The 115,343-nt window shown below is 55.3% G+C and carries 110 protein-coding genes, 1 pseudogene, 2 riboswitches and 1 other annotated feature (2 of these 114 only partly in view); of the genes and pseudogenes, 35 read left to right on the top strand and 76 right to left on the bottom strand.

Annotation, left to right across the window (positions count from 1 at the left end; all coding sequences use genetic code 11):
* The 3 genes in view from mcsB to QWT68_RS13140 are tightly spaced (at most 35 nt apart) and all read right to left on the bottom strand, a layout consistent with a single transcriptional unit that may run on beyond the window.
* Window positions 1-81 carry the 5' end (the start) of a protein-arginine kinase McsB gene (gene mcsB, locus QWT68_RS13150; RefSeq protein ID WP_040285456.1) on the bottom strand. It extends 1,005 nt beyond the left edge of the window, so the window shows 81 of its 1,086 coding nt (coding positions 1-81); it begins with the start codon at window positions 79-81; its stop codon lies off the left edge, out of view.
* Window positions 71-622, bottom strand: a complete 552-nt coding sequence (locus QWT68_RS13145) for a UvrB/UvrC motif-containing protein (RefSeq protein ID WP_040285455.1) — start codon at window positions 620-622, stop codon at window positions 71-73. Before QWT68_RS13145 ends, mcsB begins: the two co-directional genes overlap by 11 nt.
* A gap of 35 nt (window positions 623-657) precedes the next feature.
* Entirely contained in the window at window positions 658-1,128 is a 471-nt protein-coding gene (locus tag QWT68_RS13140; protein ID WP_040285454.1) for a CtsR family transcriptional regulator, read from the bottom strand.
* A gap of 274 nt (window positions 1,129-1,402) precedes the next feature.
* On the opposite strand from QWT68_RS13140, the gene QWT68_RS13135 reads away from it, so the two are divergent.
* Entirely contained in the window at window positions 1,403-1,990 is a 588-nt protein-coding gene (locus QWT68_RS13135; RefSeq protein ID WP_040285453.1) for an acetyltransferase, read from the top strand.
* A 56-nt stretch (window positions 1,991-2,046) separates the two neighbouring features.
* Here QWT68_RS13135 and QWT68_RS13130 read toward each other — a convergent pair whose 3' ends face one another.
* From QWT68_RS13130 to QWT68_RS13115, 4 genes are all read right to left on the bottom strand, one after another.
* Window positions 2,047-3,735 (bottom strand): hypothetical protein, encoded by a 1,689-nt coding sequence (locus tag QWT68_RS13130; RefSeq protein WP_040285452.1) that lies wholly within the window; start codon window positions 3,733-3,735, stop codon window positions 2,047-2,049.
* Window positions 3,736-3,803: 68 nt separating this feature from the next.
* Window positions 3,804-4,850, bottom strand: coding sequence for a tellurite resistance/C4-dicarboxylate transporter family protein (locus QWT68_RS13125; RefSeq protein ID WP_290148618.1), 1,047 nt, complete (start codon window positions 4,848-4,850; stop codon window positions 3,804-3,806).
* Window positions 4,851-4,967: 117 nt separating this feature from the next.
* Complete coding sequence (locus QWT68_RS13120) at window positions 4,968-5,576, bottom strand: biotin transporter BioY (RefSeq protein ID WP_098060105.1); 609 nt, start codon at window positions 5,574-5,576, stop codon at window positions 4,968-4,970.
* 125 nt (window positions 5,577-5,701) lie between these two features.
* Entirely contained in the window at window positions 5,702-5,887 is a 186-nt protein-coding gene (locus tag QWT68_RS13115; protein WP_040285450.1) for a hypothetical protein, read from the bottom strand.
* Window positions 5,888-6,065: 178 nt separating this feature from the next.
* Window positions 6,066-6,167: riboswitch (SAM riboswitch) on the top strand.
* Window positions 6,168-6,272: 105 nt separating this feature from the next.
* Between QWT68_RS13115 and QWT68_RS13110 the strand changes: the two genes are divergently transcribed.
* A complete protein-coding gene (locus tag QWT68_RS13110) occupies window positions 6,273-8,132 on the top strand; it encodes a bifunctional homocysteine S-methyltransferase/methylenetetrahydrofolate reductase (protein WP_040285449.1) in 1,860 nt (619 codons plus the stop codon).
* Window positions 8,113-11,571 (top strand): methionine synthase, encoded by a 3,459-nt coding sequence (gene metH / locus QWT68_RS13105; protein WP_290148617.1) that lies wholly within the window; start codon window positions 8,113-8,115, stop codon window positions 11,569-11,571. Before QWT68_RS13110 ends, metH begins: the two co-directional genes overlap by 20 nt.
* A gap of 50 nt (window positions 11,572-11,621) precedes the next feature.
* Here metH and QWT68_RS13100 read toward each other — a convergent pair whose 3' ends face one another.
* Both QWT68_RS13100 and QWT68_RS13095 read right to left on the bottom strand, forming a co-directional pair.
* Entirely contained in the window at window positions 11,622-11,945 is a 324-nt protein-coding gene (locus QWT68_RS13100) for a hypothetical protein (RefSeq protein ID WP_052461658.1), read from the bottom strand.
* Between the two features lie 137 nt (window positions 11,946-12,082).
* Entirely contained in the window at window positions 12,083-12,262 is a 180-nt protein-coding gene (locus QWT68_RS13095; RefSeq protein WP_040285447.1) for a hypothetical protein, read from the bottom strand.
* A 223-nt stretch (window positions 12,263-12,485) separates the two neighbouring features.
* Between QWT68_RS13095 and QWT68_RS13090 the strand changes: the two genes are divergently transcribed.
* Complete coding sequence (locus tag QWT68_RS13090) at window positions 12,486-12,878, top strand: thiol-disulfide oxidoreductase DCC family protein (RefSeq protein ID WP_040285446.1); 393 nt, start codon at window positions 12,486-12,488, stop codon at window positions 12,876-12,878.
* Between the two features lie 39 nt (window positions 12,879-12,917).
* On the opposite strand, the gene QWT68_RS13085 is transcribed toward QWT68_RS13090, so the two are convergent.
* Both QWT68_RS13085 and adh read right to left on the bottom strand, forming a co-directional pair.
* Window positions 12,918-13,274, bottom strand: a complete 357-nt coding sequence (locus QWT68_RS13085; protein ID WP_290148616.1) for a DUF779 domain-containing protein — start codon at window positions 13,272-13,274, stop codon at window positions 12,918-12,920.
* Between the two features lie 21 nt (window positions 13,275-13,295).
* On the bottom strand, window positions 13,296-14,837 hold the full coding sequence (adh, locus tag QWT68_RS13080; protein WP_040285444.1) for an aldehyde dehydrogenase: 1,542 nt from the start codon (window positions 14,835-14,837) through the stop codon (window positions 13,296-13,298).
* Between the two features lie 284 nt (window positions 14,838-15,121).
* Here adh and QWT68_RS13075 point away from each other — a divergent pair, with 284 nt between their 5' ends.
* From QWT68_RS13075 to QWT68_RS13055, 5 genes are all read left to right on the top strand, one after another.
* Window positions 15,122-16,276 (top strand): S1C family serine protease, encoded by a 1,155-nt coding sequence (locus tag QWT68_RS13075; RefSeq protein ID WP_290148615.1) that lies wholly within the window; start codon window positions 15,122-15,124, stop codon window positions 16,274-16,276.
* Window positions 16,277-16,402: 126 nt separating this feature from the next.
* A complete protein-coding gene (locus tag QWT68_RS13070) occupies window positions 16,403-17,095 on the top strand; it encodes a response regulator transcription factor (protein ID WP_040285442.1) in 693 nt (230 codons plus the stop codon).
* Window positions 17,092-18,504: a sensor histidine kinase gene (locus QWT68_RS13065; RefSeq protein WP_040285441.1), complete on the top strand. Its 1,413-nt coding sequence runs from the start codon at window positions 17,092-17,094 to the stop codon at window positions 18,502-18,504. Before QWT68_RS13070 ends, QWT68_RS13065 begins: the two co-directional genes overlap by 4 nt.
* Window positions 18,505-18,615: 111 nt before the next feature.
* A complete protein-coding gene (locus QWT68_RS13060) occupies window positions 18,616-20,046 on the top strand; it encodes a SulP family inorganic anion transporter (protein ID WP_040285440.1) in 1,431 nt (476 codons plus the stop codon).
* A 28-nt stretch (window positions 20,047-20,074) separates the two neighbouring features.
* The gene (locus QWT68_RS13055; RefSeq protein ID WP_040285439.1) at window positions 20,075-20,494 is read left to right on the top strand and encodes a universal stress protein; all 420 of its coding nucleotides are present in this window, start codon (window positions 20,075-20,077) and stop codon (window positions 20,492-20,494) included.
* Between the two features lie 38 nt (window positions 20,495-20,532).
* On the opposite strand, the gene wrbA is transcribed toward QWT68_RS13055, so the two are convergent.
* Both wrbA and QWT68_RS13045 read right to left on the bottom strand, forming a co-directional pair.
* Window positions 20,533-21,144: an NAD(P)H:quinone oxidoreductase gene (gene wrbA / locus QWT68_RS13050; RefSeq protein ID WP_040285438.1), complete on the bottom strand. Its 612-nt coding sequence runs from the start codon at window positions 21,142-21,144 to the stop codon at window positions 20,533-20,535.
* Window positions 21,145-21,238: 94 nt separating this feature from the next.
* A complete protein-coding gene (locus tag QWT68_RS13045; RefSeq protein ID WP_052461657.1) occupies window positions 21,239-22,438 on the bottom strand; it encodes a DUF3238 domain-containing protein in 1,200 nt (399 codons plus the stop codon).
* A gap of 91 nt (window positions 22,439-22,529) precedes the next feature.
* Window positions 22,530-22,637: riboswitch (TPP riboswitch) on the top strand.
* 117 nt (window positions 22,638-22,754) lie between these two features.
* Between QWT68_RS13045 and tenA the strand changes: the two genes are divergently transcribed.
* Genes tenA through thiW form a run of 5 tightly spaced genes read left to right on the top strand, consistent with a single transcriptional unit; the run spans window position 22,755 to window position 26,217 of the window.
* A complete protein-coding gene (gene tenA, locus QWT68_RS13040) occupies window positions 22,755-23,441 on the top strand; it encodes a thiaminase II (protein ID WP_040285661.1) in 687 nt (228 codons plus the stop codon).
* Window positions 23,438-24,247, top strand: coding sequence for a hydroxyethylthiazole kinase (gene thiM, locus QWT68_RS13035; protein WP_040285437.1), 810 nt, complete (start codon window positions 23,438-23,440; stop codon window positions 24,245-24,247). The genes tenA and thiM overlap by 4 nt, the downstream gene beginning before the upstream one ends.
* Entirely contained in the window at window positions 24,244-25,083 is an 840-nt protein-coding gene (gene thiD, locus QWT68_RS13030; protein ID WP_040285436.1) for a bifunctional hydroxymethylpyrimidine kinase/phosphomethylpyrimidine kinase, read from the top strand. Before thiM ends, thiD begins: the two co-directional genes overlap by 4 nt.
* A 19-nt stretch (window positions 25,084-25,102) precedes the next feature.
* Window positions 25,103-25,723: a thiamine phosphate synthase gene (gene thiE, locus QWT68_RS13025; RefSeq protein WP_290150489.1), complete on the top strand. Its 621-nt coding sequence runs from the start codon at window positions 25,103-25,105 to the stop codon at window positions 25,721-25,723.
* Window positions 25,723-26,217 carry an energy coupling factor transporter S component ThiW gene (gene thiW / locus QWT68_RS13020; RefSeq protein WP_040285660.1) on the top strand — a complete coding sequence of 165 codons (495 nt, stop codon included), beginning with the start codon at window positions 25,723-25,725 and terminating at the stop codon, window positions 26,215-26,217. The genes thiE and thiW overlap by 1 nt, the downstream gene beginning before the upstream one ends.
* Window positions 26,218-26,604: 387 nt before the next feature.
* On the opposite strand, the gene QWT68_RS13015 is transcribed toward thiW, so the two are convergent.
* The 8 genes from QWT68_RS13015 to ytxJ all read right to left on the bottom strand — a co-directional run bounded on the left by QWT68_RS13015 (window position 26,605) and on the right by ytxJ (window position 33,803).
* On the bottom strand, window positions 26,605-27,150 hold the full coding sequence (locus QWT68_RS13015; protein ID WP_040285434.1) for a histidine phosphatase family protein: 546 nt from the start codon (window positions 27,148-27,150) through the stop codon (window positions 26,605-26,607).
* An 81-nt stretch (window positions 27,151-27,231) separates the two neighbouring features.
* Window positions 27,232-28,122: a dimethylarginine dimethylaminohydrolase family protein gene (locus QWT68_RS13010; protein WP_082023239.1), complete on the bottom strand. Its 891-nt coding sequence runs from the start codon at window positions 28,120-28,122 to the stop codon at window positions 27,232-27,234.
* A gap of 126 nt (window positions 28,123-28,248) precedes the next feature.
* The gene (gene dsdA / locus QWT68_RS13005; protein WP_290148614.1) at window positions 28,249-29,589 is read right to left on the bottom strand and encodes a D-serine ammonia-lyase; all 1,341 of its coding nucleotides are present in this window, start codon (window positions 29,587-29,589) and stop codon (window positions 28,249-28,251) included.
* 14 nt (window positions 29,590-29,603) lie between these two features.
* Window positions 29,604-30,218: a response regulator transcription factor gene (locus QWT68_RS13000; RefSeq protein WP_040285432.1), complete on the bottom strand. Its 615-nt coding sequence runs from the start codon at window positions 30,216-30,218 to the stop codon at window positions 29,604-29,606.
* A gap of 7 nt (window positions 30,219-30,225) precedes the next feature.
* Complete coding sequence (locus tag QWT68_RS12995) at window positions 30,226-31,359, bottom strand: sensor histidine kinase (RefSeq protein WP_040285431.1); 1,134 nt, start codon at window positions 31,357-31,359, stop codon at window positions 30,226-30,228.
* A gap of 85 nt (window positions 31,360-31,444) precedes the next feature.
* Window positions 31,445-32,497: a Delta(5) desaturase DesA gene (gene desA / locus QWT68_RS12990; RefSeq protein WP_290148613.1), complete on the bottom strand. Its 1,053-nt coding sequence runs from the start codon at window positions 32,495-32,497 to the stop codon at window positions 31,445-31,447.
* 145 nt (window positions 32,498-32,642) lie between these two features.
* Window positions 32,643-33,389 (bottom strand): SDR family NAD(P)-dependent oxidoreductase, encoded by a 747-nt coding sequence (locus QWT68_RS12985; RefSeq protein ID WP_338066423.1) that lies wholly within the window; start codon window positions 33,387-33,389, stop codon window positions 32,643-32,645.
* A gap of 87 nt (window positions 33,390-33,476) precedes the next feature.
* Window positions 33,477-33,803, bottom strand: coding sequence for a bacillithiol system redox-active protein YtxJ (ytxJ, locus tag QWT68_RS12980; protein ID WP_040285657.1), 327 nt, complete (start codon window positions 33,801-33,803; stop codon window positions 33,477-33,479).
* A 193-nt stretch (window positions 33,804-33,996) separates the two neighbouring features.
* Here ytxJ and QWT68_RS12975 point away from each other — a divergent pair, with 193 nt between their 5' ends.
* The 3 genes and pseudogenes from QWT68_RS12975 to mscL form a co-directional block, all read left to right on the top strand.
* A complete protein-coding gene (locus QWT68_RS12975) occupies window positions 33,997-34,653 on the top strand; it encodes a phosphatase PAP2 family protein (RefSeq protein WP_290148612.1) in 657 nt (218 codons plus the stop codon).
* 33 nt (window positions 34,654-34,686) lie between these two features.
* The gene (locus QWT68_RS12970) at window positions 34,687-35,016 is read left to right on the top strand and encodes an MGMT family protein (RefSeq protein WP_290148611.1); all 330 of its coding nucleotides are present in this window, start codon (window positions 34,687-34,689) and stop codon (window positions 35,014-35,016) included.
* Between the two features lie 30 nt (window positions 35,017-35,046).
* A pseudogene (mscL, locus tag QWT68_RS12965) lies at window positions 35,047-35,424 on the top strand (large conductance mechanosensitive channel protein MscL); the annotation flags it as partial.
* Window positions 35,425-35,743: 319 nt separating this feature from the next.
* Here mscL and QWT68_RS12960 read toward each other — a convergent pair.
* From QWT68_RS12960 to QWT68_RS12915, 10 genes are all read right to left on the bottom strand, one after another.
* Window positions 35,744-36,217: an acyl-CoA thioesterase gene (locus tag QWT68_RS12960; protein WP_040285655.1), complete on the bottom strand. Its 474-nt coding sequence runs from the start codon at window positions 36,215-36,217 to the stop codon at window positions 35,744-35,746.
* Window positions 36,218-36,274: 57 nt separating this feature from the next.
* Window positions 36,275-37,204 carry a C40 family peptidase gene (locus QWT68_RS12955; protein ID WP_290148610.1) on the bottom strand — a complete coding sequence of 310 codons (930 nt, stop codon included), beginning with the start codon at window positions 37,202-37,204 and terminating at the stop codon, window positions 36,275-36,277.
* A 23-nt stretch (window positions 37,205-37,227) separates the two neighbouring features.
* The gene (locus QWT68_RS12950; RefSeq protein ID WP_290148609.1) at window positions 37,228-38,148 is read right to left on the bottom strand and encodes a S66 peptidase family protein; all 921 of its coding nucleotides are present in this window, start codon (window positions 38,146-38,148) and stop codon (window positions 37,228-37,230) included.
* A gap of 123 nt (window positions 38,149-38,271) precedes the next feature.
* The gene (locus QWT68_RS12945; protein ID WP_040285425.1) at window positions 38,272-39,228 is read right to left on the bottom strand and encodes a DUF4003 family protein; all 957 of its coding nucleotides are present in this window, start codon (window positions 39,226-39,228) and stop codon (window positions 38,272-38,274) included.
* A gap of 88 nt (window positions 39,229-39,316) precedes the next feature.
* Complete coding sequence (gene trpA / locus QWT68_RS12940) at window positions 39,317-40,099, bottom strand: tryptophan synthase subunit alpha (protein WP_290148608.1); 783 nt, start codon at window positions 40,097-40,099, stop codon at window positions 39,317-39,319.
* Complete coding sequence (trpB, locus tag QWT68_RS12935) at window positions 40,096-41,292, bottom strand: tryptophan synthase subunit beta (protein WP_082023237.1); 1,197 nt, start codon at window positions 41,290-41,292, stop codon at window positions 40,096-40,098. Before trpB ends, trpA begins: the two co-directional genes overlap by 4 nt.
* Window positions 41,293-41,304: 12 nt before the next feature.
* A complete protein-coding gene (locus tag QWT68_RS12930; protein WP_040285422.1) occupies window positions 41,305-41,913 on the bottom strand; it encodes a phosphoribosylanthranilate isomerase in 609 nt (202 codons plus the stop codon).
* Window positions 41,913-42,701, bottom strand: coding sequence for an indole-3-glycerol phosphate synthase TrpC (gene trpC / locus QWT68_RS12925; RefSeq protein ID WP_040285421.1), 789 nt, complete (start codon window positions 42,699-42,701; stop codon window positions 41,913-41,915). Before trpC ends, QWT68_RS12930 begins: the two co-directional genes overlap by 1 nt.
* Window positions 42,701-43,729 carry an anthranilate phosphoribosyltransferase gene (gene trpD, locus QWT68_RS12920; protein ID WP_290148607.1) on the bottom strand — a complete coding sequence of 343 codons (1,029 nt, stop codon included), beginning with the start codon at window positions 43,727-43,729 and terminating at the stop codon, window positions 42,701-42,703. Before trpD ends, trpC begins: the two co-directional genes overlap by 1 nt.
* A gap of 56 nt (window positions 43,730-43,785) precedes the next feature.
* Window positions 43,786-45,189: an anthranilate synthase component I family protein gene (locus QWT68_RS12915; RefSeq protein WP_290148606.1), complete on the bottom strand. Its 1,404-nt coding sequence runs from the start codon at window positions 45,187-45,189 to the stop codon at window positions 43,786-43,788.
* A 40-nt stretch (window positions 45,190-45,229) separates the two neighbouring features.
* Window positions 45,230-45,461, bottom strand: a binding site (T-box leader).
* A gap of 213 nt (window positions 45,462-45,674) precedes the next feature.
* On the opposite strand from QWT68_RS12915, the gene rluF reads away from it, so the two are divergent.
* Window positions 45,675-46,379 (top strand): 23S rRNA pseudouridine(2604) synthase RluF, encoded by a 705-nt coding sequence (gene rluF / locus QWT68_RS12910; protein ID WP_290148605.1) that lies wholly within the window; start codon window positions 45,675-45,677, stop codon window positions 46,377-46,379.
* A 46-nt stretch (window positions 46,380-46,425) separates the two neighbouring features.
* Here rluF and QWT68_RS12905 read toward each other — a convergent pair whose 3' ends face one another.
* From QWT68_RS12905 to QWT68_RS12890, 5 genes are all read right to left on the bottom strand, one after another.
* Window positions 46,426-47,151: an amino acid ABC transporter ATP-binding protein gene (locus tag QWT68_RS12905; protein WP_040285418.1), complete on the bottom strand. Its 726-nt coding sequence runs from the start codon at window positions 47,149-47,151 to the stop codon at window positions 46,426-46,428.
* 14 nt (window positions 47,152-47,165) lie between these two features.
* Window positions 47,166-47,831, bottom strand: coding sequence for an amino acid ABC transporter permease (locus QWT68_RS12900; protein WP_040285653.1), 666 nt, complete (start codon window positions 47,829-47,831; stop codon window positions 47,166-47,168).
* A gap of 48 nt (window positions 47,832-47,879) precedes the next feature.
* Window positions 47,880-48,716: a transporter substrate-binding domain-containing protein gene (locus tag QWT68_RS12895; protein ID WP_040285417.1), complete on the bottom strand. Its 837-nt coding sequence runs from the start codon at window positions 48,714-48,716 to the stop codon at window positions 47,880-47,882.
* A 133-nt stretch (window positions 48,717-48,849) separates the two neighbouring features.
* Complete coding sequence (locus QWT68_RS15615; RefSeq protein ID WP_425313916.1) at window positions 48,850-49,020, bottom strand: transporter substrate-binding domain-containing protein; 171 nt, start codon at window positions 49,018-49,020, stop codon at window positions 48,850-48,852.
* Window positions 49,021-49,662, bottom strand: coding sequence for a transporter substrate-binding domain-containing protein (locus QWT68_RS12890; RefSeq protein ID WP_425313915.1), 642 nt, complete (start codon window positions 49,660-49,662; stop codon window positions 49,021-49,023).
* A 185-nt stretch (window positions 49,663-49,847) separates the two neighbouring features.
* Between QWT68_RS12890 and mgtE the strand changes: the two genes are divergently transcribed.
* Window positions 49,848-51,236 carry a magnesium transporter gene (gene mgtE, locus QWT68_RS12885; RefSeq protein WP_052461655.1) on the top strand — a complete coding sequence of 463 codons (1,389 nt, stop codon included), beginning with the start codon at window positions 49,848-49,850 and terminating at the stop codon, window positions 51,234-51,236.
* A gap of 60 nt (window positions 51,237-51,296) precedes the next feature.
* Here mgtE and QWT68_RS12880 read toward each other — a convergent pair whose 3' ends face one another.
* Window positions 51,297-51,914, bottom strand: a complete 618-nt coding sequence (locus tag QWT68_RS12880; RefSeq protein WP_290148604.1) for an NAD(P)-dependent oxidoreductase — start codon at window positions 51,912-51,914, stop codon at window positions 51,297-51,299.
* A complete protein-coding gene (gene scpC, locus QWT68_RS12875) occupies window positions 51,911-53,431 on the bottom strand; it encodes a succinyl-CoA:acetate CoA-transferase ScpC (protein ID WP_290148603.1) in 1,521 nt (506 codons plus the stop codon). The genes QWT68_RS12880 and scpC overlap by 4 nt, the downstream gene beginning before the upstream one ends.
* 305 nt (window positions 53,432-53,736) lie before the next feature.
* Here scpC and QWT68_RS12870 point away from each other — a divergent pair, with 305 nt between their 5' ends.
* A complete protein-coding gene (locus QWT68_RS12870) occupies window positions 53,737-56,160 on the top strand; it encodes a sensor domain-containing protein (protein WP_290148602.1) in 2,424 nt (807 codons plus the stop codon).
* Between the two features lie 41 nt (window positions 56,161-56,201).
* Here the strand turns inward: QWT68_RS12870 and QWT68_RS12865 are convergent, their stop codons facing one another.
* Together QWT68_RS12865 and QWT68_RS12860 are read right to left on the bottom strand one after the other, a co-directional pair.
* Window positions 56,202-56,810 (bottom strand): class I SAM-dependent methyltransferase, encoded by a 609-nt coding sequence (locus tag QWT68_RS12865; protein WP_040285414.1) that lies wholly within the window; start codon window positions 56,808-56,810, stop codon window positions 56,202-56,204.
* A gap of 20 nt (window positions 56,811-56,830) precedes the next feature.
* The gene (locus QWT68_RS12860; protein ID WP_290148601.1) at window positions 56,831-57,769 is read right to left on the bottom strand and encodes a magnesium transporter CorA family protein; all 939 of its coding nucleotides are present in this window, start codon (window positions 57,767-57,769) and stop codon (window positions 56,831-56,833) included.
* Between the two features lie 271 nt (window positions 57,770-58,040).
* On the opposite strand from QWT68_RS12860, the gene QWT68_RS12855 reads away from it, so the two are divergent.
* Together QWT68_RS12855 and QWT68_RS12850 are read left to right on the top strand one after the other, a co-directional pair.
* Complete coding sequence (locus QWT68_RS12855; RefSeq protein WP_040285412.1) at window positions 58,041-58,670, top strand: CBS domain-containing protein; 630 nt, start codon at window positions 58,041-58,043, stop codon at window positions 58,668-58,670.
* A 163-nt stretch (window positions 58,671-58,833) separates the two neighbouring features.
* Window positions 58,834-60,504, top strand: a complete 1,671-nt coding sequence (locus tag QWT68_RS12850; protein WP_290148600.1) for an ABC1 kinase family protein — start codon at window positions 58,834-58,836, stop codon at window positions 60,502-60,504.
* A gap of 104 nt (window positions 60,505-60,608) precedes the next feature.
* On the opposite strand, the gene QWT68_RS12845 is transcribed toward QWT68_RS12850, so the two are convergent.
* A complete protein-coding gene (locus QWT68_RS12845) occupies window positions 60,609-61,640 on the bottom strand; it encodes a YeiH family protein (RefSeq protein WP_290148599.1) in 1,032 nt (343 codons plus the stop codon).
* A gap of 106 nt (window positions 61,641-61,746) precedes the next feature.
* Between QWT68_RS12845 and QWT68_RS12840 the strand changes: the two genes are divergently transcribed.
* Window positions 61,747-62,655, top strand: coding sequence for a LysR family transcriptional regulator (locus tag QWT68_RS12840; RefSeq protein WP_290148598.1), 909 nt, complete (start codon window positions 61,747-61,749; stop codon window positions 62,653-62,655).
* A 58-nt stretch (window positions 62,656-62,713) separates the two neighbouring features.
* Here the strand turns inward: QWT68_RS12840 and QWT68_RS12835 are convergent, their stop codons facing one another.
* Window positions 62,714-63,961: a cytochrome P450 gene (locus QWT68_RS12835; protein WP_290148597.1), complete on the bottom strand. Its 1,248-nt coding sequence runs from the start codon at window positions 63,959-63,961 to the stop codon at window positions 62,714-62,716.
* 468 nt (window positions 63,962-64,429) lie between these two features.
* Window positions 64,430-65,809 carry an FAD-binding oxidoreductase gene (locus tag QWT68_RS12830; RefSeq protein ID WP_290148596.1) on the bottom strand — a complete coding sequence of 460 codons (1,380 nt, stop codon included), beginning with the start codon at window positions 65,807-65,809 and terminating at the stop codon, window positions 64,430-64,432.
* A 114-nt stretch (window positions 65,810-65,923) separates the two neighbouring features.
* Here QWT68_RS12830 and QWT68_RS12825 point away from each other — a divergent pair, with 114 nt between their 5' ends.
* Window positions 65,924-66,514 (top strand): YusW family protein, encoded by a 591-nt coding sequence (locus QWT68_RS12825; RefSeq protein ID WP_040285406.1) that lies wholly within the window; start codon window positions 65,924-65,926, stop codon window positions 66,512-66,514.
* 39 nt (window positions 66,515-66,553) lie between these two features.
* Here QWT68_RS12825 and ptsP read toward each other — a convergent pair whose 3' ends face one another.
* The 8 genes from ptsP to QWT68_RS12785 form a co-directional block, all read right to left on the bottom strand.
* The gene (gene ptsP, locus QWT68_RS12820; RefSeq protein ID WP_040285405.1) at window positions 66,554-68,266 is read right to left on the bottom strand and encodes a phosphoenolpyruvate--protein phosphotransferase; all 1,713 of its coding nucleotides are present in this window, start codon (window positions 68,264-68,266) and stop codon (window positions 66,554-66,556) included.
* Window positions 68,263-68,529 (bottom strand): phosphocarrier protein HPr, encoded by a 267-nt coding sequence (locus QWT68_RS12815; protein WP_040285404.1) that lies wholly within the window; start codon window positions 68,527-68,529, stop codon window positions 68,263-68,265. The genes ptsP and QWT68_RS12815 overlap by 4 nt, the downstream gene beginning before the upstream one ends.
* 20 nt (window positions 68,530-68,549) lie before the next feature.
* The gene (locus tag QWT68_RS12810) at window positions 68,550-69,272 is read right to left on the bottom strand and encodes a sugar isomerase domain-containing protein (RefSeq protein WP_040285403.1); all 723 of its coding nucleotides are present in this window, start codon (window positions 69,270-69,272) and stop codon (window positions 68,550-68,552) included.
* A 7-nt stretch (window positions 69,273-69,279) separates the two neighbouring features.
* The gene (locus QWT68_RS12805; protein ID WP_040285650.1) at window positions 69,280-70,002 is read right to left on the bottom strand and encodes a GntR family transcriptional regulator; all 723 of its coding nucleotides are present in this window, start codon (window positions 70,000-70,002) and stop codon (window positions 69,280-69,282) included.
* Window positions 70,003-70,041: 39 nt separating this feature from the next.
* Window positions 70,042-71,202 (bottom strand): N-acetylglucosamine-6-phosphate deacetylase, encoded by a 1,161-nt coding sequence (gene nagA, locus QWT68_RS12800; protein ID WP_040285402.1) that lies wholly within the window; start codon window positions 71,200-71,202, stop codon window positions 70,042-70,044.
* A 69-nt stretch (window positions 71,203-71,271) separates the two neighbouring features.
* Entirely contained in the window at window positions 71,272-73,182 is a 1,911-nt protein-coding gene (gene nagE / locus QWT68_RS12795) for an N-acetylglucosamine-specific PTS transporter subunit IIBC (protein WP_290148595.1), read from the bottom strand.
* Between the two features lie 208 nt (window positions 73,183-73,390).
* Window positions 73,391-73,960, bottom strand: coding sequence for a PTS sugar transporter subunit IIA (locus QWT68_RS12790; protein ID WP_082023235.1), 570 nt, complete (start codon window positions 73,958-73,960; stop codon window positions 73,391-73,393).
* A gap of 29 nt (window positions 73,961-73,989) precedes the next feature.
* A complete protein-coding gene (locus QWT68_RS12785) occupies window positions 73,990-75,612 on the bottom strand; it encodes a M20/M25/M40 family metallo-hydrolase (RefSeq protein ID WP_040285399.1) in 1,623 nt (540 codons plus the stop codon).
* A 211-nt stretch (window positions 75,613-75,823) separates the two neighbouring features.
* Between QWT68_RS12785 and QWT68_RS12780 the strand changes: the two genes are divergently transcribed.
* Window positions 75,824-76,924 carry a carbohydrate kinase gene (locus QWT68_RS12780; RefSeq protein WP_179860732.1) on the top strand — a complete coding sequence of 367 codons (1,101 nt, stop codon included), beginning with the start codon at window positions 75,824-75,826 and terminating at the stop codon, window positions 76,922-76,924.
* Complete coding sequence (locus QWT68_RS12775; protein WP_290148594.1) at window positions 76,921-77,829, top strand: pseudouridine-5'-phosphate glycosidase; 909 nt, start codon at window positions 76,921-76,923, stop codon at window positions 77,827-77,829. The genes QWT68_RS12780 and QWT68_RS12775 overlap by 4 nt, the downstream gene beginning before the upstream one ends.
* 545 nt (window positions 77,830-78,374) lie before the next feature.
* Here the strand turns inward: QWT68_RS12775 and QWT68_RS12770 are convergent.
* Window positions 78,375-81,419, bottom strand: coding sequence for an efflux RND transporter permease subunit (locus tag QWT68_RS12770; protein ID WP_290148593.1), 3,045 nt, complete (start codon window positions 81,417-81,419; stop codon window positions 78,375-78,377).
* A gap of 236 nt (window positions 81,420-81,655) precedes the next feature.
* Here QWT68_RS12770 and guaC point away from each other — a divergent pair, with 236 nt between their 5' ends.
* Complete coding sequence (gene guaC / locus QWT68_RS12765; protein WP_290148592.1) at window positions 81,656-82,639, top strand: GMP reductase; 984 nt, start codon at window positions 81,656-81,658, stop codon at window positions 82,637-82,639.
* A gap of 57 nt (window positions 82,640-82,696) precedes the next feature.
* Here the strand turns inward: guaC and QWT68_RS12760 are convergent, their stop codons facing one another.
* Window positions 82,697-83,329: a YIP1 family protein gene (locus tag QWT68_RS12760; RefSeq protein WP_290148591.1), complete on the bottom strand. Its 633-nt coding sequence runs from the start codon at window positions 83,327-83,329 to the stop codon at window positions 82,697-82,699.
* A 77-nt stretch (window positions 83,330-83,406) separates the two neighbouring features.
* On the opposite strand from QWT68_RS12760, the gene QWT68_RS12755 reads away from it, so the two are divergent.
* The 4 genes from QWT68_RS12755 (at window position 83,407) to QWT68_RS12740 (ending at window position 86,992) form a co-directional block, all read left to right on the top strand.
* A complete protein-coding gene (locus QWT68_RS12755; RefSeq protein WP_290148590.1) occupies window positions 83,407-84,360 on the top strand; it encodes an alpha/beta hydrolase in 954 nt (317 codons plus the stop codon).
* A gap of 138 nt (window positions 84,361-84,498) precedes the next feature.
* Entirely contained in the window at window positions 84,499-85,833 is a 1,335-nt protein-coding gene (locus QWT68_RS12750) for a DUF2254 domain-containing protein (protein WP_052461653.1), read from the top strand.
* Window positions 85,834-85,846: 13 nt separating this feature from the next.
* Window positions 85,847-86,467 carry a DUF421 domain-containing protein gene (locus QWT68_RS12745; RefSeq protein WP_040285392.1) on the top strand — a complete coding sequence of 207 codons (621 nt, stop codon included), beginning with the start codon at window positions 85,847-85,849 and terminating at the stop codon, window positions 86,465-86,467.
* 27 nt (window positions 86,468-86,494) lie between these two features.
* On the top strand, window positions 86,495-86,992 hold the full coding sequence (locus QWT68_RS12740) for a metallophosphoesterase family protein (protein ID WP_040285391.1): 498 nt from the start codon (window positions 86,495-86,497) through the stop codon (window positions 86,990-86,992).
* 199 nt (window positions 86,993-87,191) lie between these two features.
* Here QWT68_RS12740 and QWT68_RS12735 read toward each other — a convergent pair whose 3' ends face one another.
* A complete protein-coding gene (locus QWT68_RS12735) occupies window positions 87,192-87,950 on the bottom strand; it encodes an ABC transporter permease (RefSeq protein ID WP_290148589.1) in 759 nt (252 codons plus the stop codon).
* Complete coding sequence (locus QWT68_RS12730; RefSeq protein ID WP_290148588.1) at window positions 87,947-88,675, bottom strand: ABC transporter ATP-binding protein; 729 nt, start codon at window positions 88,673-88,675, stop codon at window positions 87,947-87,949. The genes QWT68_RS12735 and QWT68_RS12730 overlap by 4 nt, the downstream gene beginning before the upstream one ends.
* 151 nt (window positions 88,676-88,826) lie before the next feature.
* Here QWT68_RS12730 and QWT68_RS12725 point away from each other — a divergent pair, with 151 nt between their 5' ends.
* Entirely contained in the window at window positions 88,827-90,167 is a 1,341-nt protein-coding gene (locus QWT68_RS12725) for a TrkH family potassium uptake protein (protein WP_425313918.1), read from the top strand.
* Between the two features lie 267 nt (window positions 90,168-90,434).
* On the opposite strand, the gene QWT68_RS12720 is transcribed toward QWT68_RS12725, so the two are convergent.
* The 14 genes from QWT68_RS12720 to QWT68_RS12655 form a co-directional block, all read right to left on the bottom strand.
* Entirely contained in the window at window positions 90,435-91,139 is a 705-nt protein-coding gene (locus tag QWT68_RS12720; RefSeq protein ID WP_040285388.1) for a CBS domain-containing protein, read from the bottom strand.
* A 95-nt stretch (window positions 91,140-91,234) separates the two neighbouring features.
* Window positions 91,235-93,052 carry an oligopeptide ABC transporter substrate-binding protein gene (gene opp4A, locus QWT68_RS12715; RefSeq protein WP_431312207.1) on the bottom strand — a complete coding sequence of 606 codons (1,818 nt, stop codon included), beginning with the start codon at window positions 93,050-93,052 and terminating at the stop codon, window positions 91,235-91,237.
* 21 nt (window positions 93,053-93,073) lie between these two features.
* Complete coding sequence (locus tag QWT68_RS12710) at window positions 93,074-93,979, bottom strand: ABC transporter permease (protein ID WP_040285387.1); 906 nt, start codon at window positions 93,977-93,979, stop codon at window positions 93,074-93,076.
* A 26-nt stretch (window positions 93,980-94,005) separates the two neighbouring features.
* The gene (gene opp4B / locus QWT68_RS12705) at window positions 94,006-94,974 is read right to left on the bottom strand and encodes an oligopeptide ABC transporter permease (protein ID WP_040285386.1); all 969 of its coding nucleotides are present in this window, start codon (window positions 94,972-94,974) and stop codon (window positions 94,006-94,008) included.
* A 3-nt stretch (window positions 94,975-94,977) separates the two neighbouring features.
* Entirely contained in the window at window positions 94,978-95,916 is a 939-nt protein-coding gene (locus QWT68_RS12700) for an ABC transporter ATP-binding protein (protein WP_040285385.1), read from the bottom strand.
* Complete coding sequence (locus QWT68_RS12695) at window positions 95,903-96,922, bottom strand: ABC transporter ATP-binding protein (RefSeq protein WP_290148587.1); 1,020 nt, start codon at window positions 96,920-96,922, stop codon at window positions 95,903-95,905. The genes QWT68_RS12700 and QWT68_RS12695 overlap by 14 nt, the downstream gene beginning before the upstream one ends.
* 386 nt (window positions 96,923-97,308) lie before the next feature.
* Complete coding sequence (pcp, locus tag QWT68_RS12690) at window positions 97,309-97,923, bottom strand: pyroglutamyl-peptidase I (protein ID WP_040285383.1); 615 nt, start codon at window positions 97,921-97,923, stop codon at window positions 97,309-97,311.
* Window positions 97,924-97,937: 14 nt separating this feature from the next.
* A complete protein-coding gene (locus QWT68_RS12685; RefSeq protein ID WP_040285382.1) occupies window positions 97,938-98,951 on the bottom strand; it encodes an ABC transporter ATP-binding protein in 1,014 nt (337 codons plus the stop codon).
* Window positions 98,948-100,072: a mandelate racemase/muconate lactonizing enzyme family protein gene (locus QWT68_RS12680; RefSeq protein ID WP_052461652.1), complete on the bottom strand. Its 1,125-nt coding sequence runs from the start codon at window positions 100,070-100,072 to the stop codon at window positions 98,948-98,950. The genes QWT68_RS12685 and QWT68_RS12680 overlap by 4 nt, the downstream gene beginning before the upstream one ends.
* 87 nt (window positions 100,073-100,159) lie before the next feature.
* The gene (locus tag QWT68_RS12675) at window positions 100,160-101,818 is read right to left on the bottom strand and encodes a peptide ABC transporter substrate-binding protein (RefSeq protein WP_040285381.1); all 1,659 of its coding nucleotides are present in this window, start codon (window positions 101,816-101,818) and stop codon (window positions 100,160-100,162) included.
* A gap of 39 nt (window positions 101,819-101,857) precedes the next feature.
* The gene (locus QWT68_RS12670; protein WP_290148586.1) at window positions 101,858-102,958 is read right to left on the bottom strand and encodes an ABC transporter ATP-binding protein; all 1,101 of its coding nucleotides are present in this window, start codon (window positions 102,956-102,958) and stop codon (window positions 101,858-101,860) included.
* 5 nt (window positions 102,959-102,963) lie between these two features.
* Window positions 102,964-103,902: an ABC transporter permease gene (locus tag QWT68_RS12665; protein WP_290148585.1), complete on the bottom strand. Its 939-nt coding sequence runs from the start codon at window positions 103,900-103,902 to the stop codon at window positions 102,964-102,966.
* Window positions 103,902-104,837: an ABC transporter permease gene (locus tag QWT68_RS12660; RefSeq protein WP_098060103.1), complete on the bottom strand. Its 936-nt coding sequence runs from the start codon at window positions 104,835-104,837 to the stop codon at window positions 103,902-103,904. The genes QWT68_RS12665 and QWT68_RS12660 overlap by 1 nt, the downstream gene beginning before the upstream one ends.
* A 12-nt stretch (window positions 104,838-104,849) precedes the next feature.
* Complete coding sequence (locus QWT68_RS12655) at window positions 104,850-105,674, bottom strand: M55 family metallopeptidase (RefSeq protein ID WP_290148584.1); 825 nt, start codon at window positions 105,672-105,674, stop codon at window positions 104,850-104,852.
* A gap of 156 nt (window positions 105,675-105,830) precedes the next feature.
* Between QWT68_RS12655 and QWT68_RS12650 the strand changes: the two genes are divergently transcribed.
* Together QWT68_RS12650 and QWT68_RS12645 are read left to right on the top strand one after the other, a co-directional pair.
* Complete coding sequence (locus QWT68_RS12650) at window positions 105,831-106,796, top strand: MJ1477/TM1410 family putative glycoside hydrolase (RefSeq protein WP_052461651.1); 966 nt, start codon at window positions 105,831-105,833, stop codon at window positions 106,794-106,796.
* 257 nt (window positions 106,797-107,053) lie between these two features.
* Window positions 107,054-108,331 (top strand): MFS transporter, encoded by a 1,278-nt coding sequence (locus QWT68_RS12645; protein WP_040285642.1) that lies wholly within the window; start codon window positions 107,054-107,056, stop codon window positions 108,329-108,331.
* A gap of 79 nt (window positions 108,332-108,410) precedes the next feature.
* Here the strand turns inward: QWT68_RS12645 and QWT68_RS12640 are convergent, their stop codons facing one another.
* Complete coding sequence (locus tag QWT68_RS12640) at window positions 108,411-109,454, bottom strand: DmpA family aminopeptidase (protein ID WP_290150487.1); 1,044 nt, start codon at window positions 109,452-109,454, stop codon at window positions 108,411-108,413.
* 87 nt (window positions 109,455-109,541) lie between these two features.
* On the opposite strand from QWT68_RS12640, the gene QWT68_RS12635 reads away from it, so the two are divergent.
* The gene (locus QWT68_RS12635) at window positions 109,542-109,820 is read left to right on the top strand and encodes a hypothetical protein (RefSeq protein ID WP_290148583.1); all 279 of its coding nucleotides are present in this window, start codon (window positions 109,542-109,544) and stop codon (window positions 109,818-109,820) included.
* Between the two features lie 4 nt (window positions 109,821-109,824).
* Here QWT68_RS12635 and QWT68_RS12630 read toward each other — a convergent pair whose 3' ends face one another.
* The 6 genes from QWT68_RS12630 to QWT68_RS12605 all read right to left on the bottom strand — a co-directional run.
* On the bottom strand, window positions 109,825-110,538 hold the full coding sequence (locus QWT68_RS12630) for a hypothetical protein (RefSeq protein ID WP_290148582.1): 714 nt from the start codon (window positions 110,536-110,538) through the stop codon (window positions 109,825-109,827).
* A 55-nt stretch (window positions 110,539-110,593) separates the two neighbouring features.
* Window positions 110,594-111,358: a LamB/YcsF family protein gene (locus tag QWT68_RS12625; RefSeq protein WP_040285376.1), complete on the bottom strand. Its 765-nt coding sequence runs from the start codon at window positions 111,356-111,358 to the stop codon at window positions 110,594-110,596.
* A gap of 2 nt (window positions 111,359-111,360) precedes the next feature.
* Window positions 111,361-112,359, bottom strand: a complete 999-nt coding sequence (locus QWT68_RS12620) for a 5-oxoprolinase subunit C family protein (RefSeq protein WP_040285375.1) — start codon at window positions 112,357-112,359, stop codon at window positions 111,361-111,363.
* Window positions 112,332-113,057 carry a 5-oxoprolinase subunit PxpB gene (gene pxpB / locus QWT68_RS12615; RefSeq protein ID WP_040285374.1) on the bottom strand — a complete coding sequence of 242 codons (726 nt, stop codon included), beginning with the start codon at window positions 113,055-113,057 and terminating at the stop codon, window positions 112,332-112,334. Before pxpB ends, QWT68_RS12620 begins: the two co-directional genes overlap by 28 nt.
* A 115-nt stretch (window positions 113,058-113,172) precedes the next feature.
* Window positions 113,173-114,432 carry an MFS transporter gene (locus QWT68_RS12610; protein WP_040285373.1) on the bottom strand — a complete coding sequence of 420 codons (1,260 nt, stop codon included), beginning with the start codon at window positions 114,430-114,432 and terminating at the stop codon, window positions 113,173-113,175.
* A gap of 250 nt (window positions 114,433-114,682) precedes the next feature.
* Window positions 114,683-115,343, bottom strand: the 3' portion of a protein-coding gene (locus QWT68_RS12605) for a response regulator transcription factor (protein WP_290148581.1). 56 nt of this gene lie beyond the right edge of the window; the window shows 661 of its 717 coding nt (coding positions 57-717); its start codon lies off the right edge, out of view; the stop codon is at window positions 114,683-114,685.

Below are 115,343 nucleotides of genomic sequence, written 5' to 3'. Positions count from 1 at the left end.
CGACATGACAATATCGGAATGCTCGCCATGCGGGACCATCCATCCCGTCACGGCGTTCTGCATGTACTTGTCATTCCCCATCCGAAATCCCTCCTTCAGCCGGTTCCGCAGCCAGCTTGCGCTTCCACTCGTTCACTTCATCGCGCAGGACAGCTGCCTGTTCGAATCGTTCTTCCTGGATGGCCTCCTGCATGCTGGCCCGGAGCGCTTCGATCTTTTTCCGGATTGTCATCTTCTCATTGAATGACGCCGGTATCTTTCCCGTATGTGCCGTGCTGCCATTGTGCAGTTTGCCGAATACCCGCGGCAGCCGTTCACGGAATGTGTCGTAGCAGACCGGGCAGCCGAATTTACCGATTTCCAGGAACCTGTGGAAGGTCAGACCGCATTCCGGACATTCCGGCATCCCCTGGTTCCCCCGCGTCTGCGGCTGGATCGCTTCCCCGGTCAGCCACTGAGAGAGGAACTGCTGGATCGACATCGGCTCCTGCTGGGGACTGAAAGAAAACGTCTGCAGATTGAAGGCGCACTGGTCACAAAGGTTCCGTTCCACCGGCCCATTCGGCGTCTCCTGTTTCAAAATGACCGATACCGGCCGTTCCTTGCAATTTTCGCAAAGCATGATAATACCACCTCACTGATTGGTTGGTTGTCCGCTCATTCGGACTGGTCGTAAAGGAGCGAAAACAGCATTGCCTGAAGCACCCGCGCCCGGATCACTTCCCGTTCCTGCAGGGGATAGTGTTTAGCGGCATGATCGACCGCCGCCAGCATCAGGCGTGCTTCGCGTTTCGTCACCGCCTGTTCAGCGAGGAGCCGGTAGATGATATCTTCCGTCATGACGGAAGATGCCCCTTCCTGCAGACTCTCTAAAATATGATCGACGAGCTCCTTGCGTGAATTGGTCTGTATGCGGTGGATCCGGATGTACCCCCCGCCGCCCCGCTTCGACTCGACAGCGTACCCCCGCTCGATCGTGAACCGAGTCTTGATGACGTAGTTGATCTGCGAAGGGACACATTGAAATTTCTCAGCCACTTCATTGCGCTTGATTTCCGCGATTCCATTATCTTCATGTTCGATAATCGACTTCAAATACCCTTCTATGATGTCGGAAATGTTTCGCATCGTTTTCACCTCTTTTGCCGGCAGTTTCTTCCGTTGACTTTGACTATCTTTGACTTAATTGTACCGCAACGGAGGAAGGCTGCGCAAGGATTTTGCCGCGGCGCAGCAGTATGCAGCAAGCCCGAATCAGTTGAACGCTCCCTGCATAGTATGATAAAATTGAATGCGTGAAAGATCCTGAGGATTTTTTTCTGACCTCTTTTTTCCTCTCCTTATGTTTGATCCCCAAACAAAAAGCTCCGGGTACACCCATACCGACGGAGGAGATTTACGTATGAACTGGTACGAAAAACTGAGTGAGTATTTCCCAATCGAAGAGATGAAATCAAAAGAGCATATGGACGCCCTGCTGAAAGATAAGCACAATGTCTACCATAAGGATGAAGGGCCGAAACATGTACTTATGTACGTGGAGACCGAATCATTCGTCTTTGTCGATTATCTGTTCGTGTCCGCAGCGTCCCGCGGCGAAGGACTCGGCAAGAAACTGCTGACCAAGCTGAAAGAGAAAGGGAAGCCGATCCTGCTGGAAGTGGAGCCTGTCGATTACGAAGATACCGACACAGCAAAACGGCTGAAATTCTATGCCCGCGAGTCATTCCACCACGCCCAGCGGATCGGCTACAGCAGACGTTCGCTTGCAACAGGCGAGCATACGGACCTCGAGATCCTGTACTGGTCGCCGGATGATGCGGATGAAGAAACGGTCTATGATGCGATGAAGATGACGTATGAAGAGATCCACACGTATAAAGACGATGAGTTTTACGGGGAATCATACGATCCTTGCCATCAAGTGTTAACATTTAAGACCGAAGGCAAACCTAATATCCTGAAAGAGTTCGCAACAGTCGGCGCGTAAGCCCGATGGTTCCATAGAAAAAGCAGAAGCCGTTTCCAGCGCTTCTGCTTTTTTCGTTATTCTCCGAGCGATATATTCGTCATTTCCTTCACCGGCAGGAACAGCTCGCCGGTTTCCTGATAGGTGATGGCAAGCTTATCGCCTTCCTGGATGTATACAGCTTCCGGGACGGATTCCGTTGAAATGAGGAAATTCCGGCCATCCGACGATTTCACCGATACGATCGTATAATCTCCGGCTGATTCCTTATAGACCCGCTTGACCGTGATGGCGGCTTTCGCTTCTGCAGAATTGGAACTTCCCTCCACAGAACTGCCTCCCCGCTGGAGAGCGGTCTTATACAGCTTCAGCGCATCCTTCGGAGAATTGCCGTAGACCGAGATTTCCGGGTTGGCAGCGGATACGATGAAATAATTCTGCAGGAACCCATTGGAATCGAGGACAGGCACAAGCCAGCTCGCTTCCCCGTAGAAGTTGTAGAGCACAGGCATTTCACCGGACCACTTCTTCTCGATAAATTTCTTTTCGATGATCTGGAGAGCCCCCTGGGAGTCCATATAGGATTCTTCCAGATCACCGGTATAGTACGTCCCCTTCCCTGTCCGGCCGTCTGTCAGTGAATAGCCGAGCATCGAGTCGACGCCCTCTTTCGGGCTCGTGAAATCGGTGAAATAATACATCCGCCCGTCTTCCGAGAAAATCGGACTGACATTCGCTTCCGTCCCTTCATCGGACGGCAGTTTGACATCCTTCTTACCGACGACCGAATTCCAGAAACCATGGATGTATTTGCCGAAGTAGCTGTTCTGGAGGCTGACCGCCTGCGGGGAGACCGCGCCATCGATATAGTCCGGAATCTCCGCTAGCGGGAATTTCTCCGATTCGCCCGTCATCGGATCGGTCATGATGATCCCTTTCACATCGAATCCGTTCCTGGCAGTGATGAAGTCCCCGTACGACCGGATGTAGTGCGGATTGCCGTCATCGTCGATTTCGAGCTGGACGTCCCCGTAGAAGATGAGATCCGGGAACTCCAATCTCATATGACGGCCGACCTGTTTGTTGAAATAGGACGTCTCCGTATAGGTCATCTCGGAAGCGATGAATTTCGGGTTGTCCGCAGAATCGGTCGCACTCATGCGGAAGTAGCCGGGTGTCGTCTTGCCGTTCCACCATTTGAAGAACCCTGAGAACTCGACAGGGGCGATGTAGACGAAGTCGTCCTTGACTTTCTGGATCTGCAGATGGCCCAGATCGTAATAGCTCGTGTCCGGCACCTGGCCGAATGCTTTCTTCATCTTGTTCCGTGCGAATTTCGGCGGGACACTTGCCGGGGTCTTCGTTTCGTCGAACGCCTCGATCTCCACCTGCTGGTCCATCTCCACCGCCTCATACTTGGTGTCTGCGTTGAAGAGCGGCGCGGTGAGCACGTAGATGCCCGCTCCTGCTGCGAGGACAGCAGCAATCCCTTTCAATTTACGCATCATGCCGGTGTCAGCAGCCGTCCCGATGATGGCGGCCGCCAGAATCAGTGCCCACAGGGAGGACCAGTGCTGATCCAGGCTGGTCGTGTAGTAGAAAACGGCGATCCCGGCAGTCAGCAGGACTGCAGCCGAGACAAACAGTCCAGCCCGGAGACCTGTGCCGCCTCCCTTTTCTTCCGTGCCCAGCTTCCTGGAGAACGGAACCGCAAGCAGTGCTGACAGAACGCCTGCCGCGAGAGAAAAAACTAGTAAGTGAATCATTGCTTCGCCCTTCTTTCCGAGGTAGACTTCTTTTCTGTCTTACCATACGGATGAGAGCGCAATCCGTTTCACTTCACATCCCCCATTTTTCCGAAAGACCGCAAAATCGCGGTACACATGGCGAGGAATACGACAATCCATGAACCGACTGCCAGAAAAGCCATCCCTTCCGACAGGACCGATACAAACGGCAGCTGAAGCGCTTTTGAAAACTGGAATGTTCCGGCTGTGTACATGGCCAGCGGGAACACCATACTCCAGATCTGCGGATTGTAGCGGATCGGCGGACGGTGGAATCCATAATGCCAGATCGTCAGGATCACCAGCAGAGGGATCCACCAGGTGCCTGTAATCCAGAAGAACAGCGTGAATCCTTTCAGGAATGGCGTAATCTCATTGATAAGCGGGAAATACTCGGCATGCAGGATCAGACTGGAACCGGCAAGTGTCGTGATCGCCAAGGCGCCCATGCTGATCCAGTACGGCGGCGATAATTCGCCGTAGGAAAACCGGACAAATGCAAAGCGGTAGAAGATGAGGGCCATCAGCGGGAGATAGAGCATGCTGCCCAGGAAGTACATGGATAACGATGTGAACAAAAGGATGTCCTGATGCTGATGGACAGATGGCGACAGCAGGGTTCCAAGCACAGCAATGGATTGTGTCGCGACAGAGGACAGCAGCCATGTGCCATTGAACCCTTTTTCAAGCGGCGGTTTCTCTTTCCGGATGGTCATCGCCGTGAAAAACGTATACATAATAACAGCCCAGAGGATGAGTGCGGTGAACCAGAGGACTTTCGCTATCATGATGCAGCCGCCTGTCAGCAGCAGCTGGCTCCCGAAGACAGCCGTCCCGGCAACCAGAGTGAAAAAGCCCGCTCCTTTGCTGTGGCTGACGACATCAACCCGCAGTTCACGCGGCCAGCGGAACAGACGTATCAGCGTCATCAGCCAGAGGACCGTATACAGCACTGTATTGACTGCGATCAGAATAGGCGCAAGTCCGTGGAATCCAAGCAGGTTGAGCCCGACTGCGAGAGCGCCCGTAGCCATGACGGAGGCGAAACTGCCTGGAAACAGATGCTTGGCCTGCTTCATCAGTATATCGATCATCGTTCTGTCTCCTTTTTCGTCTGAGAATAATTACACTATTCCCCACTCAGCAGCCGGCAAGCCTGAAAACGCTGAAAACCCGCCTGCGGCAATAGCAGGCGGGTGCATGGAACGCATTTACAGTGACCGGCGGATTTTGAGGATGCGCACCATCCGATGGCCGAATATGCCGGCAAGGACTGCCAAAATGACATCTTTCGGGATTGTCGGAAGCATCCAGATCCAGGCGATTTTATACGTGAATGCATCCGGCGCGGCTGCCCAGAGCTTGTACGCCGCGTACATCCAGTTCGTGCCGATCGCATAGTTGATGACGAATCCGATAAGTGCTGCAGCGATGAAGGCAGGCAGGGTGCCTTTCTTCTCGACGATTTTACCGGCAGCGTATGCCACAGCTATGAAGGAAAGGATAAAGCCGAATTGTGTACTGACGACCGTACTGAAACCTCCGCCGAATTTTGCGAAGACCGGCGCGCCGGCCAGGCCGATCGCCATATATACCGTCATGGCGGCAGCGCCGTAGCGGCTTCCGAGAAGCAGGCCGGCCAACGTCGCGAAAAACGTCTGCAGCGTGATCGGCACGCCGCTGACCGCCATCGCGGGTATGAAGTACGTAATATTCGCCCCGATCATCATCAAAGCCGCGAACATGGCGGAATAGACGAGGCCGAGTGTACCGGATATCGTTTTCGACCGGTTCGGTTTCATTGCTGCTGTTGTTCCCATCCCAGACACCCCTTAACTATTTGTATGGATTAAGAATAAGTGTCTTTTGGATTTGTGTCAACTCAATTTTAACTTAGGTTGACTCAATTTCAGTCAAAAAAAACGGACAGGCGCTTCCCCGTCCGTCAGCGGCGCTCCCCTTCGTCTTTCGGGAACAGGAAAAATGAAATGACCCCGCTGACGATCATCGCGCCTATCGTTATATACAATCTGGACATGACGGGCACATCCGTATAATTTCTGCTTAGCATCACCCAGGCGATCCCGCCGACCAGCAGCGCAATCGGGATGATGAATTTAAACGCCCGCATAGCAATCCCCTTTCCGTACTTGTCCACCAGTTTACCATATCCGGCCGGGGATGGGACAGGGCCGTATACCTCTTTCCTCCGATCACCGGCTGCCATGATGGAGACATCAATTCGTCTATTGACGGAACTCTCAAACAACGGTATGATATGTTCAATAATTATTACAACTGAATAGTCATTCTTATCAAGAGAAGCGGAGGGACTGGCCCTGTGATGCTTCAGCAACCAGCCATATGGTCAGGTGCTAATTCCAGCGGATACAGGATCCGGCAGATGAGGAGAAGACAATCATTATACAGATGACAAAGCCTTCTTCGTTTTGCGAAAAGGCTTTTTTTCTATTCACTGCTTCAGCGCACTGCCGCAAGAAAGGACGGATGATCAGATGGACTTATTGGAACGCTTGAAAAACGAAGTGCTCGTCGGCGATGGCGCAATGGGGACCTTGCTGTACGCCGAAGGGCATGATTTCTGTTACGAACAGCTGAATGTGGAGAAACCGGAACTGATCGGAGACATCCACCGGCAGTACATCGCTGCCGGCGCGGATATCATCCAGACGAACACCTACAGCGCCAATGCGGTGAAACTCGCCCGGTACGGCCTGGAGCACCGTGTCAGGGAATTCAACGAAGCGGGCATCGCCATCGCAAAGGAAGCTGCCGAAGCCGGCGGTCAGTACATACTCGGCACCATCGGCGGGCTGCGCAGTGTCGGTAAGAACGAAGTCTCTCCCGAAGAAGTGCCGGCGATCGTCCGGCAGCAGGCGGAAGTGCTGCTCGCCGGCGGTCCGGACGGCCTGCTGCTGGAAACGTACTATGATTTCGATGAACTGAGCGCGGTCGTTACCCAGTTGCGGAAGCTTACAGATATCCCGCTGATCGCGCAAGTGTCCATGCACGAACCCGGGGTGCTGCAGAACGGACTTCAGCTGAATGAGGCGCTGCACCGTCTCGAGTCTCTCGGCGCCGATGTGGTCGGTGTCAACTGCCGGCTCGGCCCGTATCACACCATCCAGGCATTCGAAGGGGTCGACCTGCCGGAGAAGGCATTCCTGTCCGCCTATCCGAATGCCAGCCTGCTCGACGTGGAGGACGGCCGGATCGTCTATGTGTCGGAGACGGATTATTACGGGAGAGCGGCAAAGATGCTGCAGGAAGAAGGCGTCCGGCTGATCGGCGGCTGCTGCGGCACGACGCCTGCACACATCTCGGCTGTTAAGACGAGGCTGGCCGGAACGGTGCCGATCTCGGAAAAGAAAACTGCAGAGCGTAAACCGGTCATCATCCGTGAACCGGAGCCGGCCCGCTATGAGCCGCTGCACGAGAAAGCGAAGCGTGAACGGACGATCCTCGTGGAGCTGGATACACCGAGGCACCTGGAGACGGAAAACTACCTGGAAGGCGCAAGACAGCTGAAAAAGGCAGGTGCGGACGCCGTAACGATGGCGGATAACTCCCTCGCCTCCCCGCGCATCAGCAATGTGGCCATGGCGTCCCTCGTGAAGCATCAGGATGATGTCCGGCCGCTCGTGCACATCACATGCCGCGACCGCAACCTGATCGGACTGCAGTCCCATCTGATGGGGCTTGATGCACTTGGTATCCACGATATTCTCGCAGTGACCGGGGATCCGACGAAAATCGGGGACTTCCCCGGGGCGACCAGTGTCTATGATGTATCGAGCATGGAGCTGTTCCAACTCATCAAACAGCTGAACAAAGGGATTTCCTTCTCCGGCAGACCGCTGCGCAAAAAAGCGAATTTCTCGGTTGCGGGCGCCTTCAATCCGAATGTCCGTGTCGTGGAGCGCGCGGTCAAGCGGCTGGAGAAGAAGATTGAGAACGGCGCGGATTATTTCATCTCCCAGCCGGTCTATACGAAAGAGAAGATCATCGAGATCCATGAAGCGGTCAGCCATCTCGAAACACCGATCTTCCTCGGAATCATGCCGCTGACGAACAGCCGCAATGCCGAGTTCCTCCATCACGAAGTGCCGGGCATCAAACTGTCCGATGACGTGCTCGCGCGCATGAAGGATTGCGGGGATGACCGGGAGGCAGCCACAGCGGAAGGGCTCCGCATCGCCAAGGAACTGATCGACACAGCGGCAGGACTCTTTAACGGGATCTATCTGATCACACCATTCCTGCGCTATGACATGACAGCTGAACTGATCCGCTATATAAAAGAAATCGACGCCGAAGCAGAAAGGGAGATGCACCATGCCGCAATCACGCATTGAGACAGAACTGAAGAAGAGGATACTGGTCATGGACGGCGCGATGGGCACGATGCTGCAGAACGCGGACCTGACTGCGGAAGATTTCGGCGGCGACGCCTTCGAAGGCTGTAACGAGTATTTGAACCTGACGAAGCCTGAAGTGCTCAGGAAGATCCACCGGGAATACCTCGAGGCAGGCGCCGATATCATTTGTACGAATACGTTCGGCGGAACACCTGTCGTCCTGGATGATTATGACCTTGGCAGTCGTGCGGAGGAGATCAACCGGAGAGGGGCGGAGCTCGCCCGCAGTGCGGCCGACAACTATTCGTCACCTGAACAGCCGAGATTCGTCGCAGGGGCGATGGGTCCGACGACAAAGACACTGTACGTGACGGGCGGTATTACGTTCGACCGGCTGGCAGATGACTTCTATGTCCAGGCGAAAGGGCTGATCGAAGGCGGCGCTGACCTGCTGCTAATGGAGACGAGCCAGGATATGCTGAACGTCAAAGCGGGAACGGTCGGCATCCGGCGGGCGTTCGAAGAGACCGGCCGTGAACTGCCGGTCATGATCTCCGGGACGATCGAACCGATGGGGACAACACTCGCAGGCCAGAGCATCGAAGCGTTCTATGTATCGATCGAACATATCCGGCCGCTGTCCGTCGGGCTGAACTGTGCGACCGGCCCGGAATTCATGACGGACCATCTGCGGTCGCTGTCGGAGCTTGCAACCGGATTCGTCAGCTGTTATCCGAACGCCGGCCTCCCCGATGAAGAAGGGCATTACCACGAATCGCCCGAGTCGTTATCGACCAAGCTGGAAGGCTTCGCCGAAAAGGGCTGGCTGAACATCGTCGGCGGCTGCTGCGGGACAACGCCTGCCCATATCCGGGCGATCCGGCAGGCCGTTGATGGCAAAACACCGCGCACACGGCCTGCCGAGGAGGATGCACACGGGCATGTGGTGTCCGGTATCGAACCGCTCCTCTATGATCCAAGCATGCGCCCGATCCTGGTCGGTGAACGGACGAACGTCATCGGTTCGCGCAAATTCAAACAGCTGATCGCCGATGGCAAGATCGAGGAGGCGGCGGAAATCGCCCGGGCCCAAGTGAAGAATGGCGCACATGTCATCGATGTCTGTCTGGCGAATCCCGATCGCGATGAACTGACGGATATGAGAGACTTCATGCGGGAAGTCGTCAAGAAGGTGAAAGTGCCGTTCGTCATCGACTCGACGGATGAACAGGTCATCGAGGAAGCATTGAAATACTCACAGGGAAAGGCGATCATCAATTCCATCAATCTGGAGGATGGCGAAGAACGCTTCGATGCCGTTCTGCCCATCGTCAAGAAGTACGGTGCCTCGGTCGTCGTCGGGACGATCGATGAAACCGGCATGGCGGTGACGCGTGAGCGGAAACTCGAGATTGCCGAGCGGTCCTATGAACTACTGACGGGTAAGTGGGGGCTCGCGCCCGAAGACATCATCTTCGACCCGCTCGTCTTCCCCGTCGGCACGGGAGACGCGCAATACATCGGATCCGCCGTGGAAACGATCGAAGGGATCCGGCTTATCAAGGAGAAGCTGCCGCGTGCGCTGACTGTACTCGGTGTCAGCAACGTATCATTCGGCCTTCCCGGCGTCGGACGCGAAGTGCTGAATGCCGTGTATCTGTACCACTGCACACAGGCCGGGCTCGATTATGCGATCGTCAACACCGAGAAACTGGAACGGTATGCATCCATCCCCGAGAAGGAGATCAAAATGGCGGATGACCTGCTGTTTTCGACGACAGACGAAACACTTGCTGCGTTCACTGAATTCTACCGGGGGAAGAAGAAGGAGAAAACCGAAGATGATATCCCGAAAACCGTCCCCGAGCGGCTCGCCTACTACGTCGTCGAAGGGACGAAGGAGGGGCTGATCCCCGACCTGGACGCAGCGCTGACCCAGTATGACGAACCTCTGGATGTCATCAACGGCCCGCTGATGACAGGGATGGCGGAAGTCGGACGTCTCTTCAACGCGAACCAGCTGATCGTTGCGGAAGTGCTGCAGAGTGCGGAAGTGATGAAAGCATCCGTTTCATATCTCGAGCAGTTCATGGAGAAGAAAGAGGACGATAACGGCAAGGGGAAGATCGTGCTCGCCACCGTCAAAGGGGATGTGCACGACATCGGCAAGAACCTGGTCGAGATCATCCTGAGCAACAACGGCTTCAAGGTCATCGATATCGGCATCAAAGTGACCCCTGCTGAACTGATTGACGTCATCCGGAAAGAGAAGCCCGATATCGTCGGCCTGTCAGGACTGCTCGTGAAGTCCGCCCAGCAGATGGTGCTGACGGCGCAGGACTTCAAGGCGGCGGGCATCGATCTGCCCGTCATGGTGGGCGGCGCGGCACTCAGCCGCCGGTTCACGGACACGAAGATCTCCCCGGAATATGACGGGCCGGTCATCTACGCGAAGGATGCCATGCAGGGACTCGACCTTGCCAACCGTCTGCAGAGCGACGGCAAGGACGCACTCCTGCTCGAACTCGATGAACAGCTCGAGAAGCGCGCGGCCAATGATGCCATCAAAGCGGCGAAAGCGGAGGCGCGTGCCGATTCCGCGGTGGCGGTCGCCATCCGGCCCGTCAAGACGGTGCGGGAAGATGCGCCGGTCTTCGTGCCCGGGGATCTGAAGAAACGCGTGCTGCGGGACTATTCAATTGCGCATCTGTCTCCGTACGTCAACATGCGGACGCTCATCGGGCATCATCTCGGACTCCGGGGGAACGTGGACGCCATGCTGCGGAAACAGGAACCCCGCGCCGTCGAGCTGCACGAGATGGTGACCGGGTTCCTGAACTCCGGGAAGCTCGGGGCGTCCGGTATGTATCAGTTCTTCCCGGCTCAGGCAGACGGGGACGATGTCATCATCTATGATCCGGCTGATGCGACGACGGAAATCGAGCGGTTCACGTTCCCGCGCCAGGACCAGGAACCGTTCTTATGTCTGGCGGATTATCTGAAAACCGTGCAGAGCGGTGAATTGGACTATGTCGCCTTCATGCAGGTGACAGCCGGCCATGGCGTCCGCGCAGAAGCTGAGCGCCTGAAAGCGGACGGCAAGTTCCTCGAAAGCCATGCGTTCCAGGCGACCGCGCTCGAACTCGCGGAAGGGTTTGCGGAACGCGTGCACCAGGAGATCCGCGACCAGTGGGGCTTCCCGGACGCCACCGACTTTACGATGAAAGACCGCTTCGCGGCAAAGTACCAGGGGCAGCGGTTTTCCTTCGGCTACCCCGCCTGTCCGAACCTCGAAGACCAAGCCAAGCTATTCGGCCTGCTGAAACCCGAGGAAATCGGTGTCCATTTGACGGAGGAGTTCATGATGGAACCGGAAGCGTCCGTCTCCGCCATCGTCTTTGCCCATCCGGATGCCCGCTACTTCAATGTCGAGTGAACGGAAAAAGAGAGCCTGCAGGCATCGGCCTGCAGGCTCTTTTGCGTTTATTATCGTCTGCCCCACGGCATAGGACCCGGTCCCATCTGAGGACCCCATGGACCCATCCCCGGTCCGTAACCCGGCATGGCCTGGACGGTCTGGCCCGGCATTGTTTCGTTCACTTCTGTGTAATAGTGGCGCGGCACTTGTACGGTATGCTGACGGTTGACGTTCACGAACGGGTGGACCACCGGCAGTTCCTGCGGTGTGAACGTATCGTGATAGCGGTACTGTGTCGGGCAGATGACCGGCTGTGCCGCGCTGTTGCATGGCTGCATCGGCGGCATCGGCTGCGGTCTCATTCCACAGCGGTTCTGATTGGAATGCATCATCTCATCACCTCCTCCCTCCATTACATGCAAATGAGCCGAACTGAAGCGGGCTTGCGCCTCGGAGGAAAAAAGATTCGCTAGTTATGTTTTCCGGATCCATCCATGCATCAAAAAAACCTTCCGGCTGGAAGGTTTTCTCATTGATAGTCCCTTGGGAGTTCGTGTTCATCGAACCCATACTCCGGCGGGGGTGCCGGACGGTGTGCAATCCGTCTGCTGAAATCCGGTGCTCCTTCGCCGATCATCTGCAGGCTTGCGATATAGTCAGGATCGCTGCGCAGATTCATTTCGTCTGGATGAATGTGCTGACGTTCCACTTGGATCACCTTCCCCTGATGTTTTCACATGGCAGGACAACAGTGCGTGAACAAGATCTGCGACAAAACAGACAACAGACTTCCTACCTCTTACTCTATCATATTCCGCGTCTCATTACAATACTATTCATTCTATTCAGATAGTTATACAGCTATCGCCTTGTTTCAGCTCTTTCCATTTCGGCTATAGTATAAAGACCATAAGCAGTGAGGAGGCTGTCGCATGAAACGCATTATCCTGTTTGACGGCGAATGTAATTTCTGTGATGCAAGCGTACAATTCATCATAAAACGCGACCCTTATGAATATTTCCAGTTTGCCGCGCTGGAAAGTGAGACCGGCAGGCAGCTGGCGGAGGACTATCATATTCCTGATGATGTGGACAGCATGGTCCTCATCGAAAACGGCAAGACCTATATGAAGTCAGGGGCCGCCCTGCGGATTGCGAAGAAACTGGATGGACTTTGGCATCTCGCCTTCCTGTTCATCCTCATTCCGGCGCCGATCCGGGACAGCGTCTATGATTTTGTGGCGCGCAACCGGTACAAATGGTTCGGGAAGAAAGAGGAAGCCTGCATGCTTCCATCGCCATCCGAGCGGAAACGGTTCATCTGAAAAAAAGACGGCTCCCCACTCACGGGAAGCCGTCTTTTCTCATGTCTGTAATTGGTCCGTCTCTTCTTTCGTGAACGCCCGCGACCGGGTAAGAAACCGCTTGCCTTCCACCCCTTCGAGGGAAAACATGCCGCCCCGCCCGTCAACGACGTCGATGATCAGCTGGGTATGCTTCCAGTAATCGAACTGCGACTTGAGCATATAGAACGGGACTCCTCCGATATGGCCAAGCAGGACATCCTGACTGCCGATGAGCAGGTCCCCCTCCGGGTAGCACATTGGAGAGGAACCGTCACAGCAGCCCCCTGACTGGTGGAACATGAGCGGACCGTGTTTCTGTTCCAGCAGTCGGATGAGGGCGAGTGCCTCTTCCGTCGCTGTGACTCGTTCCGTCATCTGCGGTTCACCTCTTTCCGATCAGAAGAACCCTTGTTTCTGTTCGCTGTAGCTGACGAGCATGTTCTTCGTCTGCTGGTAATGTTCGAGCATCATCAGGTGATTCTCACGGCCGATGCCAGATGCTTTATAGCCGCCGAACGCCGCATGTGCAGGATAGGCATGGTAGCAGTTCGTCCAGACCCGGCCGGCTTCAATTCCGCGGCCGAACCGGTAGGCCGTGTTCATGTCGCGTGTCCAGACGCCTGAACCGAGGCCGTACAGCGTATCGTTCGCGATCTCGAGCGCCTCTTCTTTTGTTTTGAATGTCGTCACGGCGACGACCGGTCCGAAGATCTCCTCCTGGAAGATCCTCATTTTGTTATGGCCCTTGAATACCGTCGGTTTGACATAGTAGCCGCCAGACAGATCCCCGTCGAGCTTGTTCTGCTCGCCGCCTGTCAGGCATTCGGCCCCTTCCTGCTTGCCGATGTCCAGATAGGAAAGGATCTTCTCCAGCTGCTCGTTCGAGGCCTGTGCGCCCATCATCACAGTCGGATCGAGCGGATTGCCGATCTTGATGGCTTCGACACGGGCGAGCGCACGCTCCATGAATTCGTCATAGATCGATTCCTGGATGAGCGCACGGGACGGGCATGTGCACACTTCCCCCTGATTCAGGGCAAACATGACAAACCCTTCCACCGCCTTGTCCAGGAAGTCATCGTCCTCCGCCATGACGTCTTCAAAGAAGATGTTCGGCGACTTTCCGCCAAGTTCCAATGTAACCGGGATGAGATTCTGTGACGCGTACTGCATGATCATCCGGCCGGTCGTCGTTTCGCCCGTGAATGCGACTTTACCGATCCGTGGGTTCGAAGCGAGCGGTTTGCCCGCCTCCAGCCCGAAGCCGTTCACGACGTTCAGGACACCCGGCGGCAGCAGATCTTCGATCAGTTCGACGAGCACCAGGATTGAGGCCGGTGTCTGTTCCGCCGGCTTGAGGACGACACAGTTCCCTGCCGCAAGTGCCGGCGCAAGCTTCCAGACAGCCATGAGGATCGGAAAGTTCCATGGGATGATCTGCCCGACGACGCCGATCGGCTCATGGAAGTGGTAGGCGACCGTATCGTTATCGATTTGGCTGACGCCGCCTTCCTGCGCGCGGACGGCTGAAGCGAAGTAGCGGAAATGGTCGATGGCAAGCGGCAGGTCGGCGTTCAATGTCTCACGCACCGCCTTGCCGTTCTCCCAAGTCTCCGCCACTGCGAGCATTTCCAGGTTCTGTTCCATGCGGTCGGCGATTTTCAGCAGGATATTGGCCCGTTCCGTAACGGACGTCTTCCCCCAAGCGTCTTTTGCAGCATGCGCCGCATCCAGCGCCAGCTCGATGTCCTCCTCCTTCGAGCGTGCCACCTGCGTGAACACCTTGCCTGTGACCGGTGACGGATTATCGAAGTACTCGCCGCTCAGCGGTGCCGTCCATTTCCCGTTGATGAAATTATCGTAGCGTTCCTTGAAGTTTACAAGCGCCCCTTCTGTGTTCGGATTTGCATATGCCTGATTCTCGACCTGCTGTACCATTTCCATTCCTCCCGTTTGTCAGTGTATTTGTAATTCCGGCTGTTTTGATCAGCCATCCATCCTACGCCGGCTTGTCCGGCCGCATGAAAGATGTATACGCTTTCATTCCGCAAAATAAAAAATGGTCGTTTCCCTATCACTATATCTGACTACTCAAACTATTACAACTTTATTCTGCAATAATTGCTTTCATAATTTACAACCCGGCAACAAGCCGGTAATAATTTGTTCATAACTCCCGCTTACAATGAATGTACGATAGAAAACAAAGGGAGAGATCACGTATGAATACATCGAAAACGAAATGGATCCTATCGACAGTGGGAGCCGGTGCGCTCGGTTCGGTGCTGACGCTCGGCGCCGTCCTGAATACGGACGTGCTGGCCCAGAAGACGGATGTCCAGTCCGCGGAAAAGACAGAAGCCGCACAGCCGTACAACGTAGAGCAGACAAGCACAGCGGCGCTCCCTCTATCCGACATGGTGGCCAAGGCCGGCAAAGCGATTGTCGCTATTGAAAACTATCAGACGGCAGGGAACCGGTTCGCCGGTAATGCCGAATCGCAGAAGGCTGGAACAGGGTCCGGAGTCGTCTATAAGACGGACAGCGAGCATGCATATGTCGTCACGAACAATCACGTCATCGAAAACGCTTCGAAACTCGTCATCACGACAGCGGGCGGACAAAAAGCGGACGCCGAACTTGTCGGTGCAGATCCGCTGACCGATATCGCGGTCGTGAAGATGGATAAGAACTATGCGGAAGGTATGCTGGCACTCGGGGACTCCAGCAAGCTGCGTGCCGGTGATCCGGTCGTTGCAATCGGCAATCCGCTCGGCATCGATTTTTCCGGAACTGTCACACAGGGCATCGTCAGCGCGCCTTCACGCTCCATCGCCGTGGATACCGCAGCCGGCAAGTGGGAAATGGACGTCATCCAGACAGACGCCGCCATCAACCCCGGGAACAGCGGCGGCGCTCTCGTCAATACGGCAGGCGAGCTGATCGGTATTAACAGCCTGAAGATTGAACAGAGCGGCGTCGAAGGACTTGGGTTTGCTATCCCGAGCAACGAAGTCAAAACGCTGGCGGCACAGCTTATGAAGAACGGTAAAATCGACCGTCCGTATATCGGCATCGGACTCATCGATCTTGCAGACGTACCGGAAATGTATGTCAGAGATCTGCCTGAGGAGGTCCATGGCGGTGTCATGGTCGGCAGTGTCGACGCCTCCTCCCCCGCGGGGAAAGCCGGCTTCAGAGAGCAGGATGTCATCACAGCCGTCAACGGCAAGGCGGTCGAGTCGTCCGCGGACTTGCGCAAACTGCTGTATACCGACCTGCATATCGGCGACCGGGCGAAGTTCACAATCTACCGGAACGGCGATAAGATGGAACTTACATCCCAGCTTGCCAGCAGCTCCTCCGCCACTGAATAATCGCGATCGATCCAGCCGTCCTGAAAACGGAGTATCCCTTTTCAGGACGGCTTTGCCTATGTGTGAAACAGTTGCGCAGCCGCCTTGTTTTCAGATAGGTTAAGACTATACAGGAGGCGATGGCCGTTGAAAATCCTTGTTATCGAAGATAACGAAAACGTATCGCAGATGATCGAGCTGTTCTTTGTGAAGGAAGGGATCGAGGGGCAGTTCATCACCGACGGCAGAGAGGGGCTCCGCCGGGCGCAGGAAGAGAACTGGGACTGCCTCATCGTCGACTGGATGCTGCCGTCGACGGATGGAGTCGCCATCTGCCGGTCACTCCGGTCTGACGGCAATGACGTTCCGATCATCATGCTGACGGCCAAAGACACGGAGTCGGACCAGGTGCTCGGCCTCGAGATGGGCGCCGATGATTATGTGACGAAACCGTTCAGTCCGCTCGCCCTCATGGCGCGCATCAAGGCGGTCACACGAAGGAGAGGCTCTGCTTCCGGCGGCGTACATCTCTTGCAGGCCGGCTTGTTCAAGGTGGATGAACAGGCCCGTCAAATCACGGCTGATGGGCGTCTGATCGATAATCTGACACCTAAGGAGTACGATCTGCTTGTGTTCTTCATCCGCCACCCGAAGCAGGTATTCAGCCGGGACCAGCTGCTAGAACACGTGTGGGGATTCGACTTCTACGGGGACGACAGGACGGTCGATGTGCACGTGAAACGTCTGCGGACAAAACTCGGCCGTCTCGGGGCGTCCGCCATCCAGACAGTCTGGGGTGTCGGCTACAAGTTCGACGGCTTCCCGGAGGACGTCCGATGAAAGTGAATGTGTTCACCCAGCAGCTGATCAGCCACGTCACCGTGATCCTGGCGGCCATCCTGTTGGCCGGCTTCCTGTTCTCCCATTTCTTTGAGCAATACGTATACGATACGAAAACAGAGGAGCTCACCCAGTACGGGCAGTCGCTCCTGAGCGATCTCGGCCGCAGCAGCCAGCCGGCGGATGCGGTGCTGCGCTCATTCGGCCGGGTGCTGAAGAGCCGGGAGATCGAGTACAGCCTGTTCGATGAGCAGTCGAAGATCATCTACTCGACAGGTCTCCGGACGCCGCTGATCGAGCTGGATGAATCCGAATGGACGAAACTGCAGGACGGTGAAACGATCTCCGTCAGGCAGGAACAGGAGCGGTTCAGCCAGGCTGTGACCTTCGTGCTCCTCCCTTATTTCCAGCACGGGCAGTTTGTCGGCGGCGTCCTGCTGACGTCACCGATCGGGGGTACGCAGACCGTCATCGCACAGATGAACCGGTACCTGGTCTATGCAGCAATCGCCGCACTGGCAGCCGCCGTCCTTCTCAGCGGATTGTTCGCGCTCTATTACGGCCGCCGGATCCGAAAGATACGAAGGGCGGCATCAGCCGTTTCCTCCGGGGATTACTCGATCCGGCTGGCAACTTCCGGACGGGATGAGATCGATGAGCTGGCGGCTGATTTCAATGCGATGGTCCGTGATCTGCATGCTTCCCATGAAGAGATCGAAAACCTTGAAAACCGCAGACGCCAATTCATGGCGGATGTCTCCCACGAACTGCGCACACCGCTGACGACGATCCGCGGAACGATCGAGGGCCTGCAGAACGACATGATCCCCAACCAGCAGCGCCGGAAAGCACTTGGACTTGCGGGCAGCGAAACGAAGCGGCTGCTCCGGCTCGTCAATGAAAACCTCGACTACGAAAAGATCCGCTCCAACCAGATCACGCTCGTGAAACAGGAGATCCGGATTCTGGATCTGTTCGAAATCGTCCGTGATCAGCTCGAACCGCTGGCAGAAGAACGCCGGACAGCCATAACCGTCCAAGCATCGGAATCGATGACTGTCCATGCCGACTATGACCGCCTTACACAGATCCTGCTGAACATTACGAAAAACAGCATCCAGTTCACAGAAGACGGCACCATCGCCCTGTCCGCATGTCATGAGGATGGCCTGGATATCCTCGAAATAGAGGATACAGGCATTGGCATGACGCCTGAAGAAGTCGAACGGATCTGGAGCCGTTTCTATAAAGCGGTCGACTCCCGGGCTTCGAACCCGTACGGGGAATCCGGACTCGGCCTGTCCATCGTCCGGCAGCTCGTCAGCCTGCACGGGGGGACGATTGACGCAGTGAGCCGGAAAGGTCAGGGGACTCGTTTCGTGATCCGCCTGCCGCATGCAGCAGACTGAACGGCAGCAGTATTTGCAAATCCGCTGTTTTTTCCTGCCGTCCTGCATGGTAAACTGGACAGATGCAGCCGGCAGACGGCTGAAATTCAGCAGAACGGAGCTTTTTCTTACATGACAGCTTATTTACAGCAGCATTGGTTTTCAAATATACGCGCCGATATCCTTTCCGGAATCGTCGTGGCACTCGCCCTTATTCCGGAAGCGATCGCATTCTCGATCATCGCAGGGGTCGATCCGATGGTCGGCCTGTACGCATCCTTCATCATCGCGGTCGTCATTTCCTTCACCGGCGGACGTCCGGCCATGATTTCGGCGGCGACCGGCTCGATGGCCCTCCTGATGACACCGCTGATCCGGGACTACGGTCTCGACTATCTGCTTGCCGCGACGATTCTGACAGGGGTTCTGCAAGTGATATTCGGCGTCTTCAAAGTCGCGAAACTCATGAAGTTCATACCGAATGCCGTCATGATCGGCTTCGTCAATGCACTGGCCATCCTGATCTTCATGGCGCAGGTGCCGCACTTCTTCGGGATTTCCACCATGACGTATGTATTCGTCGCCATCACTCTGCTGATCGTCTATATCCTGCCGCGCTTTTTCACAGCTGTACCGGCTCCGCTTATCGCGATCATCGTGCTTTCGGCCGCGGCGATCTATTCAGGCGCGGATCTGCGTACTGTCGGTGATCTGGGGCAGATTACACAGTCCCTGCCGAATTTCCTGCTGCCGAACGTTCCGTTCACGCTGGAGACGCTGCTCATCATTTTGCCTTATTCGCTTGCACTCGCGATTGTCGGCCTGCTGGAGACATTGCTGACCGCAACGATTGTGGATGAAATGACAGAGACCGGCAGCGAGAAGAACCGGGAAGCGCGCGGTCAGGGAATCGCCAATATCGTAACCGGGTTCTTCGGCGGCATGGCGGGCTGCGCGATGATCGGCCAGTCGGTCATCAACGTTAAATCCGGCGGACGGACAAGGCTGTCGACACTGGTCGCCGGGATGTTCCTCATGTTTCTCATTCTGGTGCTCGGCGAATGGGTCGTCCAGATTCCGATGCCTGTCCTTGTCGGGATCATGATCATGGTGTCCGTCGGCACGTTCGACTGGGGCTCATTCAGCTATTTGCGGAAAGCGCCGAAAGCCGATGCAGCTGTCATGCTGACGACCGTCGTCATCGTTGTTGCTACGGACGATCTGTCGAAGGGTGTGCTCGCGGGCGTCATCCTGAGCGCCGTCCTGTTCGTCGCAAAGATTTCGAAGATCGAAGTCGTCCGGATCGCCGAGCCATCCGCCGTCCGTTATGCAATCAAAGGCCAATTATTTTTCGCATCCGTTGAAACTTTCCAGAATTCGTTTAAAATGGAGGAAACGGCAGATACGGTCATCCTCGATTTCACCGATTCCCAAGTGTGGGATGATTCCGCCGCTGTTGCTGTTTCCAAACTGACGGACGCGTACCGGCTCCGCGGTGTCCATGTGGAACTGAAAGGACTCGGGGACTCTGGCAGGCGTCTGCTGCGCGGACTGGACGCCTGACTTCAGACAGATGAAAGAGGTGATGTGCATGTACACGAACATCCTGCTCGCGACCGATGGCTCTGACAACTCTCTCCGTGCCGCACGCGAGGCGGCTCGGATTGCGAACTGTTCGGATGACAGTCTCATCACCATCCTGTTCGTCGCTGACTTCGACAAGGCGAAAGAAGCTGTTCTGCATGCGCCAAGCAGAGAGGCGCTCGAGGCGGCACGAAAAAAGCAGGTCCTGCCGATCGAAAAGATTTTGCAGGAATACGCGGCACCTTACCGGATCCACATCCTCCACGGCGATCCTGCTGCGGAGATCATCAACTTTGCGCATGCCGAGAATACGGATTTAGTGGTCATCGGCAGCCGGGGACTGAACGCTTTGCAGGAGATGCTGCTCGGCAGTGTCAGCCACAAAGTCATGAAACGGGTGTCCTGCCCGGTGCTGCTCGTCAAATAGCAAACCGCCGCTCCTTTACCGGAACGGCGGTTTTTCTTTCACTTCATATGCTGGAGGGCTTCCGCCACGCGGACGGTGCGCTTCGCCTGATGGGCGACCGCTTCCTGGATCGCCTTGCGGTCGGTTTTCATTTCACCGGCCTGGTCGACGGCCACGCTTGTGCCATATGGGTTCCCGCCTGCTGCGAACAGGACGGGGTCCGTATAGCCCGGTGCCGCGACGATCGCGCCCCAGTGATACATCGTCGTATAGAGGGACAGGATGGTCGCCTCCTGGCCGCCGTGCTCATTCTGTGCGGATGACATGGCGCTGACAGCTTTGTCCGCCAGTTTCCCCTGTGCCCACAGACCGCCCAGCGTGTCGATGAAACTCTGTACCTGACCCGGGATGTTGCCGAACCGGGTCGGGATGCTGAAGATGATGGAGTCCGCCCATTCGAGATCCTCGGGGGTCACTTCGGGAATATCCTTCGTTTCCTCATGGTGCTTTTTCCAAGCGGCATTCGACTCGATCGCTGCGGCCGGAGCCGTCTCCTTCACTTTCAGCAATCTGACTTCTGCACCTGCGTCTTTCGCTGCTTCCGCCGCCCACTCTGCAAGCTGGTGGTTCGTGCCGGTGGAACTGTAATATACGACTGCTGTCTTAACCATGCGAACGCCTCTTTTCCTTTTTATCTTGAATTCAAGGTAAATATACCGCATTCCGGTTTTTCCGTCCACTTACATGCTCAGCGGCGAATCATTCTTAGGACAGATTGGAATACCGCCAATACTGGAAGGCCGTCACTTCCGTCATATAGGCCAGTCCTTCACTCCGGCTCTGATGGACGGGGATCCAGCGTGTGCCGCTGCCTCTCCGGAGATAGATTTCATGATCGGGCGACTGGTCATGATAGCCGGTCAGATCGAATGTGCCATTCTTCCTGAGGACCGCCTGCACTTCGTAGTTGATGTCCGGCGCGGTCGTCAGAGGGTTCCCGACAGCATGTGTCAGGAAGAAGCCCGTCTCCCCTTCGCCGTGATCCAGCTGCTTCATCCCGATGCCTTCGTCGGATGCCGTATCGCGTTCCCGCACCTTTTTGTCGAGCCCGTATGCAACGCTTTCGCCCACTTCCTTTGTCATGATCAGCGGCGAATCTTTCCGGCTGTAATCGAGATCGATGTCCACGCACGTCCGGAACGCATCCGACTCGGGATCGAAGCGGCGGTTGTCCCCTTTGAAATAACGGTTCGGGGACAGGACATTCGGGTTCTCCAGTATGTCGTCCTCCAGAAAGGTCTTGTAGCGGAAATGCCATTGTTCCACTTGTTCCGGCGGTTTCCGGTCCCGGACCGGCTTCAGGAGCGCGTCGATCCTCCCGATGCTTTTCATCATCGTGAAGCCTTCGATGGATGCCTTCTTTTCCGTCGTTTTCGGATAGAAGATCCCGAACACTTTTGCGATGATCGACTTGGAAATATTGTACTTCTCTTCGGAGTCCGCGATCGGCCGCTCACTGTAGATCGAATACGTCAGCGGTTCGTCCTTCGGGAAATCCCGGTCGATGAACCGGTTCGCCTCCACTGTCGCCAATTCTTCCCCGTTCCGGTACACCGTATACCTCTCCGTATCTTTCATGCGCTCCCAGGACAGCGCCACTTGTGTCTTCGCGACAATTGTCGTCATAACAAGTGACTGGAGCGGATTATCCGCGTTCTTCTCCATATCGAGCGGAGAGGTCTGGACAATGATGACGTCTTTCACTTCCCCGTCTTCTTCCCGTTCGATTGTATAATCATAGAGTTTCCCCGGAGTGAAGTCCGTGTCCTGGAAGTCGGCTGAGGTCCCTTCGTATACATGCTCCCCGTCTTTGTAGACGTGGTACGTGCCGCCCGCATCGTCCCAATCGAATGCAATCCGGCCGATGTCGTGCGTCACGGATGTGATTTCAAATCGTTCCGGCATGAGTAGTGCCTCCTTTACACGTGGTAGTAGTATTTTGCCCGTCTTGCCAATAATTGAAACTATGATATAGTAGTGGGGAAAACTGAATACGATTGACCACTGGGGGAGTCTTTGCACAAGACTGAGACGCATATGGATATGCGGACCCTTCGAACCTGATCTGGCTCATACCAGCGTAGGGAAGTGGCTCGCAGGCAGGATGTTCCACTATGCAGATTTGTCTTTCCGCAATGATCCCTGATTCGCGAACCGCTTCTTTCGGCTGATGGGCCGATGGAGCGGTTTTTTCGTATTTCAAGGAAAGGGGAAGATGATGATGACATTTTGTGAAGACGTACGGCGCCTGTGTGACCCGATCTGGGAGGAGAGTTTCAACCATCCCTTCATTCGGAAGATCGCCGATGGAACATTGCCGGAGGAGGTGTTTCGCCATTATGTATTGCAGGACTCCTATTATCTGAAGCACTTTGCAAAGGTGCATGCACTGGCGGCTGTCCAGGCAAAAGACCTGCGGACGACCCAGGCGTTCGCGCAGCACGCGGAGGATACGTGCGGCGCGGAGATTTCGCTGCATGAAGGATTCTTCGATCTGCTCGGCATCACACAGAAGGACTTGGATGAGTTCGAACCCGCTCCGACTGCGTATGCCTACACGTCGCATCTGTACCGGACTGCCATGAACGGAGATCTGGCGGATACGCTGGCTGCCCTCCTGCCGTGCTACTGGCTGTACTATGAAATCGGGGAGCGGCTCAAGGATGCAAAGCCGGATCATCCGGTCTATGACAAGTGGGTCGCGACCTACGGCTCGGAGTGGTTCGAACGCGCGACCCGGGAGCAGATCGACCGGATGGACGGACTGGCGGACGGACTGTCGGAAACACGCCGGAAAGAGCTGCAGGCCCACTTCGTGAAGAGCAGCCATTACGAAACACAGTTCTGGGAGATGGCCTGGACCGGCCAGCAGTGGTCCCTGCTCGGTGACAAGGAAGTGACCGTATGAGGCTGCCTGCCGAGACGATTGCAGCTGTCCGGGATTCCTCCCCGCTCGTCCACTGCATGACGAACATCGTCGTGGCGAACTTCCAGGCGAACGGCCTCCTGGCTTTAGGGGCGTCCCCGATCATGGCGGATTCTGCGGAAGAGGCGTCCGATATCGCTGCACTCGCCTCCTGCACGCTATTGAATATCGGGACACTGGATCCGCAGAAGATCGAAGCCATGCTCATCGCAGGAAAGAGCGCACGGGCAGCCGGTAATCCGCTGATCCTGGACCCCGTCGGCGCAGGTGCGACGCCCTACCGGAAACGGACCGCAGAACGCCTGTTACAGGAACTCGACATCACGATGATCCGCGGCAATGCGGGTGAAATCGCTGCGCTCGCCAACATAGAATGGAAATCGAAAGGAGTGGACGCAGGCAGCGGGGATACCGACATCACAGAAGCGGCCCGCCGTGCGGCAAAGGCACACAACTGTCTCGTTGCAGTGACCGGAGACGATGACATCATCACGGACGGGGTACGGACAATCCGCATATCCGGCGGGCACCCGATGATGACAGCGACAACCGGCACCGGCTGCCTGCTGAGTGCCATCTGCGGGGCATTCCTTGCTGTCGGACGGAGTGAGCCGCTCCTGACAGCGGCGTACAGCCTGGCGTTTTATAAAAAGTGCGGGGAAGCGGCTGCGGAAGCTTCCGGAGGACCCGGGGATTTTCCTGTCCATTTCCTGAACGCACTCCACTCCCTCGATGATCCATGTGTCAGGGCCGATCAATTCCGCTTTGAAGAGGAGATGATTTCATGACTTCCGTGGCACTGACGATTGCCGGATCCGATTCCGGCGGAGGTGCAGGCATCCAGGCGGATTTGAAGACGTTCCAGGAACTCGGCGTCTTCGGGACATCCGTACTGACCGCCATCACTGCACAGAATACTCGCGGCGTTCATGCGGTGCAGCCTGTCGAGCCTGCGATCGTCCAGGCCCAGCTGGATGCGGTGTTTTCAGATTTCCCGGTTCGAGCCGTCAAGACGGGGATGCTGTATTCAGCCGAGCTGATCGAGATGACAGCGGAGGTTCTCCGCAGCAGGAAGACGATCCCGCTGGTCATCGATCCGGTGATGATCGCAAAAGGGGGTGCGTCCCTGCTGCAGGAAGAAGCGGTCAGGTCGCTGCGGCACGGACTGCTCCCGCTTGCTGCCCTCGTCACACCGAATATTCCGGAAGCGGAGGTCCTGACAGGGATGACGATCCGATCGGCCGTCGATATGGAGAATGCGGCACGGCAGCTGCTCGGCTTGGGGGCGTCCGCTGTTCTGCTGAAAGGCGGCCACCGGACGGATGTGCCGTTTGCGGAAGATCTGTTCCTGTCAGCCGACGGAACGTCTTTCCTTATGCGCTCCAGTCGTATTGACACGCAGCATACCCATGGGACGGGCTGCACGTTTGCAGCGGCCATCACTGCTGAGCTTGCAAAGGGGCATAGTCTGCAGGCGGCCGCCCGGACGGCGAAGCAGTTCATCCAGCTCGCGATCGAACACGCCCCCGGTATCGGCAGCGGTCATGGACCGACGAACCACGCCGCCTGGCGCGTGCACAATGATGCACGGACAGAGGGGGTTGAACTCATTGCATCCAATTGACCTGCGTCTGTACTTCATCATGGGGTCGGCAGATGTTCCGGCCGGTGATCCGCTGACCGTCCTCGAAGCTGCCTTGCGGGGCGGGGTCACCTGCTTCCAACTCCGTGAGAAAGGGCCTGCCGCTTTGACCGGCCTGGAAAAAACCGCGTTCGCCGAGAGCTGTCTCCGGTTGTGCAGAGCATTCGGAGTCTCGTTCATCGTCAATGATGACGTGGAATTGGCAGTGCAGACCGGGGCGGACGGAGTCCACGTCGGACAGGAGGACCGACCGGCTGCAGCTGTCCGCGGGCTGATCGGTCCTGACCGGATCCTCGGCGTCTCTGTCCATTCGGAAGACGAGGCGGCAGCAGCTGTTGCAGCAGGAGCTGATTACGTCGGCATGGGGCCGGTCTTTGCGACCCGCTCGAAAGCGGATGCCCGGGCCGTTGCCGGGACAGCAGCCATCCATGCAGCAGCCGGCCGTTTTCCGGAATTGCCGATCGTCGGCATCGGCGGCATCACGGCAGAAAAGTCCCCTGCTGTCCTAGCGGCCGGTGCAAGCGGGGTGGCGGTCATTTCCGCCATCGCCTCCGCCCCTGATGCTGAACAGACGGCAGCGGCATTCTTGAGTGCGATGGCGCAGAAGGAGGCACGCGTATGATGTCTGCGAAGAAGCTGACAGCGATCGGACTCCTGACAGCGATCGCCGTTGCCGGGTCCGCCTTCGTTTCCTTCCCGGCCGGGGTTGCACGCGCCTACCCGATCCAGCATGCCGTCAATGTTGCGGCAGCCGTATTGCTCGGACCGATTCCCGCCGTTCTGGTTGCATTCCTCACGGCCATTGTTAGGATCTTGACAGGGACAGGTTCCCTCCTGGCGTTCCCTGGCGGTATGATCGGCGCGGCGATGGCCGGTCTGCTGTATACGAGAGGGCGGCATATTTGGATGGCTGCCATTGGCGAAATGATCGGCACGGGCCTGATCGCCTCCCTGTTCGCCGTCCCATATGCAGCGGTCCTGATGGGGACGTCGGCCGGCGCCTTCTTCTTCATGCCGCCTTTCCTTGTTTCGAGTGTCAGCGGTGCTCTTCTCGGCGGGCTGCTGGCTGCGCGGCTGCAGCGTCTTCCGGCCGGCCGCCGGCTCGCATCCTGGTGACACTGTGGCGCCTGAGGTTTTTTGGAGTGTACGTCTTGACGCAGGTCTGTACCTGGTGTGCTGGACAGGCATGAGCATGACGGTTCTGCAGAAAATGCGCCGGCCCGCCGGCACACACAAGCTTTCTTTTGACTTTCCGCTCTTGAACGCGGCGAAAGTGAAGGATTATGCATGATAAAGGTTCGTGGGCCGGCGGATGGTATGAGCAGTTTTGTGGGGTTATGATCACTTTTTCCGGTTTATGATCACTTTCTGCGGTTTATGATCACTTTCCGCGATTTATGATCACTTTCCACGATTTATGATCACTTTCCGCGGTTTATGAGCACTCCCCCTTTTATTTTGTATACAGACATCAAAAAACCGGGCGGCTGCCCGGTTTTTCCGTCATTTATGATGCTGCAATGGCTTATATATGCCGCTGTCACCCGAAATCTGCAATTCGTAGACATCGGGATGCTTCAGTGCCTGCCAATCCTCGAAGCCTGCCCTTTCGTCGTAGCAGCGGAGGATCAGGATGAACAGCAGGCTGTGGGTGACGATGACGGTCCTGCTGTCATCCGGCAGCTCGGCGATCACATCGCATGCCCGCTGCATCGCATCATGCGACGACTCTCCGTCTTCATAGGACAGATTCAGATCAAGGAATGTATCCTCCACTTTCAGCAGCCAGTCATCGAAGACCTGGCTGCTCATTTGTCGTTCGGCCAGGCGGCTGTCCTCTTCGATATGGATTCCGAGCTTATCCCCGATGGCAGCAGCTGTCTGGCGGGCCCGCCGCAGCGGACTCGTGATGACTCGGTCTGCCGCCGGACATCCTTCCAGAAACTCGCCCAGCTCCTCGGAATGGATGATGCCTTCCGCTGTCAGTTCGTCATGCGCGCCATTGCCTTCCGCTTCGCCGTGATTGACCAAGTATATGGTTTTCCCCATTAAATGACCTCCTGTGTCGTAGTCTGCAATTTCCCGTGTAAAAAAAGACCGGCTGCCTGTCCGGCACCGGTCTCTTTTCCGTCAGTCCTTGCGTACCACCGGCATCGAACAGCATCGGAACGAGCCGCCGGACTTGATGATCTCCGAAAAATCAACTTCGATGACGTCGAAGCCCTTCTTCCGCATCGCCGCATTCACTTCCGGATTTTGCGGAAGGCTGAACAGCTGTCCATCCCCGATCGACAGGACGTTCGTGCCCATCGTGAACTGTTCGGACTCCTTCACTTCAATCAGATCGTACATCGACTCCAGCATCTGCCGTGTGTCCTCGTCGAACGCCTGCGGGAAATAGAGCCCGGTCTCCGGCGAGAGGACATTGAATACACAGTCCAGATGCAGATACTTTTCATCGAACGGCACCCGGATGACTTCATGGTCGGGAAGGCTCTTCTCGAGCTGGCTGACTGCTTCTTCACTCGTCCGGCTGCTGATGCCGATGAATACCCGATTCCGGTCGACGATCACATCGCCGCCTTCCACGTGGCTCTCCGATACGCGGAACGGTATATTTTCTTTCAGCAGCCAGTTTTGGAGGGCCGCCTCTTCACCTTTCCGGATATCGCTCGCCATATCTGCGAGGAACAGCCGATCACCGACCGTGAAGCCGATATCCCGCGTGAACACCTGCTCGGGATACCGTTCTGAAGACGGCAGCTTGATGACTTCCACGTTGTGCTCGCGCAGCTTTTTTTCAAACGCCTGGTGCTGCGCCATCGCTTTGGGACGGTCGATATTCTCGTCTTTATACTTTTTCTGTACGTCGTTGATGACATCTTCGATTGCCATGTATTTCGGTTCACACAGAACGACACGACGGAGTGTATCGTACTCGGTTGCACATTTTGCCGCCGGCAGCTGCGGCCGGAAAGCTTCCTGTTCCTTCTCTGCTGTTTCAGTAAGAGGGGAATTCATAGTTGTTCATCCTCCAATAAAGATGTAATTAAGTTTGTCCCTATATATTCCCCTCGCGGCTGATTATCAAACGGGCGAACCCGAATTCCGCATTGTCAATCAATTCTAATCACTGCACATTTACGGTCAATCGTTTTTTGTCGATTTCCCGGGAAATAATTCGACAGCTTTCCCCTTTTCATAGTACTCACCCAAGACATCCTCAGGCACCATCCCTCCGCCTGTCGACCATACAAGATGCCTTGCTTTCGGCGAATCAGCATCCTTCACGCTGCCTTCACTCAAGAAGACCGGACCCATCATACCTGCAAGGGCGGATGGTTCCGCAAAAATCCTCTCCGTATCTGCCAGCATTCTCAACAAGCCGAACAAGGTCCGGTCCTCCACTGTGAAGATCCCATCCAGCAGCGGGGTCATCACCTTTCCCACAAACCCTGACGGCCTTCCGACAGCAAGACCGTCTGCCGCCGTCCGGTTGTCGAGCCCGATATCCCGGACACTGATCTGTCCGTGCAGCTGTGTCATCATGCCCAGCAGCATGCAGGGCGCATTGACGGGCTCTGCAAAATAGCAATGCACAGCATCGCCGAACTGCAGTTTCAGACCAAAAGCAACTCCACCCGGTCCGCCGCCGACTCCGCATGGTAAATAGACGAACAGCGGATGCTCCTCGTCTATCCAGATATCCTGCTCCGCAAGTTGGCTGGCAAGACGCTCACCCGCTACAGCATATCCGAAGAACAGGTCCTTGGAATTCTCATCATCCACAAAGTGGCAGGATGGATCGGTTTCTGCTTCCGCCCGGCCCTCTTCCACCGCCTTGCTGTAATCATCTTCGTATTCTTTCACGATGACCCCTTTGCTGCGAAGCAGTTCCTTTTTCCACTGCTTGGCGTCCGCGGACATGTGGACGGTCACTTCGAAACCGAATGCGGCGCTGAGGATTCCAATGCTCAGACCGAGATTCCCGGTAGACCCGACTGCGATTTTGCGGGAAGCGAACAAGTCACGGAACCGGCTGTCCATGAACTGGCGGTAATCCTCTGAAGTGTCGATCAGGCCATGTTCGGCAGCCAATGACTCCGCCACTTTCAATACCTCATGGAAGCCTCCCCTCGCCTTGATGGAACCCGAAATCGGAAGAGCGTTGTCCTGTTTCAACAGAAGCATACCGGGAATTTCCATGCCGGTTGTCCGTACCAGTTCCTTCTGCATGGCCGGTATCTGCGTAAGAGGTGATTCGATACGCCCTGACCGTTCAGCAGTTTCGGGGAAAACAGCTGCGAAGAAAGGGGCGAACCGGTCGAAACGCCGTGAAGCTTCCTTCACCTCCGTGTTTGTCAGCCCAGAAACAGCCAGCCCTGTTTCGGCATCTGACACCTGAGGATTCTGCCACAGCCACTCATTCCGTTCTTTCAGCTGTCGGATATTCGGGAACCGTTCCTCCCATTCTTCCATTGTCTGCATATTGCTGCCTCCCCTCATTTTCTGGACCATCCTTTTTCCTGGAACCGCTTGACCGCCTCGATACGGCTTCCTGCTGACATCTTATCGAGGATGATGGAAATATAGTTGCGGACTGTGCCCGGCGTGAGATGCAGAGCGGCCGCAATCTGTTTTGTCGTCCTGCCGTCTGAGATCAGTTCCAGCACCTCGGCCTCCCGTTCGGTCAGCGGGCTTTCCGTCTCCGGATCATCCCCGTACGCAAGGTCCACCAGTTCAGGTGCGTAAATACGGCGTCCGGCCATGATGGAGCGTATGGACCCGGCCAGCTCCTCGAACGGACTGTCTTTCAGGAGATAGCCGCGGACACCCGCCTTCCTGGCGCGTTCAAAATAGCCCGCCCGTGCGAATGTCGTCAGGATGATGATCTTGCACGGTTCCGTCTGGAGCCGTTCGGCCGCTTCCAGACCGGTTTTTACAGGCATCTCGATATCCATGATGCAAATATCCGGCTGCAGATGCTGTACGAGCTGCACCGCCTCTTCGCCATTCCTCGCCTGGCCGATCACTTCCATGTCTTCCTCCAGGTTGAGCAGCGAAGCGAAAGCTCCGAGCAGCATTCCCTGATCCTCTGCCAGTACAATTCGGATCATGCGTCCTTCACTCCTTTACGATATGTTTCAGAACAGAGGGCACAGAAAATGTCAACGTGGTACCGCCTTCAGGAGCCGGTGCGATATGAAGAGTTCCGTTGACAAAATCCAGACGTTCCCTCATGCCGTTCAATCCATTGCCCGGAAGCGAATCCCGGCCTTCCGTCAGTCCGATACCGTCATCCGTCACGGTGATGGCATACCTGTCGCCCGCAGGCTGGAATGTGATGGTGCAATGGTCGGCAAAGCTGTGTTTCACAATATTGGTGACAGTCTCTTTCATACACATGCTCAGCACATTTTCTGCAATCGGTGTGATCGACTCATAGACCGGATCTCCATGGACGGTCAGCTCGATTTCCGCAGCACCCAGCATCTGCCGGACACGGGCAAGTTCCTCGTTCAGACGCACGGCACGCATCGTCGAAACAAGTTCCCGCACCTCGTTCAGTGCGATGCTTGCTGTCTGCCGGATCTCCTGCAGCTCTTTTGCTGCGCGTACGGGATCCCGTTCAATCATTTTTCCCGCCAGATCGCTTTTCAGCCCGATCAGTGACAGTTTCTGACCAAGCGTATCATGCAGATCACGCGCAATCCGCTGCCGCTCGGCGACCAATGTCAGTTCAGAGATCCGTTCCTGTGCGTATTCAAGCTGTCCTTCCAGTTTCTCCTGCTTGTTGCGGTTATAGAGGTTGAACGGCAGCAGCACAACGCCGATCAGCGTCAGTATGAGAAAGTGGACCTGCGGCAGGAACAGCTCGATTTCGATGAAGAAACCGGCAACGATGGCGCCGATCATCACTGCGATATGGATACCATATATGATGAAAAAACCGACAGGCCGCCGGATGTTCCCGATGAAAAATGCGGTGAACAGCGAAAGGTAGACATACCCGTACAGCAGGGTGAGCCCTACATTGATAGCCATTTCAAGGCCGATCCACATATAGACGAGCCCGCTCTTCGACCGGAACGAAAATCGGTAACAGAGGAAGAACAGCAAGACCATCACGATGCCGAATCCGATATTTCCGGGGTCGGATGTCCGGAAGATGAAGAAAAACGGCAGAACGCAGAACACCACCCAAATATACCCGCTCAGCCATGGATTCCTGGGAAACAGGTTATACCAATTCTCCATCAGCACTCCTCCCTCCATGTTTGTTTTCAGTGTACCGGTTCAAACAGAAAAAAGCCATCTCACGCAAGAGACGGCTTCAGTCCTGTTATTTCGTTTCCAGTCTCGTTTTCTCCGCTTTCAGCTTGAGGGCCGGCGTCTTGGCATTCATGAGCCTGCGGACATCCCGGAATGTGACGAATGTTTTGTGTTCCGGGTCGTATAGCTTGTAGCGCAGCGACTCGAGACTTTTTTTCATATCAATCGTCGTGGCTTTCTGGAGAGGCGGTGTCAACTCGTGCGCCATTTCCAGATTGTAGTTCGGCACGCGCGGCGCCAGGTGATGGACATGGTGGAATCCGATGTTGCCGGTCGCCCACTGCAGAACCTTCGGCAGTTTGTAATACGAACTGCCTTCGACCGCCGCCTTGACATAATCCCATTCGGACTCTTCTTCGAAATAGGAATCCTCGAATGTATGCTGGATATAGAACAGCCAGATCCCGAGTGCGCCTGCAGTGAACATGGCGATTCCCTGAACGAACAGGAATGCCTGCCAGCCGGTCAGGAGGATCAGGGCTGTGTACAGCACGACAAGTGAACCGTTGATAAGATACGTGTTCATCCGTTCTTTCTTACGGGCATCTTTCCGGTTGAACCGGCTTGAGATCAGTACAAGATACAAGGGTCCAAATCCGAACATGATGAGGGGATTGCGGTAGAAACGGTAGCCGAGCCGTGTCCAGAACGAGGCTTCCTCGTATTCCCGGACTGTCATGACCCAGATATCACCGACGCCTCTTTTATCGAGGTTCGAGCTTGTCGCATGATGGATTGCATGTTCGCGCTTCCATTTTTCATAGGCGAACAGCGTGAGGATCCCTGTTATGGTTCCGACAATATCATTCGCTTTCTTATTCTTGAAAAACGAACCGTGCGTGCAGTCGTGGAAGATGATGAAGGTCCGGACAACAAAGAAAGATGCTGCAACACTGAATCCAGCCGACAGCCACATCGACACGGAGAATGCCTGCCAGGCCGCAGCCCATAGGATCACCAGCGGCAAAATCGTGTTCACGAGCTGCAGAATGCTTTTTTTCATATCGGATTTTGCGAACGGGGCTACACTTTTGTGCAGCTGTTTTGTCTTTTCTTTACTCATGACAGCCTCCCGGTAAGACGATCGAAAGCTCCGACCGTTCTGTGATACCTTTATTATAAAGAGAGGAAGGCAAACACAATAGACATGACTGTCATGAGTTTCGTATGTTAAGTGTCACACTTTGCGAAAAATTTCACAACACCGGTCATTTCAGCATGCCGCCATCCACTTCCAGAACTGTCCCGTTGATGAATGAGGCTTCATCGGAGGCCAGGAACAAGTAGGCGTTGGCGACATCGTCGGTTGTCCCCAGACGGGGTGCAGGCGTCAGCTGCCTCAGTTGAGCGACAACCTTTTCAGGGATCGTGTGGATCATCTCTGTCTCGATGAACCCCGGAGCGACCGCATTCACCGTGATGCCCTTCGGACCGAACTCCTTGGCCCATGTCCGGGTCATCCCGACAACCGCAGCTTTAGATGCTGCATAGTTCGCCTGGCCGATGTTGCCGCCCGTTCCTGCGATGGACGATGCACTGATGACCCGGCCGTATCCGGCTTCCGCCATACCTGGCAGAAACGCTTTTGTACAATTGAAGACGCCGGTCACATTGACATCGAGCACTTTTCGGAAGGCTTCAGCGTCCATTTTCAGCGTCATGGCGTCCATCGTGATGCCGGCATTGTTAATGAGGATATCGACACTGCCGAATTGTTGGACGATTGCTGCTGCCGCCTGTTCCACCTGCTGTTCATCCGACACATCCGCCTTGAAAAATGCAATATCATTCCCTTCCGCATGCAGCTGCCTTGCCAATGCATCCCCTGCCGTTTCGTCAAAGTCGATGATCGCCACTTGTGCCCCCTGCTCGCAGAACAAGCGGGCTGTCACAGCTCCGATTCCTTTTGCTCCGCCAGTGATCACAGCTGTCTTCCCGGTAATCCGCAATTCCATCGCCCTCTTCCTTTGTCTATCTGAGTATTCGAATCATACCATAACAGGACAAAAAAGGCATTCCGTTTTTTGGAATGCCTCTTGCGTTCAGGTATTCTGCTGCTCGGCCATTTGCAGGTTTTCCTGCTGGATATCGTAATGCGATGCATGCCAGGCGGCTTTCCCGCCTTTGATCAGGATTGCCTGGGGGGATTCATGTCTGACACCCAGGTCATCTGCGATTTGTTTTGAAATATCCTTCCCTGTCTGGACGACGACCATATATTTCGGGAGATCTGTGACATATCCCCTGAATGCTTCATAGCCCGCTGCACTGATAGGACACGTGCTGCTGTGTTTCAGTACAAACACCGGATGCTCATCGGATTGACGCAGGGCATCCTGCCATTCTTCTATCGTCTTCAGTTCGTTCATGTATATTTTCCCCTTTCCGGTACTCCTGCTGTATACAGTCTTCATTCTCTTTTCCCCCTGTGCATCTTTGATAAACAGTCCCCCGCTGTATCTTCTTTCATCTGCCGGACTCCATGGATATCGCTTGCATTTTGTCCGGCCGTTCGCAAGAATTAATAGGTAGTGAAATGATGTACAGAAAGGTTTGAATGCAATGCGTGTATTGACAGGCAGGTTGCTTACAGCCCTTGTCTCTTGCCTTATCCTGGCCGCTGTATTCGGCTATGTTGCCTACTCGATCGGAAGCGGAGGGATCGTACGGTTCGACAACGCGGTCATCAGTGCCGTGCAGGGCATGGAATCACCGGCGCTGACTGCTTTCATGAAATTCTTCACAGGCATCGGTTCAACGAAAACCGTGCTGGTGATCTGCGTGATTACGCTTGGCTTCCTCGTCTATTATCGTCAAAAAGCCCAGACGCTCCTGTTTGTCGTCGTGATCGGAGGGACGGCTGCGCTGAATACAGTACTGAAACTGTTCTTCCAGCGGGCGCGTCCGGACACGAACCGGCTGATTGAAATCAGCGGGTACTCGTTCCCGAGCGGACATACGATGATGGCCGCAAGTCTGTATGCAATACTTGCATATATACTATGGTGCAATCTCCGGCACACTGGACGGACCATCTGCGTGGCTGCTGCCGCCTTCATGATCGCCATGATCTGCATCAGCCGGATTTACCTTGGCGTCCACTATCCGAGTGACGTCGCAGGCGGTCTGTGCGCGAGTGCATTCTGGGTGATTGTCGCAACAAGCGTGTATTCGGGATACATCGATCGCAAATCACCGGCGGCAGGGCTCCCACGATGAGTGTGCGGCTTCAACTGACAGAGGAGGTGCCGTATGAACCCCTTCACTGAAAAAGCGGTCCGTACGATCCAGTCCATCCCAGAAGGCCATGTCATGACGTACGGACAAGTCGCCGCGGCTGCAGGCAACCGGCGGGGGGCCCGGCAGGTAGTCCGCATCCTGCACTCCATGAGCGTTTCCCACCGGCTGCCCTGGCACCGGATCATCAACGCGAAAGGCGGTATTTCCGCACCGGCGGACGCAGAAGAAAAAGGTATCCGCCAAAAACGGCTGCTGCTTTCGGAAGGGGTCGTTTTCCGGGAAGACGGCACCGTCGATCTGGAGAGATACCGGTGGTTCCCGCCGGACGCCAGCATGGAGTAGCTAGTTCTGATAGTACAAAAGGAGGTCCCTATGTGGTCTGATTTCAAGAAGTTTGCATTCAAAGGAAACATTTTTGATTTGGCGATCGGGGTGGTCATCGGCTCGGCATTCGGCAAGATCGTTTCCTCGTTAGTGGAAAACATCATTACGCCGCTGCTGGGCCTTCTGCTGCAGGGGATCGACTTCTCTGAGATGGCTTACCGGTTCCCCGGCACAAAAGCGATCATTACATATGGCGTCTTTCTGCAGTCCATCATCGATTTTCTTATCATCGCCTTCTCCATCTTCATCGTGATGCGTTTCCTTGCGAAGTTCAAGATCGAAGAGGCGGATGAACCGGACAATGCGGATTCCGTCGATGCGAAGGAAGAACTGCTGAAGGAAATCCGGGATCTGCTGAAAGCCCAGCAGTCCGCCGCTATGGAATGTGCAGCAGACGGACAGTCGGATCAGGGGAGGACACTTCCGCCGGATGCGGAAAGGGAAGGTCCTGAACCCAGCAGTCCTGGCCCTGACCGGGATTGATGGAATGGGCCCGTCATGGTACAGTTGAGTCAATGACCTGGTAAAGGAGGGGCTTTTTCATGTGGTTCGTGTATATTATGTTTGCACTATTCGCTTTTGTCCTCGTTGGAAGTGTGGCCGGCGTCGCACTGTCTTTCAAAAATCATAAATGAACAGAACAGGCTGCCCGACCGGGAGATCCATCCCCGTCAGGCAGCCTGTTTTAATGTTCCATTTCCATCCGCTGTCTCCGGTGCAGCCGACGGGCCGGTGCTGTTTCGAAAATCCGTTTCTCCCCTTCGCTTTCAGGGATGACACCGGGCACCGGTGTCGGACGGTTATCCGGTCCCATCGCAACCATTGTCAGGAAGGATTCGGTGGTCATCTTCCGCTCGTTCGTCAGCGGATTGGCGGAGTGCACCATCACGTACACCTCCATCGATGTCCGGCCTGTCGAGCTGACATTCGCTTCGAGCTCGAGCACATCCCCCACCACTGCTGACGACAGGAAGTCGACAGAATCGATCGATGCGGTGACGACAGGTGTCCTTGCATGTTTCATCGCTGTAATTGCAGCAATTTCATCGATGTAGGCAAGCACCTTTCCCCCGAATATCGTGTCCAGGTGGTTCGCATCCGGCGGAAGTACCAATTTTGTCTGTATCGTTCTGGATTCGCTCATTTTACGTGGTTCCATCATGTCAAGTCCCTTTCTGCGTGAAGTTTTTCTGCATGGTTTCAACTCTATGCCCGCTTACGTATACCGCCGGACAGCGCACAGTCTTTCTGCATACGCCGTATTCTTCAGCTCATCAAGTACGACGGCCCCCCGCTTCGATGAGGTGGCATGGATCATCTGCCCGTCTCCATAGTAGAAGCCGACATGGGTAATACGGTCGGATTCCTCCCCTGTGAAGAACAGCAGATCACCGCGCTGCCAGGCAGCCTGTGTATCGGCAGGGACTGCCTCGCCTTCGGCTGCCTGATCGCCCGCGTCCCTCGAGAGATACAGCCCGCATGACTTGAACATATTGTATGTCAATCCGGAACAGTCATACCCGTACGAGGACATGCCTCCCCAGAAGTAGGGCAGGTCGAGGAACTCGACAGCCCGCTCCGCTGCTTCAGCAGCCGTTTGTTTCTGAAAATGATGGATTGACGTTGCGGCAGTTATATCCTGTTCCCGCAGCAGCCGCTCACCATGGGGTGTTGCAACGGCCGCCCAGCCGTCCCGCATCCCGAGCAGCGGCAAGATTGAATTGAACGGGATGACCAGTGCATCCGGCTGACCGTCCGTGCGCCATACTTGGCACTTCGGGACGTCGGTTCTGACAACGCCTTCCGGATCATCGAGCGGTTCCGACTCTTTCAGCTGGGCGGCAGGCACCCATCCCGGATACCCCCGCTCGTCTTTCACGGAACGCTGCCAGACCGCAATCACTTTCGCCCATCCGTCTTCGATTGAATCGACGATTACCGGCTCCCCATACAGCAGCTGGCTCTGGACCCGGCTCTCTTTGCAGAGCGCAAACCGGTCGTCCTGGGTCATCGCAGAAATCCAGTCATTCATGCTCTGCGGCGCAGCGGTTCCCGCCTCATCCATCGGGTGACGCACCGACTCCGGTGATGTCCAGATTGTCGCTACAGGTACGGCACACACCCACATTGATTCTGCTTGTTCCATTATCAATCAGCTCCTTCTCCGTTTCACTCGACGCCTGGCAGGATCGTCAGCGTTTTTCCGTCGGCATCCAGGCGGGCTGTTGCACCGAGCGGCACAGCGAAATGCGGTTCACAGTGACCGATTTTGAATCCGCTGACGACCGGTTTCCCGAGTGATGCTGTATAAAACTCCAATACGGTCTCCAATGACTGGGACGGTTTCTTCTTCGGTTCAGCATCCGCGAAATCCCCGATGACAATTCCTGCAGCGTCTGCGAATTTCCCCGCGAGACGCAGCTGGTTCATGAGGTTATCGACACGGTACGGCTCTTCCCCGACATCCTCGATGAGCAGGATCTTGCCCTTCGTGTCGATTTCGAACTTTGTCCCGATGCCGCTTGCCAGCAGGGATAGGTTCCCGCCGGTCAGCTCGCCGGAGACGACGCCTCCTGACATTGAACGGAGCGGACTGATATCTTCCGAATAATGGAGTTCCATCGGCTCGAACAGCTGCCGGAACAGTTTCGCGGACAGTTCGCTGAACGTATCTTTGCCGACACAGGATGCGAGCATAGGACCATGGAACGTCACAAGACCGGAATACTTGGCGATCGCCGTATGGAGAAACGTGATATCACTGAAACCCCAGAAGATTTTCGGATTTTCAGAGATCAGCTGGTAATCCAGCCTGTCGGCGTAGCGGGCGGAACCGTATCCGCCGCCGGCACAGATGATGCCGTCGATTTCAGGATCTGCAAACATTGATTCAATATCTGCCAGCCGGTCATCATCTTCCCCGGCCAAGTACCCGTTGACATCCTTGACGTGTTCCCCAAGTTTCCACTTCAGTCCCAGCTGCTCCAGGAATGCATACGAGCGCTCCAGGCTTTCCTGATTGGGCGGGCTGGACGGAGAGACGATGCCGATCGTATCTCCGCGCTGCAGCCGTTTCGGTGTGAGTTTCAAACTGTTTCCTCCTTAGATTGATTGCGTTTCTATCAAGTCTATCATATAACGCGAACAAAAAAAGCAGCCCGGGGCCGTCTTACAGAAGACTTGTCCGGACTCCTCCAGTTGTCGCAGTAAAAGTTATGAGAGGGCGGAAGTTGTGGAGGCGGCGATAGTTGCGATGGTGGCAGCCAGGATCGCCTGCCTGATGAGCACTTGGAGTTTTCTTGGAACCCCGGCAGCTTGGCCCTGCTCCATGTACTGCTGCAGCAGATACCCTGTGCCGAATGAGAAGGCCAATGTCTTGTGCCATTTGAACAAGTCCTCTTTCGCCAGGCAGTTCGCCAGACTGATAAGTTCCTCGATCTGAGCTTCATTGCAATCCAGTATGACCATGAAACCGATCAGCGGATAATGCATCGGTTTCAGATTGACACGCTTATGTACATGCTTCAGCAGCTGCTTGGCACGGTCAATCCGTTTTTCTTCGAACGTACAGCGGTCGATTGTCAGCACTTGCGAGAGCCATTGCAGTTCCGTCCCTGACCTGAAACCGGTTCCGTTCAACTCATCATAATACTTGCGCATCAATGAAGCCTGTTCTGCCGGATCATTGTTCAGCTTGCCCAGCAGCATGGCGTAAGAGTAATCTTCATCCGACGTCAGCAGGAAATGCTGTTTCTTCATCTCATTGTACAGCCGTTTCGCCTGTACGGCTTCGGTTTGGTAGGTTGCGGGGACGGGGGTCATCAGCATGGCTGCCAGGAAGGAATGGACCGTGTTCTTGAATCCAGCTTTCCTCAGCACCTGCTGCCGTTCAAACAAGCCGCTGACAGCCTGCTCTGCCGGCATTCCGGCGGTATCCAGGAACGACGCGAGCATCGGCAGGAAATTCCCCCGCACCGGGGACAGCCAGCCGGCTCTCTTTTTCAGCTCATCCATCGTACAAAGAAAACTTTCCGCATCAAAATCCTGCTGCGCCAGCACGTAATAGGCCGATGTCGTCAGCACCACTTTTGCATCGACCGTCCAGCCTGCAAGTGACGTCACTTTTTCATGGGTCCACACCAGCTCGGCGTTCACTGTTTTCCAGTCCATCCCGTCCCCTCCTTTCCTAAGTTGTACGTATGCAACAGGGAAAAGTTTCATGCGTTCCTCTTTACAAGGCGATACCGTCAAGGATCTTTCAGGAGCGGATCGGTGTCCGTCCCGCTTCGGCCAATTGCCGGATGGTGTCCGGGTTCCCTTTGTGGAATGCGCTCACCACCGCACTGCCGACGATGACGCCATCGGCAAGTTGTTGGAATTTAACGATCTGCCCGGGAGATGAAATGCCGAAACCGGCGAGCACGGGAACGCGGGCAATTTCCCGTAATGACTTCAGATGGCCTGACAGGCTGCCGTCAAATCCGCTGCGCACCCCGGTGACACCGTTGACGGTCACAGCATAGATGAACCCTTCCGCATCACGAGCGATCTTTTCGATCCGCTCCTTCGAACTTGTCAGGGAAATGAGCGGAATCAGCGCAATATCAGTCCCTTTCAGAACACCCGCTGCCATTTCTCTTTCCTCATGCGGCAGATCCGGGATGATCAGCCCTTTCACCCCAGCCCGGCCGCAGGCATCCGCAAACTCGGAGAGACCATATGCGAGCACTGGATTCAAGTAGGTCATCAGGACAATCGGCACGTCATGCGCCTGCATCGTCAGTTCCTCCAAGACACGGCGAAGCGTCACTCCGGCAGACAGCGCCCGTTCGCCCGCTTCCTGGATGACTTCCCCGTCTGCGGCCGGGTCGGAGAACGGGATGCCGAGCTCCACTGCATCCGCACCGATCCCTTCCAGATACCCGATCCTCTCATGCAGGATACCGAGACCGCCGTCGCCCGCCATCATATAGGGAACGAATAAGGGGCGTCCTGCTGATTTCTTCTCTTGCAGTGCAGCTGTCAATGTATGCTGTGTCATCGGTTCCCACCTCCCAGTGCTTCCCGTACGGTCTGCATATCCTTGTCACCGCGGCCTGACAGGCAGACGACCACTATCTGTTCCGGGTTCATCTTTCCCGCAAGCCCGCATGCGAAATGAATGGCATGCGCACTTTCGAGCGCCGGGATGATCCCTTCCGTGCGTGACAGCAGCTGCAGTCCTTCCAGTGCTTCTGCATCTGTTGCTGACGTGTAGGTCACTCTGCCGATATCATGCAGGTGGCAGTGTTCCGGTCCTGCTGCCGGGTAGTCCAGCCCGGCCGAAATGGAATGGGCTTCCTGGATAAGTCCGTCATCGTCTTGCAGTACATACATATACGCTCCGTGCAGCACGCCTTCTTTCGCTTCCGCCATCGCGGATGCATGTTTGCCTGTGGACAGACCGCCGCCTGCCGCCTCGACGCCGTACAGTGCGACTTCCCTGTCCTCCACAAACGGATGGAACATGCCAATCGCATTGCTGCCGCCTCCAATGCAGGCGACAACCGCATCCGGAAGCCGGTGCTCTTTTTCAAGGATCTGCCGTTTCGTCTCCCGGCCGATCACCTGCTGGAAATCCCTCACGATTTTCGGGAACGGATGAGGACCGAGTGCGGAACCGAGAATGTAATGGGTGTCTTCCACATTCGCCACCCAGTAGCGCATCGCTTCATTGACTGCATCTTTCAGTGTTCCGGATCCCTTGCTGACCGATTCCACCTTGGCACCGAGAAGCTCCATCCGGAACACATTCGGCTCCTGACGGCGGATATCCTCTTCCCCCATGAACACGACACAATCCATTCCGAGCAGCGCACATGCGGTCGCTGTCGCGACACCGTGCTGCCCGGCGCCGGTTTCCGCAACGACTTTCCGCTTGCCCATGCGCTTTGCGAGCAGTGCCTGGCCGAGTGCGTTGTTGATCTTATGGGCGCCTGTATGGTTCAGGTCTTCCCGTTTAAGATAGATCCTGGCTCCTCCTGCAGCTTCTGTCAGACGTGAAGCGAAATAGAGGGGGGTCTCCCGTCCGACATAATTTTTCAGGTATCCGTCCAGCTCTTTATGGAAATCCTGATCTGCGATCGCCGTTTCGTGCGCTTCTTCGAGTTCCGCCAATGCACCCATCAATGTTTCAGGGACGTATTGTCCGCCAAACCGTCCATATCTACCTTTACCCTCTGCTGTCTGTATCATGCTCATCTCTCCTCACTTTGTCTGCTTCACCCGGCGGATGAAGGCCCGGATCAGCTGCTCGTCTTTTCTCTTGTTGTATTCAACACCGCTTGACACGTCGACCATGGCAGGCTTCAATCGCCTGATCGCTTCGCCGACGTTCCCGGCGTCCAGGCCGCCTGCGAGGATATAGGGACGCTCCGCGAAGACCGACCCTTCCAGCAGCTCCCAGTCGAACTTCCGGCCGCTGCCGCCTTCATATTCAAGTCCCGGGGCATCGAACAGCGGCATGGCCCGGCTCCCGGCTGCCTTGCTCAGGTCCGAGCCGGTCCGGACGGAGATCGCTTTCACTGCCGGCAGTCCGACGATTGCCATATCCTCTTCCGTTTCGCTGCCGTGGTACTGGATCATATCGAGCCCGGCGATTTCAGCCGTCCTCCGGATCTCTTCCGCCGGGGCATCGACGAACACCCCGACTTTCAGGACCGCCGACGGAATCTCCTGTGCCAGCTCGGCCGCCTTTTCCGGCGTGATCCGCCTGCTCGACGGGGCGAATACGAACCCGATGGCATCTGCGCCGGCCTGCACAGCTGCCCGGACATGGGCCGCTTCCATCAGTCCGCAGATTTTCACTTTCGTCATCACAGGTCCTCCTTCCGCTGCACTTGGAGCGTACGCAGCATCTGTACGGGATCAGGGCTTTTCATAAGCGCTTCACCAACGAGGATGCCCGATGCACCTGCTGCCGCAGCCCGTTCGGCCTCAGCCGGGCCGAAAATCCCGCTTTCGCTGATAAGTACTTGCTGTCCGTCGAACGGGAATGCCCCGGTTATTTTTTCAGTCTGGATGAGATCGACTTCGAAGGTCCGCAGGTCGCGGTTGTTGACGCCGATCAGCCGGGCTCCCGTGCCAAGTGCACGCGTCAGCTCCTGTTCACTGTGCACTTCCATCAGCACCTCCAGTCCAAGAGATTCCGCATATTCGAACAAAGCCGTCAGTTCCGCATCCGGCAAGGCTGCTGCAATCAGAAGGATCACCGAAGCCCCTGCCGCTTTCGCCCTGTCGATCTGGACTGGATGGATGATGAAATCCTTGCACAGGACGGGGATTCCGACAGCCTCTGCTGCAGCGGTCAGGTCGTCATAGGAACCGCTGAAGAACTTCGAATCGGTCAGGACGGAGATGCATGCGGCACCGGCCTCTTCGTACAGCCTTGCCTGATGCACCGGGTCCACCGCCGCCTGGATCTCTCCTTTCGACGGGGAGGCCCGTTTGATCTCCGCAATGACCTGCAGGTGCTCCGTCTTCCGCAGCGTCTGCAGCAGGGACGGCCGCGGTTTGTCAGTGCGATGGATGACCGGACCCTTTTGCTTCAGCAGCTCCGCAACTTCCTTTTCTTTCTCTTGCAGGATCGTATCGAGGATTGTCATCACCCCACCGCCTTTCTTCCGACTTGCCGGCAATAGGCGATCACGTCTGACAGCTGCTGAGCGGCCTTCCCGCTGGAGATGCACTCTCTCGCAGCTTCGACACCTTCCCTCACCGTCGGAACCGCTCCTTGCGCGAACAGACCGATGCCTGCATTCAGCAGCACGATATCCAGCTTCGGACCTTGCTTCCCTTCGAGGACGGAGCGGATGATACCGGCGTTCTCTGCGGCATCACCGCCCTTCACTTCCTCAAGACCGGCGCGTGCCAGGCCGGCATCCTCCGGTGTCAGGCTGAAGGGGATCAGGTCTCCGCGGTCTGCCAGAACGAGCGTATTGCGGCCCGCCAGCGATGCTTCATCGAGTCCGCCCGCACCACAGACGACCACTGCCCGCTCCCGTCCCGCCATACTCAGCACTGCTGCATAATCCATGACGAACTCCTTCCGGGAGATGCCCGTGTATTGGGATGACAACGTCGTCGGGTTCGCGAGCGGTCCGACCAGGTTGAAGACTGTCGGACTGCCGATCTGCCGCCGGATTTCTCCGATCCGTTTCAATTTCGGATGATAGGCTTGCGCAAACAGGAACGCCATCCCTGTTTCCTCCATCATCCCTTCGGTTTCAGCGATACTCAGATCATTCGGAATGCCGAGAGCTTCCAGTACATCGAAACTTCCCGCCCTGCTGGACACTTTCCGGTTGCCGTGTTTTGCAACCCGGACGCCTGCCGCTGCCAGAACGAACGCTGAGGCCGTACTGATATTGAAACTCCCGGAACCGTCGCCGCCAGTGCCGCAGTTATCGAAGCAGGGGGTTCCCGGCAGATCCGGCCGGATGGCATGACGATTCATGACTGACGCAAGTGCGGCAACTTCGGAGGCGGTCTCCCCTTTCTGTGCCAGTGCTTTCAGGAACTCGATGATTTCGGCTGTTTCCGTCTCTTCCCGGAACAGCTCCTCTGCTGCCTGCTCCATCTCGCTGAACGTCAAATTCCGGTTCGCCCGGATTGTTTCTGTAGAGTTTTTCATCACTCATCTCTCCTGTCTCTTCTCATCTCATGTTTTCATAGTCGTACAGCTGTCATTTACACGTCCTGGCGACTGAGCGCCGTCAGGGATCTTGACTTGTAGACCGTTTCCAAGTATTCGTTGTGCGGAACCGATGCAGCTACGATGCCGGCGCCCGCCTGTACGTATGCCCGGCCGTTCCGGATAATCATTGTCCGGATGGCGAGCGCTGCATCCAGATTGCCGTTCAGACCGATATAGCCGATTGCCCCTCCGTAGACGCCTCTTGGCATTCTCTCAATCTTGCGGATCCATTCCATCGCTGTGCGTTTCGGGTTCCCCGTCACTGTCCCTGCCGGCAGACAGGCTTCGAGGGCATCCACCGCATGATTGCCGGGAGCGAGCTGACCTTCCAGTTCAGAGACCAGATGCATGACATGCTCATACCGGATCGTCTCCTGATACGCAGCAATCCGCACAGTCCCTTTTTCGCAGAACTGCTCCATCTCCAATTTGCCCGACTCGACCAGCATATCGTGCTCCGCCAGCTCTTTCGGATCGTTCCGAAGAGAAGTTTCCAGCGCCTCATCGTCCTGACGGCCTCTCCCGCGCGGCCGTGTTCCGGCAATCGGGTTCGTCTGCACAATTCCCTGCAGCACTTTGACAAGACTTTCCGGGGAGGCGCCGAGGATGATCTGCTCATCGGATTCCAAGTAATACATGTACGGCGATGGGTTCTGCTGCCGCAGCCGTTCATAGACTGCAAGCGGATCACCCGTCACGTCCGCTTCCATCCGACGGGACAGGACGATCTGCTCCGCGCCGCCGCCATGGATGACATCGAGCGCGGTCTGGACATCCGCCTCGAACTCACGTTGCGATACGCCGCTCCGGAATGCAGATAATTCAGCCGTTCCGCCGCTCTTATTTTCGTCTTCCGAGAGCAATCGTCCTGCAATCGTCTCAAGATCCATTTCTTCCGGCGTTTCTGTGAGTTCCGTATGGCGGACGGTCACTTCATCCAGCTGATGGTCGAAAATGATGATTGTATCGTAGAGGTGATACAGCGCACTCGGCTCCGCCCCATCACTGGCAGATTGAGGATCACCCGCCTCATAGCTGACGTATCCGACCGCTCCGCCCGTGAATGGAAACGGGGAATCATCCTGGACTCTCGGAATCAGCTGCTTCAATAAGCTGAACAGCTCCCCTTCGTGAAAGACCGATGTCCCTTTCCGATAGTCGATCTCCTGCAGTCCGTCCGCCCGTCCTTTATATGATTTGATCGGATCCGCTCCGATGAATGAATAGCGGGCATGCTCTCCGTCACCTGCCGAACTCTCGAGCAGGAAACACCGTTCACCGCCCAGCCGTCTCAGGAGCTGTACAGGTGTCAGCCCTTTGCCGTCCATCTTCTTTTCTGTCACTCTGCTAGTCATTCGTTCCGCTTCCATCTCCATCTCTCCTGTTCTGTCGGACAACGACAAAAAGCCCCCTGCCCGAAGACCATGAAGTCTCCTTGCAGAGGACGGAAATTCCGCGTTGCCACCTCTATTGGAATGCATGCGCATTCCCGCTTTGCGTGCTGTATGTGCACTTCCCGTAACGAGGGAATGACGTCCGAAAAAACCAGTATTAGGTCTCTCCAGCTCTCCTAAGCCCATTCACATCACGGGTGCGATCGGTTTCCACCAGCTGCCGACTCTCTGTACGCGCCTGCTGTGATGCTACTTTTCTTATTCGATGATTTCTCAGCTATGCTCTTCTCTGCTAATCTCAGCTCTCCGTGGGTGGTCCCGCTCCCGGCACCGGCTGCCCATCTGAAAGTTGTCACCAATCTTACCGCTTCACAATCAGTCTGTCAAACATTTTCTTTTCCGAAAACTCAAAAACGCTTGCGAAGTCTTTGTCGGGAGCTTGAAAACGGGCTACAATAGAAAAAAAGCGGGATGGAGTGGGACGGACTATGCGTATCAATAAATTCCTGAGCGAAGCGGGCATCGTATCACGCCGCGGAGCGGATAAATGGATCGACGAAGGACGGGTGGTCATCAACGGCAGGCCCGCGGAGTTAGGAAGTCAGGTGGCTGCAGGCGACCAGGTGGAAGTGGACGGCAAACCGGTTGCCGCACAAGAGCAGCTCGTCTATATCATGCTGAACAAACCGGTCGGCATCACGAGTACGACCGAACGCCATGTGAAAGGGAACGTCGTGGATTTCGTCAATCATCCGCTGCGCATCTTCCATATCGGCCGTCTCGACAAAGATTCCGATGGCCTGCTGCTTCTGACGAACGATGGGGATATCGTTAACGAAATCCTGCGCGAGGAGCATGGGCACGAGAAGGAATACATCGTGACGGTCGACCATCCGATCACGGACAGTTTCATCCGCCAGATGGAACAGGGGGTCGCCATCCTGGATACGGTGACGAAGCCCTGCAAAGTCAAAAAGCTCGGTGCCCGGAAATTCAATATCACCCTGACACAGGGGTTGAACCGTCAAATACGTCGGATGTGCTCAGCGCTCGGCTACAATGTCGTCAGTCTCCGCCGGATGCGTATCATGAATCTCAAGCTCGGAAGTCTGCCTGTCGGCCAATGGCGGGACCTGACGGAGACGGAACGTACCAACTTGTTCAAAGAGCTGGACTATACGCCGAAACGCTGAAAAACCGCTGCCTGATAAAACTGCAGGCAGCGGTTTTTTCTCTGATTCAGACGTTGACCATTTCAAGGAACTGCCGCGTCCGTTCATTTGTCGAATGATTGAAAAATGTATCGGGATCTGCATCTTCGATGATGACGCCTTCGTTCAGCATGATGATCCGGTCCGCCACTTCTTTCGCGAACTTCATCTCATGGGTGACGACGACCATCGTCATCCCTTCTTCCGCGAGTTCCTGCATAACCTGCAGAACTTCACCGACGAGTTCCGGGTCAAGTGCGGACGTCGGCTCGTCGAACAACAGGGCCTTCGGTTCCATCGCGAGGGCCCTGGCGATGGCGACACGCTGCTTCTGTCCGCCCGACAGCTTGTTCGGGTAGACGTCCGCTTTGTCGGACAGGCCGACTTTCCCAAGAATCTCCATCGCTTTCGTCTTCGCCTTGCCTTTGTCTTCCTTCTTGACGATGACCGGGGCCTCCATGACATTCTCCAGCACCGTCTTATGCGGGAAGAGGTTGAAGTGCTGGAACACCATACCGACTTCCGCCCTGACTTTCGACAGGTCATCCTTTTTCTGATCGACCGGTTTTCCGTCGATTGTAATCACACCGTCGTTCGTCAGCTCCAGAAAATTGAGGCAGCGCAAGAATGTGCTCTTGCCGGATCCGCTGACACCGACCATGACGACCACTTCGCCGGGATGCACTTCCATGTCGATTCCTTTCAGCACTTCCAGCTTACCGAACGACTTATGGATATTTTCTGCTTTGATCATCGTATCTGCCTCCATTATTTGTCCACGTCCAGTTTGTTCTCATACCATCTGAGCAGCGCTGTGAAGATCATGACGAGCACGAGGTAATACAGGCCGACCACGAGGAACGTCTCAAGTGGCAGGAAGGAGGAAGCGGCCTCCCGGTTCGCAAGACCGAAGAGCTCCGATACACCGATCACATAGACAAGTGAGGAGTCTTTCAGCGTAATGATGAACTGGTTGCCGAGCGGCGGAATGGCCCGCCGAAGGGCTTGCGGAAAGATGATCCGGCGCATCGTCTGCGTCCGGTTCATGCCGAGTGCAAGACTCGCTTCCCGCTGACCTCTGTCGACCCCCTGGATTGACCCCCGGAAAATTTCCGCAATGTACGCACCATTGTGGATACCAAGTGCGATCGCTCCGGCCCAGAAGTTGGACAGGATGATGATCGATGTGATTCCGTAGTATAGAAACATGATCTGCACAATCAGCGGTGTCCCGCGGATTATGTTGATATATAGATTTGCGATCGTCTGCAGGATCTTGGAATTCGAGATTTTCATGAGCGCGAACAAGAGTCCGAGCAATGTACCGATCACGACAGCGATTGCCGTGATTTCGATTGTCAGCAGACCCGCTTCCAGAAATCCTTTGTACGTCCGTATGAACACTTCATATATCGTCACGAGAACTTCAGGCACCGGCACACCCACTCTCTGTCAAACATACCGTCATATCATTCATATCACTCATTCCAACAATTCGACACCTTCCAGATCGATATCCAGAAGATCGCGGTCGAACCACTTCTCTGAGATCTCTTTGTATTTCCCTTCGTCAACGAGCTCTTTCAGCGCCTTATCGATCGCTTCTGTCAACTCCTTGTTGTCTTTGCGGACGGCAATCGACGGCTGCTCCACCCACAGTGGCTTGCCGACTTCCTTGATAGCGAATCCATTATCGATGGCTTCATAGCCGACAATGTCCGCTGTGATGACCGCATCCAGGCGGTTTTCGACAGTCAGGTCTTTCAGCGCGACGACGTCACTGCTGTAGTACTGGATATTGTCCGACAGCTCTTTCGCAGGCTCCTCATAGGTCGACTGTGCAACGACACCGATCTTCTTTCCTTCCAGATCTTCCGGTGTTTTGATATCTTCGTTGTCTTTCGATACCCAGATCATGCCGCCGGAGTAATAATAGGGCTCCGTGAAATCAGCCTGCTCGGCCCGTTTTTTCGTATAGGCCATCGATCCGATGATTGCGTCGTATTTCTTTGCGACGAGCCCCTGGAGGATCGTCTCGAATGGGTTCGTGACTGGCACTGGGTCCAGGCCGAGCTTATCGGCGATCGCTTCACCGATCTCGATATCGAACCCTGTCAATTTCCCATTATCTTCATAACTGAACGGCTTGTACACACCGCTTGCTGCGTACGTGAACTTCCCCTTTTTCACTAATTCATAACCGGCATCCTTCGAGCCGCTGTCGCTGCCTGACGCTTTGCCGTCATCGTCTTTGCCGCATGCTGCCAGCAGAAGGACGGACGCTGCAAGCATGAGCAGCATCATCTTGAATTTTCCCATTCTCTGAAACTCCCCTTTGTCTGCCATCCGGCTTTTTTGACACTCTATCTCCCATTACCCTGCATGAATTCTTGTAAACGTGAAAATTGAAATAACCGTAATCTTTTTGTAACAATTACTGCCAGTCATCCTGTCACTCTAGTAATTCTGCGTTTTCCAAATCTATATCGAGCAGATCCCGGTCAAACCATTTCTCGGAAATTTCCTTGTATGTGCCTTCATCGATCAGTTCTTGCAATGCATCATCGATCGCCTGCCGCAATCCGTCATTGTCCTTCCTGACAGCAATGGACGGCTGTTCCACCTAGAGCGGTTTGCCCACTTCCTTGATGGCAAACCCTTTGTCGATTGCTTCATAGCCGACAATGTCAGCGGTAATAACGGCGTCCAGCCTGTTTCCGACAGTCAGGTCTTTCAGCGCCACCTGGTCTGCACTGTAGTATTGAAGATTATCTGATAGTGTTTCGGCCGGTTTTTCATAGGTTGTTTCCGCGCCGACTCCGATTTTCTTCCCTTTCACGTCTTCGGGGGTTTTAATATCGTTGTTGTCTTCTGCGACCCAGATCATGCCGCCTGAATAGTAATAGGGTTTAGTGAAGGCTGCCTGCTCGGCCCGTTTTTTCGTATAGGCCATCGAGCCGATGATGGCATCATATTTCTTCGCCACCAGGCCGGGCAGGATTGTTTGGAATGGATTTGTTACGGGGTCAGGCTCAAGACCGAGCTTATCAGCGATTGCTTCGCCGATTTCAATATCGAATCCTGTCAGCTTTCCGTTCTCCTCATAATTGAACGGTTTGTACTCACCGCTGGACGCGAACGTCAGCTTCCCTTTCTTCACCAACTCGTAATCTGCATCGTCATCCGAACCCGCAGAGCCCCCGCCGCACGCACCAAGCAGCAGAGCACCCGCGAGCATCATACTTCCGATCGACCACTTCTTCATGAATTCCATCCACTCCTTATTTTAGGGTAACGTCTATTAAAACATGAAATTTCTGAAATGTGAAATCGGATTTCTTGTATTCTTGCTTATTTCTGGACGATGAAAGCCGGCTTGTTTCTTTTGCAGCAAGACAGGGCATAATCCCAGTAGAGATTTTTACTGGCAACCGATGAAAAGCTGAGGTGATGAAATTGGGACTGCTCAACAAGGAGAAAAAACAGGAGAATTGGGATAAGGAAAAACTGGAACGAGCGATTGTCCGCGTCTTAAGTGAAGGCAAAAAAGATACGTTTCTTGAAATTGTCCACACCCTGCCCCCTCACGAACTCGCAGAGTATTATAAAGAGCTGCCGAAAAAACGGAAACCGCTATTTCTGGAATGGCTGTCCATCGAAGAAATTACCGGCATTCTGCGGTATTTAAGCAAAGACGAACAGCTCACTGTCCTGGAACGGATTGGGCCGGACCGGTCGACACATATTCTGCACATGATGCAGAACAACGATCTGGCATTCCTGCTGACTGGCCTCTCAAAGGGCAAAGTCGATGATCTCATTGCCCAGATGCGGCGTGAAGAAATGGAATCGATCCTGCACATTATGGATTATCCGCCCAAAACGGCAGGCCGGGTCATGACGAACCGGTATATCCCGATTTCGCCCGACAGCACGGTCGGTGAAGCGGAGGAGAAACTGAAAACGTTTGAGAACCTTGCGTATTTTGTGAATTACCTATATGTGGTCGATGAGAATCAGCGCCTTATTGGCGTTGTGACGTTCCGCGATCTCCTGTTGTCGGAAAACAGCAGCCGAATCTCGGACATCATGCGGGATCAGCCGATTACAGTCGACGTCCAGATGAAGCAGGAGGAAGTCGCCAGGATCATCGGTCAGTTCGATTTCGAGGCGATCCCCGTCGTATCGGGGGACCAGGTGCTCGTAGGGACGATTTCCGGTGATCAGGTGCTCGATATCGTCGTGCGTGAAGCTGATGAGGATATCGAGATGCTGCTGGCTTCCGGTAAGTCGATCGACTTCCGGACGAAACCAGTGACCGCTGCCAGGCGCAGGCTGCCCTGGCTGATCCTTCTGCTGTTCATCGGACTCGTATCGGGCAGCATCATCTCCCGCTTCGAGGAAACATTGGAAGCAGTTGTGGCGCTGGCATTCTTCATGCCGATGATTGCCGGGATGACCGGAAACACCGGGACCCAATCTCTTGCAGTCGTCGTCCGGGGGCTCGCTTCCGAAGAGATGACCTGGAAAAAGGCGACCAAGCTCATTCTCCGTGAGCTTGTCGTCGGTGTCCTGATCGGTGTCACCTGCGGTCTGCTCATCGCAGTCATCGCCTTTTTCTGGCAGGGCAGTGCGGTTCTCGGCTTTGTTGTGGGCGTATCACTGCTATGCACGCTCATCATCGGGACAATCGCCGGGACTGTCATCCCGCTGATCCTGAACAGATTCAAAGTCGATCCGGCTGTCGCGTCAGGGCCTCTCATCACGACATTGAACGATATTCTGTCATTGCTGATTTATTTCGGCATCGCGACGATGTTCCTATCGAAACTCACATGAAAAAAAGCTGAGGCGAAAGGTCTATACACCTTTCACCTCAGCTTTTTGCCGTTTCGACTGTCAATAAGCAATGCCGACACGGTGTCCCGCATGCTTGCCTTCAACCAATTCCCTCACTGCGAAATGGGCGGTATCCCCCGTCGATATCTGTCTGCCGTCGGGCGGCAGCCAGTCATCCATTACGCGGTATACACCTGTCTCGCTGCCGTCAGGTAAATAGGTCGGGCAGACGATTGTCCAATCCAGACTGGATGCGGCAAGCGCGCTGTACGCAGCATGGTGCTCTTCCGCTGCAGCTGTCAGCTTGCGATTCGAGTCACCGCCATTGTAGCGCAGTGCCCCTGGCGTCAGCCGGCTGTTGAGGATGCCCGCTGTCCCGATCGTCAGGATTCGGCGGATCCCCTCCTGTTCCATCCCCGCAATCATATGGGGGACCGCCTCGCTCAGTGTTGTCGATTTGTCTGTGCCGAGTGCACTTACGACGCAGTCCGCTCCTTCGATCGTCTTTTGGGCATCCTGCTTCTGCTTCACATCTCCCTGGACAACTGTCAGATGCGGATGAGCCTTCAGTCTGCCAGGGTCCCGTACGAGTGCCGTGACAGTATGGCCGTCTTCCAGCAATGCCGCAAGCATGAGGGAACCGACTCTTCCTGTACCGCCGAACATGGCAATTCTCATAGTGGTTTCACTTCTTCCCGAGTTTCGTGCATCGTGCCGGTTTCCGTCAGCCGGATATGCCAGCCGAGTGCCTTCTCCAGAATATGCGGGGTATGGCCGCCGCGGCTCAGCGCCTCTTTATAGTACGTCCACAGCTGATCCCGGTAGGAAGGATGAGCACAGCGGTCGATGATGAGCGGCACCCGCTCTTTCGGTGCCAGCCCTCGGAGGTCCGCATAGCCTTGTTCCGTCACAATGATGTCTACATCGTGCTCCGTATGATCGACATGGGAGACGAACGGAACGCAGCTCGATATCGCGCCATCCTTCGCAAGTGACTTCGTCACGAAGATCGCCAGTCTGGCATTGCGTGCAAAGTCACCGGATCCGCCGATGCCGTTCATCATCTTCGTGCCTGTGACATGTGTCGAGTTGACGTTGCCGTAGATATCAAATTCGAGTGCCGTGTTGATGGAGATCGTACCGAGACGACGGATGACTTCCGGATGATTCGAGATTTCCTGCGGCCTCATGATGATTTTCTCTTTATAGAACGGGAGATTGTTCCGCAGTTTGTCCATCCGTTCTTCCGTCACTGTGATGGAGGTGCAGGAAGCGGATTTCACTTTTCCCACGTCGATCAGTTCAAAGACCGAATCCTGCAGCACTTCGGAGTACAGTTCGAGATTTTCGAATTCCGAATCCAGCAGACCATGGAGCACGGCATTCGCCTGCGAACCGATTCCCGACTGAAGCGGTGCCAGCTCATTCGTCAGCCGGCCCGCTTCGATTTCCGAGCGGAGGAATTGCAGCAGATGTCCAGCCATGGTCTCCGTTTCCGCATCGGGCTGGTCGATCGTCGAGAATGAATCGTATTCCTCGGTCAGCACGATCCCTGCAATTTTATCGGGGTCCACCGGGATGCCGTACGTGCCGATCCGTTCGTCCGGATGCATGAGCGGAATCGGTTCACGGTCTCCGAGCACGCCGGGATCATAGACATCATGGACCCCTTCCCATTCTTCAGAGTGTGCGACGTTGATCTCCACGATGATCGCCTTCGCATGTTCTGCAAAAATCAAGGAATTTCCGATGGATGTCGAAGGAATGATCGACCCGTCTTCCGCAATTGCAACCGCTTCGAGGACTGCATAATCGATTTGCGGCAGAACACCGCCGCGCACCAACTCAGAGGTATTGGACAGGTGGTGATCGACGAACAACAATTCCCCATTGTTGATGCCTTTGCGCATTGCGGCATCCGCCTGGAACGGCAGCCTCTTGTTGACGATTCCCGCTTCTGTGAACAGCTTGTCGATATCATGCCCGAGTGACGCGCCCGTGAAGACATTCACTTTGAATTGTTCATCATGCGCCCGTTTCACCAGTGCTTCCGGTATCGCTTTCGCGTCTCCCGCACGTGTGAATCCGCTGAGGCCCAATGTCATTCCGTCCTGTATCCACGAAGCCGCCTCGTCGGCTGACACGACTTTCTCCCGCAGCGACTCTCTTCTGATCCGTCCCAACTGTCCTTCCATTTCCGACAGCTCCTTATTGTAAAGTTGATATATTTAGATTTTTTATACAAATCATTGGTATTGTACCGATATACCTTATGCAAGCCGCTTTCATTCATATAGTACCGTTCCGGCTGGAGAACCGCAACCGTCCTCACCTCCCTCCCGGTCCACAATTCTATGAAAACGGTAGTAATTTCACATTCTTTTCACAAGAAACTTATATAAGGTACAAAGATATAGTGTTATACTGAAGAAAATAGGTCTAACAGACTTTAACTCGTTAAAAAGAACTGCAGTTATGTAAAAAGAGAGGATCCTGTCCAATGGTTTTACGTCAAACCCATAATTTGCATTCCGTCACACAGCTGCTGGATGATAAATTCTGCGTATCCATCATGGACACGGAAGGCAGAATTACCTACGTCAACCGGCGATTCTGTGAACTGTCCAAATATGAGGAATGCGAACTTATCAATCAAACATACGGCCTGTTGAATCCAGCCTACGACAGAGAGCGGTTCCTCTCGCAGCTGGAGTCCTGTGTCACAGCCCAGGGCGTCTGGCAGGAGCAGGTGAAGAGCATCGCCAAAGACGGAACTTCGTACTGGGTTCTGGCAACACTGGTGCCTGTCAGGGACGAAACCGGTGCAACGGTTCAATATATCTCTGTCGATCTGGATATCACCACGGAACAGCTGACGAGTGAACGCTATACGCAGACACTGCAGGTCCTGCACAATTTGGAGACCGCTCTGGATCACGCGTCTGTCATTGCAGTGACAGATGCAGCCGGCGTGATCCGCTATGTCAATCCGAAGTTCTGTGAGCTGTCACAATACACGGAAGACGAGCTCCTCGGCAAAACACACCGCGTCATCAATTCAGGCTATCATTCTAAGGAATTCTTCGGAGGCATGTGGGCGACCATCAAAAACGGAAATATCTGGCGCGGCGAAGTGAAGAATCGGGCGAAGGATGGCTCGTTTTATTGGATGAACACGACAATCGTCCCGTTCACCGACACCAGTGGAAAGCCATTCGAATACATTTCGATCCGGACGGACATCACCGCTCGCATCGAGGCGGAGCAGGCGCTGGAGAGTGCGCTGAAGAATGACTTCCGGAAGACGGTGAAGAACTTACAGAACGCCATTTTCAAATATGAAACGGATGAGCAGGGGCAGATCTGCATCACCCTGCTTGAAGGGAAGTTATGTGAAAAAATCGGGTTGACCGCACAGTTGCTGAACGCCAAAGGAGAAGATCATCCTTTCAGCGCTGACGAAGCCGCCCGAATACGGCCGTATTTGTACGCTGCGCTTGACGGGGAACCGGGCCAGTTCGAACTGTCGTACGCCGGCCGTACATTCATCATCTACTTGTCCCCTATCCTTGACGGCAGCTCTGTAACGGAGGTTGTCGGGACGTGTGTGGATATTACGGAACGGAAGAAGGCCGAACAGCTCGCAGAACATATGGCCTATTACGATTCTCTGACAGGACTTGCGAACCGCCGCCTGTTCAAGTCGGAGGTCACTAAAGTGATGGACAGCGGTACGGAGAGATTTTCGATTCTATATCTGGATCTCGACCGTTTTAAGAATATTAACGACTCGCTCGGACATTTCGTCGGCGACAACGTGCTGAAAGCCGTCGCCGAGCGGATCACTCTCTGTCTGAAGCCGGATGATCTCGCGAGCCGGCTCGGCGGGGATGAATACGTCATCATGCTGAAGGAAACCGCCATGGACCGTGTGAATGCGGCTGCTCGGCAGATCCTTGAGGAGATTTCCGCACCGTTCACACTGGGCTCATTGGAGGTGTTCATCACGCCGAGCATCGGGATCAGCCGTTTCCCGGCAGACGGAGAAGACTACGATACACTCATGCGGAACGCGGACACTGCGCTGTTCACGGCCAAAGACCAGGGAAAAAGCACATACCGGTTCTTCACAGAAGAGATGAACAGCAACATGATCGAAAAGACGCTGCTGGAAATGGATCTGCGGCAGGCGATCAGCCGTGATGAACTCGAACTGCATTACCAGCCGCAATATGACATGAAAACCGGCACAATCACCGGCGTGGAAGCATTGGCCCGGTGGAACCATACGAAAAAAGGCATGATCTCACCGGGACAGTTCATTCCGATCGCGGAAGAAAGCGGCATGATCCTGCCGATCGGTCAGTGGGTGATGGAAACTGCATGCCGCCAGGCGAAACAGTGGCAGGACGCAGGGCTGCTGCTGGGCAGGGTCAGCGTAAACGTCTCCATCCGCCAGTTCAAGCAGCCCTCGTTCGTCAGTTCTGTACTGGCTATTCTGGAAAAGACGGGTCTGGCGCCTCAATTCCTGAACATCGAGATTACGGAGAGCATGACGACCGATGTCCACTATTCACAGAAGATACTGAAGCAGCTGCATGAGGAAGGGATCCGTGTCAGTATCGATGATTTCGGGACCGGGTATTCATCACTCAGTTATTTAAGCACCTTCCCGATCACCCATTTGAAGATCGACCAGATCTTCTTGAAGGATCTGAGCAGCAGCAATACCGCGATCATCAAGACAATCATCGAACTGGCCAAAAACCTGAGTATCGATGTCATCGCAGAAGGTGTGGAAACAAACGAGCAGGCATCCTTCCTGAGCACACTGCGGTGTGACGAAGTCCAAGGTTTTCTGTACTCACGTCCGCTGCCGTCCGATACACTGACTCAGCTGCTCATGGAGCAGGAGAATAGGTGAAAAAGGAGAAAACATCGGGAACCTTCCGTGTTTTCCCCTTTTTATTCGTGTCGGTAAATGACAACCCGTTCGTCAGGGTCATTCTCCACTAAAACCGGAATTGCGATTTCTTCCTTTCGGACAAACGGTGTCTGTTCATCTAAGAACTCCAGATAGTCTGCTGTCGGATAATACAAGAGTATGTCCGCCTGGCGGGGCGCCTCCTCCAGGGATTCGAGAATACCATGGACGACAGACTTGAAGATCTCGGTCGAGAACGGATTGAAACAGTAGAAGACGGTCTGTTCCGGCTGGATCGGATAATTTTCCGCCTTCACCTCTTCGAATGTAATAACCCCCCTGCGCTTTTTGCTGCCGCCTCTTCTGAAACTTGCCAAGTTGGCATAGGCTTCCTGCAGGAGCCGTCCGTTCAGATCGATTCCGGTGATACTGCAGCCGAACCGGTCACAGCAATAGAACGGCACCCTGCCTTTTCCGCAGCCGAAGTCGACGAGATGATCTCCGGGTTCAAGAGGATAGGCTAAGAACAATTCGTCCAGCACATCGTACGGTGTGGCTTCATACCGGTTGTAGTGCGCGGAATTCTGCAGGATTTCGATAGTCCCTTCCGTCTGGATACGGAGTTCCCTATCCCGCTCTGCTTCTGTCATTCGTGCCCCTCCATTCCGGATCATCGGATCATCCTGTTCTTGGAACCGGTCTTCAGGATTTCTCCCATCCAGCCCTTTTTCTTTAAGTAGATATAGAGCCCGAGTGTGGACGATATGATGACGGCCAGGGAAAATGCATAGCCATGCGCCCATTCGAACTCGGGAATCGACTTGAAGTTCATACCCCAGATGGCACCGAAGACAGCTGCAGGTGTGAAGATGGTCGTGATGACCGTCAAAGTCTTCATGATTTCATTCCCCCGGTGATTCGACACGAGACTTTCCATGTCTGTCAGCGCTTCCACTTCCCTCCGGTATTCGTAGATCAGCATGCGGATCCGCTCCAGCCGAGTGCAGAGCCTCTTGTATTCCGCTGTTTCCGTGTGTTCTTCTTCAAAGGTTTCACTGACGGTCATCTGTATTTCCACGAGCGGAATGATGAGGTTATTCCAGACGATGAGTTCATGTTTGCTCTCTGCAATCCGCTCGAGCACTTCACTGCTGTTATTGTTTTTCAATTCCCATATGAGATCTCTCATCCCGCATTCGAACTTATCCAGCTGTTCAAGGAATTTGTGGAGAATCGTATTCAGCAGAATGATGAACGCCTGCACTGCATTGTCTGCTTGTTCCATTTTCCCTTCCAGCTCTTCCATTGCTTCTGAAGGGAAGAGCGTCCGGTCAAGTTCCGACGTCAGCAGTGTTTGGACATTGAGAAAAAACGCAAACGTCCTGTTCTCGTTCTTTTCGTGTACATTCTGATCATAGGTTATCCGTCCCCAAAGCGCTTCCTCACCTTTGATGGCAGTCGTATTGCCGATGACATCCAACTCACTATTCTCCAATGTCTTGAACCATTTCGTTTTCATCTTTGTCTGGTTGGACAACAGGCTCTTCAGATCATCGTCCTGCCCTGCTTCGAGCCATTCCCAATCATCTCGTTTAAAAGAGAAATACATGGCGGGTTCCCCCTTCCAGATAGCTTTATAATTTAGTTTACCCACATTTGAGGAACGGGCAACCCCGTCACGATGATTAGTCAGGACGGAAATCGGGAAGAATCCAAACATCTTGTGTCAGTTGAACAACCGGCAGGACTTTTCGCGTTGTCTCCTATACAATGGAGCTGTACAACACGTTCAAATAAGCCTTGCTCTCTGCATTCTGTTTCACTTATACTTACTTTACCGAATAGTAAGAAATGATCGAAAACAATTGGAGGGATTCTGCATGCGTGTACGAGACTTATTTGTGGAAAGAAACTATGTAACTACTGTGAACGACAAAGACACTGTAAAAGAGGCGCTGGACAAAATACGGAAGAGCGGTTTCCGTTCCGTGCCAGTGGTGGATGCCCAGGATACGTACAAAGGGATGATCTACAAGATCCACCTGATCGAGTACCTGTATGAACAGAACGGTGATGAGAACGCCACTGTTGAATCGATCGTCAAGCACAAAGATGACTGTATCGAAGAGACCTCCTCGTTCTTGGATGCTTTGCTGAAAATCAAAGCGCTTCCCTTCATATCGGTCACCGATCATGGCAGACTGGTCGGCATCCTGACACACAATCAGATCGAGGGCGTATTCGAGGATGCTTTCGGTGTCAAAACCGGCGGTCTCAATCTGACGATTTCCTCCACGGAAGCGAGGGGCATGATCGAAAAGCTGGCCCGTACGCTCCGCGGAGAGAATATCGAAGGCATGCTGACGCTCGATAACGGATCTGTTCTGGTACGCCGTGTCGTCCTGACACTTGAAGGTGAAAAGACGGAAGAAGAGACCCGGGCACTTCAGACGAAACTTGAAAAGGCAGGCTTCCGGATCCTGCAGATCGAACGACTTGAAAAACAATGATGGCGCACAAGCAGCTGTTCAGAATGCCGGTTCCGCCGGTTTCTGAATGGCTTTTTTGCAATACTGCAGGTGTCCTGCCCCGAATGACTCCAGCAGGCCGCCTATCGTTTTCCATACTCGCCGGATGGGTATAGGAAACAGTTAAGGGGGAGGTGCAGTTGAGATGAAGCTGTCAATTCGAAAGACATACCGGTTCCAGGAAATCATCAATGCGTTCCTGCGGAATGGGTTCAGCCATGTCCTGTTCCGTCTGGGCCTTACTGACCGACGCAGATCCAGGGCTGCGGATGGCGAGCAGTCCGATACGAATCTGCAGCATATCGGCGAAAAACTGAGCCGCACCCTGCAGGAACTCGGCCCGACTTTCATCAAACTCGGACAGATCGCCAGTACCCGCAGGGATCTGGTGCCGCCGGAAATCACCCGTGAACTTGAGAAACTGCAAGACCACGCCAAACCGTTCCCGTTCGAACAGGTCAAGCAGATCGTTGAGGATGAACTGGACTGTCCTCTCACCGATGCCTTCGAGTCGTTCAATGATGTGCCGATGGCAACCGCTTCGATCGGCCAGGTCCATGAAGCCTTCCGGCATGACGGTCAGAAAGTGGCGGTCAAAGTGCAGCGGCCGGGCATCCGGAACACAGTACATACTGATTTGTCGATTTTGAAAGAGATCGCAGGACTTATCGAGAACAATACAGAGTGGGGAAAAATGTACGGCATCAGGGAAATCATCAGCGAATTCGCCGACACCCTCCTCGATGAGCTCGATTATGAACACGAAGGCCGGAATGCCGAGCGGATCGCCAAGCAGTCGGAAGGCAATGATGGCGTCTATATACCGAAAATCTATTGGGACACTTCGAGCGGCCGTGTGCTGACGATGGAGCTGATCGAGGGGGTGAAATCGGACAATCTGGCGCGTCTTGATGAGCTCGGATATGATCGCGGACTCCTCGCCAGGAACCTTGTCCATGAAATGTTCAGCCAAGTGCTCGATCACGGTTTCTTCCATGGGGACCCGCATCCCGGCAACATCCTGTTCCTGCCGGGCAATACGCTGTCGTTCATCGACTTCGGCATGATGGGATTCCTGGACGATAACTTGAAATTCCAGTTTGCAAAACTGGTGATGGAACTGGAACGCGGAAACACGAAAGGGATCATCAAGGCACTGGATGCGATGGGCATCCTGGACGATGATACCGATCTTCGCAGCCTCGAGAAAGATCTCGGCCTGCTGAAAACGAAGTATTATGACGTACCGCTCGAAAACGTGAGTCTCGGCGGCGTCTTCGTCGATCTGTTCGAGGTCGCCTACCGTCATCGGATCCGGATCCCGAGTGAAATTACGGTGCTCGGCAAAACAATCCTGACGGTGGAAGGCCTGATCTCCAAACTGGATCCCCATATGCGGATCATGGACGGTGTCGAGCCGTTCGGCAAACAGCTCATCCGGGAACGGTACAGCCCATCCGCAGTGCTGAAGAACGCTTGGGAGAGCTTGACTGAAAATGCAGAGATCATTGCAAACATCCCGAAGGACTTCAAGGACATCAGCACGGCTCTGAAGAAAGGCAAACTCAAGCTGGATATCAATCTCCGGCAGGCAGGGTTCATCCTGCGGCGTCTGGATATCATCAGCAACCGGCTCGCCTTCAGCGTCATCCTGCTCGCTTTCAGCATCCTGATGACCGGACTGATCATCGGATCGGCAATCGCCGGGCAGAACAATATCCTGCTGAACCTTCCTGTCATCGAAATCGGTGCCATCGTCGCGTTTCTCATGTTTTTGTTCCTGCTGTACTCCATATTTAAATCAGGGAGAATGTAGCGGGTAGTCATTGGGATGCGGGTACCTACCGCCTGCGGGGCATATGTCCGTGTAAATTGAAAAAACACGCTCAGGGAAATCGGATTCCCTTGAGCGTGTTTCCGTTATACAACGAAATAGGCAATGACCGACAGCAGGATCGATGTCACAGCCATCGCAGCCAGCGGACGGAGTGCCCGCTTACGCAGGTCGCGTAAGCTGACATTCAGGCCCAGGCCGACCATGGCGGCTGTCAGCAGCCAGGATGTCAGGACGCCGAGTGCATCATAGACACCATCGGATACCGGGATGACCGGACCGAATACGTACGTGCCAAGGACGCTGAGCAGGATGAACCCGACGAGGAACCACGGGAACTCGATTTTCGCATCGCCCTCTTCGGATCCTTTGTTTTTCCGCTTCATGATTGCAATGAAGATGAAACAGAGCGGAACGAGAAGGAAGACACGGCCCAGTTTCGCAAGCAGTGCGATCGCCAGGCCGTCTTCCCCGGCGGGCGCTCCTGCGAGGGCGACGTGCGCCACTTCATGCAGGCTGATGCCGGACCACATGCCGTACTGGATCATGGAGTCGAACGGCAGGATCGGGCGGAGGATCGTATACCCGATGGCAAACACAGTACCCATGAGCGCAATGATCCCTACGCCGATTGCCGTATCTTCGTCCTTGGATTTGACGATCGGCGCGACGGCCGCAATGGCAGCGGCTCCGCAGACACCCGTGCCGACGCCGAGCAGCAGTGAGATATTCTTGTCGGCTTTGAACAGCTTCGCAAGCCACAGCGTCATGAAGATGGCGAAGATGATGACGCCGACGTCCCGGACCAGCAGGCCGATGCCGTCTTTCAAGACGACATCGATGTTCAGTTTCAATCCGTACAGGATGATCGCTGTCCTGAGCAGGCGCTTGGAAGAAAAGGCAATCCCCGGCCGGATAGCTTCCGGATAGCCGAAGAACTGGCGGTAGATGACCGCGATGATAATTGCGCATGCCATCTGGCCGATCTGGCTGAAACCTGGAAGCATGGCAAGCAGGAATCCTAATAGTGCGATGAAAAATGTGAACGCCACTCCGCCGAACCAGGCTGTCGCAGCTGACGGCTGTTTCGGTGAAGGGGATGCAGTTTGTGTATTCATGCAGAACACCTCCTGATTTCCAGTATACGCTCAGAGTTTCCATAAGAAAAATAATAATTTATAATGGTTGCCATAAGTGTTTCATTATCATAGGAGGTGAGTGGATATGGACCAGAGTCTGCTTGTATTCGTGACAGCGGCGGAGCGCAGGAATTTTTCACGTGCCGCGGAGGATCTGCACATGACACAGCCGGCCGTCAGCCAGTACATCCGGGCACTGGAAGACACGATGGGCGCCCGCCTGCTGGAGCGGACGAACAAGTATGTGCGACTCACAAAAGCGGGTGAAATCGTGTACGACCACGCAAAGGACATCGTCGGGTTGTACAAACGCATGCACCGGCTCGTCGATGATCTGTCGAACGAGGCGGGTGGGCCTTTGTCGATCGGGGCGAGTTATACGTTCGGCGAATATGTCCTTCCCCATATACTGGCCCGGCTGCTGGCGGACTATCCGCGCATCCAGCCGGATGTCACCATCGGGAATACGGCCGAAATCGCCGATCTGATTGTCGCCCAGCAGCTCGACGCGGGCATCGTGGAAGGCCGTTTCAAGGAAAACCGGCAGCTCGCCGTACTGCCGCTTGCGGAAGATCATATGGTGCTGGCAGCGTCGCCCGGGCACCCGCTCCTGGATTCCGCCCAGCCGGTCAGCTGGGAGTCGCTTGCGGAGCAGACGTGGATCATGCGGGAACGCGGTTCCGGCACACGGGAGGCGGCAGAGACCGTTTTCAGCGATAAGAGCATCACGCCAGACCGGACAATTCAGTTCAGCAGCACCCAGCCCATCAAGGAAGCTGTCGGAGCGGGACTCGGCATCAGCCTTCTGTCGGAATGGGCTGTGCAAAAAGAGCTGGCGCATGGAGATCTCGCAGTGATACAGGCACCCGGGCTGCCCCATATCCGCCAGTTTTCCGTCGTGACCAACTCGACGTACCGAACGAAAGCGCTGCAAGTGTTCCTGGATCTGCTGCAGTCTGCGGATGATCTGACGTCGTTCGGGCAGCGGGGCTGAAAAACCAAAAACTGTCCGGGGAAGACCGTACTGGTGCTTCCTGGACAGTTTTCCTTAATCAGCGGCGATGAACCCCGTTGAGGATGATTTCACTCTGCGGAATCGATGGAATGCTCGACATGCTGTAGCTGAGATCCTGATCCGGGACGTCATACTCCATCTTGTTCGCCAAGTAATCGAGCGTCACTTTCATCACTTCGACAGTCGCCCACTCGCCCGGACAGCGGTGGCCGGTCGCGTGATCGCCGCCTCCTTGGGGAACGAAATTGAAAGGCGTGACAGTATCTGCGGCAAACCGTCCGGGACGGAACCGGTCCGGATCCGGCCAGTTCGCTTCTTCGTGGTTCGTCCCATAGAAATCGAAGATGACCAGCGTGCCTTCTTCGAAAGTTTCCCCGTTCCAGCTGAACTCCTCTTTGACGCGCGCCGCATTGAACGGGAAGAACGGGTACAGCCTGCGGACTTCCTGCACGAAGTGTTCGATTGGTTCCTCTTTGCTGCCCTTCAGTTTGGCGCGTTCCTCCGGATGCGTAAGGAGCGCATGCGCTGTGAATGCAATATAGATGGAAACGGCAACGATCGGCCGGACGATGTTCAGCACTTCCACTGCAGCTGTGCGGGCATCGAGCGGATTGCCGTCCAGATCCTTATGCTGGGAGAATGTCAGCAATGCTGTGCCGGCCGGCGGCTGCAGCCGGTCAGCGCGCACGTCCTCGACGAGACCCCCGATCCAGTCTTCGAGATCACTGCGCGCCCGGGTGCCGCGGATATACTGGACACCGACGGAGGTCGGCGATTCGAACAGCTGGACGATCTGGCCTGTCCGCTTCTGGACGTCGTCTTCGGACAGCGGGACGCCGGCCCAGCGGACGGCAGCGCGGGTGAGCACCTCCTGGGCCGTTTCATATAGGTTGATGTCCGCACCGCTGCCCCACTGATCGAGTTTCCGCTCCCATTCGTCCGCCGTCAGCTTCCCGAGCTGGCGGGTATGATCGGGATTCATAAGTTCCATAAACATCGCTTTCCGATGGTGGTGCACTTCCCCGTCCAGCGTCTGCACCCCGTTTTCGCCGAGCAGTGTTTTCTGGGCATGCTTCGGTGCCGCCCCATGACGGATGAATTTATCATTATCATAGAAAATCCGGCCCGCCTCTTCCCCCGTCAGACAGATGACACGCTCCCCGAGCAGCCGCGTTTCAAAGATCGGAGAGCCAAACTCCCGGCTCCGCTTCGGGATGTAGTCATAGCCTTCCTTCATCAGGCCGAGTGTATGGTCGATCCCTTCCTCTTTCGGTATCGGTGACATGTATGATCCGCTCCATTTCCTTTTTGCTATATCCTTTCCCTGGGAACGGCTGGGTAAACGCCGGGCGCCGGGCGCGGGCAAAATGGAATCAGCCTGAAGTGGTTTAATAAGAATGCGCCGAAACGGCGGCGCCGACAAGCCAGGAACTGATTTGGCGGGAGCGGCATGAGAGATTCGGCATGGTGGTCTGGCGATGCAGGGCCTGGCTTTTTGCATGGTGTGTCGGTTGGCCGGACTTCGTGCAAGTAAGACAGCTCTTTTTACATGAAGGCACCGGTTTGCTGGGCTTCGTGCAAGTAAGGCGGCCCTTTTCGCATGATGCTGCCGGTTCCCTGGGCTTCGTGCAATTAAAACGGCTGCATCTTCGCCTCGCACACAATTCCATACACGAGTCGCAGTTGCGCCACCAACAGTCATGTGCCCTCTTCAATCAAAAAAACGAGCTGCCCGGCCGGCAGCTCGCTTGCGTCATTCTATAATCAGTTTTCCTGGGTTCAGCAAGTTCTCCGGGTCGAGCGCCTGCTTGATCTTCAGCATGACGTCATAGGCGGCACCGTGTTCCTCACGCTGGTATTTCTGTTTGCCGACGCCGACGCCGTGCTCACCGGTGCACGTGCCGCCGCAGGCGAGGGCGCGGCGGACGATGGTTTCGTTGTAGTCATTGGCCCGCCGCAGTTCGTCTGCGTCATCGTGATCGATCATGAGCAGGACGTGGAAGTTGCCGTCGCCGACGTGGCCGACGATGCCGCCTTCGAGCCGCAGCCGGTCGAGCTCTTCCCGGGCGAAGACGACCGCCTCTGCGAGTTCCGAAATCGGGACACAGACATCCGTCAGCATCATCTGTTTGCGCGGGAAGCCGTGCGTGTAGGCGTACGCCGCATTGTGGCGCGCTTCCCACAGCTGGTTGCGGCTCGCGGTCTCCTTTTCGAACAGGATCTCTTTACAGCCGAAGTCGTTGACGATCTCTTCCGTGAACGCAACATCCTGGGCGAGGCCGGCCTCGTTGCCGTGGAATTCCAGGAACAGCGTCGGCTGCTCGGCGTAATCCGTTTCGCTGTAGGCGTTCACCTGGCGAATCGATTCCGTGTCGACGAGCTCCACCCGGGCGATCGGGATACCGGCCTGCAGAATCGCAGGTACGGCTTCGATTGCATTGGTGACCGAGTCAAAGACGGCGCGGGCGGCAACCGTCACCTCAGGGATACCGAACACACGCAGCGTCAGTTCCGTGAAGCAGCCAAGTGTGCCTTCCGAGCCGACGAACAGGCCGTTCAGATGATAGCCGGACGACGACTTCGCCGCCATATTGCCCGTATGGATGATCGTTCCGTCCGCCAGCACCACTTCCATATCCCGGACCTGATCTCGCATGACGCCGTATTTGACGGACGTCGTGCCGCTCGCATTCGTTGCGGCCATGCCGCCGAGCGTGGCGTCCGCTCCCGGATCGACCGAGAAGAACAGGCCATGCTTCTTCAGTTCTTTGTTAAGCGCAGTGCGCGTGACGCCCGGCTGGACCGTAACAAGCATATCCGCCGGACGGATGTCGAGGATTTTATCCATCTCCGTGAAGTCTATCGTGATGCCGCTGTCATACGGGATCACGTGGCCTTCGAGACTCGAGCCGACGCCGAACGGGATGACCGGCATCTTGTGTGCAGCCGCCGTTTTGACGATCCGGCTCACCTCCTCGGTCGACCTCGGAAAGACGACCATATCCGGCAGGCTCGGCGTATGGTAGGATTCGTCCTTGCTATGCAGGTCGCGGACCGTTTCGTTCACCGTGATCTGATCGGGCTCCAGGAATTTTGACAGGTCCTCTGTCAGCTGTTCAATTGCAGTTATCATAAGATCCTTCCTTCCGTTTTCGCTATTTTCCAAGTATAGCGCATCTTCTTTCTGTTTGGTACCGATGGAACCGGGAACACTGGTTGTAATGAACTCAAACAGGAGGACTGCATCATGAAACCAACAGCAGCGGCAGGCAGCGTCCTTGCGCTGAGCCTGCTACTCGGGGCTTGCGGCAGCACGGACGACGACAAAGCGACAGATACAACCGGTACGGAGGACACGGCCACGGAACCGGGCTCCGTCAATGACACGGATACCGGAATGGACGATGCCGGTACGGACAGTGAAGACGGCAGTACGGGTACAGAGACGGATACAAGCGGCACATCCGATTCATCGGACACAGCAGCCGACGGCCAGGACGATATGAAGGAAAAGATGGACCAGCTCGCGTATGATGAATTCGAACTGGAAGTCGACTACGGCAAGGACCAGGAATATGAAATCGAAATCGAGCAGGACAATGGTGTCGTCGAAGCAAAAGTAGAAGATGAACTGTCCAATCAGAACCTGAACGGACAGGAAGCGTTCGATGAAATCTATCCAAAACTGAAAGAACTCACCATCACTGAAACGACGTCGAAAGAAGACGCCATCCAGCAGGCGTTGGATGCATTCGGTCTGAAAGATGATTATGTGAAGTTCGACATGGAGATCACAATGCCGGACGGCAAGAAACTCACCTTTGAAGATAAAAAATGACATACGAAAAAGCGGAACCGCGTCCCGGTTCCGCTTTTTTCATTTACTGTGGTCCTGTACGAACCGAATGATCTCTTCAGATGTGCCCATCTGGAGGATTTCCGGAATGTATCCTTCCCAGTCAGCCTTCGAAAGACCTGCGATCTGGGAGCGCGCTTTTAGGATGCTGGACGGGCTCATCGAGAACTCGTCGAGGCCCATGCCGAGCAGGATCGGGATGGCCAGCGGGTCGCCCGCGACTTCGCCGCACATGCCGGCCCATTTGCCTTCCTTGTGCGCAGCCGTGATCACATTGTGGATCAGACGCAGCACGGCCGGATGGGTCGGCTGGTACAGATAGGAGACCGATTCGTTCATGCGGTCTGCGGCCATCGTGTACTGGATCAGGTCGTTCGTGCCGATCGAGAAGAAGTCGACCTCTTTTGCGAACAGGTCCGCAATGACGGCGGCTGCCGGGATCTCGAGCATCATGCCGACTTCATACGACTCACTTACCGCAAAACCGTCCGCTTTCAGTTTCTCTTCTTCTTCCAGCAGCATGCCCTTCGCCTTCCGGAACTCTTCGAGCGTCGCAATCATCGGGAACATGATCTTCAGGTTCCCGTGAATGCTCGCCCGCAGGAGTGCCCGCAACTGTGTGCGGAACATGTCCGGCTCCGCGAAGCAGAGACGGATGGCGCGTTCACCGAGGAACGGATTCATTTCATCCGGCGTCTTGAAATAATCGAGCTCCTTGTCCCCGCCGATATCGAGCGTCCGGACAACGGTCGGCCGGTCGCCCATTGCGGTCAACACCGCTTTGTATGCTTCCAGCTGCTCTTCTTCGGTCGGCCAGTCGCTGTTGCCCATGTACAGGAATTCGGTGCGGAACAGGCCGACGCCTTCCGCTCCGTTTTTGTCCGCCAGCGGCAGGTCATCGACAGATGCGATATTCGCGCCGACTTCAACGTGCTGTCCGTCGCTCGTCTTTGTCGATTCCGTCACATAGCGCTTCAGCAGCTCCTTGTCCTGCTGGAACTTTTCCTGTTTGACCGTGTAGTCATGGACAGCCTGTTCCGTCGGATCGATCAGCACCAATCCGTCCGTGCCGTCCACGACCAGCTGTGTGCCCTGCTCGATTGCGTCCATTGCCGACTTCGTGCCGACCACCGCCGGTATTTCAAGCATCCGCCCGAGAATAGCGGAGTGCGACGTGCGGCCGCCGATATTCGTCACGAACCCTTTGACAAACTCCTTGTTCAGCTGTGCGGTCGCAGACGGGGTCAGGTCATCCGCCACGATGATAACTTCTTCATCGATCGAGGATGGATCGGAAACGTGCACGCCGAGCAGTTTGGCGAGAAGGCGCTTCGTCACGTCCCGGACGTCCGCCGCCCGCTCGCGCATGTATTCGTTGTCCATTGCTTCGAACATTGCCGTGAATGTATCCGCCGCCTGCTGGAGTGCATACTCGGCGTTGTTTCCCTGCTCGATGCTGCCCTTCACACTCGACAGCAGTTCCGGATCGTTCAGGACGAGCAGGTGCGCACCGAAAATGGCCGCCTTGTCTGCGCCGAAATTCTCTTCAGCTTTTTTACGGATGGCTTCCAGTTCATCAGCCGCTTCACTTTGAGCGGATTCGAACCGGGCGATTTCCGATGCCGGGTCGTCGATCGTGCGCTTTTCAACGGTCAGATCAGGTGATTCCAGACGGTAGGCTCTGGCGATCGCAATGCCGTCGGAAACCCCGATCCCTGTCAGTTCGTTTGTCACTCGCCGATACTTTCCTGCTTCATGATCTCGTCCACTTTCGCGATCGCCTCTGATTCGTCAGCGCCATCCGCTTCCACGTCCACTTGCGCGCCGGACTCGATGCCCATGCCCATGACACCCATAATCGATTTCATATTCGCTTTCTTCCCGTTATAGGTGATTGTGACGTCCGACTGGAACGGGGTGACAGCTGAGACAAGAAGGGAACAAGGACGTGCATGGAGCCCTTCACTGCTTGTGATTGTGTACGTTTTCTTTTCCATAACCGATCTCTCCTTTAAAATTAGAACTTGATGCGGCCGCTGTAGGCGGCGACCAGTTTTTCGTTATACTCTGCATTTCCCTCCAAGTTGCCGCTCTTGAAAACCGGAGGGGTGCGCCCGTCCGCTTCCATGGCGGCGACGGTCTCGCAGAACAGCGCATGCAGCAGCGTATTGCCGATGACCGAAGACACCGGACCGCACTGCACACCGCCGACCTGCATGACCGCATCGCCCGGCGGCACTTGCGTATCCAGCACAGCCGCGACGAGTTCTTCGAGCCGCCTGCCGGACGCATGGCGCGATGGATGCTCTTGTTCAGTATACCGCAAAGACTGCAGGGAAACCGTATAGGCGCCTTGTGCAGCAGCATATTCAGCGACGTCGAGCGGAACCGGATTCCGGCCGGATGTGGAGATGATGATCACCGCATCCTCGGGCCGGATATCGAGCTTGTCCAGGAACGATCTGCTGAATGCCGGATCTTTCTCATACATGGAAGAACTCACAGCCCCTTCATGCAGCATGAGCGGCCCGATGGAGATCGGCCGGACAGGCACAAGGCTGCCCGCCCGGTAGAACCCTTCCTGTGCGAGCAGCTGTGAATGGCCCGAGCCGAACAGCTGGATGATCCCGCCCCGGCTGAGACGCGCGGCCAGTTCACCCGCCGCTCCCTTCAAAACGGGGACGGCTGCCTCCCCCGCTTCGCCGATCAGTTGCTGTACCTTTTCAATATACCCTGTCATGGCAGGATCACCTCCCGATTTCACTGATGAATTTATAGCGGTCCGCCCGGTATGTACTGCGCACCACTTCAAACGGACGGCCGTCGTCAAGGGCGCTCACCCGCTCGATCAGAACGACTGCGGCAGGCAGGCTGATCTGGAGGAACTCTGCGTCCTCCTGCTTTGCAAGGGCTGCTTCCATCCGCTGTACCGCCTGCCCGATCACGAGTCCGCATTCCTGTTCAATGTAGGCATAGAGCGAACCCTGCAAGGCGGCTTCCGTCAAATCCGGCAGCAGAGCCACAGGCAGGAACGACCGCTCGATCGCCATCGGTGTATTGTCGGCGTACCGGACGCGGACAATCTGGTAGACCAGTGCACCGGCCGGCAGTCCAAGCCGGGCCGCCACCTGCTTATCCGGCTTAACCTCCTTGAAACTGACGAGCGCTGTTCCCGGCACGAACCCGCGAGCTTTCATATCTTCCGTGAAGCTGGTCAGCCCGTTCAGCGGCTGTTCCATCTTCTCTTCGGCGACGAATGTTCCCCGGCCCTTCTCCCGGTACAGCAGCCCCTCCTTGACGAGGTTCATGAGCGACTGCCGGACGGTCATCCGGCTGACGCCGAACTGCTCGGACAACTCCCGCTCGGACGGGATGAGGGAATTGACAGGATAGGTTCCGCAGGCAATCCGTTCGCGCAGCAGCTCCTCGATCTGGACGTAGATCGGAATCGATGATTGCTTGTCGACGATCATGACCACCGCCGATCCGCCGGGGTGCCGGCCCGTCCCTTACTTGCTTCCATGGCGTTCATACCCTGTCACACCGCGGCAGATCGTCCGGGTGACTTCCCAGTCCGCATCCAGCAGGACGAGATCCGCATCCTTCCCTTCCGCGATGGCACCCTTCTGATCCAAGCCGAGCTGTCGCGCTGCGTTGCCCGATGAAATCTTCGCCACTTCCACAGGTCCGAGACCGAGCATCACGGCAACATTCCGCACAGCCTGTCCCATCTTCAGGATACTGCCGGCCAGCGTGCCGTCCGCGAGCCGTGCATCGGTTTCCGTCACGTGGACCGGCTGGCCGCCGAGCTCGTATTCCCCCGGATCCAGGCCTTTCGCACGCATTGCATCGGTAATGAGAATGAGACGATCCGGGCCTTTCATGCGGTAGGCGAGTTCCACGGATTTCGGATGGCTGTGGATGAAGTCCGCGATGATTTCCGCACACAGGCCGTCCGTCAGCAGCGCCCCGCCGATCGCACCCGGCTCCCGGTGATGGAAGGGGGACATCTGGTTGTACAGATGCGTCGCCTGCTTCGCGCCGGCTGCTGCCGCATCCTCCATCTCGAGGACCGTCGCGTTCGTATGACCGAGAGACGCAATGACGCTTTCGGACGACAGTTTGGCAATGAATGCCTTGCCGCCCGGCTCTTCCGGTGCCAGCGTCACCATCCGGATCTTACCGTCCGCTTCCTTCTGCCACTGATCGAACTGATCGGCATCCGGCGGGCAGATGTACTGCAGCGGCTGTGCACCGGCGCGTTTCGGCGACACGAACGGCCCTTCCAGATGGATGCCGAGCATGTCCGCCTGACCGGGCACCGATTCAAAGCCGGCCAGATTCTTCATCGCCGCGCTGATCGCTTCCGGTGCCTGTGTCATGGACGTCGCGAGGAAGGAGGTCGTCCCTTCCTTCGGCAGCACGTCCGCCATCGTCCGGATCGCTTCCGGTGTGGCATCCATGACGTCCGCTCCTGCCGCCCCGTGGATATGCATGTCGATGAACCCCGGCAGTACAACCTGTCCTGACGCATCGATATGCTCGTCCGCTTCACGCTTCAGGCCAGGGCCCACTTCGCGGATCACACCGTCTTCGATGAACACATCACAGTGCTCCGCCAGGCCATCGGGTGTCACGACTGTTCCGTTACTGAGTAATGTTGTTGTCATATGTGTCCGCTCCTTAACGAAATGCGCCGGACGGGTGACTGTTGTCTCCCCGGCCGGCGCAGTATTTATTTATTCGTCCACTTTCAGAATCTTGTCGGTTCCTTGACGCTGGAATCCTTTTTTCAGGATATGCAGGTTCGCTTTGTCGACGTTTGTGAAGATGACCGGTGTCACAACGGAAGGCGCATGCTCCCCGATGTAGTCGAGGTCGATATTCAGCAGAGCATCACCGCGCTGGATGAGCTGGCCGTTTTCAACGAGCAGTTCGAACCCTTTGCCGTTCAGTTTGACCGTGTCGAGGCCGACGTGGATCAGCACTTCGACGCCTGTGTCCGTTTCAAGACCGATGGCGTGGTTTGTCGGGAACACACTCACCACTTTACCGTCGATCGGTGAATGGATCGTTTTCCCTTTCGGCATGATTCCGAAACCAGGGCCCATCATTTCTTTAGCGAAGGCATCATCCGGCACTTCCGACAGCGGAATGATATCGCCGTCGACCGGCATCGTGAAGTCCGTCTCCGGCAAGGCCTTTACATCATGTGTCTGTGTATCCAGTTCCATCGCCTCTTCCGTCTCCGGCGGCGGATTGCCGTTCGTCATGCGCCGTTTCATCGCCTCTGCGAGGAATTCGACCGCTGTGCCGATGACGACCTGGACATTCGTCTTGCTGATCTTCATGAAGCCCATTGCGCCGTAGCGCTTCAATTCTTTCTCATCGATGATATCCGAGTCTTTCACTGTCAGGCGGAGACGTGTCGTACAGTAGTCGATCGCCTGGATGTTGCTGATACCACCGAGTGCTTCGATCGTGTGGTAGGCTTTCACTTCCACGATATCGTCCCCATAGACCGCCTCTTCGGAAGAGACATCGTCGTCATCTTCACGGCCCGGTGTTTTCAGGTCGAGCTTGACGATCAGGAAGTAGAAGATGATGAAGTAAAGGACCCCGAACACGAGTCCGATGACCAGCAGGATCAGCGGGTTCTGTGCGAGACCGAAGTTCAGCACATAGTCGATCGCACCTGCGGAGAATCCGAATCCGTGATGGACGTCGAACAGGTACGAGACGATCATGGACGCGCCTGTCAGCAGGGCGTGCACGACGTACAGGACAGGTGACAGGAACATGAACGCGAACTCGATCGGCTCGGTGATCCCTGTCAGGAACGATGTGAACGCGATACTGAAGAGCATCCCGCCGACAATCGATTTCTTTTCCTTCTTAGCTGCTGCATACATGGCAAGACCTGCTGCCGGCAGACCGAACATCATGATCGGGAAGAAACCGGACAGGAATGGTCCTGCTGTCGGATCCCCTTTGAGGAACCGGTTGATCTCCCCTTTGACGACATTTCCTGCTGCATCAGTGAACGTACCGAAGTCAAACCAAATCAAGGTGTTGATGACGTGGTGGAGACCCGTCGGAATGAGGAGACGGTTCAGGAATCCGTAAGTTCCCACTCCAAGAGCGCCCGCACCGAGCACCCAGTTGCCGATTGCATCGATAACATTCTGAATAGGTGGCCAGATGAAGATCAGCAATCCTGCCAGCACTGTCATTGTTGCAGAGGTTATAATCGGAACAAATCGTTTTCCACCGAAAAACGCAAGAAACTCAGGCACCCTAATATTATAAAAACGATTATAGAGAAGTCCGGCTACAATCCCGGAAATGATGCCACCAAATACTCCCATGGTAAAATCTTTGCCCAATACTGCCTCCATAGCACTTGTCAATACTAGATATCCGACTGCACCTGAAAGAGCGGCGCCACCGCTATTGTCATGGGCAAAGCCCATGGCGATCCCGATTGCAAAAATGATTGCCAGGTTATCGATAATCCCCGATCCAGCAGCTGCAATGAACGGAATATCAAACAGGTCATCCTGCCCGAGACGCAGCAGCAAGGCAGCTGCCGGCAGGGTCGCAATCGGAAACATCAGTGATTTCCCGATGCGCTGAATAAAGTTCATCATCTTCTTCTCACTCCTTTTAAGTTTTCTTACTATTCACTATACCGCTGGTGCGGTCTAGTTGTCTAGACCAATTTTAACAGAAACCGAGAAGTTTGTAAGCGTTTTATTGAAGATATGAAAAAAAGTGCGGGAATATGAAAAAACGCAATCAGAGAATGATCTTCCCTGCCCGCGTTTCCTCATACTACTCACCGACTATCCATGCAGGTCAGCCATCCACTTTCACAATGCCTGCCGTGCCGGATTCCTGTCTGCCTTGTTTCAGCAAGTGAACGTTCCCTTTTTCCGTATTCGTGAAGATGATAGGCGTCACAGCGGACGGGGCGTTCGCCCGGATATGGGCAAAATCCGCTTTCAGCAGCGGTTCCCCCTGCCGGACCTCCTGGCCGTCCTCTACAAGCAGGTCAAACCCCTCTCCGTTCAGCTTCACGGTATCGAGTCCGATATGGATGAGTACTTCCACCCCTGAATCGGACATAAGGCCGACTGCGTGCTTCGTCGGGAACGTGCTGACGATTTTGCCGTTCACGGGTGAGGTGATCGTCCCGTCTTCCGGATCGACCGCAAACCCCGGTCCCATCATCTCCTGTGCGAAAACGGGATCCGGTACGTCCGCAAGCGGCATGACAGTTCCGGTCACAGGCATGACGAACGCGCCTTCCGTCAGACCGCCGCCGGCAGGCTCCGGTGCCGGCGCTCCTTCAGTTTCCGTTTCCCCGCGCAGTGACTGCGCCATCTTCTTGAAGAAATTCGCCAATGTCTCCACTCTCCTTTTCATCGTACTGTACCCTCAGGGAAGTCCGTTTACTACTCCCCGATGAAATATTTCACGAGGCTGTCGAGCATTTTCGGCAGGCGGATGAACGCGCTCTCGATATGCAGGCGCTCCGTCCGCTGGTGCGCATCCTTGCCGAACGGCCCCACGTTGAGAACGGGTGCATCGAGTGCTTTCATCTCCTCGAATGGCATCCAGTACGTCTCACCCCAGACCGGCGTGTTGTTCTCGAACGACTTCCAGCCGCTGCCTTCGTCCTCATAATGGACGTAGCTCAGGTCGCTGATCCCGTTGAAATAATGGATCTGCGAGACTTCCGTGCCGAGGGAGACCGCTTTCTCCTTCATGAGCGTCACCAGTTCCCCGACCAGCGCATCCTCCGATGTGTTGACCGACGGATAATATGGCGGCGCGAACAGCAGCACAGCGGCCGGCGCCAGTTCCTGGCATTCGATCATCAGTGCGTCGACGATCTTGAACGATTTGTCGCGATCATCCAATTCCCACTCGCCCGCAATTTCGGTGATCATCCGTTTCACTTCAGCCGCCCCAAGTTTTTCCGTCGCATACGTCAGCAGTTCCTCATACTTCAACAGCCGCACCTGGCCGACCCCCGGCACATCCGCCCGCCGGCAGATTTCATCGTAGGCGGACTGGCACGCACCGACAGCTTCCCGGGCGACTTCTTCGAACAGCGCCATCACGTCCGCAGCGGTCCGTTTCATCGTGAAGACATTATAGAGGGCCGTTGACCGGTACGGCGTCTGCACCGAGTAATGGGTCTTCAGGTCCTTCTGCTGGAGTGTGACCGGCAGCGGGGCCGTTTCGCCGTGATCCGTCTCCTCGAAGTTGCTGTTCCACTCCATGCGCTGCGTCAGGAAGGAGGCCATGAATGTTGACGTAATGCCTTTCAGCGGCTCGCCGACGTGTGTCTCCTTGCCATAGAACAGGGCAGCCGGCATTATCTTGCCGATGGAACCTGTATAGATGTATTCCTTCGGGTCGCCCGGTTCCTGTGAAAAGACCGGTTCGCCGTTCAGGAACAGCGTATACGTCAGCCTGTGCTCCTCTTTCAAACGGATGAGCGATTTGACGGCTGTCCGCATACCGGCGGAACTGACTTCCTCATCCGGGACGGTGAGCAGCAGCAGATTGACCGGCCAGCCGGCGTCCGCCGCTTTCTCGATGAGCGCCATATGCAGCGCAAGACCCATTTTCATATCCATTGTGCCGCGGCCGAACAGATACTCGCCGGATTCCAGATCGGCAAGCGCTTCATCGGGCAGCTCTTCCTTGTGCTCCTGGAGTTTCGCCGTCAGTTCTTCCGGATGGCAGGCGAACGGTTCGAGCACGCCGTATTCCTCTGTCCAGACGGTGTCATAATGGCTGATCAGCACAATCGTATCCTGTGCGTTCGGATGCTTGTACAGCGCCGTCACGGAATTCCTGCCGAGCCCCGCGTCATGGAGCTCCACGAGATCCGGCTGTTCATCGAAATACGGGATGCTGCGCAGTTTTTCCGCAAGCCGGTGGGGGAATGCCTTCTCCCCTTCCGTCGTCGTCCGGCTCTCCCAATTCACGAGTTCACACAGCAGGCCGCGCAGTGTCTCCGGCGTGCTCCACTGCAAAGGTGCTGTTATACGCTGGTTCGTCATCTATACCCCTCCCTGATAAGTTACCGCCATCGTGCATCTGGATGCCTGTATTGCATCCTGACAGTCTTTTCTGTCTACACTGTCGAGTGTACTCGTTTTCCCCGGAAGAATCACTTGGGACAGGCTGACGTTTCCCTTGCATCCTCATAAACATAAGTTTATAATATAAACATAAGTTTAAACCTCATTCTGAATGAAAGGCGGTCAGGACATGAATGAAAAAGAGCATCAGCTCCTACAGCTGCTGCGCCGTGATCCGTACTGCTCCCAGCAGGAACTGGCCGACCAGCTCGGCCTGTCGCGTCCGGCTGTCGCCAACCTGATCTCCTCGCTGACGAAGCGCGGCTATATCGAAGGCCGGGCATATGTGCTCGCGGAGGAAGAGGAGATCATCTGCATCGGCGGTGCGAACGTCGACCGGAAATTCCATGTACAGGGCCCGGTTGCCCAAGGGACCTCCAATCCATCGTCGTTGTCTGTCACGATTGGCGGGGTCGCCCGCAACGTCGCCGAGAACCTTGGCCGGCTTGGCCACCCGGTCCGCCTGCTCACAACAGCCGGGAGCGATGCGGACTGGGAACTGATCGCCGCGAATTCAGCGGCATACATGGATCTGTCATCTGTCCGTCTTCTGCCGGACCGTTCCACGGGTTCCTATTCGGCGGTGCTCGATCCGGACGGCGAACTCGTCATCGCGATGGCGGTGATGGATGTCTACGAAGCACTCGATGCGGCGTATATCTCCGAGATGGAACGCCGGCTGGCCCGCGCGAAACTCATCGTCACGGATCTGAACGTGTCAAAAGTCACAGTGCAATGCATCCGGACCATCGCCCGGCGGCACGGCGTCCCGTTCGCCATCGTCCCGGTCTCCGGCCCGAAGATGGCCAACCTGCCCGACTCACTGGAGGGCCTGGATTGGTTCATCTGCAACGAGGACGAGGCGGAAATGCTGACAGGCACCGCCATCCGGACAATGGAGGATTGGCTGACGGCCGTCCGGCAGCTGCTCGATCAAGGAATCGAACACGTTATTATCACCCGCGGACGGAACGGCATCGCTGCAGGCGACCGCACCACCGGTATCATCCGCCACCACGAAGCGATTGCGGGTGTCCATGTCGAGGACGTCACGGGGGCGGGAGACGCATTCGTTTCCGGCACCCTGCACGCCGCAGTCACTGGAAACCCGCTGCAGGATGCGGTCCGTTACGGACTGGTCAATGCAGCGAAAACGCTCGCATCCGACTCAACGGTACGCCCTGAACTGACAGCAGCAGGATTACAAAACGAACTGGAGGAATTATCATGAAATCATATATTGTCTACTCGGAAGAAGTATTGAAAGCAAAAGCGGAAGGCCAGCCGATCGTCGCGCTCGAATCGACGATCATCTCCCACGGCATGCCGTATCCGCAGAACGTACAGACCGCCCGCGAGGTGGAAGAGATCATCCGGAAGAACGGTGCGGTGCCCGCAACCATCGCACTGATCGACGGCCAGATCAAGATCGGCCTGTCCAATGAAGAACTCGAAATGTTCGGCAAAAGCGATAACGTTGCGAAAGTATCACGCCGGGATATCGGCTACCTTCTCGCAACGAAGCAGCTCGGCGCAACGACTGTGGCAGCGACGATGATCTGTGCGGATCTCGCAGAAATCCGCATCTTCGTCACAGGCGGCATCGGCGGTGTGCACCGCGGGGCAGAAATGACGATGGACATCTCCGCGGACTTGGAAGAACTCGCCAAAACGGATGTCGCTGTCGTCTGTGCAGGCGCGAAATCGATCCTCGACATCGGCCTGACTCTCGAGTACCTCGAAACGAAAGGCGTGCCGGTCATCGGTTATGAAACGGACGAGCTGCCGGCATTCTTCACCCGCAAGAGCGGCTTCCCGATCAACTTCCGTGCGGACAACCCGGAGATCGTCGCCGAAACCCTCGCTGTGAAATGGCACCTCGGCCTCACGGGCGGCGCCGTCATCGCGAACCCGATTCCGGAAGCGGACGAGATCGATCCGGATCTGATCAACCGCATCATCGAGCAGGCCCTCGCGGAAGCGAAAGAGAACAATATCAAAGGCAAGGACGTCACGCCGTTCATGCTGGCGAAAGTGAAAGAACTGACAGAAGGCAAGAGCCTGGATGCCAACATCGCCCTCGTCAAACACAACGCCGTCGTCGGCGCGAAAATCGCCGTCGCACTCAGCAAGTAATCACTGAAAAAGCTCCCCGCGGGGAGCTTTTTTGCGTGGCGTTGTCCGCGGACCGCTCGATTCCGACGGCTGAGCGATCCATTCCGCTGGCTGAGCGATCCATTACGACGGCTGCGCGATCATTTCCCCCAGCGAACCGCTCCATTTCGCCACCCAACCGCTCCATTCCCGCGGCCGCTCACCCCCGCCCGGCCAATTCCTCCGTCGCGCCAAGTGCCCTCCTCCCCCAATCAAGCCCTGAAAAATTTGAATGGTGGGCTGCGCCTTTTCTGTTGGGGCCACCAGTGAACCAAGGGCCGGTGCGCTCAAGCAGGTGGCACTGGCGCTCAAGTTCTGGGTCAAACGCTCAAGAAACCGCCCGCACGCTCAAGCATGCCGGGAAGCGCTCAAGCCGGCTGGTCAAACGCTCAAGAAACCGCCCGCACGCTCAAGCATGCCGGGAAGCGCTCAAGCAGGGGACAACCGCTCAAGCACCCCGCCGAAACGCTCAAGCCTACACTCCACCCCACCAAAAAAACAAGCAGCCCGCGGGCTGCTTGCTCCATTCACACCGCTTCCGCGCGGTGGCCAATCCACTTGTAATATAGCAAATACAGCGCCGGGATCATCACCAGTGTGAACAGCCCGGAGAATGCAAGGCCTGCGATGATCGTGATGGCGAGCGCCTCGAACAGCGGATCGCCCGACACCGCCACCGGAATGAGCGCGACGATCGACGTCAGGGACGTCAGGAGGATGGGCTTGATGCGCGCGTAGCCGGATTCGACGATCGCCTCGATGACATCCATGTCCCCTTGCAGGCGGCGCGCTTCGACGAAGTCGATGAGCACAACTGCGTTCCGCACGACGATTCCCGTCAGCGAGACAATTCCCATCACGCCGAGGAAACTGAGCGGCGTCTGGGTGATGAACAATCCCAGAATCGCACCGGAAATGCCGAGGTATACGGCAAACAGCACGAGGAAAGGCAGACTGAACGACTTGAACTGGAACGCGATGACCAGATACACGAGCAGCAGGACGACGAGGAACAGGATGCCGATCTCCGCAAAGAACGCCTGCTGATCGGAGTTCTCCCCGCCCGTCGAGATGGAGTACCCATCCGGCAGTCCGTCCTTCGCTTCATCCGCAATCTCTTGCAAATCCGACTTGAAGCTGTCGGACGATCCATACGCCTTCAGCGTGATCGCCCGCGCCGCCTGCTTGTGCGGGATCTGGGCGAGCTGCGGCGCCTTCTCTTCCTGCAATAGGTCATCGAGCGGCACGAATTTCGGCGGTTCCTGTTCCGACATGGCCGGAACGGTGATCGACGACAGATCGATCGGTTTGCCGTCGTCCACGCCCTGCTGTTTCAGGACGACCTGTTTCGCGATATCCCCGTCATACTGCTTGAACAGCGGAATCCCCTGCGTCAGCAGCTGCAGCTGGTTCGTGACCAACCGGAGCGGAATGCCGTTCGCCTCGAGCGCCGTCCGGTCCGGTTCGTACACGACCGCCGGCACGGGTTCCCCGAGATTATCCGTTACGATATCCGCACCGCCGTCCAGCAGACGCTGCTTCAAGTCATCCCTCAACTCCGCAAGCCGGTCGATATCCGCACCTGTCACCGTCACGGTCACCGGCGCCCCGACAGGCGGTCCCTGCACGATCGTGTTCAAGAAGATTTCCGCATCCCCATAGCGTTTCCGGAGCTCGGGTTCCCATTTGCCGATGAATTCCGAAGCACTCGTCTTCTCTTTATCGATCCGGAATACGGCCTGCCCGGTGTTGCCGCCCGTGTTATCCATGCTGGCGGCGAACAGGTTCGGCAATCCGTCTCCTGCAAACAAGGCCGTCTCCTTGACGTGATCGTCCTCTTCCGCCACGTCTTCGACGATCTTCCGGATTTCGTTATCCGTCTCTTCGATCGGCGTCCCTTCCGCGAGCCGGACGTTCATCGTCACTTCCGCCTTATCGGCGGCCGGGAAGAACTCGAACGGCGTCAGGAAGGCCAGGAACAGCAGCCCGGTCGCAACGAGAAGCCCGCCGATTCCGACGACCAGCGGCCGTTTCAGAACGAACCGGAGCACCTTCTCCGAATAGAACACCGCAATCTTCTCGAGCGGTTTCCCGAGGAAGCCCGGCGTATCGGAAATCTTCTTCCGACGCCGCTTCGTCTTCATATATTGCAGCATCGGCACGAGCGTCACCGACAGCACGGTCGATGCGATGATCGTCGTGATGAGGATGCTCGGCAATGCCTTGATGAACGCGCCGTTTCCGCCAGAGAGCAGCAGCAGCGGCGAGAACGTTACGACAATCGCAAGACTCGAGGAAATGATCGACGTGTACACTTCCTTCACGCCATTCACTGCGCCGTCGAGCGGGGAATCCCCGAGCTTGTAACGCCGCTGGATGTTGTCATTGACGACGATGCTGTCGTCGACGAGAATCCCGATCGCAATGATCAGCCCGATTACGGAAATCTGGTTCAGATCAACGCCCATGAACGGAATCGGGATCAGACCCGTCAGCACCGATGCGAGAACGGTCAACGCGACCGCGAACGCCCCGTACAGCGTCAGTCCCGCCGTCGTCACGATGAGCACAGCCGCCACCGCAATCAGCAGTGACGTATACAGACTGCTGAAAATATCGTTCACATTATCCGCCTGCGACTCATACAGATGTGCCGTCACCGACTCCGGCAGGTCATCGATGAACCGGTCCATCTTCTTGCCGACCGTTTTGTCCATCGACGGGATATCCTGCCCCGGCTGGAGGAACACCGTGTACGAAATGGCCGGCTCGCCTTCGAACGTCACGATGTCTTCCGTCTCCCCCGCTGCTTCGCCGATGTCCGCCACTTTCGACAGCGGCACTGCCGCATCACCGACCTGCAGTGTCTTCAGCTTGTCGATCCCTTCCTCCCCGGCAACGCTCAGGGCGACCAGTTCCGTGCCGTCATCATGCGTCCCAAGCGACACAGGCTGGTTCGCCTGCTGGAGCACATTGAGCACATCGAACGGCTGCAGCCGGTATTGTGCGAGCTTCGCAGGATCGAGCGCAATCACAATCTGCCGGTCCGCGAACCCTTTCACGGTCGTCCCAGCCACACCTTCCGCCGACTGGATGTCATCCGACAGGCCGGACAGCGGTTTCTCGAGCTCCGCAAGCGCCGCCTCATCTCCCGTAAACATATACGAAACGAGCGGGAAGGCAAGGTCGAGTTTCCGGACATCCGGCGTCTGCACGTTCTCCGGCAGATCGGTACCGGCCCGCTGCACTTCCTGCTGCAGTTTGCTGACCGTCTGCTCGGAGTCGATCCCGTCCTTCAGCTGGATCGTCACGATCGATGCCGAATTCGCGGACACGGACTGCACCGACTCGATGCCGTCCACTTTCTTCACAGCCCGCTCGAGCGGATCCGTCACCGTCCGCTCCACCTCCTTCGGTTCCGCCCCTGGCAGGATCGCGGACACCATCACGAGATCGACCGGCGTCTCCGGAATCTCACGCTTCGGCAGTGTCAGGAACGTATAGACCCCGACCAGTATGAGGATGAATAAAAGAAAGATGAATAACTTGCTCCGTTTCAATAAATACGCCATCGCGTCCACCCTTCCCTCTTCCGATTGGATGTTATGTAAGCCTTTGCAAGACAGCCCTATGCGTCTTGCCTGCTGTCTGTTCCATCATCCCACAGCCGCAGGAAGCGCACAAATAGTAAGTCCCTAAAAGAACAGCAAGATTTGTTTGACAACTCAAGAGGAATCTTGTACAGTACATAAGGACGAACAATTATAACTAAGTCCTCAAAATCATTCGTATTTAGGAGTGTTCAACAATGGACGCAGTATTCGATTATGAAGATATCCAACTGATCCCCGCAAAATGTATCGTGAACAGCCGCTCGGAATGCGACACGTCCGTCACCCTCGGAAACCATACATTCCGCCTGCCGGTCGTTCCTGCCAATATGCAGACCATCATCGATGAAAACATTGCCGTTCAGCTCGCTGAAGGCGGTTACTTCTATATTATGCACCGGTTCGATCCGGCATCCCGTCCGGCGTTCATCCGCGATATGCACAGCCGCGGCCTGATCGCATCGATCAGTGTCGGCGTCAAAGACGACGAGTACGGATTCGTCGAGCAGCTCGCTGCGGATTCCCTGATCCCCGACTACATCACAATAGACATTGCGCACGGTCACTCGAACGCGGTCATCCGCATGATCCAGCACATCAAGAAGCACCTGCCGGAAAGCTTCGTCATCGCAGGTAACGTCGGCACACCGGAAGCCGTACGTGAACTCGAGAACGCCGGCGCGGACGCAACGAAAGTCGGCATCGGGCCCGGTAAAGTCTGCATCACCAAAATCAAGACAGGCTTCGGCACAGGCGGCTGGCAGCTCGCTGCGGTCCGCTGGTGTGCGAAAGCGGCTTCGAAGCCGATCATCGCGGACGGCGGCATCCGGACGCACGGCGACATCGCAAAATCGGTCCGCTTCGGCGCGAGCATGGTGATGGTCGGGTCCCTGTTCGCAGGCCACGAGGAATCCCCGGGCCAGACCGTCGAAAAGGACGGCGGCACGTTCAAGGAATACTTCGGTTCCGCCTCCGAGTTCCAAAAAGGTGAAAAGAAGAACGTCGAAGGCAAAAAGATGTACGTCGAGTACAAAGGACCGCTCCAGGACACGCTGACGGAAATGGAACAGGATCTGCAGTCCTCCATCTCCTACGCAGGCGGCCGCAACCTCGATGCCATCCGCACTGTCGACTATGCCATCGTGAAAAACTCGATCTTCAATGGCGATAAGGTCTATTGATCGGATGAAACCAATAAAACCGGAACCTCCATACAAGGGGGCTCCGGTTTTATTTCATTACATACCAAACGCAAAGACAAAGACAAATAACATGATCACCAGCGCGGCGATCAGGAATCCGGCGACCAGCACGAGCAGGTTGACGCCGAACCCTTTCCAGGCGGAGAAACCGTGCACGAGGCCGATCCCCTTACTGGAAATAACGAGGGCATAGATGCCAAGCGCGAACGTCAGGAAGTTCACAAACAGATAGACCGTCAGCGGCAGATACGTGATGGTCAGACTTTCCGGGTCCGGTGTCTTGAACGCAAGCTCCCCGTACACGGCGATGACGGCATAGTTGACCGGTGCCATCCAGATCATCGGAATCGACGAAGCCGGCACGACCCGCAGCATGTCACGGAACGTCCCCCGTCCGCCGAAGATACCACGGCCGATCCACGTATAGAGCGCCGAGCCGATCACCCAGGAGATCAGGGCACCGACGAATGTCGTGATGATCAGCAGCGGAATCTGGACCCCTAACGGCAGGCTGGACGTGAGATTGGTATTGCCCGCCTGGTAGCCGCCGGTCGACAGGGCGGCGAGCGCCAGGATGGCGACCGCGTATTTCAGCGACAGCCGGTCTTTCATATAGTTCAGCACATCGGTCGGGCGCGACCAGATCCTGACAAGCGGTTTGAAATTCATATCCATTTCCTCCTTGGAATAAAGGCTCCCCATCCAGTGAAAAGATGGTAAACTGGGAAGACCGGGGGTGGTATCGTTTGAAAAAGAAAATCTGGATCGCAGTCGCGGTCCTCGTCCTCATCCTGATCGCTGCGCTTGTCTTCGCCGGCAACTACTTCTACGACCAGGGCATCAAACGCGGCACCGAAGTCAAATTGCACAGCGAACCGATCGTCGTCAACGACCTGGCGTCCGATGAAGATCGGGCGCTTCTGACAGAAGCCAAGGACTGGTACATGGAACAGGACAAAAACCTGGTCACCATGAAATCCTTTGACGGCCTCAAGCTGAAAGCGCAGTTCATCAAAAATCCGGACAATCCGGACCGCCGTGCCGTCATTCTTGCCCATGGGTTCCGCAACACAGGGGACAATATGGGGAAATACGCGAAATTCTATTATGATCGCGGATTCGATATCCTGCTGCCGGACGCCCGGGGGCACGGCCAGAGTGAGGGTGAGTATATCGGCTACGGCTGGCACGAGCGTCTCGATTATAAGGACTGGATCACGTATCTTATTCAACAGCATGACGCAAACGAGATCATTTTACAAGGAAATTCCATGGGGGCGGCGACCGTTCTCATGACGAGCGGGGAAACGCTGCCCGAGCAGGTGAAAGGGATCATCGCGGACAGCTCCTACACGACCGTCAAGGCGGAGCTCGCCCACCAGCTCAAGTCGATCTACGGGCTGCCCGCCTTCCCGCTGCTCGACGTGACGAGTGTCGTGGCGAAAGTGCGCGCAGGTTATACCTTGCAGGAAGCGTCCGCGGTCGATCAGGTGCGGAAAAACACGCGCCCGCTTCTGCTCATCCATGGCGACAAGGATGACCTCGTGCCGACTGCGATGGCCGATGTGCTGTACAAAGCCGCAGGCGGCGACAAGGAACTGTGGATTGTGCCGGATGCCGGCCATACGAAAGCGTTCGACAACCGCACGGCGGAATACGAACGCAGACTTTCCGAGTTTCTGGATAAAGTGCTCGACTGACCCGAAAACCCGTCTCCCCCGACACAGGGCGGACGGGTTTTTTTACGAGCCGTATTCAGTCGTTTCCCGTGCGCCCTTGCAGGGTAGTCAGGAAGTAAGACTAGAAACGGCACAGCCGCTGCAAGGAGGCACACACATTTGGTACCGAGACTGATCTTGAAACTCCGAAGCAGCATCTGGTTCATTCCGGGTCTATATGCCGTGCTCGCCTCTCTGCTGGCACTCGGCATGGTCCTGGTCGATACGACTTTCAATACGCAAGTGAAAGGGTTCATTCCCGAGTATTTGCGGACATCCGTTGATCTTGCCCAGACGATTCTCGGCACGATTTCCGGTGCACTGCTGACGATGACGACGATCACGTTCTCGACGATCATGGTCGTCCTGACAATGTATTCGTCCCAGTTCTCACCACGCACGCTGCAGAATTTCCTGAACGCACCGTCCACGCAGCGGGTGCTCGGCATGTTCATGGGCGGGTTCATCTACTCGATCCTGTCGCTGCTGTTCATGCGCAAGCAGTCCATCACCCATGAAGTCGTCTCCGCTACGGTCGCTGTCCTGCTGGCAGTCGTCTGCCTGGCATTCTTCGCGTATTTCATCCACAAAGTCGGCAGGGCCGTGCAGGTGAGCCGGCTGATCCGGAATCTGGCTGATGATGTGCTGGAGACGATTGATGAGACGATGCGTGCCGTGGAAGAAGAAGCGGTCGTCACCCTGCCAGAGAAACCCCCATTAGCTGCCGCCTATTCTTCCGTCACCGAATTCAGGAATGGTACGTATGGGTACATCCAATCGATCCAGATCAGAGAATTGGCGGATTGGGCGGCTGAACAGGAGGCGGTGATCGATATCCTGACGCCGATCGGCACCTTTGTCGGAACGGAAAGCATGATTGCCGCCGTCTACCATGACAGCAGGCTGCCGGACTTTGAGCCGGCCCGTAAGTTCACTGTCGGCGAAGAACGGTCGACCTTGCAGGACGTGGAGTACGGCATCGAAAAGATTGCGGAGATCGGCTTGCGCGCGCTATCCCCGGGCATCAACGACCCGAACACGGCCGTGCGCTGCATCCATACACTCGGCGAAGTCCTCGAGCGGGCCACCCATCTGCCCGGCGGGTTCCGTGTCCGCTATGCAGAGGGGAATAAACCGTGCCTGATCCTCCCCCAGGCGAGTCTGGCCGATCATCTGTATGCCGCGTTCAGCCAGATGAGTTTCTACGGCAGGCAGGATGCCGCTGTCCTGCATGCCATGCTCGATGCCCTCCTGTATATCGCAAGGAGCCGGCGTTCCTCCCACGAGACGCTGAATGAGGTCAGACGGATCGGTGAGTACGTCTGGAACCGCTTCGATCATACCGGACTCGAGCCGCTCGATTCGGAACGGCTTGCTGACAAACAGCAGTCGCTCCGTGCGCTGACCGCAGACGGGCCGCATACTTCCCTGTCCGACGGCCATCCTATCGGGTAAAAGAGGTGGTTGGATGGATTGGAGTCTTTTATGGAAAGCGGTCGTGGTCGTGATTGCCGGGACCCTGTTCCTGCGGCTCGCGGGCCGCAAATCGATCTCCCAGATGACGCTCGCACAGACGGTCATCATGATCGGACTCGGCTCCCTGCTCGTGCAGCCGATCGTCGGCCATAATGTCTGGTCCACGATGCTCGTCGGGCTGATGCTGATCATCACCCTCATCGTCATCGAATTCCTGGAAGTCAAAGTCAACCGGGTGGAAGGGCTGGTGACGGGCCGTGCCAAAATCGTCATTTTGGACGGCGTGCTGCAGGAACAGACGCTGCGGAAACTCAGGTTCACGGTGGATCAGCTGGAGATGGAACTCCGCCAGCAGAACATCACCCGGATTGAGGACGTGAAATGGGCGACGCTGGAACCGAACGGACAGGTCGGCTGTGAACTGATGGAGAGTGCGAAGCCCGCAACGAAGCAGGACCTGTACATCCTGCGCCAGGAACTGGAGGCCGTCCTGAAAAAACTGGACGCGTACCCGGTGCCGCATATCACGGAAAACATCCCGGCGGAGCAGAGCCTGTTTACGGAAACCGCCAACAAAGATCTGAAAAACGGGGCACCGAAACGACTCGAATAAGGTGCCCCGCAGAAGGAGGACACCAGTTTGAAACTGATCATCACCGGCGACACCCACCTCCCGGGCCGCGGCAGCCGGCTTCCCCGACGGCTGCTCGATGCATGCCGGGACGCCGACCTCATCATACATACAGGGGATTTCCGGTCACCGGACGTATTGGAGACGTTATCGTCGTATGCCAAAGTACGTGCGGTCTACGGCAATATTGACGGGGAAGATATCCAGGCCCTCGTTCCCGACCGGCAGCTTTTCGACGCAGGCGGGCTGCGGATCGGCCTCGTCCACGGCCACGGAGCGAAACGGACGACCGAACAGCGCGCTCTGGAGGCGTTCACGGATGACGACATCGATATCCTGATCTACGGTCACTCCCACATCCCCGTCATCAAATACTTCAAAGGGATGCTGCTGCTGAACCCCGGCTCCCCGACCGATAAGCGGAAACTGCCGTACTACTCGTTCATTGAACTGACAATTGCAGACGAACCTCACGCCGAGCTCGTGCTGTTTTCGTATAAAACCTAAGCGGCGGCTGGGGTATCGAGCGGTGGCGGAATGGAGCGCTTCGGTAAAGGATTGGAGCGCTTAGCCAAGCGAATGGATCACTTCGCCGGACGAATCGAGCGGTCGGGCCAGGCAATCGAGCGGTTACACGGTCGAATGGATCGCTCAGCGCCGCCAATATAATCGCCCTGCTGAAAAGGAGCGCCCGCGGGCGCTCCTTTCAATCTGCATCCACCTTCAGCAGCTGCATCTGCTCATTAAAAAAACTCCGGTACGACAAGTAGCCGAGGAGGACACTCGTCATCGCAGCCGTCGACAACAGCAAAAACACGATGAGCAGCTGGAACTGCACGGCCTGGATCGGGTCGGCGCCGGCGATGATCTGGCCGCTCATCATGCCAGGCAGCTGGACGAGTCCGATCGTCTTCTGGCTTTCGATCGTCGGGATCATGCTCGCCTGGATCGCCTTCAGCAGCTGCCGGTTGATGGACTGTTTCGGCGTACCGCCGAGCGACAGGATCAGTTCCGTCTGATCCCGGTGGCTTTCGATCTCCGAGGTGAACCGGTTCAAAAACAGGATGGCGAGCACCATCGAGTTGCCGATCACCATCCCGCTGATCGAGATGATATATTGCGCGGTCGCCGGAACGATGTGCAGCCCGAGCAGCACCCCTTGCGTGATCAGCTCGATTGCCGCAAACGTCACGAACAGCTTCCACGTGATACCCTTCACCGCTTTCCCTTTATGGCGCGCATTCTGCACAGCCGCCCCGATCATCAGCAGCACCATCAGGAGGATGAATACCGCATGCTCCGACTCGAAGACGAATTTCAGCACGAAGCCGACCGCAATCAGCTGGACGGCGGAGCGGATGGTCGCAATCAGCGTATCTTTCTCCAGTCCGAGATGCAGCGTCTTTGACAGCAGCAGCGGGATGAGCACGAAGATAAGCGTCAGGCTCAATGTCAGCCAGCTCATGCTTTTACCCCCTCTGCAAACTGTCGGACCGCCGCATCATCGGATGACCGGATGTCCGCTGCTGAACCTTCTGCCCGAATGACACCATCCGCCATCACCCAGAAATGCTCGCCGACCCGGAACGCCTGGTCAAGATTATGCGTGATCCATACAACCGTCACGGCCTGCTCCCGGTTCAGCCTGACGATCAATTCCTCGATCTCCTGCGAAGACTCTGGATCAAGGGATGCTGTGATCTCATCCAGCAACAGGATCTCCGACTCGTTCACCAGCGTCCGGGCGATAGATACTTTCTGGCGCTGCCCGCCCGACAGATTGCGGGCATCCTGTCCGAGTAGCTCATCCGGCAGTCCCACACGGTCCATCACCTCCGCCGCCTCTTGGTCAGACAGTTTCTTTCCCTGTAAAGTCATTGGCAATGCCAGATTATCCAGCACGGTACCGGCGATCATCGGGGAGTTCTGCAGTACAATTCCCGCCTGCCGACGCAGTGTGACCGGCGGCAGGTCCTGGATCGCCGCGTTCCCTATGTAAATTTGTCCTGCAGTCGGACTGATGAGCCCATTGCACAGCTTCAGCAAGGTCGTCTTACCTGCTCCGGACGGCCCGATCAGTGCTGTAATCTTTCCGGACGGTGCACATCCGGATGCTTGCCGGATAATTGGTTTGTCCTCTGTTTCAAACGTTACACCTGCCAGACGCAGGGCATTATCTGCCTGACTCATCTTTTCTTTCATCCTCAGTGGTCCCCCATCTCATTCAGTCATTACTGATTGCGCCTGTTAAAAACCCTTAAATAATAATTCAATCGGCCTATTGTATTCATACCTTTTCGATCAATAATCAAACAATAACATAGTTCACGGAAAAAGGAGTCTGACCCTTATGAAACTTCCGTTCTTGCACAAAAAACGGCGCAGTACCCCACCGCTTCTGATCGCTGCCAGTTTCCTGCTGACGATCTTGATAGGCACCATCCTGCTGAAACTGCCGGCAGCGACCACTGCACCGATCACCTGGACGGATGCGATGTTCACCGCTGCATCTGCCACAACGGTGACCGGTCTGTCGGTGTTTGATATCGCCTCCACCCTGACCCTGTTCGGCGAACTCGTCCTGCTGGCACTCATCCAGATCGGCGGCGTCGGCCTCATGGCGTTCGCCGTCGCTGTGCTCATCCTGCTCGGCCGGAAAGTCGGGATGAAAAACCGGCTGTTCCTGCAGGAATCGTTCAGCCAGCAGTCGATCGGCGGTACAGTCAAGTTCCTGCGCAGTATTTTCGCCTTCGTGTTCATCACGGAAGGGATCGCATTCATCCTGCTTTCCCTCGTCTGGGTGCCGAAGTTCGGCTGGACGCACGGTCTGTACTACAGTTTGTTCCATGTCGTTTCAGCATTCAACAATGCGGGGTTCTCCCTGTTCCCGGATAACCTGATCGGATTCGCAGGCGACTGGCCGGTGACGCTGATCATCTCCTCGCTGTTCATCATCGGAGGTCTCGGCTTCACGGTAGTGCTCGACCTGCTCACTGCTCGACGGGCGAGGGACTGGTCGCTCCATACGAAGATGATGGTCGCAGGTACACTGATCATGAATGCTGTCGCGATGATCATCTGGTTCCTGCTCGAATTCCATAATGCCAAAACGATCGGCGGGATGCCGGTCGGCGATCAGCTCCTGACGTCCTATTTCCAGGCGGTCACCCCGCGGACAGCCGGCTTCAACATGGTGCCGATCGGTGACATGACCGACAGTTCAATGCTGTTGACCCTTGCCCTGATGTTCATCGGCGGCGGAAGTGCTTCCACCGCTTCCGGTATCAAGCTGACGACATTCCTGGTGATCGTGCTTGCGACCATCGCCTATTTCCGCGGAACGAATGAGCCGCACCTGTTCAACCGCACCATCAAGACCGAGATCATCGTCAGGTCGCTTGCGATTGCCGCCATCAGTTCGATGGTCGTCTTCCTCGCATGCTTCCTGCTGACAGTGACCGAATCGTTCGGATTCCTGCCGCTCTTCATGGAAACCGTATCTGCCTTCGGCACGGTCGGCCTGTCCGTCGGGATTACAGGTGACCTGAGTCCAGCCGGTGAATGGATCATCAGCATTGTCATGTTCCTCGGCCGGATCGGTCCGCTGACACTGTTCTTCCTGCTGATCCGCCAAAAGAAAGAGACATTCCGCTACTCGTACGACCGCGTGCATACCGGATAACGTGAAAAGCTGCCGTTCCCTTGGCATGACAAGGAAATGGCAGCTTTTTATTGTTTTTGCGCGAGGGGAACACGGGCTGAAGGCATCGTTATGAGCACTTCGCCGCTATTTATGATCACTTTTGGACATTTATGATCACTCTGCAGGTTTTATGATCACATTCAGCGGTTTATGATCACTTTTCCAGGTTTATGATCATTTCCAGTGGTTTATGATCACTTTTGCCGTTTTATGAGCACTTCACCGACGGAAGCCTGTTGAACACCTTCACTGGATCTTCAGCAAGTCGAATGGCGTGATGATGCCGATCAATTCCTCGTCCGGCTTGGCGGTCTCGGTGATCAGCAAGGCCTCCAGCCGGGTGCCTTTCGTGATGGCGCGCTTGAAGTAGTCCTCTGCTTCGTATATGGACAAGTCCCGTCTGACAAATTCAAATGATTTTTTCCGTTTTTCATAGTTGTAGACGTCCGCCAATGTCGGTATTTCCCGGGAAATATCGCTTGCTGTCGAATGACCGGCAAACCAGTACGTAATGCCGGCAGCAGTGATCAGTCCCTGGAATTTACCTTGGTCGTAGAACGGCAGCTGACTGAACTTGTTCTCGTGCATGATCTTTAATGCGTCCGTCAGCTGATCGGATGCTTGCAGGGTGTGGACTTTGCAGCCGAACAAAGCGCCGACATTCAGCGGATTGCTGATCTTCTTGTCCAGCTCCTCGATTTTGTCGACGACGTCCTCATGCGGTTCGGCGATGACATAGTCGACCCCCGTCCGGTGATGGACGATGGCATTGCGCAGGTCACCGAACTCCCTCAGATCATCTTCGTTGTTCCGGACCACGGAATTCTTCACTTTCGCTTTATCGACCAGCCGGTAGAACGGCAGGTAACTGTTTTCTCCGACTTTCTTGACGAGTGCTTTCTCCAGCCGATTGTAGGCGGCGATAAAGCGTTCTGAGTTTTTTACAGACATACCAAGAATCAGCTCCTTTCGGCTAGTATACCCAACGGCCGGCCGAAACCCACAAAAAATCCGTCCCCCAAGAAGGAGACGGATCGGTATGCTGCTTATTCGCTGACGCCCATTTCATACAGACGAAGGTCTGAACCAGGGTCCATTGTGTAGTTAACCACACGATTGTTAACACCTGTTAATGCATAGCGGTAAACAGTCGGTGCAACTGGAACTTCATCAAACATGAGTTCCTGCCACTTGTCGTATACTTCTTTACGGTAGTCAAGGTCGAATGCTTTCTCCGATGTACCGTCTTTCAGGAGCTTATCGTTCTCTTCACTCGTCCAGCGAGTATAGTTGAACGATGCTTTACGGCCGTAGAGACCGGATGGGTCTGGGTCAGAACCAGTTCCCCAAGCGCCTTGGTAGATATCGATTTTCGGATCATCGTTTTCAACCATGTCATAGAATGCGTTGAAGTCATGCAGACGGCCGTCAACGAGCTCCACTTTCAAACCAACGTCAGCCCAATTCTGCATGTAGGCTTTCGCGATTGGCTCAGCTGTTTCGCCGCCTGACATGGAAGCGAAGTTGATGACCAATTTTTCACCGTTCTGGTCTTCACGGAAGCCGTCGCCATCCGTGTCTTTGAAGCCAGCGTCTTCAAGTAGCTGCTTCGCTTTTTCCGGATCATACGGACGTCCTTCGATGCTTTCATCGTGGAAACTTTCGAATACCGGGATGATTAATGATGTACCAGGGAAACGGAGACCGTGGTACAATTTCTCACCGATTGTTGCGTTGTCCATTGCATACCACATCGCCTGGCGCAATTCTTTGCTCGCCATTTTCGCATCAGGATCTGTTACGTTTTCTTTCTTTGCTGCATCCCACTTACCTTGTTTGAATCCAATGTATGTGTATGCATAGTCGATGTCTGCAAGCAATTCAATATTGTCTACGTCTTTAACTGTCAAGTACTGGTCAGCAGGGATGCTCGCAAGGTCGACATCGCCATTTTTCATAGACTCAACAATTGTCGCTGGGCTCACTACTTTTTGTACGATTGATTTAAGAGCTGGCTTGCCTCTCCAGTAATCGTCGTTACGAGAGTAAAGTACAGATTCCCCTGGTACGATCTTGTCGATCTTGTAAGGTCCGAAACCGATTGGGTTCACACGGATCTTATCAGAAGACTCGAGTTCTTTGATTGTCGTTTCACCAGTCATGATGTCGCCTACGTGATGACGCGGCGTTGCATATGACCAGAATCCGGAAAGGATGGATGGTGATGCTTCCGTGAAATGGAATTCCATATTCTTATCGTCAATGATTTTGATACCTGAGATTTCTTTTGTCTTGCCTTCGTGATATGCAGGCATGCCTTCTACGTTTTCAATGTTGAAGTCATAGCGGTTGCCTGCATAATCCGGATGGCCAAGAAGTTCATACGAGTAAAGAAGGTCTGTTGTTTTAACAGGCTCTCCATCATGCCAGTTGACATTGTCTTTGATTGTCAATTTCATTGTTTTGTTGTCTTCGGAAAGCTCATACGTGGCAGCTCCGTTGTTTGTGATCAGGTAGTCACCGTCTGTATCCAATAATCCTTCGTCGAAGTAGCCAAGGATTTCAGCATCATATGTGCCTGAGTAGAAGTTACGGTTCAGCGTTCCTTCGAACGGCTCAGCCGCTACCATGGCGATGGTCATTTCGCCGTCTTCCATCGGTTCTGCATCGTTGCTGACTTCAAGCGGGAAATCCAGTTCCGCTTTGTTGTCATCGCCCTTATCTGTTTCTGATGCATTGTCTTTGCCGCCGTCTTTCCCCTTGTCTTTGTTGCCGTCGGCCTTGTCATCTCCGCTGCACGCAGCAAGGAAAATACTGAGAACGAGCATCAGGCTTGCCAGAAGCATAAATCGTTTCTTCGTCAATTGTCTTACCTCCCCTTTTTTTTACGCCAATCTTTGTCTTGCATCCGACGCGCGTTTGATCGCTTGCCCGATGTAATTTATACACAGCATCATTACCAGGATCAGTAATGCTGCAGGTAACCAAACCCATGATTTGTTCACCACGACGTCAGGATTGGTTGCGAATGCAATCAGTGTCCCGAGTGATGGTGTACTGGCCGGCAGACCGAAGCCTAAGAAAGTCAATCCGGTTTCCAGGCCTATGTTGCCCGCCAAAGCCAGCGTCATATTGACGATGACAATGGAACTTAAATTGGGGAACATTTCAAAAAACATAATCTTCCAGCTCGGCGTGCCGAGTGTCTTGGATGCATTGATGTAATCCAGTTCCCGCTCAGCAAGACCTTTCGATCGGATGAGTCGCGCTTTTCCGAACCAGACGAACGCACTCATGATCAGTACAAACGTGAACACGGAGTAGTTCGGCACAATGACGACGAATACGATGATGAACATCGTGCTCGGGAGCACCATCAGGAAGTCGACAATCCGCATGATGACGTTATCCACCCAGCCGCCAAAGAAACCGGCGATCAGTCCGACTGTCAGTCCGAGTGCTCCTGCAATAAGAGTTACACCTAGAGCAATCGTGAAGGAGTTCCGTGTTCCGATCAGGAGCTGACCAAGTACATCTCTTCCCCCATCGTCTGTACCCAGAATATGTTCAGACGAAGGAGCTTCCCACGTTTCCAGGAAGTTGACCCGCTGCAGCTGCTCCTGATCGATGAACAGCGGAGATGCATAGGCCGTAATCAGAAGGGCTATCAAAAGAACCAATGAAACGAGCGCCAGTTTATCGTGTTTAATTTCCCGCCAAATTGTTTTCGCGAACGATGGGTTGTTCGCTTTCTCCTTGGCAATCAATTTTTTATCATCGAGCGTTACCATATGTGATTCCTCCTCATTCGCTTTTTCTATTCAATCCGGATTCGTGGGTCAATGATACTCAGGATAATATCCGAAAGCATTGTACCGACGATAACAGCAGCTCCTGAAATCATTACGATAGCTGTTGTTACCGTGAAGTCACGTCCTGTAATCGATTGAATGAAAAGCTGACCGAGGCCCGGGTAACTGAAAATCATTTCCAGGAAGATCGAACCGCCGATCAATCCTGTGATCTCATAGCCGAGGAATGCAGCAATCGGCAGCAGGGAATTCCGCAAAATATGACGCGTGTATACTTTGCCTTCCGGAACCCCTTTTGAACGGGCGGTTTTTACAAAGTCCTTCAATTTCGTGTCGATGATATCGTTCCGTAAATACTGGATCGTACCGAATGTCGCAAGCAATGCACCGGACATTCCCGGAAGGACAAGGTGCTTGAACTTACTGACGTAGTAGGCCCAGCTGCCTGCCTCCAGTCTGACATCCACACTGTTGCCGGTCGGGAACCAGCCGAGCAGGAAGCCGAACACATATAGCATGAGCAGAGCAAATACGAACAACGGTGTGGCGAACGAGAAGTAGTTGTACATGACAATCAGTTTATCGGCCCATGTATCGGTCCACCTGCCCGCGATAATGCCAAGTGGTATGGCGATGATATATGTCACAATCAGGATGAACAGCGCCAAGGTGACCGTATTAGCGACCCGCCCTGCCAGCAGTGATGTGACCGGCTGCTTGTGCGTGTAGCTGCTGCCTAGATCTCCTTTTACCGCTTTCCCGATCCAATGGCCGTACTGAACGTACCATGGGTCGTTCAGGCCGTATTCTTCCCGGATCTTTTCCACTTGTTCCGGTGTGACGTTCGGGTTCCCCATGAACGCTCCTGTGACCGCATCTCCCGGCATCTGCTTTGCCAGGATGAAGATGATCAGACTCAACAGGAACAGCTGGGGAATCATGACGAGTATCCGGCGAATCGCAAATTTGATCATCGGTTACATGCCCCCTTGCTGGATTGCAACAGAATGCGTCGGGGAGATCGGCTTCAGGTCGAACATCCGGCCATCCTTATCGAAATAGCTGTCGTACTCGGTACGGTAGGCAGCATTAATTTCACTTCGCATTTCCATCTTTTCGTATTTTTTCGCAGGATCCATTTCAGGGATCGCAGCGATGAGCCGCTTCGTATACAGATGTTGCGGATTGGAATAAACATCCTGTGCCGTTCCTTCTTCGACGAACCGGCCTTTGTACATGATGCCGATCCGGTCGCAGATGTGCTTGATGACCCCGAGGTCGTGGGAGATGAACAGGTACGTCAGTCCGAAGTCCTTCTGGATCTCCTGCATGAAGTTCAGCACTTGCGCCTGAACGGATACGTCCAAAGCCGAGACCGGTTCATCCGCAATGATCAGTTTTGGGTTGAGCATGAGCGCCCGGGCGATCCCGATCCGCTGCCGCTGCCCGCCAGAGAACTGGTGCGGGTATTTGTAGATCGATTCCGGACTCAGTCCGACCCGCTCGAGCATGTTCTGCACGCGGGTCAGTTCCTCTTTCGGTGAGAGCTTTTCGAAATTCCGCAGTGGCTCAGCAACCAGGTTCAAGACATTCTTACGGCCGTTGAGTGACGAATAGGGATCCTGGAAGATCATCTGAATATCCCGCATGTGCTTTCTGCGTTCATGCCCGCTCATTGTCGCCAGGTTCTCTCCGTTAAAGAGCACTTCACCGTCTGTCACTTTGTTCAGTCCGATGATAGCGCGTCCGGTTGTCGTCTTGCCGCAGCCCGACTCTCCGACGAGTCCGTACGTTTCGCCCGGCTCAAGTTCGAAACTCACGCCGTCTACCGCACGCACCTGATCGACAACGGAACGGAAGAAGCCTCCGCGGATCGGGAAATGGACTTTCAGGTCTTTTACATTAAGTAGTGACATAGTCTTTATCCTCCACTCGTTCTTCCGTGAAGTGGAAGTCTTTGTAGCACGTGCAGCGTACATAATGACCTGGCTCCACTTCATGGAGCGTCGGGTGTGCTTCGTGGGCTTCCGCCGGGATCCAGGGAATCCGCGGCGCGAACCGACACCCTTCCCTGTCCAGATTCTGGATTGACGGGACAATCCCTTCGATTACGTGCAGCTCTTCCTTATCCGACATGTTGGAAGGGATCGAGTTCAGCAATGATCGGGTATAAGGATGCAGCGGGTTTTTGAAAAGCAGATTGACATCTGCATATTCGACGAACTCCCCTGCATACATGACGGCGACACGGTCCGCCATCTCTGCGACGACGCCCAGGTCGTGCGTGATGAGGATGATGCCCGAGTCCGTGATGCGCTGCAGTTCTTTCATAAGGTCCATGATCTGTGCCTGTATAGTTACGTCAAGAGCTGTCGTCGGCTCATCGGCGATCAGCATGACCGGGTTGCAGGCAAGCGCGATCGCGATAACAACCCGCTGCCGCATACCGCCCGACAGCTCGTGCGGGTACTGCTTGTAGATGCGGTTGACATCTTTGATGCCGACTTGCTCAAGCAGTTCGAGCACCCGTTTCTTTTTGGCTGATTTCGATAACTTCATATGGTAGTCCATCGGCTCTTCGATCTGCCGGCCGATCGTTGCAAGCGGGTTCAGAGCTGTCATCGGATCTTGGAAGATCATGCCCAGGTCCTTGCCGCGTATTTTGTTCAGTTTTTCGACAGGCATCCCGATCAGGTTCTGCCCTTTCAGATTCGCTTGACCTTCCAGTTTTGTCGTCTTCGCATTATGAAGACCCATGATGGAGAGCGCCAGTGCACTCTTTCCGCATCCCGATTCACCGACGATCGCCACGACTTCATTTTTATGGACGGTGAGTGAGACGCCATCCACAGCTGCGTAATAGTTTCCCTTGATGTTGAATGATGTTCGCAGATTCTCAATTTCCAAAACTGACTCAGCCAACGCGGTTCCTCCTTGCCTAGCGCACTTCCCAAAAAGTGAATTGAGGGAAATTTAATTTTCAGACTTTAAAATCTTTTGTTAACTATACTACACTGCTTTTCTATTGGCAATAGTGTTTTTTCAGAATATCAAATACACTGATTATTTCAAAGGTGACAAAATCATGACAACCCTTGTAACAAAGGGAATCCTTTCCCTAATTGGTCTTCAAAAAAGTTTACGTACAAGAAGAAGGCCCGCCGTTTTCATCTTCCTACGTCAGTCGGTTTCCTGGGGTTTTTCATCCAGCACAAAGAGACGGTCCCCAGTAACTAGAAACCGCTCCTCGTTCTGTCTTTATGTTTGCCGACATTTCGCGACACGAATATACAGTATGCAATAACAAATCAGGCCTCGGATGTCGAAAGTGTTTCGATACAGACCGTAATGCCCCTCACCAGTTCCTGAAGCGGCCATCCCGGAATCTTGCCATGCTGCATGGCCAGCTCGAAGGAAGCGGGTATATGGAGGAATCCGCACGGCATATCCGGGTTGTTAAGGGCCGCCCAATGGAGGCCGGCATACATGACGTTGTTGCATAAGTAGAGGCCGGCGGTATTCGAGATATCTGCCGGCAGGCCTGCTTCCTTCAGACGGTTCACCATAGCACGGGTCGGCAATGTCGAGAAGTATGCCGGCGGTCCGTCTGCTTCGATCGGCTCATCGACCGGGCGGTGCCCTTCATTATCCGGCTCACCGTCCTTAACATTGAGCGCAACCCGCTCCGGGGTTAGCTTCTGTCTGCCGCCGGCAAGGCCGAGGGACAGGACGGCATCCGGCTTTTCTTCAGCAATATAGGCCAGCAGCTCGCCGGCGGACCGATTGAAATCGACGGGCAAAATCTTTCCGCAGATGGCATAGTCCCCGATTGTGGTGCCGTCAAGCTGTTCCACGACTTGCATCGTCGGATTCTGCGGGTAATCCAGAAACGGCTCGAATCCGGTAAGTAACAGTTTTTTCATCAGTCTAGTCCCCTTCACTGCGCGGATACGGTTTCCCTTTTCTGTTTCGCCATGACTTCCTCATCATGGAGATGGCAGGCGACGAAATGGCCTTCATCCTTTTCAAGCCACTTCGGCTTCTTGGCTGCACAGACGTCCATCGCATATGGACACCTTGTCCGGAACACACAGCCTGACGGCGGGTCGATCGGACTCGGCAGTTCCCCTTCCAGCAGAATCCGTTCCCGTGACTCCTCAATATCCGGATCCGGAATCGGAATGGCGGACAGCAGCGCTTCCGTATACGGATGAAGCGGTTTTCCATACAGCTGGTCGCTCGTCGTCAATTCCACGAGATGCCCCAGATACATGACGCCGATCCGGTCCGAGATATACTTGACCATCGACAGGTCGTGGGCGATGAACAGATAGGTCAGGCCTTTCTCCCGCTGCAGCCGCTGGAACAACTTCACGACTTGCGCCTGCACGGATACGTCCAGTGCGGAAATCGGTTCGTCCGCAATGATGAATTCAGGATCGAGCGCCAGCGCCCGGGCGATGCCGATCCGCTGCCGCTGCCCGCCGGAGAATTCGTGCGGGTAGCGGTTGGCGTGATCCCGGTTCAGCCCGACGTCTTCAAGCAGTTCGTTCACACGCTCACGCAGTTCTTTTTTGCTTTTGAACATTCCGTGGATCTCCATCGGTTCCGCGATGATTTCGAAGACGGTCGAACGGGGGTTCAGCGACGCATAGGGGTCCTGGAACACCATCTGCATCTTTTTCAGGAAGTCTTTCCGGTCTTTGCCGGCCATCTTGTGGATGTCCTGTCCTTCATAAAGAACTTCCCCATCTGTATTATTATACAATCCGAGTATCGTACGGCCGGCTGTCGACTTGCCGCAGCCCGACTCCCCGACCAGACCGAACGTCTCGCCTTTGCGGACTTCGAAGCTGAGCCCGTCCACCGCTTTCAATGTTTTCCCTTTGCCTACGTCAAAATGCCGTTTCAGATTGTTCACCGACAGCACTACAGGCTGGTTGTTTGTCATCCGAGTTCCTCCTCTTTGTCTGTGGCTCTAAGCTGGAATTTTGAAGAAGGATCGATCCATATGCCGAGGCCCGGCTGATCCGGGAGCCGCACAGTCTGACCTGAATACTCGACACCCCCCGTGATCGGGCTGCCGCTCAGCATGAGCGGGGCATCGAAATCCACGCGGGTCACGTTCTTCTGGCTGGCCGCGAAATGGGCAGCCGCAGAGATGCCGAGTTTCGTTTCGATCATGCTGCCGGTCATGCACTCCACGCCGAAACTCTCGGCAAGTGCATTGATCTTCAAGGCTTCGTGGATACCGCCGCATTTCATGAGCTTGATGTTGATGAGATCGGCAGCACCGGCCTGCAGGACACGCACAGCATCCCGTGCGGAGAATACGCTTTCGTCCGCCATGATCGGCGTCAGTGTATGCTTCGTGACATACGCGAGCCCCTCGACGTCGTCTGCATGGACGGGCTGTTCGATCAGTTCGATGGCAAGCCCCGCGTCTTCCATGACCGCGATGGTGCGCACGGCTTCTTTCGGTTTCCAGCCCTGGTTGGCATCCAGCCGGATTTTTACGGAACCCCCGACCGTTTTGCGGATCGCTTTCACGCGCTCGATATCGAGTGCAGGTGAACCTGTGCCGACTTTTACCTTCAGTGTCGTGAAGCCGTCGTCCACGTATCGTCCGGCGTCCTCTGCCATCTCCTCAGGTGCGTTCACGCTGACTGTGAAGTTCGAATCCAATTCGTTCGTGAAACCGCCGAGCAGCTGATACAGCGGAAGATCCGCCTGCTTGCCGAGCAGATCATGGACCGCCATGTCGACCGCTGCTTTGGCGCTCGTATTCCGGATGAGGGAGCTATGTAGGATCGTAAAGATTTCTGCACGGCTGCGGATATCAAGACCGATCAATTTCGGGGCGATGATCTCTTCGATTGCATAGGTGACACTGGCCATCGAGTCGCCGGTGATGACATGTGTCGGCGGTGCTTCGCCAAAGCCTGTCTCTCCGCTGTCTGCCGTAATCCGGACATAGACGGAATACGCTGTATGTACCGTGCGCAAGGCCGTTTTGAATGGCTTGATGAGTGGGACTGCCACAGTGAAGCAGTCGATCGATTGAATTTTCATCAGGTACACTTCCTTTCTCTCCGGGTCTGCGTGGGGAAACAAGAAAAACTGTGTGCGGCGATCGTTCGGCGCACACAGTTCTCCAAATTATTCTTTGTCAGCGTACTTCAAGTCAAGGTAGCCGACCGGGTGACGGAGGATCCCTGTAACGCCAGGCTTTTCAAGGGTCGCCTGGTTGTAATAGTAGACCGGGAACACTGGCATTTCATCCATCAGCATCTTGTCCGCCTGCTGCAGCAGTGTCCAGCGTTTGTTTGCATCTGTTTCGTTCTTGATGTCTTCGATCAGTTTGTCATAGTCTTTGTTGGACCATGTCGTCCGGTTCATGGATGAATCGGTGATGAAGCTCTCCAGCGCATTCACCGGGTCTGCATAATCATACAGGAATGATGAACGGGACAGCTGGTACTTATGTTCTTTCTGGTCAGCGAGGAACACGCTGGCTTCGACGTTCTGCAGCTCCACATCGACACCGAGATTCTCTTTGAACATCGACTGGAGGGCCACTGCAATCTTCTGGTGTGCTTCGTTTGTCGAATACGTCAGTGTCACTTTCGGAAGTTCACTGTACCCTTCTTCTTTCATGCCTTCTTCCAGCAATTTCTTGGCGTTTTCCGGATCGAAGGAGATCAAATCGCCGGCATCTTCGCGGAACTCATTGCCATCCGGTCCGATGAATCCGTACGATACGAATCCGTGTGCCGGCTTCTCACCATTCTTCGTGACGAACTCGACGATATCTTCCTGATTCACCGCTTCCCCGAATGCGCGGCGGATCTTTGTATTCGTGAACGGTTCCATGGATGTGTTGAAACGGAAGAAGTAGACGCCCGCCTGGTCTTCCACTTTCACTTCCGGATTGTCTTTCAGGTCTTCCGCGATCTCGGATGGGACGTCTGTGCTGTCCAGTTCATCCGATTTGTACATCTGGTAAGCCGTTGTCGAGTCACTGACCATTTCCCAGTTGACTTTGTCCAATTTCACGTTGTCTGCATCCCAGTAGTTTTCGTTCTTTTCGAAGACGAATTTCACATCATGATCCCATGACGCGAGTTTGAACGGTCCGTTTGAAACGAACGAATCGGCTTCCGTGAACCATTTCGGATTGTCTTCCGCTACTTTTTCATTGATCGGGAAGAAGCTCGGGTTCGTGATGATATTGAGGAACGCTTCGTTTGGCGCGTCGAGCGTGACAACGAATGTCTTCTCGTCTTTCGCTTCGATGCCGATGTCTTCCGGCGTGCCTTCCCCGTTGTTATACGCCTCTGCACCTTTGATGAAGTACGCGAGGAACGCAGCAGGAGACGCGGTTTCCGGATCGAGCATATGCTTCCAGGCGTAGACGAAGTCGTTCGCCGTCACCGGGTCGCCGTTCGACCATTTTGCATCGTCGCGGATTGTGAATGTATACGTCAGACCGTCTTCGGAGACGTCGATCTTCTCTGCAGTCGCTTCTTCCGCCTGGTGGTCTTTGTTCAGGCGCGTAAGCCCTTCCATCAGGTTGTTCAGCGCGCTCCAGGAGACTGCGTTGAACCCGACGGACGGATCGAACGATGTCGGCTCTTCCCCGTTGTTCAAGTAAAGCACTTTTTCACCGGACGCTTCCTTCTTATCGCCGTCTTTCCCGTCGGATGTTTCGGTGCCGGAACCGGTATCGGTCTTCTTGCCGGCATCCTCGTTCGCTGTACAAGCGGCGAGAACAACAATCAATGCCGTGAACAGGATGAATTTGATCCACTTCTTCAATTTGACTTCCCCCTTTTTATGGTCAATCATGTAGTGCCATCAAGCAAATACAGCTTTTGCCCGCGGATCCTGGAGCCAGCAGTCGACGGTATGCTCTTCCGTCAGGACGGTCGTCTCCGGATAGACCTGTTCGCACACGTCCATGGCGAACGGGCAGCGTGCTGCAAACGGGCAGCCTTGCGGCGGTGCAAAGAGATCCGGCGGTGTCCCGTCGATCGGCTGCAGCTCCTCTTCCTGCAGGTCGAGACGCGGCACCGAGTTCAGCAGGCCCTGCGTATATGGATGCTGCGGGTCATAGAAGATCTCCCGCTTGTTCCCGATTTCGATGATCTTGCCGGCATACATGACGGCGATCCGGTCCGCAATCTTCGCGACGACGCCGAGGTCATGGGTGATGAGGATGATCGCCACACCGGTCTTGCGCTGGATTTCCGCGAACAGCTCGAGGATCTGCGCCTGGATGGTCACGTCGAGCGCCGTTGTCGGTTCATCCGCGATGAGCAGCTGCGGTTCGCAGATAAGTGCGATGGCGATGACGATCCGCTGACGCATCCCGCCTGAAAACTGGTGCGGATACTGCTTCAGCCGTTCTTCCGGATTCGGGATGCCGACCAGTTCCAGCATCTCGACCGCTTTCCGTTTCGCTTCCGCTTTGGAAACCTTAAGATGGGTGCGCAGCCCTTCCATGAGCTGTTCGCCGATCTTCAGTGTCGGGTTGAGTGCGGTCATCGGATCCTGAAAGATCATCGAAATGTCCACGCCCTGGATATCCCGCAGTGCTTTCTTCGACAGCTTCGTCATATCCTTGTCTTTGAACAGCACCTGACCGTTCCGGATCCTGCCGGGCGGCTGTGGGATGAGCCCCATGATCGTATTGGCGGTGACACTCTTGCCGCAGCCCGATTCGCCGACGACCGCAAGTGTCTCACCTTTGTACAGGTCGAACGTGACGCCGCGGATCGCCTGCACTTCCCCGCCGAATGTCTTGAATGATACTTCGAGGTCACGGACGGACAGGATCGTTTCCTGCCTGTCCGATTTAGTGTTTCCGTCTGTGGCTGTGCGCTGTCCGGCATGCCGTTCCGTCTGTTGCGGGGCTTCTGCCAAACCGGATGCTGCTGCCAGCTGATGTCCTGTCATTTCCATTACCCCCTCAATTTCGGATCGAGCGCATCCTGCATCCCATCGCCGAGCACGTTAAAGGCGAACATCGTCACGGAGATGAAGAGCGCAGGGAAGAACAGCCGCCACCAGTCACCCGACAGGATGACCGGAAGCGCGTCGTTCGCCATGACACCCCAGCTCGCGTACGGTGCCTGGATGCCGAGGCCGAGGAAACTCAGGAACGCTTCGGCGAATATGGCGCTCGGCACGGTGAGGGTCATCTGGACGATGATCGGCCCCATCGTGTTCGGGAGCAGGTTTTTTCGTATGATCCTCGGCGTCTCTGCACCGAATGATTTTGACGCGGTGACGAATTCATAGTTTTTGATCTGTAACACTTGTCCGCGGACAATCCTCGCCATTCCGACCCAGCCGGTGATCGTCAGGGCCACAATGATCGTTGTCAGACTCGGCCCCATGACCACCATGAGCAGGATGACGACGAGCAGGTGCGGCAGGCCGTACAGCACTTCGATGACACGCATCATCGCGGAATCCGTGCGTCCGCCCTTGTAACCGCTGACGCCGCCGTAGATGATGCCGATGAAGAAGTCGATCAGTGCCGCCATGACACCGACGAACAGGGAGATGCGCGCACCGTACCATGTGCGGGTGAACACATCGCGGCCCATTTCATCCGTGCCGAACCAGTGGGCCGCACTCGGCGCGAGGTTCTGGCTGCGCAGATCGGTCGCCGTCACTTCATACGGCGACAGGATCGGTCCGAAGATCGCCATGAACGTCAGCAGGATCAGGAACACGAGACCGCTCATTGCGAGCTTATTCTTCCGCAGCCGGCGCCAGGCGTCTTTCCAATAGGACAGCGACGGCCGTACGACAGCTTCCGCCTGTTCGGTATCCTCTTCTTTTTTGCGGAACCACTCATCGGGTACCGTCAGTCGTGGATCTTTTGCGACCATTACACTTCACCTTCCTTTTTGTGAAGCTTGATACGCGGATCCAGGAAACCGTACAGGATATCGACGACGAACAGCATGAAGACTAAAAATGCGCTGTAAAACACTGTCGATCCCATGATGACCGGGTAATCACGGTTGTTGATGCTCTCCACAAAGTATTTCCCCATGCCGGGAATCGCGAATATCTTTTCGATGACGAATGTACCGGTCAGGATACCGGCAAGCATCGTCCCCATGATCGTGACAACCGGCATGAGCGCATTGCGCAGGGCATGCCGGGCGACGATGCGGATCGGTGTCAGCCCTTTCGCGCGCGCCATCTTGATGTAATCCTGCGTCAGCACTTCCAGCATGCTGGCACGTGTCAGACGCGCGATGATCGCTGTTGGGCCTGTAGCCAGTGCGATCACCGGCAGGATCATATGCTTCGGACTGCTCCACGTTGCGGGCGGCAGCAAGCCCCAGTTGACGGCCACCTGCTGGATGAGCAGGGTGGCCAGCACGAAGTTCGGGATGGATATCCCGATGACGGCGAATGTCATTGCTCCATAATCGATGATGCCGTTATGCCTGAGCGCCGCGAATGTCCCGAGGATGATCCCCGAGATCACCGCGACAATCATCGTTGCAATCCCCAGTTCAAAGGAGATCGGGAACCCTCTCGACAGAAGCGTGTTCACGGTCTCGTTCGGTTTCTTGATGGACGGGCCATAGTCGAACGTGACAATGGACTTCAGGTAGTTCAGATACTGGATCGGCATCGGCTGGTCCAGCTTGTAGAATTTCTCCAGGTTCGCCTGGATCGTCGGGTTCGACGTCCGTTCTTCATCGAACGGGGAGCCCGGAATCGCCCGCATCAGTACAAATGTCAGCGTGGCAATAATCAGTATGGTGACAATCATCATGATGAAACGCTTCAATATGTATAGCGGCACTCTCGTTCCCCCTTAACAAAATGTCGTCTGCATCGCAAGCTCGGTCATGACGAGCATCGCTCTGTAGGCGTCGATAATATCCTTGGCTTCATACCGGACAATGGTGGTCCCTTCCTCGATTTCACAGCCAGGCATCAATGCGGCCCATTCGGCTTCCCCGTAATTGGTGAATTCGATCCTCATGACGGGATGATCGGGAGGTGTCAGCGGCTTGATGGATTCCCTGTTCTTCAGGGCCTGTTCCATCCGCTCCTGCAGCAGTGCCTGGGCTTTTTCGGGGTGAAGTGTCCGGACAGAGGATCGGGAAATGGAGTATTTCACCGGAGCAGTGACGACATTCGGAATCAATGCTTCCGCTTCCCGGCAGGCACCGTCGTCCCCTGCCACCATCAGGACAGGTACGCCGTAATAACCGGCGACGTACGCGTTGAATCCGAGTTCCCCAACCGCCATCTCGTTGATGTAAATATTACGGACGCCGAAAATCATCGTATGGCTCATGACACCCGGCTGGCCTGCACGCGCATGATAGCCTGCAAATACTGCTCCTGTATAGGAGCTGTCCAGCGATTGAACCATTGAAAGCGGTTTCATACTGCCCATAATCAGTTCTGCATCCGGGTGGAGCTCCTCGATCATCAGATTATTCATCTTTGAGTGGCTGTCATTGATGAGCACTTCCTGGGCCCCGTTTTCAAATGCGGCAGCTGCAATTGCATTCGCTTCCTGTGTCATGATCCTCCGGGCCCGTTCGTAGTTGTGCCGATGAGAGTCCACGTATGACTCGTCCGGAAGCCCTGTAATCCCTTCCATGTCCACTGATACAAAAATTTTCATAAGAACCCTACCTTCTAGTCGACAGAAAAATCTGTCGGTTGTATTATTATCTAACAATACCAAACTATTATTCAAATAACAAGATAATTTAGTATAATGGATCTACTCAAATATTTTTTTATGGCATGATTAACTGATAGGAAGCAGGGATCTGTTATGGGAAAATGGCTGATGATTGCAGGGATCGGTGCCATTGCGGCCGCTCTGCTGTATGCTGGGTTTTTCGGTTTGGATGAGGGACGGCCCACTTGGGTGTATCAGCTGCAGGATGCCTCCGTGGACGAACTTGTGACCCTGCCCGTCGAGTATGCTGTCATGGACCGTACAAAAGACGGGGCCGTGCCTTATACTCGCCGGGAAATCGAGCGGATCCGCCAATCGGGTGCAGAACCGATCGCGTATTTGAGCATCGGTGAGGCGAGCAGTTATCTGCCGTACTGGAAAAATGAATGGGGACAGGAGAAGAACGGGAAGCTGACCATCACGCCGGCCGCGCCTGAATGGGCCGGGTCTATCGCGAATCCTGAATGGCCGGAAAGCATAAAGGTGCGCTATTGGACTCCTGCCTGGCAGCAGATCGTCACGTCTGAATTGAAAAAGATCCAGGAGACCGGGTTCAGCGGTGTCTATCTGGATATTATCGATGCTTATGAATATTGGGGGAATGATGGAGTATATGGCGGAGGAAAAGAAGGTCGCCTGCATACCGATCCTGCAACCAGAGAAGAGGCGGCGGACCGGATGATCCAGTTTGTCCGGAGCCTGTCCGCCATAGCGAAAGATACGGACCCCGGATTTCTGATCATCCCTCAGAATGGGGAGGAGCTGATCGGGATGGCTGCTGGTGATGCATACCTGAATGCGGTTGATGGTATCGGAGTAGAGGATGTGTGGTATGACGGGAAACGGAAAAACGCTGAATCCGCAATCGCCGGACGACTGGCCTGGCTGGACCGCTTCACGGAACAAGGGAAGATTGTCCTGTCCGTCGATTATACGTCCGGCTTCCGGGCACAGCAGTACTATCAGCTTTGCCGGCGGGAAAAATTCTATTGCTATGCGGCGGATCCGGACCGTTCGCTGTCTGAGGCGACTGGATTCGGACGGAACAAAAACCAGTAGATCGAATAATGTATTTTAATCTGAAACTTTAATCTTAAATAATAACTATTGACTTTGCCTTTTAATTTCCGTATGCTCAGTTTGCATTTGATTTTTCCTAAAGACTCTGCTAGAGTCTTTCTCCTTTCAGCAGCTTGTTACAATGACCGGCTTTGATGACAATGATTGCCGGGCAGCAAGGATGGATTCTCATCCGCATCAGGCAGCAGATTGATCAGAGGTCATTTGTAAATAACATAAAGAAAGCAGTGGGGAATTTGGGCAAGTCCAAGAAGAAGATCCATTATGCTTGGTTCACGCTTGTTGCACTCTGTATTATCGTAGGGATCGGCAAAGGTTCGCTGAACAACTCGGCTGGACTGTTCATTCCGGGGGCGACTTCGGAGTTAGGCATCTCTACAGGCAACTTGACGATCTATTTCAGTATCGCTTCCATTGTAACGATGATTTTCCTTCCCATCGGAGGTAAGATCCTCGCTAAGTATGATACACGGCTCGTCCTCATCACCGCGATGATCCTGCAGGCCGGCGCGTTCGTTGCGTTCGGTTTCAGCAACTCGGTGTGGGGCTGGTATATCTTCTCGATTCCATTGGCTGTCGGCGGTGTGTTCAACACAGTCATTGCCGGTCCGGTACTGGTCAATCAATGGTTCAAGAAGAAAAATGGGATGGCGCTCGGTCTGATCGGTGCTTCCCAGGGTCTGCTCGGCGCATTGGCCCAGCCGCTTGTCGGCCGGACCATCGCTGATGCAGGCTGGCGCACAGGTTATATTTCGCTCGGACTGGCTGCGATCATCATCGTTGTCCCGACCATCCTGTTCTTGATACGCAAATCTCCTCAGGCTGTCGGCGTCCTGCCGTACGGGGCTGAAGAGGAATCGGCTGTGAAAAGTGAGAACACTGAGACGGCTGAAGCGGACAAAGGGATCACGATGGCGGTGGCGAGAAAGTCCGCTGCGTTCTACTCACTCTTCCTGTTCTTCCTGCTGATTGTTTCGATTGCAAGTTTTGCCATCCATATTCCGTCCTATATCGAGTCACTGCCGTATGGGTATGACGCAATCTTTGCAGGAAATACCATGGCAGGATACTTGATCGGTGTGCTGCTTGGCGCACTGGTCCTCGGCTTCCTCGTCGATAAGATCGGTTCACGCAACACGATCTATCTGGCGATGGTGCTGGCGATCGTATCCGTTCTCGGTATGCTGTTTGCAACCGCCAGTCCGGCTCTGCTGGTCCTGTCGGTCACACTGTTCGGCTTCACCGTATCCAATTCTGTCGGAACACTCGCACCTGCATTGACGACGAGCTTGTTCGGCAGCCGGGAATACAGCCAGATCTACTCATCCGCTTCACTCGGTCTGGCTGTTGCGGGAATCGTTGCGCTTCCTGCGTACGGCTATATTTTCGACATCACGAAGAGCTATGAATCCGCACTGTATATCCTGATTGTCATGCTTGTGCTCAACATCTTCCTCGTCACCTATGCATTCATCGGTAAGAAGAAACTGGTGAACGAAGGATACTGGAACTGAATGAAAAAGACTGCAGGCTGCTAAATGAGCAGCTCTGCAGTCTTTTTTGCATACGGACAGCTTGTTTCACATGGAACAGTCACCGGAACGGCATCGGTCCGACGGTGAGCCCGTTGCGGCCTTTGGTCGCCACTGCCTGGCTGAGAGAGTTCAGGATGGCTTCTTCCGTCACTTCGGCCGCCGCTTGAAACAGGAGGTTCATGACAGGATGGCTGTCCCGTATACTTTCCGCCAATTCCGTCCGCGCTTCCGACTCATGGGGAATCTTGCGGGCGGTGGAAAAGGCGATCACGATATCCCCGCTTCCATTGCTGTAATGGCTGCCTGTTCTTGCAAGTCCGACGCCGGCACGTTTGGCAACCCGCTTTAACTGCCTGCTGTCGAGCGGTGCATCTGTCGCCAGCACGATCATGATGGATCCGTCCGCCGGTTCCGGTGCGTCAGAGGTGTAATCGGCACCCTGCTGTATATAGCGGCCAGCAGCAAAGTCTTCCCGCTGGCCGAAATTGCTCAGCACGAGACATCCGATCGTATAAGCTTTGCCTTCTTCAAATGCAATCAGGCGCGATGAGGAGCCGATCCCCCCTTTGTATCCGAAGCAGATCATCCCTTTTCCGGCCCCGACCGCCCCCTCCGGACATGCAGCGTCGGAAGCCGAACGGATTGCCTGCAGGGCATGCTCCGGTCTCACAGCCAGGGCACGGATGCTATTCAGACGGCCGTCATTGCACTCCCCGGTCACGATGTTGAGTGTCCCTGTCGTATCCCCGATCTCCGGTGTTCTCTTGAGCATCCAGCGCAGTGTTCCTTCCGTGACAGCCGGGACGCTGAATGTATTCGTCAGCATGATCGGTGATTCCAGCTGTCCCAATTCATCAAGCTGGACGAGTCCTGTCGTCTTCCCGAACCCGTTGATAACATAACTTGCTGCCGCCAGTTTCTCCCGGAACAGATTGCCCGGATGAGGCAGGATGGCCGTGACACCGGTTGCTGTCCAGCCGCCGTCGGACAGCGGTCCGTCCAGGGTCACATGTCCGACTTTCACACCTTCCACATCGGTGATGCAATTTTTCTGTCCAATGGGCAATCTGCCTATGTCCACTCCGCGTTCCCTTATTTTCATCGGTTCCTGTACCGGCAATTCCTCCACTCCTTTCAGGTTTACGTTCTGCAGAGCTGCCACATACTGAACAGAAAAGGATGATTCTCTATGCTGTCTGAGTTTCCGACAATCCATACGAATATCTGGGATGCTGTCTGGGCAGTCCCTGTAACGTTCGCGGCCGTACTGGCGGCGAAATGGCTGTTCCGCGTCAAACCGGCCGCCTTGTCCACAGTGGCGACAGGTGTCGCACTATTTCTTTCCATCGTCATCAGTCATCCGAAAAACCTATCTGCCGGTATTTTCATGGGATTCTTCTATAGCGGGGCTGCCATGGGGACCCTGTATTCCCTGCAGCAGACGATCCTCGCCTACCGCTCCAAATAAGGGCCTACCCTTTCTTCAGCGGACAGAAGCCGCACTGCATGAGGCCAGGGACATCTTTCGACAGACAGCAAGTGGTCCGGACAGTCGTATTCAGCAATTGTGACGGATCCCTTCCATTTAAATAGAGACGGAACCTGGAGACGTCGTGGATGCCTGCCCAAACGTCGTCCGACTTGACCAGTTCCAAAACTGTGCGGGCCTGCTCTTCGGAAGATGGATCGTCCAGCATGACATGGAAATGCCACAGCCAGAAACCGAAGACATTCTCCCACAGGACATTTGCAGAGATCGGTGCCCCCTTCCGCAGGCTGCCGATGACCTGATCGATCTCCTCCAGCAGTTTGCGGACGGCCGCCCGGGGCTGTTCCGGATCTGCTTCAACCCAGCCGCTGATGGCCGGGTAGGTGCTGACGGTCCGGTTGCCGTACTCGTCCGCTGCACCGAATCGGAACTCATCCGGCCGGCCATTCCAGAACTCGTCATACAGGACGTACTGCACCAGCTGCATGCCGGTGAACATGCCGTACCGGCGCATGAGATAGGAAGCCGCCACTGTCTTGTTCGGGCTGCCGCTGATGGTCTGGACTGCGTGCAGGATGGCTTCCGTCCGCTCTCCTGCCAGCAGGTCCGCCATCGTGAACAGCGGATGGACGGGTCTTTCGCTATACACTCCATTGCTCTGTAATTGGCTGATTTGGTTCGCTGTAAGGTTTGTCATGCCACCACTATACCAAATGATTTCCCTTCTTTCACTTACTCGTTACAGAAACCGCTCATCGGCCTGCTTGGAACTGCTGAATCGTAATGCCGTATTTTGGAAGGTCTTCCGACAGCCGTCTTGCGAATTCCAGCGCAAGCTCATTATCGCCATGCAGGCAGATCGTGTCGGCCCGAACGGAAGCAATACTGCCGGCAGCCGTCCGCACCTTCCCCTCTTTCACCAGGAGGAGCGCCTGTTCCAGCAGGACGCCGTAATCCAGGATGACAGCACCGGGCCGGCTCCTCGGTGTCAGGGTGAGATCCGCTTCATAGGTCCTGTCGGCGAACACTTCACTCGCCGTCTGCAGTCCGGCGTCCTGTCCTGCCCGGATCAGTTCGCTCTCCGCCAGACCGTACAGCACTGCACGCGGGGCAGTGTCTGCCACCGCCCGGCAGACCGCTTCCGCCAACTGGCGGTCCCCTGCAGCCATGTTATACAGGGCTCCGTGCGGTTTGACATGATGGAGAGGCAGCCCTGCAGCCTGCAGGAACCCTTGCAGCGCACCGATCTGGTACACCATGAAGTCATAGATTTCCTGTTCCGTGCAGGACATGTTCCGTCTGCCGAAGCCCTGGAGATCCGGAAATCCGGGATGGGCACCGACTGCCGTTCCATGCGTTTGGGCAAGCTCCACGGCCTTCCGCATCACAGAGGGATCCCCTGCATGGAAGCCGCAGGCAATGTTCGCAGATGTTATGTAGTTCATCATTTCCGCGTCTCTTCCTATTGAATAGGCACCGAAACCTTCACCGAGATCGCAGTTCAAATCGATTTTCACTGTTATTCAATCCCTTCCTGGAGTTTCAGGCGGACGGCTGTCTGAAACTCAGCCAGCGCCTGCTCCTGTTTCTGCAGCAGACGGTGCGCCTCTGCAAGGGAGACTTCCTCAAACCGGATGCGGGTCCCCGGCCGCGCTTGTGCAAGCGATGGCAGATCCGCCGTAATGATCTGCGCGATTTCCGGGTAGCCGCCCGTTGTCTGCCGATCCGCCATCAGAATGATCGGCTGCCCGTCCGGCGGCACTTGGACGGTACCGAACGTCACCGATTCCGATGTCAGTTCCTGTGACTTCTTCAGCTGCAGCGCAGCCCCCTGCAGCCGGTATCCCATCCGGTCCGACTGTGAGCCTGCCGTATAGGCTGTCCGGCGGAAGTTATTCAGGCTGCTGCTGCCGAACAGCTGGTAGTGCCTGCCGCGGAGCCAGCGGATGGTGATCTCCGGACCAAGTACAGGACGCAGCCAGCCGGATACCGACCAGCTGGCTGTCCGGAATGGCTGCGCGAAGCTATTTTTCTGCTGCGGCCGAGGAACGGTTATCCGGCCTGGCATTAGTACATCCCCTTTCCGTAGTGCCCGTCCCTCCATTCCGCCGATTCCTGCTCGCAGGAACGTAGACCGGCTGCCGAGCACTTCGGGGACATCGATGCCGCCGGGCAGGGCCATCACAAGTCGGCTGCCCTGTGCCGCCGACCCGGTGGTCAGGATACTCCCCTCCCTGGCATAGACAGGCCGCCAGAGAGGCACAGGCGCCCCATCGATCTCTGGATGAAATTCCCCCCCGCACAGCGCAATCAGAGTCGCCTGCCGGAAATAGATAACCGGCCCGGTCAGCGTCATCTCAAGAACCGCTTCACTCCCGCTGTTGCCGACCAGAAGATTGGCAGTGCGCATCGAAAGCCGGTCCATCGTGCCGCCAGGCGTGATACCGTACTGCTGCCAGCCGGTCCGTCCGGCATCCTGCACCGTGTCCATCAGTCCGGCCCGGAGTAGTTCAAGCATGATGTTTCCTCCCTTATTTCATCATACTGCTGCTGTGTGATCGGGCAGAATTCCAGCAGATCTCCCGGCTCCAGCAAACTGGGCGGCTCCCGGTCCGGCATGAACAGGTCGACCGGTGTCCTGCCGATCAGCTGCCAGCCGCCCGGTGTACTGATCGGATAGACACCTGTCTGCCTGCCGGCAATGCCTACAGAGCGTTCCGGAATACTGAGACGGGGTGTTTGCTTCCTCGGCATGGACAGCGCGGCAGGAAGCCCTGACAGGAATGGAAACCCTGGTGAAAATCCGATCATCCGGACAATATAGCGCCCGGCTGCATGCTGCCGGACGACCTCGTCTGGAGTCATACCGGCGATAGACGCAACATACAGGAGGTCCGGGCCTTCCATGCCGCCATACAGCACAGGCAGCCTGACCGTCCTGCGCGGTATCTGCGTTGCAGGGTCAAGTGACCCGATGAGTGTCGCCAGCTGCTGGCTGACATGATCGTAAGGAGATTTGCCGGCCGGGCAATTCCGGATATCGTAGTAGACTGTGACTGACGTGTAGGAAGAGACGTACTCCGTCAGCCATACAGGCGGCCGGTCGGTAAGCGCCGCGGTCACGCTGCGTATCTTCAATTCGGTGTCGTCCGCATCGGCATCCCCCAGCCTGCAGATCACAGCCTGGTCGCCGAGCGGGTGGATTGTACATTCCATCGGGCACCTCCTCAGTTTCTTTCCTCAAGTATACAAAAAGCCGCCCCTCAAGAGAACGGGCGGCCCTTTCATGATATGGAAAAACCGCCCCTTTGAAAGGGACGGTTCACTTGGATCAGCCTCCGGCGACAGCGTTCTCGCCTTCGACGTTCGGACGGTTGTCTTCTCTGATCAGGGAAGCGGAAATCGTTCCGATGACCAGAAGGAATGCTGCAAAGTAGAAGCCCATGTCCAGGCTTCCTGTAATATCTGTCAGGAACCCGGTGATGTAAGGAGCCAGGATGGATCCGCACATTCCGATGAAGTTATAGACACCGAATGATGTCGAGTATGCATTTTTCGGAGCGTTATCCGCAACGACTGCAACGAGTACTGGGTTCGTACTGATCTTACCGAAAATCCCATACCCGATCAATGCCGCATACAGAACGTACATGTTATCGAATGCCACGATCGATACAAGAGCGATCAGGGACAACGGCAGCATGACGAGCAAGACGGGACGGCGCTTTCCGAGACGGTCAGCGACCCAGCTGAAGAAGATCGAGCCCGGGATGGCAGCCCAAGGGACGAGTGAAGAAACTGTCGCAACTGCGCTTCCTTCGATTCCGCGGGCGTGCTGCAAGTAGTACGGCATCCATGTCACAACTACGAAGAAACCGTAGATTGCACAGAAAATCGTGATATATGACATGACCAAGTTGCGGTTCTTGAACAAGGTGCTCATCTTGAGCTTGTCCTGCTTGTCGAGAACTGCTTTTTTCTCTTTTCCATACGGGTTCTCTTTTACGAGCCACCACATCAGCAGACCGATAATAACAACCGGGATTGCTACGATGTAGAATGGTGCTCTCCAGCTCATACCTGCTTCAAGCGTATAACTTGAAAGGAAGTAACCTGCAGAAAGACCGAAGGCCATACCGCTGTTGATGATTGCAGAACCGACTGTCAGGTGCTTCGGCGGAATCGCTTCAGAAGACAGTCCGTACTGAGGACCATAGTAGAATCCTTGGAACACACCAACCATCAGCCACATTAAGACGAACAGCACAAAGTTCGGCATTGTTCCGGCGATTGCTGCAAAGAGACCGAAAAGGATAATTCCTGGGACCAATACTTTCTTTTTACCGATCTTGTCACCTAAAATACCGGATGGGATGTTAAGACCTGCATAACCGATGAAGAATATAGAGCTGATCATTCCGAGTTGTCCGGCAGACAGACTGAACTCTTCCTGAATGTTATCCATGACAGGGTTCAAAATAGCACGGGTTCCGTATATCGCAACCCATCCCAAGAAGAATACGAAAACGGCTTTCATCCAATAGGGAATCAGTTCTTTTTTCTCGCCGGTTTCGTGTACTTGCTTAGCCATCGAGAGTTCCTCCTCTTTTTTTCTATTGTGTACCTTCAGTAAAATGATCATTTACCTTACATTGGTATCATACGGCAGTTTGCATTGCAGACGAATAAAATCGATTCAGGCAACCTTGCCAAAACATTAAATTTCGTGAACAAATTTGTCTGATCTGCCAGGACTGTGCCGATACCTGCTGTTATCCTTCCCGCTGACTGAGCATTCATGTATAGTACGGACAAATTATATACCGCGGATTGTCCGGCTGTCAGTTTTGGGAGGGCGAGACACTCTTCAGCATGTAGCCGAGCCCGGGATACGTGATGATATACTCCTCCGGCTGCTTGAGCCGTTCTTTGATCTTCCGCCGGATCCGTGCGATGCCGACACGAAGGTACTCTACGTCGTCTCGGTACTGAGGTCCCCACACGTCGGACAGAAGCGTCTCATGCTGGACGACCTTATCCAGATTCAATGCCAGGATCTCAAGCAGGGAGAACTCGGTCTGGGTCAGTTTCAGCTCTTCTTCGTCGATCCAGATCCGCTTGCTTCCCACATCCACTTGGAGTGAACCTGTTTTGATGACGGACGATGCACCGGCTGAACCGTCTGACAGTGCCGGCTGGCTCCTTCGCAGGACAGCATTCACGCGGGCGAACAGCTCATCCAGCGAGAACGGTTTCGTCAGGTAATCATCCGCCCCGAGATTCAGGCCGTTCACCTTATCTTTCGGATTGCTGCGCGCCGTCAGCATGATGATCGGGGTATGGGAAAACTTGCGCAGCTCTTCGAGGACGTAGAAGCCATCCTTCCCCGGCATCATGATATCCAAAAGAATCAGGTCCGGCGAAATCAGATCGTACTTTTCCAGAAGTTCCTCCCCTGAATCAGCGGTGACGACGTCATAGCCGACCGACCGCAAGTTCGCA

The sequence above is a fragment of the Sporosarcina trichiuri genome (assembly GCF_030406775.1).
Classification (GTDB): Bacteria; Bacillota; Bacilli; order Bacillales_A; family Planococcaceae; genus Sporosarcina; species Sporosarcina trichiuri.
Note: the sequence above shows the minus strand (reverse complement) of the source record. Positions and strands in the feature narration are given on the sequence as shown.

Coding starts and splice junctions, on each gene's coding strand:
- QWT68_RS13145 (WP_040285455.1), bottom strand. CDS start 622: ATGCTTTGCGAAAATTGCAAGGAACGGCCGGTATCGGTCATTTTGAAA.
- QWT68_RS13140 (WP_040285454.1), bottom strand. CDS start 1,128: ATGCGAAACATTTCCGACATCATAGAAGGGTATTTGAAGTCGATTATC.
- QWT68_RS13135 (WP_040285453.1), top strand. CDS start 1,403: ATGAACTGGTACGAAAAACTGAGTGAGTATTTCCCAATCGAAGAGATG.
- QWT68_RS13130 (WP_040285452.1), bottom strand. CDS start 3,735: ATGATTCACTTACTAGTTTTTTCTCTCGCGGCAGGCGTTCTGTCAGCA.
- QWT68_RS13125 (WP_290148618.1), bottom strand. CDS start 4,850: ATGATCGATATACTGATGAAGCAGGCCAAGCATCTGTTTCCAGGCAGT.
- QWT68_RS13120 (WP_098060105.1), bottom strand. CDS start 5,576: ATGGGAACAACAGCAGCAATGAAACCGAACCGGTCGAAAACGATATCC.
- QWT68_RS13115 (WP_040285450.1), bottom strand. CDS start 5,887: ATGCGGGCGTTTAAATTCATCATCCCGATTGCGCTGCTGGTCGGCGGG.
- QWT68_RS13110 (WP_040285449.1), top strand. CDS start 6,273: ATGGACTTATTGGAACGCTTGAAAAACGAAGTGCTCGTCGGCGATGGC.
- metH (WP_290148617.1), top strand. CDS start 8,113: ATGCCGCAATCACGCATTGAGACAGAACTGAAGAAGAGGATACTGGTC.
- QWT68_RS13100 (WP_052461658.1), bottom strand. CDS start 11,945: ATGATGCATTCCAATCAGAACCGCTGTGGAATGAGACCGCAGCCGATG.
- QWT68_RS13090 (WP_040285446.1), top strand. CDS start 12,486: ATGAAACGCATTATCCTGTTTGACGGCGAATGTAATTTCTGTGATGCA.
- QWT68_RS13085 (WP_290148616.1), bottom strand. CDS start 13,274: ATGACGGAACGAGTCACAGCGACGGAAGAGGCACTCGCCCTCATCCGA.
- adh (WP_040285444.1), bottom strand. CDS start 14,837: ATGGTACAGCAGGTCGAGAATCAGGCATATGCAAATCCGAACACAGAA.
- QWT68_RS13075 (WP_290148615.1), top strand. CDS start 15,122: ATGAATACATCGAAAACGAAATGGATCCTATCGACAGTGGGAGCCGGT.
- QWT68_RS13065 (WP_040285441.1), top strand. CDS start 17,092: ATGAAAGTGAATGTGTTCACCCAGCAGCTGATCAGCCACGTCACCGTG.
- QWT68_RS13060 (WP_040285440.1), top strand. CDS start 18,616: ATGACAGCTTATTTACAGCAGCATTGGTTTTCAAATATACGCGCCGAT.
- QWT68_RS13055 (WP_040285439.1), top strand. CDS start 20,075: ATGTACACGAACATCCTGCTCGCGACCGATGGCTCTGACAACTCTCTC.
- wrbA (WP_040285438.1), bottom strand. CDS start 21,144: ATGGTTAAGACAGCAGTCGTATATTACAGTTCCACCGGCACGAACCAC.
- QWT68_RS13045 (WP_052461657.1), bottom strand. CDS start 22,438: ATGCCGGAACGATTTGAAATCACATCCGTGACGCACGACATCGGCCGG.
- tenA (WP_040285661.1), top strand. CDS start 22,755: ATGACATTTTGTGAAGACGTACGGCGCCTGTGTGACCCGATCTGGGAG.
- thiM (WP_040285437.1), top strand. CDS start 23,438: ATGAGGCTGCCTGCCGAGACGATTGCAGCTGTCCGGGATTCCTCCCCG.
- thiD (WP_040285436.1), top strand. CDS start 24,244: ATGACTTCCGTGGCACTGACGATTGCCGGATCCGATTCCGGCGGAGGT.
- thiE (WP_290150489.1), top strand. CDS start 25,103: ATGGGGTCGGCAGATGTTCCGGCCGGTGATCCGCTGACCGTCCTCGAA.
- thiW (WP_040285660.1), top strand. CDS start 25,723: ATGTCTGCGAAGAAGCTGACAGCGATCGGACTCCTGACAGCGATCGCC.
- QWT68_RS13015 (WP_040285434.1), bottom strand. CDS start 27,150: ATGGGGAAAACCATATACTTGGTCAATCACGGCGAAGCGGAAGGCAAT.
- QWT68_RS13010 (WP_082023239.1), bottom strand. CDS start 28,122: ATGAATTCCCCTCTTACTGAAACAGCAGAGAAGGAACAGGAAGCTTTC.
- dsdA (WP_290148614.1), bottom strand. CDS start 29,589: ATGCAGACAATGGAAGAATGGGAGGAACGGTTCCCGAATATCCGACAG.
- QWT68_RS13000 (WP_040285432.1), bottom strand. CDS start 30,218: ATGATCCGAATTGTACTGGCAGAGGATCAGGGAATGCTGCTCGGAGCT.
- QWT68_RS12995 (WP_040285431.1), bottom strand. CDS start 31,359: ATGGAGAATTGGTATAACCTGTTTCCCAGGAATCCATGGCTGAGCGGG.
- desA (WP_290148613.1), bottom strand. CDS start 32,497: ATGAGTAAAGAAAAGACAAAACAGCTGCACAAAAGTGTAGCCCCGTTC.
- QWT68_RS12985 (WP_338066423.1), bottom strand. CDS start 33,389: ATGGAATTGCGGATTACCGGGAAGACAGCTGTGATCACTGGCGGAGCA.
- ytxJ (WP_040285657.1), bottom strand. CDS start 33,803: ATGAACGAACTGAAGACGATAGAAGAATGGCAGGATGCCCTGCGTCAA.
- QWT68_RS12975 (WP_290148612.1), top strand. CDS start 33,997: ATGCGTGTATTGACAGGCAGGTTGCTTACAGCCCTTGTCTCTTGCCTT.
- QWT68_RS12970 (WP_290148611.1), top strand. CDS start 34,687: ATGAACCCCTTCACTGAAAAAGCGGTCCGTACGATCCAGTCCATCCCA.
- QWT68_RS12960 (WP_040285655.1), bottom strand. CDS start 36,217: ATGGAACCACGTAAAATGAGCGAATCCAGAACGATACAGACAAAATTG.
- QWT68_RS12955 (WP_290148610.1), bottom strand. CDS start 37,204: ATGGAACAAGCAGAATCAATGTGGGTGTGTGCCGTACCTGTAGCGACA.
- QWT68_RS12945 (WP_040285425.1), bottom strand. CDS start 39,228: ATGGACTGGAAAACAGTGAACGCCGAGCTGGTGTGGACCCATGAAAAA.
- trpA (WP_290148608.1), bottom strand. CDS start 40,099: ATGACACAGCATACATTGACAGCTGCACTGCAAGAGAAGAAATCAGCA.
- trpB (WP_082023237.1), bottom strand. CDS start 41,292: ATGATACAGACAGCAGAGGGTAAAGGTAGATATGGACGGTTTGGCGGA.
- QWT68_RS12930 (WP_040285422.1), bottom strand. CDS start 41,913: ATGACGAAAGTGAAAATCTGCGGACTGATGGAAGCGGCCCATGTCCGG.
- trpC (WP_040285421.1), bottom strand. CDS start 42,701: ATGACAATCCTCGATACGATCCTGCAAGAGAAAGAAAAGGAAGTTGCG.
- trpD (WP_290148607.1), bottom strand. CDS start 43,729: ATGAAAAACTCTACAGAAACAATCCGGGCGAACCGGAATTTGACGTTC.
- rluF (WP_290148605.1), top strand. CDS start 45,675: ATGCGTATCAATAAATTCCTGAGCGAAGCGGGCATCGTATCACGCCGC.
- QWT68_RS12905 (WP_040285418.1), bottom strand. CDS start 47,151: ATGATCAAAGCAGAAAATATCCATAAGTCGTTCGGTAAGCTGGAAGTG.
- QWT68_RS12895 (WP_040285417.1), bottom strand. CDS start 48,716: ATGGGAAAATTCAAGATGATGCTGCTCATGCTTGCAGCGTCCGTCCTT.
- QWT68_RS12890 (WP_425313915.1), bottom strand. CDS start 49,662: ATGAAGAAGTGGTCGATCGGAAGTATGATGCTCGCGGGTGCTCTGCTG.
- mgtE (WP_052461655.1), top strand. CDS start 49,848: ATGAAATTGGGACTGCTCAACAAGGAGAAAAAACAGGAGAATTGGGAT.
- QWT68_RS12880 (WP_290148604.1), bottom strand. CDS start 51,914: ATGAGAATTGCCATGTTCGGCGGTACAGGAAGAGTCGGTTCCCTCATG.
- scpC (WP_290148603.1), bottom strand. CDS start 53,431: ATGGAAGGACAGTTGGGACGGATCAGAAGAGAGTCGCTGCGGGAGAAA.
- QWT68_RS12870 (WP_290148602.1), top strand. CDS start 53,737: ATGGTTTTACGTCAAACCCATAATTTGCATTCCGTCACACAGCTGCTG.
- QWT68_RS12865 (WP_040285414.1), bottom strand. CDS start 56,810: ATGACAGAAGCAGAGCGGGATAGGGAACTCCGTATCCAGACGGAAGGG.
- QWT68_RS12860 (WP_290148601.1), bottom strand. CDS start 57,769: ATGTATTTCTCTTTTAAACGAGATGATTGGGAATGGCTCGAAGCAGGG.
- QWT68_RS12855 (WP_040285412.1), top strand. CDS start 58,041: ATGCGTGTACGAGACTTATTTGTGGAAAGAAACTATGTAACTACTGTG.
- QWT68_RS12850 (WP_290148600.1), top strand. CDS start 58,834: ATGAAGCTGTCAATTCGAAAGACATACCGGTTCCAGGAAATCATCAAT.
- QWT68_RS12845 (WP_290148599.1), bottom strand. CDS start 61,640: ATGAATACACAAACTGCATCCCCTTCACCGAAACAGCCGTCAGCTGCG.
- QWT68_RS12840 (WP_290148598.1), top strand. CDS start 61,747: ATGGACCAGAGTCTGCTTGTATTCGTGACAGCGGCGGAGCGCAGGAAT.
- QWT68_RS12835 (WP_290148597.1), bottom strand. CDS start 63,961: ATGTCACCGATACCGAAAGAGGAAGGGATCGACCATACACTCGGCCTG.
- QWT68_RS12830 (WP_290148596.1), bottom strand. CDS start 65,809: ATGATAACTGCAATTGAACAGCTGACAGAGGACCTGTCAAAATTCCTG.
- QWT68_RS12825 (WP_040285406.1), top strand. CDS start 65,924: ATGAAACCAACAGCAGCGGCAGGCAGCGTCCTTGCGCTGAGCCTGCTA.
- QWT68_RS12815 (WP_040285404.1), bottom strand. CDS start 68,529: ATGGAAAAGAAAACGTACACAATCACAAGCAGTGAAGGGCTCCATGCA.
- QWT68_RS12810 (WP_040285403.1), bottom strand. CDS start 69,272: ATGACAGGGTATATTGAAAAGGTACAGCAACTGATCGGCGAAGCGGGG.
- nagA (WP_040285402.1), bottom strand. CDS start 71,202: ATGACAACAACATTACTCAGTAACGGAACAGTCGTGACACCCGATGGC.
- nagE (WP_290148595.1), bottom strand. CDS start 73,182: ATGATGAACTTTATTCAGCGCATCGGGAAATCACTGATGTTTCCGATT.
- QWT68_RS12790 (WP_082023235.1), bottom strand. CDS start 73,960: ATGAAAAGGAGAGTGGAGACATTGGCGAATTTCTTCAAGAAGATGGCG.
- QWT68_RS12785 (WP_040285399.1), bottom strand. CDS start 75,612: ATGACGAACCAGCGTATAACAGCACCTTTGCAGTGGAGCACGCCGGAG.
- QWT68_RS12780 (WP_179860732.1), top strand. CDS start 75,824: ATGAATGAAAAAGAGCATCAGCTCCTACAGCTGCTGCGCCGTGATCCG.
- QWT68_RS12775 (WP_290148594.1), top strand. CDS start 76,921: ATGAAATCATATATTGTCTACTCGGAAGAAGTATTGAAAGCAAAAGCG.
- QWT68_RS12770 (WP_290148593.1), bottom strand. CDS start 81,419: ATGGCGTATTTATTGAAACGGAGCAAGTTATTCATCTTTCTTTTATTC.
- guaC (WP_290148592.1), top strand. CDS start 81,656: ATGGACGCAGTATTCGATTATGAAGATATCCAACTGATCCCCGCAAAA.
- QWT68_RS12760 (WP_290148591.1), bottom strand. CDS start 83,329: ATGAATTTCAAACCGCTTGTCAGGATCTGGTCGCGCCCGACCGATGTG.
- QWT68_RS12745 (WP_040285392.1), top strand. CDS start 85,847: ATGGATTGGAGTCTTTTATGGAAAGCGGTCGTGGTCGTGATTGCCGGG.
- QWT68_RS12735 (WP_290148589.1), bottom strand. CDS start 87,950: ATGAGCTGGCTGACATTGAGCCTGACGCTTATCTTCGTGCTCATCCCG.
- QWT68_RS12730 (WP_290148588.1), bottom strand. CDS start 88,675: ATGAGTCAGGCAGATAATGCCCTGCGTCTGGCAGGTGTAACGTTTGAA.
- QWT68_RS12720 (WP_040285388.1), bottom strand. CDS start 91,139: ATGTCTGTAAAAAACTCAGAACGCTTTATCGCCGCCTACAATCGGCTG.
- QWT68_RS12710 (WP_040285387.1), bottom strand. CDS start 93,979: ATGGTAACGCTCGATGATAAAAAATTGATTGCCAAGGAGAAAGCGAAC.
- opp4B (WP_040285386.1), bottom strand. CDS start 94,974: ATGATCAAATTTGCGATTCGCCGGATACTCGTCATGATTCCCCAGCTG.
- QWT68_RS12700 (WP_040285385.1), bottom strand. CDS start 95,916: ATGTCACTACTTAATGTAAAAGACCTGAAAGTCCATTTCCCGATCCGC.
- pcp (WP_040285383.1), bottom strand. CDS start 97,923: ATGAAAAAACTGTTACTTACCGGATTCGAGCCGTTTCTGGATTACCCG.
- QWT68_RS12685 (WP_040285382.1), bottom strand. CDS start 98,951: ATGACAAACAACCAGCCTGTAGTGCTGTCGGTGAACAATCTGAAACGG.
- QWT68_RS12680 (WP_052461652.1), bottom strand. CDS start 100,072: ATGAAAATTCAATCGATCGACTGCTTCACTGTGGCAGTCCCACTCATC.
- QWT68_RS12670 (WP_290148586.1), bottom strand. CDS start 102,958: ATGACAGGACATCAGCTGGCAGCAGCATCCGGTTTGGCAGAAGCCCCG.
- QWT68_RS12665 (WP_290148585.1), bottom strand. CDS start 103,902: ATGGTCGCAAAAGATCCACGACTGACGGTACCCGATGAGTGGTTCCGC.
- QWT68_RS12655 (WP_290148584.1), bottom strand. CDS start 105,674: ATGAAAATTTTTGTATCAGTGGACATGGAAGGGATTACAGGGCTTCCG.
- QWT68_RS12650 (WP_052461651.1), top strand. CDS start 105,831: ATGGGAAAATGGCTGATGATTGCAGGGATCGGTGCCATTGCGGCCGCT.
- QWT68_RS12640 (WP_290150487.1), bottom strand. CDS start 109,454: ATGAAAATAAGGGAACGCGGAGTGGACATAGGCAGATTGCCCATTGGA.
- QWT68_RS12635 (WP_290148583.1), top strand. CDS start 109,542: ATGCTGTCTGAGTTTCCGACAATCCATACGAATATCTGGGATGCTGTC.
- QWT68_RS12630 (WP_290148582.1), bottom strand. CDS start 110,538: ATGACAAACCTTACAGCGAACCAAATCAGCCAATTACAGAGCAATGGA.
- QWT68_RS12620 (WP_040285375.1), bottom strand. CDS start 112,359: ATGCTTGAACTACTCCGGGCCGGACTGATGGACACGGTGCAGGATGCC.
- pxpB (WP_040285374.1), bottom strand. CDS start 113,057: ATGGAATGTACAATCCACCCGCTCGGCGACCAGGCTGTGATCTGCAGG.
- QWT68_RS12610 (WP_040285373.1), bottom strand. CDS start 114,432: ATGGCTAAGCAAGTACACGAAACCGGCGAGAAAAAAGAACTGATTCCC.